The organism is Variovorax sp. FW301-JW7 (genome assembly GCF_058788795.1).
Genome location: NZ_JBYTBC010000004.1, coordinates 616,588 through 712,230 on the forward strand (window position 1 = coordinate 616,588; position 95,643 = coordinate 712,230).

86 protein-coding genes, 1 tRNA gene and 5 pseudogenes (1 of these 92 only partly in view) are annotated in these 95,643 nt (G+C 66.0%); 58 read left to right on the forward strand and 34 right to left on the reverse strand.

The window, feature by feature from the left end:
- The 3 genes from AC3WQM_RS14685 to AC3WQM_RS14695 form a co-directional block, all read right to left on the reverse strand.
- On the reverse strand, positions 1-516 hold the 5' end (the start) of the coding sequence (locus tag AC3WQM_RS14685) for a YjbH domain-containing protein (RefSeq protein WP_492679808.1). 2,538 nt of this gene lie to the left of the window's left edge; 516 of the gene's 3,054 nt are visible here — the first part of the coding sequence; its start codon is at positions 514-516; its stop codon lies beyond the left edge, outside the window.
- Positions 513-1,130, reverse strand: coding sequence for a YjbF family lipoprotein (locus AC3WQM_RS14690; RefSeq protein WP_492679641.1), 618 nt, complete (start codon positions 1,128-1,130; stop codon positions 513-515). Before AC3WQM_RS14690 ends, AC3WQM_RS14685 begins: the two co-directional genes overlap by 4 nt.
- A 134-nt stretch (positions 1,131-1,264) precedes the next feature.
- Entirely contained in the window at positions 1,265-1,570 is a 306-nt protein-coding gene (locus AC3WQM_RS14695) for a hypothetical protein (RefSeq protein WP_492679643.1), read from the reverse strand.
- A 483-nt stretch (positions 1,571-2,053) separates the two neighbouring features.
- On the opposite strand from AC3WQM_RS14695, the gene AC3WQM_RS14700 reads away from it, so the two are divergent.
- From AC3WQM_RS14700 to AC3WQM_RS14730, 7 genes are all read left to right on the forward strand, one after another.
- Positions 2,054-2,812 (forward strand): LuxR C-terminal-related transcriptional regulator, encoded by a 759-nt coding sequence (locus tag AC3WQM_RS14700; RefSeq protein ID WP_492679645.1) that lies wholly within the window; start codon positions 2,054-2,056, stop codon positions 2,810-2,812.
- A gap of 160 nt (positions 2,813-2,972) precedes the next feature.
- A complete protein-coding gene (petA, locus tag AC3WQM_RS14705) occupies positions 2,973-3,590 on the forward strand; it encodes a ubiquinol-cytochrome c reductase iron-sulfur subunit (RefSeq protein ID WP_489058900.1) in 618 nt (205 codons plus the stop codon).
- Between the two features lie 14 nt (positions 3,591-3,604).
- Positions 3,605-5,041: a cytochrome b gene (locus AC3WQM_RS14710; protein ID WP_492679647.1), complete on the forward strand. Its 1,437-nt coding sequence runs from the start codon at positions 3,605-3,607 to the stop codon at positions 5,039-5,041.
- Between the two features lie 36 nt (positions 5,042-5,077).
- Complete coding sequence (locus AC3WQM_RS14715; protein ID WP_099795340.1) at positions 5,078-5,854, forward strand: cytochrome c1; 777 nt, start codon at positions 5,078-5,080, stop codon at positions 5,852-5,854.
- Between the two features lie 97 nt (positions 5,855-5,951).
- Positions 5,952-6,563 carry a glutathione S-transferase N-terminal domain-containing protein gene (locus AC3WQM_RS14720; protein ID WP_062473683.1) on the forward strand — a complete coding sequence of 204 codons (612 nt, stop codon included), beginning with the start codon at positions 5,952-5,954 and terminating at the stop codon, positions 6,561-6,563.
- 41 nt (positions 6,564-6,604) lie between these two features.
- Entirely contained in the window at positions 6,605-7,183 is a 579-nt protein-coding gene (locus tag AC3WQM_RS14725) for a ClpXP protease specificity-enhancing factor (RefSeq protein ID WP_492679649.1), read from the forward strand.
- A 61-nt stretch (positions 7,184-7,244) separates the two neighbouring features.
- Positions 7,245-7,320: transfer RNA gene (locus tag AC3WQM_RS14730), tRNA-Thr, on the forward strand.
- A 105-nt stretch (positions 7,321-7,425) separates the two neighbouring features.
- Here AC3WQM_RS14730 and AC3WQM_RS14735 read toward each other — a convergent pair.
- Positions 7,426-8,241 (reverse strand): class I SAM-dependent methyltransferase, encoded by an 816-nt coding sequence (locus tag AC3WQM_RS14735; protein WP_492679651.1) that lies wholly within the window; start codon positions 8,239-8,241, stop codon positions 7,426-7,428.
- A complete protein-coding gene (locus AC3WQM_RS14740; protein ID WP_095949916.1) occupies positions 8,238-8,627 on the reverse strand; it encodes a cupin domain-containing protein in 390 nt (129 codons plus the stop codon). The genes AC3WQM_RS14735 and AC3WQM_RS14740 overlap by 4 nt, the downstream gene beginning before the upstream one ends.
- Before the next feature lie 142 nt (positions 8,628-8,769).
- Here AC3WQM_RS14740 and AC3WQM_RS14745 point away from each other — a divergent pair, with 142 nt between their 5' ends.
- The 10 genes from AC3WQM_RS14745 to AC3WQM_RS14790 all read left to right on the forward strand — a co-directional run bounded on the left by AC3WQM_RS14745 (position 8,770) and on the right by AC3WQM_RS14790 (position 17,228).
- Positions 8,770-11,919, forward strand: a complete 3,150-nt coding sequence (locus tag AC3WQM_RS14745; protein ID WP_492679653.1) for an ATP-binding protein — start codon at positions 8,770-8,772, stop codon at positions 11,917-11,919.
- A gap of 435 nt (positions 11,920-12,354) precedes the next feature.
- The gene (locus AC3WQM_RS14750) at positions 12,355-12,807 is read left to right on the forward strand and encodes a hypothetical protein (protein WP_492679655.1); all 453 of its coding nucleotides are present in this window, start codon (positions 12,355-12,357) and stop codon (positions 12,805-12,807) included.
- A gap of 148 nt (positions 12,808-12,955) precedes the next feature.
- On the forward strand, positions 12,956-13,945 hold the full coding sequence (locus AC3WQM_RS14755) for a DUF932 domain-containing protein (protein WP_492679657.1): 990 nt from the start codon (positions 12,956-12,958) through the stop codon (positions 13,943-13,945).
- Between the two features lie 123 nt (positions 13,946-14,068).
- Complete coding sequence (locus AC3WQM_RS14760) at positions 14,069-14,776, forward strand: YqaJ viral recombinase family nuclease (RefSeq protein ID WP_492679659.1); 708 nt, start codon at positions 14,069-14,071, stop codon at positions 14,774-14,776.
- A 1-nt stretch (position 14,777) separates the two neighbouring features.
- A complete protein-coding gene (locus AC3WQM_RS14765) occupies positions 14,778-15,317 on the forward strand; it encodes a hypothetical protein (protein WP_492679661.1) in 540 nt (179 codons plus the stop codon).
- Positions 15,314-15,625 carry a hypothetical protein gene (locus AC3WQM_RS14770; protein WP_492679663.1) on the forward strand — a complete coding sequence of 104 codons (312 nt, stop codon included), beginning with the start codon at positions 15,314-15,316 and terminating at the stop codon, positions 15,623-15,625. The genes AC3WQM_RS14765 and AC3WQM_RS14770 overlap by 4 nt, the downstream gene beginning before the upstream one ends.
- The gene (locus AC3WQM_RS14775) at positions 15,622-15,918 is read left to right on the forward strand and encodes a hypothetical protein (protein WP_492679665.1); all 297 of its coding nucleotides are present in this window, start codon (positions 15,622-15,624) and stop codon (positions 15,916-15,918) included. The genes AC3WQM_RS14770 and AC3WQM_RS14775 overlap by 4 nt, the downstream gene beginning before the upstream one ends.
- The gene (locus AC3WQM_RS14780; RefSeq protein WP_492679667.1) at positions 15,899-16,117 is read left to right on the forward strand and encodes a hypothetical protein; all 219 of its coding nucleotides are present in this window, start codon (positions 15,899-15,901) and stop codon (positions 16,115-16,117) included. Before AC3WQM_RS14775 ends, AC3WQM_RS14780 begins: the two co-directional genes overlap by 20 nt.
- A 143-nt stretch (positions 16,118-16,260) precedes the next feature.
- Positions 16,261-17,007 (forward strand): DUF7227 family protein, encoded by a 747-nt coding sequence (locus tag AC3WQM_RS14785; RefSeq protein WP_492679669.1) that lies wholly within the window; start codon positions 16,261-16,263, stop codon positions 17,005-17,007.
- Positions 17,004-17,228, forward strand: a complete 225-nt coding sequence (locus AC3WQM_RS14790; protein ID WP_492679671.1) for a hypothetical protein — start codon at positions 17,004-17,006, stop codon at positions 17,226-17,228. The genes AC3WQM_RS14785 and AC3WQM_RS14790 overlap by 4 nt, the downstream gene beginning before the upstream one ends.
- 42 nt (positions 17,229-17,270) lie before the next feature.
- On the opposite strand, the gene AC3WQM_RS14795 is transcribed toward AC3WQM_RS14790, so the two are convergent.
- The gene (locus tag AC3WQM_RS14795; protein WP_492679673.1) at positions 17,271-17,546 is read right to left on the reverse strand and encodes a helix-turn-helix domain-containing protein; all 276 of its coding nucleotides are present in this window, start codon (positions 17,544-17,546) and stop codon (positions 17,271-17,273) included.
- Between the two features lie 258 nt (positions 17,547-17,804).
- On the opposite strand from AC3WQM_RS14795, the gene AC3WQM_RS14800 reads away from it, so the two are divergent.
- From AC3WQM_RS14800 to AC3WQM_RS14815, 4 genes are all read left to right on the forward strand, one after another.
- Positions 17,805-18,278 (forward strand): YfjT/YkfB family phage-associated protein, encoded by a 474-nt coding sequence (locus AC3WQM_RS14800; protein WP_492679675.1) that lies wholly within the window; start codon positions 17,805-17,807, stop codon positions 18,276-18,278.
- A gap of 103 nt (positions 18,279-18,381) precedes the next feature.
- Complete coding sequence (locus AC3WQM_RS14805; protein ID WP_492679677.1) at positions 18,382-18,594, forward strand: hypothetical protein; 213 nt, start codon at positions 18,382-18,384, stop codon at positions 18,592-18,594.
- On the forward strand, positions 18,591-18,836 hold the full coding sequence (locus AC3WQM_RS14810; protein ID WP_492679679.1) for a hypothetical protein: 246 nt from the start codon (positions 18,591-18,593) through the stop codon (positions 18,834-18,836). The genes AC3WQM_RS14805 and AC3WQM_RS14810 overlap by 4 nt, the downstream gene beginning before the upstream one ends.
- A gap of 11 nt (positions 18,837-18,847) precedes the next feature.
- Entirely contained in the window at positions 18,848-19,972 is a 1,125-nt protein-coding gene (locus tag AC3WQM_RS14815) for a J domain-containing protein (protein ID WP_492679681.1), read from the forward strand.
- Here the strand turns inward: AC3WQM_RS14815 and AC3WQM_RS14820 are convergent.
- Positions 19,962-20,132 (reverse strand): hypothetical protein, encoded by a 171-nt coding sequence (locus tag AC3WQM_RS14820; protein ID WP_492679683.1) that lies wholly within the window; start codon positions 20,130-20,132, stop codon positions 19,962-19,964. The genes AC3WQM_RS14815 and AC3WQM_RS14820 overlap by 11 nt on opposite strands.
- A gap of 699 nt (positions 20,133-20,831) precedes the next feature.
- Positions 20,832-21,353 (reverse strand): annotated as a pseudogene (locus AC3WQM_RS14825) (IS5 family transposase); the annotation flags it as partial.
- Between AC3WQM_RS14825 and AC3WQM_RS14830 the strand changes: the two are divergent.
- The 8 genes and pseudogenes from AC3WQM_RS14830 to AC3WQM_RS14865 form a co-directional block, all read left to right on the forward strand.
- Positions 21,342-21,485 (forward strand): annotated as a pseudogene (locus tag AC3WQM_RS14830) (aldehyde dehydrogenase family protein); the annotation flags it as partial. The pseudogenes AC3WQM_RS14825 and AC3WQM_RS14830 overlap by 12 nt on opposite strands.
- Before the next feature lie 340 nt (positions 21,486-21,825).
- Complete coding sequence (locus AC3WQM_RS14835; RefSeq protein WP_492679685.1) at positions 21,826-23,037, forward strand: aminotransferase-like domain-containing protein; 1,212 nt, start codon at positions 21,826-21,828, stop codon at positions 23,035-23,037.
- Positions 23,034-24,005, forward strand: a complete 972-nt coding sequence (locus AC3WQM_RS14840) for a Bug family tripartite tricarboxylate transporter substrate binding protein (protein ID WP_492679687.1) — start codon at positions 23,034-23,036, stop codon at positions 24,003-24,005. The genes AC3WQM_RS14835 and AC3WQM_RS14840 overlap by 4 nt, the downstream gene beginning before the upstream one ends.
- A 19-nt stretch (positions 24,006-24,024) precedes the next feature.
- On the forward strand, positions 24,025-24,936 hold the full coding sequence (locus AC3WQM_RS14845; protein WP_492679689.1) for an amidohydrolase family protein: 912 nt from the start codon (positions 24,025-24,027) through the stop codon (positions 24,934-24,936).
- Between the two features lie 21 nt (positions 24,937-24,957).
- On the forward strand, positions 24,958-25,398 hold the full coding sequence (locus tag AC3WQM_RS14850; protein ID WP_492679691.1) for a nuclear transport factor 2 family protein: 441 nt from the start codon (positions 24,958-24,960) through the stop codon (positions 25,396-25,398).
- A gap of 27 nt (positions 25,399-25,425) precedes the next feature.
- Positions 25,426-26,055, forward strand: a complete 630-nt coding sequence (locus AC3WQM_RS14855; protein WP_492679693.1) for a flavin reductase family protein — start codon at positions 25,426-25,428, stop codon at positions 26,053-26,055.
- A gap of 37 nt (positions 26,056-26,092) precedes the next feature.
- Positions 26,093-26,920 carry a hypothetical protein gene (locus AC3WQM_RS14860; RefSeq protein ID WP_492679695.1) on the forward strand — a complete coding sequence of 276 codons (828 nt, stop codon included), beginning with the start codon at positions 26,093-26,095 and terminating at the stop codon, positions 26,918-26,920.
- A gap of 37 nt (positions 26,921-26,957) precedes the next feature.
- Positions 26,958-27,725 (forward strand): DNA-binding transcriptional regulator, encoded by a 768-nt coding sequence (locus tag AC3WQM_RS14865; protein WP_492679698.1) that lies wholly within the window; start codon positions 26,958-26,960, stop codon positions 27,723-27,725.
- Here the strand turns inward: AC3WQM_RS14865 and AC3WQM_RS14870 are convergent.
- From AC3WQM_RS14870 to AC3WQM_RS14885, 4 genes are read right to left on the reverse strand one after another with little or no spacing between them, the layout of a single operon-like run.
- Entirely contained in the window at positions 27,712-28,458 is a 747-nt protein-coding gene (locus tag AC3WQM_RS14870) for an HpcH/HpaI aldolase family protein (RefSeq protein ID WP_492679700.1), read from the reverse strand. The genes AC3WQM_RS14865 and AC3WQM_RS14870 overlap by 14 nt on opposite strands.
- Positions 28,459-28,478: 20 nt before the next feature.
- Positions 28,479-29,468, reverse strand: coding sequence for a Bug family tripartite tricarboxylate transporter substrate binding protein (locus AC3WQM_RS14875; RefSeq protein WP_492679702.1), 990 nt, complete (start codon positions 29,466-29,468; stop codon positions 28,479-28,481).
- A 22-nt stretch (positions 29,469-29,490) separates the two neighbouring features.
- On the reverse strand, positions 29,491-30,108 hold the full coding sequence (locus tag AC3WQM_RS14880) for a fumarate hydratase C-terminal domain-containing protein (RefSeq protein WP_492679704.1): 618 nt from the start codon (positions 30,106-30,108) through the stop codon (positions 29,491-29,493).
- A gap of 6 nt (positions 30,109-30,114) precedes the next feature.
- A complete protein-coding gene (locus AC3WQM_RS14885; RefSeq protein ID WP_492679706.1) occupies positions 30,115-30,957 on the reverse strand; it encodes a fumarate hydratase in 843 nt (280 codons plus the stop codon).
- 201 nt (positions 30,958-31,158) lie between these two features.
- Between AC3WQM_RS14885 and AC3WQM_RS14890 the strand changes: the two genes are divergently transcribed.
- The 4 genes and pseudogenes from AC3WQM_RS14890 to AC3WQM_RS14905 all read left to right on the forward strand — a co-directional run.
- Complete coding sequence (locus tag AC3WQM_RS14890) at positions 31,159-32,385, forward strand: porin (RefSeq protein ID WP_492679708.1); 1,227 nt, start codon at positions 31,159-31,161, stop codon at positions 32,383-32,385.
- Complete coding sequence (locus tag AC3WQM_RS14895) at positions 32,375-33,415, forward strand: ketopantoate reductase family protein (protein ID WP_492679710.1); 1,041 nt, start codon at positions 32,375-32,377, stop codon at positions 33,413-33,415. The genes AC3WQM_RS14890 and AC3WQM_RS14895 overlap by 11 nt, the downstream gene beginning before the upstream one ends.
- A gap of 114 nt (positions 33,416-33,529) precedes the next feature.
- Positions 33,530-34,873, forward strand: a complete 1,344-nt coding sequence (locus AC3WQM_RS14900; protein ID WP_492679712.1) for a M20 metallopeptidase family protein — start codon at positions 33,530-33,532, stop codon at positions 34,871-34,873.
- A 42-nt stretch (positions 34,874-34,915) separates the two neighbouring features.
- Positions 34,916-35,178: pseudogene (locus AC3WQM_RS14905) on the forward strand (IS91 family transposase); the annotation flags it as partial.
- Here AC3WQM_RS14905 and AC3WQM_RS14910 read toward each other — a convergent pair.
- From AC3WQM_RS14910 to AC3WQM_RS14950, 9 genes and pseudogenes are all read right to left on the reverse strand, one after another.
- Positions 35,125-35,685 (reverse strand): annotated as a pseudogene (locus AC3WQM_RS14910) (tyrosine-type recombinase/integrase); the annotation flags it as partial. The pseudogenes AC3WQM_RS14905 and AC3WQM_RS14910 overlap by 54 nt on opposite strands.
- Before the next feature lie 148 nt (positions 35,686-35,833).
- On the reverse strand, positions 35,834-36,730 hold the full coding sequence (locus AC3WQM_RS14915) for a helix-turn-helix domain-containing protein (RefSeq protein ID WP_492679714.1): 897 nt from the start codon (positions 36,728-36,730) through the stop codon (positions 35,834-35,836).
- A 169-nt stretch (positions 36,731-36,899) separates the two neighbouring features.
- The gene (locus AC3WQM_RS14920) at positions 36,900-37,901 is read right to left on the reverse strand and encodes a formylglycine-generating enzyme family protein (protein ID WP_492679716.1); all 1,002 of its coding nucleotides are present in this window, start codon (positions 37,899-37,901) and stop codon (positions 36,900-36,902) included.
- 207 nt (positions 37,902-38,108) lie between these two features.
- Entirely contained in the window at positions 38,109-39,506 is a 1,398-nt protein-coding gene (locus tag AC3WQM_RS14925; protein WP_492679718.1) for a cytidine/deoxycytidylate deaminase family protein, read from the reverse strand.
- 43 nt (positions 39,507-39,549) lie between these two features.
- Positions 39,550-40,689 carry a porin gene (locus AC3WQM_RS14930; protein ID WP_492679720.1) on the reverse strand — a complete coding sequence of 380 codons (1,140 nt, stop codon included), beginning with the start codon at positions 40,687-40,689 and terminating at the stop codon, positions 39,550-39,552.
- A gap of 72 nt (positions 40,690-40,761) precedes the next feature.
- Positions 40,762-41,826 (reverse strand): nucleoside hydrolase, encoded by a 1,065-nt coding sequence (locus AC3WQM_RS14935; RefSeq protein WP_492679722.1) that lies wholly within the window; start codon positions 41,824-41,826, stop codon positions 40,762-40,764.
- Positions 41,827-41,834: 8 nt separating this feature from the next.
- Positions 41,835-44,075, reverse strand: a complete 2,241-nt coding sequence (locus tag AC3WQM_RS14940) for a sulfatase-like hydrolase/transferase (protein ID WP_492679724.1) — start codon at positions 44,073-44,075, stop codon at positions 41,835-41,837.
- Between the two features lie 57 nt (positions 44,076-44,132).
- Entirely contained in the window at positions 44,133-45,131 is a 999-nt protein-coding gene (locus AC3WQM_RS14945) for a Bug family tripartite tricarboxylate transporter substrate binding protein (protein WP_492679726.1), read from the reverse strand.
- An 81-nt stretch (positions 45,132-45,212) separates the two neighbouring features.
- Positions 45,213-46,094 (reverse strand): ribokinase, encoded by an 882-nt coding sequence (locus tag AC3WQM_RS14950; protein ID WP_492679728.1) that lies wholly within the window; start codon positions 46,092-46,094, stop codon positions 45,213-45,215.
- Between the two features lie 254 nt (positions 46,095-46,348).
- On the opposite strand from AC3WQM_RS14950, the gene AC3WQM_RS14955 reads away from it, so the two are divergent.
- From AC3WQM_RS14955 to AC3WQM_RS14970, 4 genes are all read left to right on the forward strand, one after another.
- Positions 46,349-47,830 carry a sulfatase family protein gene (locus AC3WQM_RS14955; RefSeq protein ID WP_492679730.1) on the forward strand — a complete coding sequence of 494 codons (1,482 nt, stop codon included), beginning with the start codon at positions 46,349-46,351 and terminating at the stop codon, positions 47,828-47,830.
- 130 nt (positions 47,831-47,960) lie between these two features.
- A complete protein-coding gene (locus AC3WQM_RS14960; protein WP_492679732.1) occupies positions 47,961-48,704 on the forward strand; it encodes a GntR family transcriptional regulator in 744 nt (247 codons plus the stop codon).
- 982 nt (positions 48,705-49,686) lie between these two features.
- Positions 49,687-51,192: a YfjI family protein gene (locus AC3WQM_RS14965; RefSeq protein WP_492679734.1), complete on the forward strand. Its 1,506-nt coding sequence runs from the start codon at positions 49,687-49,689 to the stop codon at positions 51,190-51,192.
- Between the two features lie 254 nt (positions 51,193-51,446).
- Positions 51,447-51,656: a hypothetical protein gene (locus AC3WQM_RS14970; protein ID WP_492679736.1), complete on the forward strand. Its 210-nt coding sequence runs from the start codon at positions 51,447-51,449 to the stop codon at positions 51,654-51,656.
- Positions 51,657-52,779: 1,123 nt separating this feature from the next.
- On the opposite strand, the pseudogene AC3WQM_RS14975 reads toward AC3WQM_RS14970, so the two are convergent.
- The 5 genes and pseudogenes from AC3WQM_RS14975 to AC3WQM_RS14995 all read right to left on the reverse strand — a co-directional run.
- Positions 52,780-52,998, reverse strand: a pseudogene (locus AC3WQM_RS14975) (SDR family NAD(P)-dependent oxidoreductase); the annotation flags it as partial.
- Positions 52,999-53,123: 125 nt separating this feature from the next.
- Positions 53,124-53,471, reverse strand: coding sequence for a zinc ribbon domain-containing protein YjdM (locus AC3WQM_RS14980; protein ID WP_492679738.1), 348 nt, complete (start codon positions 53,469-53,471; stop codon positions 53,124-53,126).
- A gap of 147 nt (positions 53,472-53,618) precedes the next feature.
- The gene (locus AC3WQM_RS14985) at positions 53,619-54,212 is read right to left on the reverse strand and encodes a hypothetical protein (protein WP_492679740.1); all 594 of its coding nucleotides are present in this window, start codon (positions 54,210-54,212) and stop codon (positions 53,619-53,621) included.
- Between the two features lie 49 nt (positions 54,213-54,261).
- A complete protein-coding gene (gene recJ, locus AC3WQM_RS14990) occupies positions 54,262-55,983 on the reverse strand; it encodes a single-stranded-DNA-specific exonuclease RecJ (RefSeq protein WP_062473697.1) in 1,722 nt (573 codons plus the stop codon).
- Positions 55,980-56,957: a hypothetical protein gene (locus tag AC3WQM_RS14995; protein WP_492679742.1), complete on the reverse strand. Its 978-nt coding sequence runs from the start codon at positions 56,955-56,957 to the stop codon at positions 55,980-55,982. The genes recJ and AC3WQM_RS14995 overlap by 4 nt, the downstream gene beginning before the upstream one ends.
- A gap of 123 nt (positions 56,958-57,080) precedes the next feature.
- Here AC3WQM_RS14995 and AC3WQM_RS15000 point away from each other — a divergent pair, with 123 nt between their 5' ends.
- The 8 genes from AC3WQM_RS15000 (at position 57,081) to AC3WQM_RS15035 (ending at position 74,551) form a co-directional block, all read left to right on the forward strand.
- The gene (locus AC3WQM_RS15000; RefSeq protein ID WP_062473701.1) at positions 57,081-58,337 is read left to right on the forward strand and encodes a lipoprotein-releasing ABC transporter permease subunit; all 1,257 of its coding nucleotides are present in this window, start codon (positions 57,081-57,083) and stop codon (positions 58,335-58,337) included.
- Entirely contained in the window at positions 58,330-59,007 is a 678-nt protein-coding gene (gene lolD / locus AC3WQM_RS15005; protein WP_390346302.1) for a lipoprotein-releasing ABC transporter ATP-binding protein LolD, read from the forward strand. The genes AC3WQM_RS15000 and lolD overlap by 8 nt, the downstream gene beginning before the upstream one ends.
- A 235-nt stretch (positions 59,008-59,242) precedes the next feature.
- Positions 59,243-60,001 (forward strand): hypothetical protein, encoded by a 759-nt coding sequence (locus AC3WQM_RS15010; protein WP_492679744.1) that lies wholly within the window; start codon positions 59,243-59,245, stop codon positions 59,999-60,001.
- Positions 60,002-60,008: 7 nt separating this feature from the next.
- Positions 60,009-60,527 (forward strand): RNA polymerase sigma factor, encoded by a 519-nt coding sequence (locus tag AC3WQM_RS15015; RefSeq protein WP_390346298.1) that lies wholly within the window; start codon positions 60,009-60,011, stop codon positions 60,525-60,527.
- Between the two features lie 99 nt (positions 60,528-60,626).
- Complete coding sequence (locus AC3WQM_RS15020; protein ID WP_492679746.1) at positions 60,627-61,646, forward strand: FecR family protein; 1,020 nt, start codon at positions 60,627-60,629, stop codon at positions 61,644-61,646.
- Positions 61,647-61,746: 100 nt separating this feature from the next.
- The gene (locus AC3WQM_RS15025) at positions 61,747-73,170 is read left to right on the forward strand and encodes a filamentous hemagglutinin family protein (RefSeq protein ID WP_492679748.1); all 11,424 of its coding nucleotides are present in this window, start codon (positions 61,747-61,749) and stop codon (positions 73,168-73,170) included.
- A gap of 20 nt (positions 73,171-73,190) precedes the next feature.
- Positions 73,191-73,823 carry a sigma-70 family RNA polymerase sigma factor gene (locus AC3WQM_RS15030; protein ID WP_492679750.1) on the forward strand — a complete coding sequence of 211 codons (633 nt, stop codon included), beginning with the start codon at positions 73,191-73,193 and terminating at the stop codon, positions 73,821-73,823.
- A gap of 107 nt (positions 73,824-73,930) precedes the next feature.
- Positions 73,931-74,551: an ATP-dependent Clp protease proteolytic subunit gene (locus tag AC3WQM_RS15035; RefSeq protein WP_369644561.1), complete on the forward strand. Its 621-nt coding sequence runs from the start codon at positions 73,931-73,933 to the stop codon at positions 74,549-74,551.
- Here the strand turns inward: AC3WQM_RS15035 and AC3WQM_RS15040 are convergent, their stop codons facing one another.
- The gene (locus tag AC3WQM_RS15040) at positions 74,552-74,941 is read right to left on the reverse strand and encodes a RidA family protein (RefSeq protein WP_062473709.1); all 390 of its coding nucleotides are present in this window, start codon (positions 74,939-74,941) and stop codon (positions 74,552-74,554) included.
- A 192-nt stretch (positions 74,942-75,133) separates the two neighbouring features.
- Here AC3WQM_RS15040 and AC3WQM_RS15045 point away from each other — a divergent pair, with 192 nt between their 5' ends.
- From AC3WQM_RS15045 to AC3WQM_RS15085, 9 genes are read left to right on the forward strand one after another with little or no spacing between them, the layout of a single operon-like run.
- Positions 75,134-76,708: an ABC transporter substrate-binding protein gene (locus AC3WQM_RS15045; RefSeq protein WP_492679752.1), complete on the forward strand. Its 1,575-nt coding sequence runs from the start codon at positions 75,134-75,136 to the stop codon at positions 76,706-76,708.
- A gap of 19 nt (positions 76,709-76,727) precedes the next feature.
- A complete protein-coding gene (locus AC3WQM_RS15050) occupies positions 76,728-77,990 on the forward strand; it encodes a lactonase family protein (protein ID WP_492679754.1) in 1,263 nt (420 codons plus the stop codon).
- Positions 77,987-78,943, forward strand: coding sequence for an ABC transporter permease (locus tag AC3WQM_RS15055; RefSeq protein WP_095743846.1), 957 nt, complete (start codon positions 77,987-77,989; stop codon positions 78,941-78,943). The genes AC3WQM_RS15050 and AC3WQM_RS15055 overlap by 4 nt, the downstream gene beginning before the upstream one ends.
- A gap of 3 nt (positions 78,944-78,946) precedes the next feature.
- The gene (locus tag AC3WQM_RS15060; protein WP_095746729.1) at positions 78,947-79,786 is read left to right on the forward strand and encodes an ABC transporter permease; all 840 of its coding nucleotides are present in this window, start codon (positions 78,947-78,949) and stop codon (positions 79,784-79,786) included.
- A complete protein-coding gene (locus AC3WQM_RS15065; protein ID WP_095743848.1) occupies positions 79,786-80,823 on the forward strand; it encodes an ABC transporter ATP-binding protein in 1,038 nt (345 codons plus the stop codon). The genes AC3WQM_RS15060 and AC3WQM_RS15065 overlap by 1 nt, the downstream gene beginning before the upstream one ends.
- Positions 80,823-81,821: an ABC transporter ATP-binding protein gene (locus AC3WQM_RS15070; protein WP_492679756.1), complete on the forward strand. Its 999-nt coding sequence runs from the start codon at positions 80,823-80,825 to the stop codon at positions 81,819-81,821. Before AC3WQM_RS15065 ends, AC3WQM_RS15070 begins: the two co-directional genes overlap by 1 nt.
- Positions 81,818-83,125, forward strand: a complete 1,308-nt coding sequence (locus tag AC3WQM_RS15075; RefSeq protein WP_492679758.1) for an amino acid deaminase — start codon at positions 81,818-81,820, stop codon at positions 83,123-83,125. The genes AC3WQM_RS15070 and AC3WQM_RS15075 overlap by 4 nt, the downstream gene beginning before the upstream one ends.
- Before the next feature lie 10 nt (positions 83,126-83,135).
- Complete coding sequence (locus AC3WQM_RS15080; protein WP_070064119.1) at positions 83,136-84,053, forward strand: MurR/RpiR family transcriptional regulator; 918 nt, start codon at positions 83,136-83,138, stop codon at positions 84,051-84,053.
- Positions 84,050-85,519 carry an N-acyl-D-amino-acid deacylase family protein gene (locus AC3WQM_RS15085; RefSeq protein WP_492679760.1) on the forward strand — a complete coding sequence of 490 codons (1,470 nt, stop codon included), beginning with the start codon at positions 84,050-84,052 and terminating at the stop codon, positions 85,517-85,519. The genes AC3WQM_RS15080 and AC3WQM_RS15085 overlap by 4 nt, the downstream gene beginning before the upstream one ends.
- A gap of 3 nt (positions 85,520-85,522) precedes the next feature.
- Here the strand turns inward: AC3WQM_RS15085 and AC3WQM_RS15090 are convergent, their stop codons facing one another.
- The 3 genes from AC3WQM_RS15090 to AC3WQM_RS15100 all read right to left on the reverse strand — a co-directional run bounded on the left by AC3WQM_RS15090 (position 85,523) and on the right by AC3WQM_RS15100 (position 89,541).
- Positions 85,523-86,779, reverse strand: a complete 1,257-nt coding sequence (locus tag AC3WQM_RS15090) for a lactonase family protein (RefSeq protein WP_492679762.1) — start codon at positions 86,777-86,779, stop codon at positions 85,523-85,525.
- A 25-nt stretch (positions 86,780-86,804) separates the two neighbouring features.
- On the reverse strand, positions 86,805-88,337 hold the full coding sequence (locus AC3WQM_RS15095; RefSeq protein ID WP_492679764.1) for an FAD-binding oxidoreductase: 1,533 nt from the start codon (positions 88,335-88,337) through the stop codon (positions 86,805-86,807).
- Between the two features lie 274 nt (positions 88,338-88,611).
- A complete protein-coding gene (locus tag AC3WQM_RS15100; protein WP_492679766.1) occupies positions 88,612-89,541 on the reverse strand; it encodes a LysR family transcriptional regulator in 930 nt (309 codons plus the stop codon).
- A gap of 133 nt (positions 89,542-89,674) precedes the next feature.
- Between AC3WQM_RS15100 and AC3WQM_RS15105 the strand changes: the two genes are divergently transcribed.
- Positions 89,675-90,568: a transporter substrate-binding domain-containing protein gene (locus tag AC3WQM_RS15105; RefSeq protein ID WP_492679768.1), complete on the forward strand. Its 894-nt coding sequence runs from the start codon at positions 89,675-89,677 to the stop codon at positions 90,566-90,568.
- A gap of 4 nt (positions 90,569-90,572) precedes the next feature.
- A complete protein-coding gene (locus AC3WQM_RS15110) occupies positions 90,573-91,886 on the forward strand; it encodes an aminotransferase class V-fold PLP-dependent enzyme (RefSeq protein ID WP_492679770.1) in 1,314 nt (437 codons plus the stop codon).
- On the opposite strand, the gene AC3WQM_RS15115 is transcribed toward AC3WQM_RS15110, so the two are convergent.
- From AC3WQM_RS15115 to AC3WQM_RS15130, 4 genes are read right to left on the reverse strand one after another with little or no spacing between them, the layout of a single operon-like run.
- Positions 91,873-92,280 carry a c-type cytochrome gene (locus tag AC3WQM_RS15115; RefSeq protein WP_492679772.1) on the reverse strand — a complete coding sequence of 136 codons (408 nt, stop codon included), beginning with the start codon at positions 92,278-92,280 and terminating at the stop codon, positions 91,873-91,875. The genes AC3WQM_RS15110 and AC3WQM_RS15115 overlap by 14 nt on opposite strands.
- Complete coding sequence (locus AC3WQM_RS15120; protein WP_492679774.1) at positions 92,277-92,846, reverse strand: ferritin-like domain-containing protein; 570 nt, start codon at positions 92,844-92,846, stop codon at positions 92,277-92,279. Before AC3WQM_RS15120 ends, AC3WQM_RS15115 begins: the two co-directional genes overlap by 4 nt.
- 37 nt (positions 92,847-92,883) lie before the next feature.
- Complete coding sequence (locus AC3WQM_RS15125; protein WP_492679776.1) at positions 92,884-93,579, reverse strand: RNA polymerase sigma factor; 696 nt, start codon at positions 93,577-93,579, stop codon at positions 92,884-92,886.
- A gap of 57 nt (positions 93,580-93,636) precedes the next feature.
- On the reverse strand, positions 93,637-94,269 hold the full coding sequence (locus AC3WQM_RS15130; RefSeq protein WP_492679778.1) for a DUF6306 domain-containing protein: 633 nt from the start codon (positions 94,267-94,269) through the stop codon (positions 93,637-93,639).
- A 73-nt stretch (positions 94,270-94,342) separates the two neighbouring features.
- Between AC3WQM_RS15130 and AC3WQM_RS15135 the strand changes: the two genes are divergently transcribed.
- Both AC3WQM_RS15135 and AC3WQM_RS15140 read left to right on the forward strand, forming a co-directional pair.
- The gene (locus tag AC3WQM_RS15135) at positions 94,343-95,221 is read left to right on the forward strand and encodes a LysR family transcriptional regulator (RefSeq protein WP_492679780.1); all 879 of its coding nucleotides are present in this window, start codon (positions 94,343-94,345) and stop codon (positions 95,219-95,221) included.
- A 123-nt stretch (positions 95,222-95,344) separates the two neighbouring features.
- The coding region (locus tag AC3WQM_RS15140) for a hypothetical protein (RefSeq protein WP_492679782.1) at positions 95,345-95,643 on the forward strand (299 nt) is incomplete at its 3' end.

Genomic DNA, 95,643 nt, shown 5'->3' on the forward strand with positions numbered 1-95,643 from the left:
CACGTGGCACAGCTCGCCATTGGGGCGAACAACTGCGATGGTTTTCAATTGCGGCGAGGGCGCAACGAGCTGCTGGCCGGCCGACAGTATCGGGTCTTGATCCGGGTGTGCCTGCAGCCAGCGGGGGTCCACGATGCCCAGCGCCACGCGGCCGGTGACCGGCAGGTTCTGCAGCCACGTGATGAGCTTCAGCCGATCGAGTTGCTCGGAGCGCGGTGCGCGCCTGCTGGCCGCCTCGAGGCGCACGAGCAGGGTATTCTTCAGGAACTGCTGGGCGAGCCGTTCCTGCGGCACGCGCCATGCCAGCCCGGGCGCTGCAGTGCCTTCTGGCTGACGCAGCAACCAAGTGCTCAATCGTTCGCCGGGTCGCACCTCGGCATCGCTTGCAGGTTCAACGGTCGCTGCATTCTGCGATGGCTCCGCCACGGCGCCAAGACTCACCATCAACGCGCAGGCAAGGGCCGTTCGACGGGGCCAATGCGGGGGGCTGATGGCTTGCAGGAAGGGGGGGCTCATGTACCAGCGCGCGCCGCGGCGCCGGCTGCTGGTGCGGGGGGTGTCCACTGTTCGAAGCTCATGCAGAGGTCGCGGGAAATACATTGCTCCGAATACACGACCTGAGGGGCGCCAGAAGCAAATGAAACGCCGAAGCGCGCGGGTGGAACGGAGGCTGCCGCAGGGCGGGACACGCTGCGTTCTTCATACCAGCGCAAGGAGCTTGCGGGCACGCCGGCGAGAGTGCTGTCGGTGGGCGGCGCGATCGACGCGCGCGCGATATCGTCGCGAATGCCGAAGCGATAGCCGGGCATCAGGTCGCGTTCGCGCGCGTAGGTCTGCGTGGTGTTGGCAGTGTGAGCTTCCCAGGCGGGTGGGTTGGCAAGTCGAACGTCGCGCCAGTCGGTGGACAGCCCGGTCGTGCCGACCAGTTGACCATTCAGAAGTCGAACGACCTCGCCCGTACCGCTGTACCAAACCTCGACGGGCCCTTCGGCGCGCTGATCGATATAGCCGAGCACCATGTACAGGACGCGCCCATCGACAGTGGTCCGCAGGTACCGATAGCTGGGATTGAAATTGGGCTGGGTTGCTGCAGACTCGCCGCGATACAGCAGGCGAGCTGAATCCAGCATGGCTGAAGTTCCGGAGGAGCAACCGCCAACGCCCAAGAAAAACGTTGCCAAAAGGCAACGTTTTAAGAGTCGCGTGGCGGAAGCAACGCGCGGACTTTTCAGCGAATGCCCTCCTTTCAGGAGGGCAACCAGCATTAACGCGTGCCGGTGGTGCCCGTGCCGCTGGTGCCCGTGCCGGGGACGAAGAAGCCGCCGCCGCCGTTACCGTTGTTGCTGCTGCCGAGGGTCAGCATCAGTGCGCCGGTGCCTGCAACAGCGCCCCATTGAACGGGGGTCAGGCCGCCAAGGCCAGCAGCGGTTGCACTCGGAGCGCCAGCGGGGCCCGGTACAAATGCGCGATTGTTGCTTGCGGGCGCAGGGGTAACCTGCGTTTGGGCAAAAGCCGACGAGATTGCCAGGGTGGCAAGGGCGACGGTAGCAACCAGTTTGTTCGTCTTCACAGTGATCCTCTCAAAGGGTTTTTATGCTCTTGACTTGAGGTTAGCAGCATCAGAAGTGTGCCGCAACTAATTCAGCCTGGGGGATGGGGCGTTTGCCACGGCCTCCTTGTAACTGCATATTGCCTCGATTTTTGCGGGTGACTGTGACGGGCGCATGTGTATCTCAATGCTACGTAACGTTCTGCCTAGGACGACCGTAACGACGGCGACTGGCGCGTGCCTCGATCGGAAGAACTCCGATCCTCGCCGCCGCATTTCTTCAATGAAATCAACGCACTGACCGAACTGTCGTTCCGATGGGCCGCATGGCCGCCTCCCAGGCATCGTTCCTGCAGTACCCCGAAACGAAAGTTGACATACAAGGTATGCCGCGGGGCACAACAAGGGGATATGCGTGATTCGATTGTCTGAGGGTGGGGCGATGGAGAGTGTGCGGGTGTGCGTAGGCGCGGCAGATGGCGTGATCGGAGGCGTCAGCTCATGATGAATCACCAGTCCGTCAGCAGCGCGCATTCGGCGCCGGCGCTCGCGGGGCGGTACGCCGCCTTGGGCTGTGCATTCTTTGGCGCGTTGATCGTCGAGGGCGACCTGGCCCTGGCTGAGCGCATGCGGCGCCTCCTGTGCGACCTGGCCCCGGGTCGTCGCGTCGTGATTGCCTCAACGCACGCGGAAGCAACCCATCTTCTGGCAGCGCTGCCCTACGACCTGGTGCTGGTCGACATGCACCTATCTGATGACGGCGGCGTCACACTCCTGTCGCACCTGCGGAGGGCCTACCCGCAGATCGACGCCATCGCCATGTCGAAGGACGACGACCGCCTGCTGGTCGAAGCCGCGATCTCGTCAGGAGCCTCCGGCTATTTGCTGACGAGCACCGACGATGCCGAGCTCTCTTTCTTGCTGCGCTCCATCGAGCGCGGTGGTTCGCCGATCGATGCACGCGTCGCGCGTCGCGTCCTCGGCCTGATTGCGGCGTCCGCGAAACCGGAGGGTGTCGAGTCCGCGCTGCGCGACGGCGACACGGTCTCGCCCCCGATGCCTGCTCCCGGGCTGCTGTCACCTCGGGAGCTCAATGTGCTGCGCCTGATCGCGCAAGGCTGGAGCAATCGGCAGATTGCCGAAGCGATCTGCCTCTCGATCAACACGGTCGAGTTCCACGCCAAGCGGATCTACCGCAAGCTGGCCGTCAAGTCGCGAACCCAGGCTGTCCGACAGGCGACCCAGTACGGGCTGCTGAGCTGAGCGCCAAGGGCCGTCGCGTGCTGTCGCGCACGTGCTGCGGCGCCGTGCGCACGCGCGGCAATCATTGAAAAACCCTTTTGCGCCCCGCTACAATCTCGGGTTGACCTTGCTGTGGCAAAGGTCAGCCCCTGCTCCAGCGAAGAAGACTTAGAGGATCCCCATGAGTGACATGACCTCCGGCTCGCCCCGGATCGACACAAGCAAGCGGACGTGGTTGATCGCATCCAGCTGTGCCGGCGTAGCGGGCGGCGTGGCCACCGCAATCCCTTTTGTGAGCACATTCCAGCCGTCCGAAAAGGCAAAAGCCGCGGGCGCCGCGGTCGAAGTGGACATCTCGGCCCTGAAGGTCGGCGAAAAAATCACCGTCGAATGGCGCGGCAAGCCCGTCTGGATTCTCAAGCGCACCCCGGAGCAGATCGCTGAGCTCGCCAAGCTCGATGGCCAGCTCGCCGACCCGCTCTCCAAGCGTCACCCCGACGAATTCACGCCCAAGTACGCGCAGAACGGCCACCGTTCGATCAAGCCCGATGTGCTGGTCGTGGTCGGCATCTGCACCCACCTCGGCTGCTCGCCGGTCGACCGCCTGCAGGCCGGCCCGCAGCCCTCGCTGCCGAACGACTGGGAAGGCGGTTTCCTCTGCCCTTGCCACGGTTCCACGTTCGACCTCGCCGGTCGCGTCTTCAAGAACAAGCCCGCTCCTGACAACCTTCCTGTGCCTCCGCACATGTACCTGTCCGACACGCGCCTGCTCATCGGCGACGACAGCAAGAAGGCCTGAGGGAGACCACGAACATGGCTGAATTTCACGAAGTTTCCCCCAACGCCCCCGCAGGCGAGAAGCTGCTCAACTGGGTCGACAACCGCTTCCCGCTGACCAAGCTCTGGAACGACCAGTGGGGCAAGTACTACGCACCGAAGAACTTCAACTTCTGGTACATCTTCGGCTCGCTCGCGATGCTGGTCCTCGTGATCCAGATCGTGACCGGCATCTTCCTCGTCATGCACTACAAGCCCGACGCGAACCAGGCGTTCGCATCGGTCGAGTACATCATGCGCGACGTGCCCTGGGGCTGGCTGATCCGCTACATCCACTCGACGGGCGCCTCGGCGTTCTTCATCGTGGTGTACCTGCACATGTTCCGCGGCCTCATGTACGGCAGCTACCGCAAGCCGCGCGAGCTGATCTGGGTGTTCGGCTGCGCGATCTTCCTGTGCCTGATGGCCGAAGCCTTCATGGGCTATCTGCTGCCCTGGGGCCAGATGTCCTACTGGGGCGCCCAGGTGATCGTGAACCTGTTCGCTGCCATCCCGTTCATCGGTCCTGACCTGGCCCTGCTGATCCGCGGCGACTACGTCGTGAGCGACGCCACGCTGAACCGCTTCTTCAGCTTCCACGTCATCGCCGTGCCGCTGGTGCTGCTTGGCCTCGTGGTGGCCCACCTGATCGCGCTGCACGAAGTGGGTTCGAACAACCCCGACGGCATCGAGATCAAGGCCAAGCGCGGTCCCGACGGCCATCCGCTCGACGGCATCCCGTCGCACCCGTACTACACGGTGCACGACATCTTCGGCGTGGTGGTGTTCCTCACGATCTTCTCGGCCGTGATCTTCTTCGCGCCTGAAGCCGGTGGGTACTTCTTGGAGTACAACAACTTCATCCCGGCCGACTCGCTGAAGACACCGAACCACATCGCTCCGGTCTGGTACTTCACGCCGTTCTATTCGATGCTGCGCGCCACCACCGACGACATGGTCAATGTGTTCGCGCTGATCATCGCTGCGGCCGCCGTCTGGAACTTCGTCAAGGGCAAGTCGGGCATGGGCCTGAAGGTTGCCGCCGTGGTCGTGGCCGCCGTCGCGATCTTCCTGCTCAAGACCTTCGACGCCAAGTTCTGGGGCGTGGTCATCATGGGCGGCTCGGTCATCATCCTGTTCTTCCTGCCGTGGCTCGACCACAGCGAAGTCAAGTCGATCCGCTACCGTCCGAGCTGGCACAAGTATGTCTACGGCGTGTTCGTGTTCCTGTTCCTGATCCTGGGCTACCTGGGCATCCAGGCGCCTGGCGTCTGGGGCAACCTGGTCATCGGCTCGTTCGCCCTGGACATCGCCCAGACCATCTCGCAGATCGGCACGCTCTTCTACTTCGGCTTCTTCCTGCTGATGCCGTGGTGGAGCAGCAAGGGTGAATTCAAGACCGTGCCCGAGCGCGTGGTCTTCGCGGCCCATTGATGCGCGAGAAGTGCAAGAGAGCTTGAGAGAAACACGATGAAGAAAAGAATTTCCGGCTGGCTCGCTGTCATGGGTCTGGCACTGGGCCTGACCTTCTCCGCGGCCGCATCCGCCGAATCCGGCGGTCTGGCGTGGGACAAGTCGCCCAACAAGACCACCGACGTGGCGGCACTGCAGAACGGCGCCAAGCTGTTCGTCAACTACTGCCTCAACTGCCACTCGGCCGCCTTCATGCGCTACAACCGTCTGCAGGACATCGGCATCAGCGAGCAGCAGATCAAGGACAACCTTCTGTTCACGACCGACAAGGTCGGCGAGACCATGAAGGCCAACATCGACGCGCGCCAGGCCAAGGAATGGTTCGGCACCACGCCGCCCGACCTGACGCTGGTCGCACGTTCGCGCGCCGGCCACGGCGGCACGGGCCCCGACTACCTGTACACCTTCCTGCGCAGCTTCTACCGCGACGACACCAAGGCCACCGGCTGGAACAACCTGCTGTTCCCGAGCGTTGCCATGCCGAACCCGCTGTGGGAACTGCAGGGCGAGCGCCTGCCGATCTACACCAAGGTCGAACAGCACGGCCATGCCACCGATGTGTTCTCGGGCAAGTGGGAACAAGTGACCCCCGGTACCCTGAACCCGGTGCAATTCGACAGCGCGGTCGGCGATCTCGTCGGTTACCTGCAGTGGATGGCCGAGCCGGCACAGAACACCCGCGTGCGCATCGGCGTCTGGGTGCTGCTGTTCCTGGCCATGTCGGTGGTTTTCGTATGGCGACTGAACGCCTCGTACTGGAAAGACGTCAAGTAATTCCGCTTTCACGCCGACCGGGCGCCTCGTGCGTCCGGTCCCACAGAGTGGGTTGCCCAGGCGACCCACTCTTTTTGATTTTTAGGAGTCTCTCGCCATGATGGTCTTGTATTCAGGAACGACCTGCCCCTTCTCCCACCGTTGCCGCTTCGTGTTGTTCGAAAAGGGCATGGATTTCGAGATCCGCGACGTCGATCTCTACAACAAGCCCGAAGACATCAGCGTGATGAATCCGTACGGCCAGGTGCCGATCCTGGTCGAGCGCGACCTGATCCTGTACGAGTCGAACATCATCAACGAGTACATCGACGAGCGCTTCCCGCATCCGCAACTGATGCCCGGCGACCCGGTCGACCGCGCCCGCGTGCGCCTGTTCCTGCTCAACTTCGAGAAGGAACTGTTCGTGCACGTCGCCACGCTCGAGAACCGCACCGCCAAGGGCAACGAGAAGGCGCTCGAAAAGGCCCGCTCGCACATCCGCGACCGCCTCACGCAGCTCGCGCCCGTGTTCCTCAAGAACAAGTACATGCTGGGCGACAACTTCTCGATGCTCGACGTGGCCATCGCACCGCTGCTGTGGCGCCTCGACTACTACGGCATCGACCTCAGCAAGAACGCGGCACCGCTGCTGAAGTACGCCGAGCGCATCTTCTCGCGCCCGGCCTACATCGAAGCGCTGACCCCGTCTGAAAAGGTCATGCGCAAGTAAGTAAGCTGCGTGCCTGCTTCCCTCGTTTTTCGCCGCTTTTCATGATCAACGCGCTCGAGTCCTCTTCCACCCGCCCGTACCTCATCCGGGCGCTGTACGAGTGGTGTACCGACAACGGGTTCACGCCCTATGTCGCGGTGCTGGTCGACGACACCGTCCAGGTGCCGCGCGAGTACGTGAAGAACGGCGAGATCGTGCTGAACATCAGCTTCGACGCGACCAGCTCGCTGAAGCTGGGCAACGACTTCATCGAGTTCAAGGCCCGCTTCGCCGGCACGGCGCGCGAGATCAGCGTGCCGGTTGGGCGCGTGATCGCGATCTACGCACGTGAGAACGGACAGGGCATGGCGTTCCCGGCACCCGTGCCGACCGCCACCACGTCCGACGATGGCGATGACGCCGCCTCGGCCGCGGTTTCGCCGAACAGCGCGCCGCGCATGCCGCTGCGCGATGCCTCGCGTGGCACCGAAGGCGACGCCAGCAAGGTGTTCCACCTAGTGACGGGCGAAGAGGGCGACGAGACGGTCGATGCCGCCTCGGAGCCTTCCGATCCGACCGACGAGCCGCCGCGCCCGCCGGCCGGTGGTGGCACCCGGCCGTCGCTCAAGCGCGTCAAGTGACGACGCGGTCGGCCCCAAAAGCCGGCCGCTTAGAATCTTCGCCAGCACTGTTTTTCTTTCAGCCGCTTTAGCTCAATTGGTAGAGCACCCGCCTTGTAAGCGGAAGGTCGTCAGTTCGATTCCGACAAGCGGCACCAAACAAAAAAGCCCGACAACGTCCTGCGTTGCCGGGCTTTTTCTTTGTCTCCCTCGACCTGTCCGGCGGTCCGGACCGGCCGCAGAAGCCGACGAAACGCCGCGGATCACCCCACGTCCACCGTCACCCGCAGGAACGTCGCGGCGATCAGGCAGGTGTTGGGGTACTGGCTCTGGTTCTGGCTCTGGAACAGCGTCACCAGTTCCGTGCGCAGTTCGTCGGTGCGCCCCGCCTGGGCTGCCGTGTCGAATGCGTTCATGGTCGGGCCGTAGAACTGCCGGAAGGTGTCGACAAATTCCGCCGCCGAGCCTTTGAAGTCGAAGATGTAGCTGTCGCGCTCCCAGCTGATGGCCTCCGAGGCAATGCCCACCGCGCCAAAGCGCTCGAGGATGTTCGGGGTCGAGCCCCAGCCCATCGGGCTCACGAAGCCTTCGGGCGGTGGGGGCGCATAGGACGAGCTGATCTTCAGGATCTGCGCCACCAGCGTGGGGTCGTTCGGGATCCAGTTGCCCATGAGGATGCGCCCGCCCGGGCGCGTGACACGCACCATTTCCCGTGCCACGTCGAAGGGCCTGGGCGCGAACATGGCGCCGAACATGCTGATGACGAGGTCGAAGGACTTGTTCTCGAGCCGCAGCTCGCAGGCATCCCCTTCCTCGAACCGGCAGCTGGCCGACAACCCGGCCTGAGCCGCCCGCCGGTTGCCTGCGGCAACCAGGTTGGCGGCGATGTCCACGCCCAGCACCTGCGCGCCGAGCTTGGCGGCCGGGATGGCGGTGTTGCCGTCGCCGCAGCCGAGGTCCAGCACCTTCATGCCGGGCGTGATGCGGGCGTGCCGCACGACGTCTTCACCGCTCTCGCGCATGCTCTCGGCGATGCGGGTGAAGTCGCCTTTTTCCCAGAGGGCCTTGTTCGGGTTCATGACTTCACCTTCTCGATCATGTGGTCGATCACGTGCGTGTGCTCGTGTTGCGGACTGAACATCACGATCTCCGCGTCGGCGTCGACCTTGACGTTATGGCCGGGCGGCCAATAGAACAGGTCGTTGGCCTGGACGGTCTCCTGCTCCCCGGCGTCGTCGGTGGTGGTGATCTGGCCCTTGAGCACGAACCCCCAGTGCGGGCACTGGCACGAGTTGTGGTTGTTCAGGCCCTGGAACAGCGGCGTCGTGTCGACGCCCGCCGACAGCGTGAAGTACTCGCCGCTGATCTTGCTGTAGCCGGTCGCGTCGCCGAAATTCAAACGCTGCCGGATCAGGGCACCGGGAATTTCCATCTTCACGTCGACTTCGTCTTTTGCGATATGCATGAGGTGCTCCTTGAGAGGTCTGCGGGCGCGAGGGTGGTGCGTCTATTCGTTGCACCCGCCAGATTCGATAGACGGCATACTGATGCTCCACGCTTGGCGTTCCTGAAACGTTCCCGGCCCGTGCCGGGGGAAAGGAATCGCGATGTCGCCCCCACCGACTCCGCCGTCCGAAGCCGTGTCCATCCGGCTGCTGGGCCCGTTCCGCCTGAGCGTGGCCGGCGACGACCCGCAGACTCCATCAGTGCCGCTGACCCGGCGCGCCGCCGAGCTGCTGCAGCTGCTGGCATTGCAGCCCGGACGCAGCCTGGCGAACGAGCAGGTGGTGGAAGCCCTGTGGCCGCATCTGGACCCCGACGCGGGCAGCGCCAATCTGCGCAAGGCCGCGCACCACGCGCGCCAGTTCATCGGCCAGCCCGACGCCCTGGTGCTGCGAGGCGGCCGCGTTTTCCTGCTGCCCGACCAGGCGGTGGCGTGCGACGCCGAGCAGTTCGAGCGCGCAGCGGACGAGGCGCTGCACAGCGGCGATCCGCAGGCCTGCAAGGCGGCGGCGCAACTCTATGGTGGCGAGCTCCTGCCGGACGCCCGCTACGAAGCCTGGACCGAAGCGCCGCGCCAGCGGTTGCGCGACAAGTTCCTGCGGCTGCTGCGCCAGACCGGCGACCTGGAACGGCTGGTGCGCGAAGACCCCACCGACGAGGCGGCCCATGTGCAACTGATGCGCGAGGAACTGGCGGCCGGACGACGCTCTTCGGCGCTGCGCTGGTACGGCCACCTGCGCGACCATCTGCAGCAGACCCTGGACCTGCGCCCCGGCCCGCCGGCCGAGGCGCTGTACCGCGAATGCGTGGCGGGCCTGGAAGGCGCCGCGCCGCGTTTCGTCGGCCGTGCCATGGAGCTGGTGCGTGTCCTGGGGTGGCTGCGCGCCAGCCTGGCGGGCCGTCCTGGGGGCGCGGTGGTGCGCGCACCGGCAGGAATGGGCAAGACCGCGTTCTGCCGCCGCATCGCCGAGGAAGCGCGGGGCCTGGGCTGGCAGGTGCGCTCGTTGCAGGCCGGCGACTGGACGCGGCCCTACGGCATCGCGGCCGACCTGGTGGAGCCCTTGCTCGGCGAACTGCCCGACGCGGCGCAGGCCATCGGTGCGCACGCCCAGGCCGTGCTGGCGCAGATGACCGCCTCGGGCGACGTGAAACCGCTGGCCATGCCGCTCGGGCGCCACCAGATGGTGGGCGCTGTGCGCAGGCTGCTGCTGGCTACCGCCGCGCAAAAGCCGGTGCTGCTCATCGTCGACGATGCGCACGCGGCGGACGACGCGAGCGCCCAGACGCTGACGCAACTGGCTGCGAGCGGCCCCCCGGTGTTCGTGCTGCTCGCGTGCCGGCACGCACTGCCGCCCCTGCTGGATCGGAACACCTCGCGCCTGCAGCGCGCCGGCCAGCTGGAGGCCCTTGAGCTGGGGCCGCTGTCCGAGGAAGACGCGGCGCTGCTCGCGGCCCGCTCGGCTGACGCACCGATGGCGGGCGAGGCCGCCACCGCCATCGCGCGCCGTGCCGAAGGCCTGCCGTTTGCCGTGATCGAACTCGCGCGTGGTGCCGCCACGCCAGACGCCGCCACGGGGGCGATGCCCCGCAGCGTGTCGTCGGCCCTGGCCGAACGCCTGTGCGACCTGGACCCCGGCGCGACGGAGGCCTTGCGCCGGTTGGCGCTGTCGGCCGAAGATTTCGACGTAGCCACGGCCGTGGCGCTGGCTGCCGATGAGGGCCATGACGCGTTGGCGCGGCTCGACCAGGCGCTGGCCGCGGGCGTGCTGGTGGTGGCCGAGGGCCGCTATCGCTTCCGCCACGCACTCGTGCGAGAAGCCCTGGCCGAAAGCATCCCGCCGCACCGGCGTGTGCTGTTGCATCGCGACGTGGCGGCGCGGCTCGAGCAGGGCGGTGCGGCACCGGGCCTGGTGGGCCATCACTGGCTCGCTGCGGGCGATGCCGAGCGGGCGATGCCGTGTTCGTTGGCGGCTGCGCGCCAGGCCTTTCGCCTCGGCGCCTACGAGGACGTGTTGCGCCACGTCGAGCCGCTGCTCGCGCACCGGGCTGCGCAGCCGGAAGCATTGGCGCTGCGTGCCGAATCCCTCGACGCGCTGGGCCGGCCAGGCACCTTGGCCGCCTACGACGCGGCCGCCGCCGTTGCGCCCGAAGCGCTGTCCCACGAATTGCGCGCCAAGCGAGCCTTGGCGCAAGTGAAGATGAGCGACCCTCCCGGCGCCCTGCGGTATCTGAAGGATGTGCATCCCACCACGGTGGCGGGGCGCCTCGCTGAAGCGCTAGCCTACAGCGGCGCGGCGGCCCTGGGCTTCGGGGACCCCGCCGAAGGCACGCGCCGGTCGGCCGAAGTGCGTCGGATCGCCTTGGAAACCGGTGACGAAGGCACGCTCGTGATCGCCTCCTGGTCGCAAGCCGCAGCGGCACACGCGCGCGGTGACCTGCACGGCAGCGTGTGGGCCGACCTCAAGGAGACGAGCCATCTGCCGCAGCTTGCGGTGCGCGTGTTCGACGGCCACCTGTGCATCACGCAGCGCTTCCTGTATGGCTCGCGGCCGTATGCCGATGTCATCGCATTCGCCAATGCGCTGGCCACGGAAGCGCAGCGGCTGGGCGCGGCGCGCGGGCATGCGTTCGCGGTCACGCTGCGCGGCGAGGCTTGGCTGCTGAGCGGCCAGCTCGACGCCGCCGAGCAAGACCTCGTGGCGGGCGGGCGCATGCACCGCGCGATCGGCGGCGCGACGGGCGAAGCGCTGTCGCTGCAGCGCCGCTCCGAACTGGCGATCTACCGCGGGCAGATGGACCGGGCGCGCGGCTTGCTCGACGAAGCGCTCGACGTCGCGCGCCAGTCCGACGTCGGCTTTCATCTGCTGGACCGCATCTACGGCACCCGTATCGCGATGGCCACGCAGCCCGACGCAGCGCTGGGCGTGTTGGAGGAAGCCGAGGCCAACGTGCGCGGCCCGCTGGAAAGCTGCCCCGGCTGCCGAATCACCTTCGCCATCCCGGCCACCATCGCGGCCGCGAGAGCGCACGCGCTGGACCTGGCGGCCAGCCACCAGCAGCAATCCGAATACCTGGCCAACGTGGTGATGAAGCTGCCGGCCTGGTACGCGTCGCTGCATGAGGCGCAGGCCCACATCGAACGGGCCGCGGGCCGTGTCGCGGCCGCACGCGAAGGCTTCGCCGCAGCGGCGCAGGAGTTCCGCGCCTGCGGCCATACGCTGGACGCCGCACGCTGCCGGGAATTGGCCGGCTAGGAAGTCCGCGCGGCTGCAGCGTGATGAACGGAAGATGGCTTGCTGGATCGCAGTCCCATGCTAAGCGGGTCTGCTCACGACAAAGGGCGGTTAGCCGTGCTAGCAAGGTGTGTTGTGGGGAAATTTCAGGCTTTGGCTCTGGGTAGCGGTGCTCAGTTTCCGATTTCGAGCGAACGAATCTGAATCCAGAATTTTTCAGACCCATATGACTTAGGTGAGCACTGACAAGAAGTGACCATCTGGCCTGTCTAGTCGGCCGAGTACGTGCGATGGCGCTGATTCCTCCATCAATCCTCGGCCAAAGTCTTACTTTCTTCGAATCTAACCAGACCAAACCAGCAAAAAAGCCCGGTACGACCTCGCGGTCCGCCGGGCTTTTTGCCGTCTGGGTGCTCCTTCTCTTCTATTCACCCGCCTGCAAAGGAGCTTTTCCCCTTGTCCTACTTTCAATGTCCCAACTGCGGCTCCAACCGCATCGAAACCCGTGACGTCGCTCAGCGTACTGGTGGCACGCTCGGCGGTCTGGCCGGTGCAGCCGGTGGCATCGCTGGTGCGCTGCGCGGTGCACGCACTGGCTTCACCATCGGCATGGCTGCTGGGCCGGTCGGAGGCAGCCTCGGCACCGCCATTGGCGTTGTCCTCGGCGCCTTGGGCGGTGGCGCTCTTGGAACCGAGGTCGGCGCCATCTTCGGCCGTGTCGTCGATGACCGGGTTCTGAACAACTGCCGATGTACCGCGTGCGGTCACACCTTCAGTGGGCAGCGTGGAACCAGTGAATCACCGTGGTCCTCGGCTGAACCAGCGACATCGTCCTCCTTTCGACCAGTGAACCCAGGCTCGGAGACGAGCCCGCACGAAATCGATCCTGAGGACCCAGACCTCGCCTGATACGCAGTCGTCCGCTCCCGCGCTTTGCGCCCTTGAGCCGCTCGGCTCGTCGTTTCCCCACCCTCTTTTGCACAAGTCGTCATGGCCAGGGCTCTCACAGCTTCTCGGCCAAGGCGCGCCTGTGCGCGCAATTCAAGAAAGACCTTCCATGGCACACCAAATCGAACAGATGGCTTACGTCGGGGACACCCCCTGGCATCGCCTGGGCCACCGCCTCCAACCCAAGCAACCCCTTGAGGTCTGGGCTGAACAGGCCGGCATGAACTGGAACATCCAGGAAACCCCGGTGCGTTTCATGACCCAACCTGCAGGCGATCCCCTTCAGGCTCTGGAATCCTTCGCCGAACAGAAGGTGCTCTATCGCAGCGACACCCATGCGCCGCTGTCGGTCGTCAGCAGTCGCTATCAGGTCGTGCAGCCCCGCGAAGTCCTGGAGTTCTACCGCGACCTCACCGACATCGGCGGCTACGAGATGGAAACGGCAGGGGTCCTCAAGGGCGGGCGCAAGGTCTGGGCGCTTGCGCGCACCGGCAAGCAAGCCGTGCTCAAGGGTAGCGACATCGTCAACGGCTATCTGTTGTTCGCAACCTCCTGCGACGGCTCGCTGGCCACCACGGTCACGCCGACGACCGTGCGGGTCGTGTGCAACAACACCCTGGCCATTGCACTGGACAACACCAGCAACGTCATTCGCGTGCCCCACAACACCAGCTTCGATGCCGATGCCGTCAAACGACAACTCGGCATTGCCATCGGGCAATGGGCCGACTTCATGTACCGCATGAAGGTCCTGTCCGAACGCAAGGTCAAGAGCAAGGAGGTCGAGGCCTATATCCAGGATGTGCTCTACGGGCCGATGGAATCGAATGGACTCGCCACTCCTCAGGTCGGCACCCAGTCCATGTCGCGAGCGTGGGCGGCACGGAAGGTCCTCGAGTTGTACGAAGGCAAGGGCCGCGGCGCCGAGCTCGCTGCTGCGCGGGGCACGACCTGGGGCCTGCTCAGCGCAATGACCGAATTCGTTGACCACGAACGCCGAGCACGCAACCGCGAGTACCGCCTGGACAGTGCCTGGTTCGGCCAGGGCGCTGCCCTCAAGCAACGAGCGTTGGCGCATGCGCTGGAGCTCGCCGCTTGACGCGACGGGATCTTAGACCTCCCGTACTTCCACCCTCAGCTCCTCCACCCAAGCCCCGCCTCTCCATCGAGAGGGCGGGGCTTTTTGCTGGATGGGGCGGTTTGAACCTTCAGAAAGAAATCAATGACCTCAATTCCTCGGAACATACAGCGTTCCCCGAACGCTCGTGCGCGGTCGCGCGCCCCTGCATTGCGTCTGGTGCCGCCCACCTGTTCGACGGATGCGACCGCCGGGCGCTGGCCGAGCGCGGTCGAAGCCGGCCTCGGCTGTCTCGACGCCGCTGCCGCCGTAGGCCGCGATCCCTTCAAGTCTGCCGTGCGGCTGTGGATGGAGAAGACCGAGCGCCACGACCTGCTGCAGCCTGTCGATCCTTCCCTCGTTCAGTCAGCAGAGACTGCTGCCTATTGGGATCGCCTGCTCGAGCCCATCGTGGCGGCGCACTACGCGCTGCGCGCGGGGCGCCAGGTGCTGCGCACTCGCGCCTTGCTGCGGCACCCGCAGCACCCCTGGATGCTGGCCCACCCTGGCCGCGAAGTCGTCGGCGCTTCTGATGTCCAGTTGCTGGAATGCCGATGCGTCGGCATGGATGCGGCTGAGCTTTGGAGCGAGGGCCTTCCCGCCTACGTGCGGATCCAGATGCTGCATCGGCTGGCCGTGACCGGCGCCCAGGCCATCGATGTCGCCGCCCTGATCTGCGGCCAGGACCTGCGGATCCACCGGGTCGAGCGCGACGAGGTCGAGATCTCCCGGCTCATCGATGCCGAGCGCGAGTTCTGGCACTGCGTGGCAACCGACTGCGCGCCGCCGGCAGGCGATCGGGCGGAGGTCTGAGATGGGCAGCATCGTCTACCGGGCCACCAAGGACCAAGCCGTCCATGACGAACTGCACAGCGTCGCAGCCTTTGCTGCAGTGCTGGCACATCGCGCGATCGGCAACCGCCTGTGGTTCCTGGCGCAGAACCGCTCGGGCGAACACGCCGGACGCATCTGGATCGGCCTGACCCTCATCGATTGCAGGAACGGCCAGGCAGCCGTCAAGAGCATGGACGAGAGCTGCGGGCCGTACTACTTCGACTGTCCGCTGGTCTTCCTGGATCGGGCCAGTCCTCCGACTGGGCCCTACGCAGGCCCATGGCGCGAGAAGGTGCGTGAGTTCCATGCAAACCGGGCCGCCAAACGAGCAGCCATCCGCCCGGGCCTGCGCATCTCCTACGGCGAATCGACCTACGTGCTGCGCCGAAGTCTGGGCCGTCGTGGCTGGGACGTCGCGCGAGAGAGCGACGGCCTGATCTGCCGCCTGAAATCCCGACAACTCGGCAAGGCGACGGTGTTGCCGTCCCAAGAAAAACATCCCCAAGAGAAACATTCATGAAAACCAGATTCCGGCGGCACGCCAAAGTGCCGCCCCAGACCCGCGACCCCTTCGCCCAAGACGTATTCAAGTGGTCTGCTGACTTCGAGGTTCCCGCGATCGGCGAAGACGTGATCATCCGCATCAACGGCATCGGCCGCGCCAAGGTGGTGGGCTACGCCTCGCAAGGCGGCTACCTGGGGGTGATGACCGTGCCGTACAGCCCGCCCGATTGGTGGATTCGCCAGAACGGACCGCCCAGCCCCGACAACGCGGCGCTGGCGTTCGGTGCGGAGATCGCGCCCATCGACACCGGGGAGGGTGCATGAGCGGCACTGCGTTCACCCCGGCCATGCCCCGCACGGTGGTGGTCTTCAGCATCGAGTTGGCCGTCTTCGACGAGGAGGCGCTCGCTGGTGCTGCCAGGGTGCGTGCACGCGAGGATGGCCTGGACGATGAAGCGTGGGCGTCGATGCGCTCGGGCATCTCGGATGACCTGGTCATGCTGCTGGATCCGGGCCTCATAGCCGATGCTGGCTTCGAGATCCTTCAGTCGACATGTGAGGTGTGCGAAGTGAGTGAGGTGAACGAGGGGAGCCAGCATGCCGTCGACCAACGTTGAATTCGTCACCGAGCTGATGGAGTTCAGCGCTCACGGTGCGCTCATCCAGGCGTTCGTGATGCAAGCGCTGGAGCAGTACGCCAGGCGCGTCGCTGAAACGAATCCTGAGGCGCTGGATACGCCCATGGTCAGAGGCCGTGCCTGGCACGGCTGCGCCCTCGAGGTGCTGCAAAAGCTCGAGCAGCGCTTCGAGACCTAAGCCCCAGAGGGCTACCCCCACGGGCTCTCGAAGCCCATTCATTCCCACGCCTTCGTCTCCTTCGCCTCCATGGCCATGGGGGCAGGGGAGCGCTGCGCGCCTCGTGCTTGCGATTGCAGCACGCATCCCTGAAGGAAAACATCTTGCTCACTACGATCCCGCGCGGTGGACCGGCGCTGCGCGCCGCATCAACTGCTCGCGCCGAACCATTCACTTATCACTTCACCCGCATCAGCCGCAACGTCAAGACCGGGCCCATGGCAGTCACGACGACGAGCGCAAATTCCTGCCCGCCTAACTGTGGGTTCAAGCGCAACGGCTGCTATGCCGAGAGCGGTCCCCTGGCTTTGCATTGGCGAGCCGTCTCGGCGGGTGCACGAGGCAATACCTTCGACGAACTGCTGCTGGAGATCCGCACGCTGCGTCGCCATGCGCTGTGGCGGCACAACCAGGCTGGAGACCTGACGCCGTCCTCACCGGGCGTGATCGACGCTGGGTTGCTCACCAGGCTCGCGATGGCGAACAGGGGACGGCGCGGGTTCACCTACACCCACTATCCCCCGACACCCAAAAACCAGGCGGTGATCTTCAATGCGAACCGGCTGGGCTTCACGGTCAACCTCAGTGCCGAAACGTTGGGCCAGGCCGACACGCATGCGGACCTCGGCATCGCGCCCGTGGTGGTCGTCCTGCCCCAGGGCGCCACCAAGCCATTGCGTACGCCCGCAGGTCGGCAGGTCGTCGTCTGTCCTGCCAGCCTGGGCAACTCCGATTGCCTGAACTGCGGCATCTGTCAGCAGCGTGATCGCGCCACCATCGTGGGCTTCTCGGCCCACGGCGCGGGTGCGAAGCGGGTGCAGGCAATCTTCTTCAAGGGAAGGCTCTCATGAGAAACACACCTGCCGCGATCCCCCCACCGGGCGTGGCCAGTCAGAAGGAGGTGTTCCCGCTCGACGAGGAGTTTTTTCAGCGGGTGGATCGCGTGATGCTGCAGCGTAAGCAAACCGATCCGTTCCAGCAGGAAGCGGCTTGGCGCGCCATCGAAGAGGAGGCGCGGTTGCGACAACTTCAGTTGCCGGATGAGGCACCTGTCCGTACCACTCCCCGCTGAGTGTGGCGTTCTACTGGGATTGGAGCGTCGCCGATCTCTCTGTCATTGGTGCCGTGCCCCGAAGCCCTGCATGTGCGAAACACTGCCTAGCAACTCGGCGGGTGCAACGCCGAGCGCGTGGGCGAGGCGATGAATGTTGAACAGCGAGACGTTCTTCAGTCCACGTTCAATCTGGCTGATGTACGTCACGTGCATATCGCTGAACTCTGCGAGTTGCTCCTGGGTCAGCTTGCGCGCATCCCGAAATGCACGAACAGCAACCCCAAATCGCAACTGAACATCCTCCTTGCTGGCTAGTTTGGAGGTCGACTTCGGCATTGCTCCGAGTCTGAAAAAACTAGATCTAGAAATCCATAGACGATGAATCTATATCTGGCAAACTACGCAAGGAGTAGATTTAAAAATCTATAAGAACTTCACCCAAAAAAAGCTTCGGATGGTGATTCCAGAAGTCTTCAAACAGGGCATGACTTGCTTGGGCTTTTTGAGGGGCGGTGTCTGCTTCGTGTAGCGGTGCGGATCGCTCGAGAGCAAGTCTGCGTAGACGTCTCCATCAACACTAACCAGAGGAAAACAATGATCGACACACACATTCGAAAAAACCGCCTCGCGCTGAGCGCGCTGCTGGCGACGCTGGTTCTGGCCGCACCGGCCGCACCGGCCGCACAAGCTGCGCAGGGGCAATGGGCTCAAGGCTATGGCCAGGGCAACCTCGAGTACTTCATCGACGCCCAGGGCATGCGGCTGCTCATCGGCTGTCCAACGCAGGAGGGCAGCGCCGACGCCGCCTCCAGCGTCACCCTGATGACGGTGGCTTCGTCCCAAGAGGTAAAGAAGTTCACCGTCAAAGTCGGCGGGCATACCTTCGAAGGCCCCTTCGAGGCCGATAGCCGCGTGGGCGAGAACAACTTCGTCACCTTGCTGAACGACCTTCGCAAGGGCGATGCCTTGGTCAGCTACGGCGGCAAGACGATCACCTTCGCCAAGAGCAATGCCGCTCAGGTCCTGCCGGCCTACGGCAAGAAGGGCTTCCAGTGCAACCTGGGATGAGGGGCCTCGGCTCTTCTCACTCCCCATCTCCATCAATCTAGACACTGCCCTGGCCGGGCCGCCTCAAGCGGTCTGGACCAGGGCGACCCATACATCGAATCACATGTCCAAGAAAGCCAAGATCATCAGCATTTACGTTGCCATCGGGGTGTTGTTCGCCCTTTACGGATGGCTGTTCGGAGACAACTCGTACAAGAGCTTTGCCTACAACCTGGGCACCGGAATCGTTTGGCCCATCATGCTGTTCCCAGGGCTGGGCAAGATCCTCGGCGCGGGCATCCTGGCGCTGTTCGTTGGCCTGGTGCTGATGTCATGAACATCAAGCTCCTGCGTCGACTTGTCGCCATCGGCCTGCTGATTGCGTTGGCAGGCTGTGGCCGCGACGAAGTGAAGGTCGACTTCATGGAGGGATGCGTCCAGGGCGGCATCTCGAAGTCGATCTGCAAATGCATCTTCGGCAAGATCGAGCCGGATCTGCGGCAGATGCATGCTGGCGAGAAGGTGGAGGGGCTGGGTCAGCGCATGACCCAAGCCACGGCGATTTGCCTGCGTGATTGACGTGATGAACCATGAAAGACTACTACGAGGTCCTCGGAGTTCGCCGCAGCGCCCGTGAAGCTGAGATCGCGCTGGCCTACAAGGGGCGGCGGACGCAGTACCACCCTGACAAGTATCAAGGCAGCGATGCGCAAACGCTGCACTGGGCAACGGCCAGGATGCAAGAGGTCAATGAGGCCTACACGGTGCTCTCGGATGCGCAGCGGCGGGCGCAGTTCGATGTGCTCTGCGCCGACAGTATCGACAACGTCGCTGCCGACGAACCAGCGGCGAATCGGGGAGATGCGCCAGCGCCAGCGTCGCTGCAGAACTTCTTGCATCAACGCTTCGCATCGCACGGCCGCTTCTCGCGCACCTACTTCGTACCCGAAATTCCGCTGAAGAAACTCAGCAATGCCCTGCAAAGCTATGGCCGCGGCATCCAGGTCGAGGAGGTAGTGGCGCTCATGGACACCACCGTATTCGGCGGCGCGAAGGACGGGGTCATGCTCACTGAAAAGCAGGTCCGCCTGAAGGATCTCGGCTCAGGCCTGGCGATCTGGCGGTGGCCTGACATTCGGTCTATCGATGTGGAAAAGACCGGGATCTACGTCAACGGCCACAAGCTCATCGACTGCCTGGGCGTCAACGAAGGCGAGGTGGCGCACCTGGTCAGCGGATTGCAGGCGTTCCTGCAATTGCGCAGCAAGGAGCGGCAAGAGCCTCAGTCAGGACAGCATCGCGGCACGCCACAGGACGGCGCCGATCCTTTGCCGCAGAAGTACCGCAGCACGTACGACATGGCCAAGCGCGAGTTCATGGACCTGTGCGAGAAGATCCAGAAGTTCGAGTTTCAGCTGGGGGAGAGCTTCATCGACCGTGAGAACGCAGCGGCGTACTTCGGTTATCTGGCGCAGTGCCTTCAAGAAGCCGCAAGAGCTGAGCGGGCCTGGTCGATCCTGGGCGAGATCGCGATCCTGAGCAGGGCGACCATCGACTTCAGCGATACGGGCAAGGCGGTCCCACCTGCCATTGCGCGGCAGCGCGGCGACGATTCGCAGCTGGTGATGGAATTGCGCGCGTTGCTGCACTTCTTGCAAGAGGCTGTTCAGGAGGCAGGGCGGCAGGTCAATGCGCACCAGTTCTTCAGGCGCTGAGGGCGGACATCCAAGAGGTGGCGCAGACCATGCGGGCGATCGAAAGATCGCTCTCAGGTCTGCGCTTCTCTTTTTTTGTCTGGCGTCTCTTGGCAACTTGAGCGGAAAGGAACATCACTGCCAAGTTGGACACAACAGGAACCGAGGAATCGACGTACATGCGGTGAACCTGCGTCAAAGGCACTTCAGTTCAACCACCCATGCGCCACTTCGCATTCCTCACACGCAATCACAACGACCGTTTCCTCTAACGTGTCGAGAAATTTCCCATCGAATTGATTGACGGCAATCAAGTATGTGGGATGCCACTCGTACATGTTCACATGAGAGTACCCGCAACTCGTGCAGACGCGGACGTTCTCGTAGTCCTGCACATTCTGAAGGAAGAAGCCTGCCTCTTGTAGATCATCGCAGGCTGCCTTTACACCGCACGTCATGCAGTACGACTTCAGCACTCGGGCATTTGCAACTTCCAAGTGCTTTCCGGTGGTGTATGGCCTCGCGAGGCATTCGGCGTTGCGATGCAGGTTCGCGTGAATAGGGCCGATGGGGGCGCTGCAGCTTGAGCAGTGAGAGGCAGGGAATTTTTTCATATGGATGACCATTTCATTAAGCTGAAATTTGGGTCTATTGGAGTCCTCGATGCCTGGCTGTGACGCATTCGGAGGTGTGCAGTGGATCGAAGGTGAGGACAACGCAGTTCGCTGTCATGTCATTGCCCGCCGCGATAGAAATCGCCCGATCCTGTGAGGGGAGAAGCCGCAAAGCGGTTTGACAACTGGGTGATGCCTCGAGCCTCAGATCAGGCGCTGTTGCATAACCCGCGCTCAGGGCGAGCCTCCCCTTACCCCAGACGCAGCTATGCCACGCGCACAGTCTCAGGCGTTCCCAGACGGGTGAACCTGTTGAGGATCGATGCCCGTACCTGTAGCTCGGTCACCTGCCTCTGGAAGTCCCGTGCCATCACGCGCTCGCCCAGTCTCTTGAAGCATCCCATCTTGGTCTCCACCAGGCTGCGGCGGTGATAACCGCTCCACTTCTTCCAGATTGAACGGCCCAGCTTGCGCGTCGCCCTCAAGATTTCGTTCCTTGCCTGCGCCCCAGCTTTGCCATCCGCCCAAGGCTTGGCGTTCTTGCGTGTGGGGATGATCGCCGCGGCCTGCCGACTGGCGATAGCCTCGTGGCACGCTTTGGTGTCATAGGCACCGTCGGCGCTCACCGAATGCAGTTGTTCGTCCGCAGGAATCTGCGCCAGCAACTCCGGCAGCATCGGCGCATCGCCAACGGCGTTGTCCGTGATCTCGATGGCGCGGATCTCCAGCGTCTGTGCATCGATGCCCAGGTGCACCTTGCGCTACTGCCGGCAGTAGTCGGCACCGTGCTAGTGAACCGCATCGCGCCCGAGCTGCTTGCGCCCTTCGGCGGTGTGAAGCAATCGGGCGTCGGCAGGGAGTTCGGCCTGTTCGGCATGGAGGCGTTCATGGAGCCGAAGACGATCGTCGAGGCGCACTGAGGTTTGGAACTGCCGGCGAACTTGGAGGCGATTCATTTTCGATTCCCGTTGCGGATCGCAGTCCATGAACACCGTGGCGGGGCAGGGGCCTCTGCGTTCTGCAGTTTCCAGGCAGTCGAAAGAGCATCCAGGAAGGTGGCCCCGAACTCGGTTGCAGCATTTGGCGAGCGCCTTTCGGAGAAACACCTGCAACTTTTCTACTGGTGAAAACTTCGAAATTTCCGATTGCAGCGGCCGGGGGCCAATGAAAAGATGACTGCTCTTGTGGAAGTTGTCTCGGGCCCCGTGTCATGCGAAGGATCGAACGCTTCTTCTCTTCGCGTACCTGATCTGACACCGCATGAGTTCTTCATTCCCGTTCCAACTGGCCCGACGCGCGCAGCGCATCCAGCCTTCGATCATTCGCGAGATCCTCAATCTCGCGGCCCGGCCCGGGGTGATCTCGCTGGCGGGCGGCCTGCCATCGCCCGATGCGTTTCCGTTGTCCACGGTGCGCGAGGCGACGCAGCATGTGCTGCAGCAATCGCCACGCGAAGCGCTGCAGTACGCCTCGACGGAAGGCTTCGCGCCCTTGCGCGAATGGGTGGCGCAAGACCTGGCGTCGCAAGGCCTGCGCGTGAGTGCGCAGGATGTGCTGATCACCAACGGCTCGCAGCAGGGCCTGGACCTGGTCGGCAAGGTGCTGCTCGACCCCGACAGCGTGGTGGCCGTCGAGTCGCCGACCTATGTCGGCGCGCTCCAGGCCTTCAACCCCTACGAGGCCCGCTACCTCGGCATTGCGAACGACGACGAAGGCCCGCTGCCCGAGGCGCTGGCCGAGGCCGATGGCGCGCGCTTCCTGTACGTCGTGCCGAATTTCCAGAACCCGACAGGGCGGTCCATCAGCGCGCCGCGGCGCGCCCAACTGGCCGCACAGGCACGGCGCATGGGCCTGCCGCTGGTCGAAGACAACCCCTACGGCGACCTGTGGTTCGACGCGCCCGCGCCGGCATCGCTGGCTTCGCACTGGCCCGAAGGCAGCGTGTACCTGGGCTCCTTTTCGAAGGTGCTGGCGCCAGGCCTTCGCCTGGGCTATGTGGTGGCACCGCCCTCGCTGATGCCCAAGCTGGTCCAGGCCAAGCAGGCGGCCGACCTGCACACGCCGATCTTCAACCAGCAGGTGGTCTACCAGATCGTGCGCGATGGCTTCCTGGCCGAGCACGTTCCGCTGGTCCGCGCGCGCTACCGCGAGCACTGCGATGCGATGCAGGCCGCGTTGCTGCGCCACCTGCCGCAGGGCTGCCGCTGGACTGTGCCGGTCGGCGGCATGTTTTTCTGGGTCGAGCTGCCCGAAGGCATCGATGCCATGGCCCTGCTGTCGCGTGCGGTCGAGCTGGGCGTGGCGTACGTGCCCGGCTTCGCGTTCTTCGCGGACCACTCGCGCCACAACCTGCTGCGCCTGTCCTTCGTGACCGCGCCGCCCGCCCAGATCGACCGGGGCGTCGCGCTGCTGGCGCAGGCGCTGAACGCGGCACCGAGCCAGCCGACCCCCAAACAAGGAGTTCTCCAATGATGAAACGTCGCCACTTCTCGATGTCGCTCGCACTCGCAGCGGCCGCCGCGCCCATGCCCTCTGTGTGGGCGCAGGACACCGCACCGCTGCGCATCCTGGTGGGCTTTCCGCCCGGGGGCGCGGTGGATGCGGTCGCGCGTCTGCTCGCCGACAAGCTGCGGGTGTCGCTGAACACCAACGTGCTGGTGGAGAACCGGCCCGGTGCGGCCGGACGCATCGCGCTGAGCGAGTTGCGGCGCTCGCGGCCCGACGGACGCACGCTGGCGATCGCGCCGGGCGGGGCACTGACCATCCTGCCCTGGCTCTATCCGACCAACCTGGGCTACGACCCGGTCAAGGACTTCACGCCGGTATCGCGCCTGACCACGCTCGACCTGGCCGTGTCCGTCGGGCCGGCCGTGCCGCCGAGCGATGTGAAGGCCATGTTCGCGTGGATGAAGGCCCACCCCGCGCAAGCCACGTATGCGACGTCCGGCGCGGGTTCGGTGCCGCATTTCGCGGGCGTGGTGATTGCGCAGGCAACCGGCGTGCCGCTGGTCCATGTGCCTTACCGCGGCGGTGCGCCCGCCATCCAGGACCTGATCGGCGGCCAGGTGCCGTTAATGATCGACAGCCCGGCCGAAGTGGTGGAGATGCACCGCAACGGCAAGCTGCGCGTGCTGGCCGTGACCGGTGCGCAGCGCACGCCCGCGTTGCCCGAGGTGCCGACGCTGCGCGAGGCGGGCATCGACGTGGTGATCGACAACTTCTTCGGTCTCTACGGGCCGGCCCAGATGCCGGCCGCCGTCACGGACCGCATCGACAAGGCCGTGGCGCAGGCACTCGCGTCGAAGGACGTGCGCGACAAGATCTTCAACCTCGCAATGGTGGCCGAGCACGGCAGCGCGCAAGTCCTCGCGAGCACGCAGGCCACCCAGTACAAGCGTTGGGAAGAGCCCATCAAGCGTTCCGGCTTCAAGGCCGAGTGAACCCACAACGCACAACGCCATGACAGACCCCACCCCCGGCACGCCCGTCCCCCTCAAAACCAACCCGCCGCCGCACCCGAACCCCAGCCGGCCCACCTACCGGCTGCCGCCCGGCGCCTGCGATGCGCACTGCCACGTGTTCGGGCCGGGCGCGCGCTTTCCGTACTCGCCCAAGCGCACCTACGAACCGACGGACGCACCGGCAGCACAGCTGCGCGCGCTGCATGCGCTGCTCGGCATCGAGCGCGTGGTGCTGGTGCAGGCCAGCATCCACGGCCACGACAACAGCGCGATGCTCGATGCCATCGCGCAGTCGCCCGACACCTACCGCGGCGTCGCGATGGTTCCCGCGTCGATCGACGACGCGGGGCTGCGGGCCCTGCACGAAGGCGGCGTGCGCTCGCTGCGCTTCAACTTCGTCCGGCGCCTGGGCGGCGCGCCCGACCTCGACGCCATCCGCAGCCTGGCATATCGCGTGAAGGCGCTGGGCTGGCACCTGGTGCTGCACTTCGATCCGCAGGACCTGCCGGTGTACCGCCGGTTTCTCGACGAGCTGCCGCTGCCCTACGTGATCGACCACATGGGCCGCGTGCTCGCCGAAAGCGGCCCGCAACAGGAGCCCTTCGACGCGTTGCTCGACCTCATGAAGGACGAGCGCTGCTGGGTCAAGGTGAGCGGCGCGGAGCGCACCTCGCACCTGCTGTCCTCCGGACCCGGACTGCCTTTCGAGGATGCCGTGCCCTTTGCGCGCCGGCTGGTCGAGGCCGCGCCCGACCGCGTGCTGTGGGGCACCGACTGGCCCCACCCCAGCGTGCGCGAAATGCCCGACGACGGCAAGCTGGTCGACCTGCTGCCGCTTTTTTCCGACGACCCCGCCGTGCTGCACAAGCTGCTGGTGGACAACCCCACGCGCCTCTACTGGCAGGACTGAACCGGCACCGGAGCCACTCGCATGAACCACATCGAAAAACTCGCGCTTCGCCAGGCGCTCGAGGCGCTGGCCGTCGACTACTGGTACGAGGTCGACTTCAACTGGGGGCAGGACGCCCACGCCTACTACACCGAGGACGCGGTGTTCACCACCAGCCAGAAGTCGCGCACCGGTCGTGCTGCCATTGCCGACTTCTACAACGCGCGGCAGGCGCGGGGCGCGCGCACCTCGCTGCACGTGATGCAGAACTTTCGCGCAGTGCCGGTGTCGCCCGAGCGCGCGGACTGCAACTACGTGATGAGCCTCTACGCCGCCGACGGCGAAGGCGTGCTGCCGTCCCGGCCCGCAATCATGATCGCCGACGTGCGCGAGACGCTCGTGCGTCAGCCCGATGGCGGCTGGCTCTGCGCGCTGCGCACGCTGCGCCCGCTGTTCCGGGACGACACGCCCACCACGGGCTGAAGCGCTCGAACGAAAGAAGAAGCCCCCATGCTGTTCATCGACCCCGAAAACACACCCGATTTCAAGCGCACGCTTTTCAATGCCATCGTGGCGCCACGGCCCATCGGATGGATCAGCACGATGAGCCCCGAAGGCCGGGTCAACCTTGCGCCTTTCTCGCACTTCAACCTGGTTTCTACCGCACCGCCGGTGGTGATCTTCTCCTGCAACGCCCCGGCCGACCGGCACGAGAAGGACACCATTACCAACGTGCGCGCGACCGGCGAGTTCGTCACCAACCTCGTGACCTGGGACCTGCGCGATTCCATGAACATCAGCTCGCTCGACGCGCCCTACGGCACCGACGAATTCGAGCTTGCCGGACTGGAGAAGGCGCCGAGCCAGAAAGTGCGGCCGCCGCGCGTGGCGCGTTCGCCGGCGAGCATGGAATGCAAGCTGCTGCGCATCGTCGAGATCGAGCCGCAGGGGCCGGGCGACACGGTCAGCAACGTGGTGTTCGGCCGCGTGGTCGGCATTCACCTCGACCCGGAATTCGTCGAGCCGAACGGCCGCTTCGACGTGGCGCGCACGCTGCCGCTCACACGGCTGGGCGGCAACCAGTACGCATCGGTAGGCCCTCTGGTGGAGCTCTCGCGGCCAAGCCCGCGGCGCGACTGACGACAAGCACGCTGAACAGGACAACGAAAGGAACACGATGACGAACACCACATCCGCAACCGAGGTGCGTCGCGCCTCGGTCCACGAACTTCCACCGGGTTCGGTGGCGCGTGGACAGAACTTCTGGGTCCAATGGATCGAGGGCGCGGCCCCGGTCGAAGCCACCAGCCCGCACGAGATGCTGCTGCTGTTGCTCGACGGCGGCGCCACCGTGCACGCCGGCGCCGAGGTGCGCGAGGTGCCGGGCCGCAGCGTCTGCGTGCTGCCGGCCGGCAATATCGTGGTGCGCCTTGCAGGCGAGGGCCGTGCCGCATTGGTCGCATCTTTCCGCCCCGACCTCGCGCCCGGCGTGGCGCGCAACGAAGCCGACTACACCGTGCCCGACGCGCGCGTGCGCCCGGTGGGCAACGACTACCAACGCCGCACCGCGTCGGCGCCGGCCGCCATCAAGGTCATGGAGGTCGACGCGATCCAGCCTCCGACCGACAAGCCACGCCTCAAGATGTTCCAGACCGACACACTGAGCATCAACTGGGTCGAGTACCAGGGCCCGCGCGACCGCACGCAGTTGAGCCCGCACAACCACACCGACTTCGAGCAGGGCTCGCTGGCCATGGCGGGCGACTTCGTGCACCACCTGCGCGTGAACTGGGGCGGCAACGCCGACCAGTGGCGCGACGATGAGCACCTGCACGCGCCATCACCTTCGATGATCACGGTGCCGGTGCTGCTGGTGCACACCACCGAAGGCGTCGGCCCGGGCCGCCATCTGCTGATCGACGTGTTCTCGCCGCCGCGTCACGACTTTATCGAAAAGGGCTGGGTCGCCAACGCCGGCGACTACGAACGCCGCAAGGCCGGCTGAGGGGCAGACGACAGGCGCGGCCTACACTGCGCCCTCCATGGCATCCTTCACTCCCATCCGCGCCGTCGAGCGCGCCATCGACGTACTGGCCGCGCTCAACCGTTCTCCCATCTGCACGCTCGACACGCTGCACCGCCAGACGGGCATTCCCAAGCCCACGCTGATTCGCCTGCTCGAAACGCTGGAGGGCAAGGGGCTGGTGACGCGCGCGCCGCAGTACGGCGCCTACAGCCTGACCTCGGGCGTGCGGCAACTGTCGTCGGGCTACCACGGCGAGCCGCGCCTGGTCGAGGCCTCGATGCGGCCGATGGACGAGCTGACGCGCAAGCTCAAGTGGCCGATCGCGCTGGCGGTGCCCGACTACGATGCGGTCGTGATCCGCTACAGCACGATTCCCAGTTCGCCGCTGTCGCTGCTGCACTCCAGCATCAACATGCGTCTGAGCCTCATGACGCGCGCACTCGGGCGTGTCTACCTCGCGGCCTGCACGGCGCAGGAGTGCCGCGCGCTGCTCGACATCCTCAAGGTCTCCGGCGATCCGGAAGATGCGATGGCGGGGCATCCGCGCACCGTGCAGGCGATGCTGCGGCAGATCCGCCAGCAGGGCTATGCCTTGCGCGTGCCCGGCGTCAAGCCGGTCTCGAACACGTTGGCCGTGCCCATCTTGGAAGGGCGCAGGGTGGTGGCGAGCGCCGGGCTCACGTGGATTGCCTCCGCCATCAGCGACGAGCAGGCGGTGAAGAAATTCCTGCCGCCGATGCAAGAGATGGCCCAGCACATCAGGGAGCGGCTCAGCGCGCTTTAGGCGCCCCGGCAAAGGCTTGCACGGCCTGCCGCAGCAGGGTCTGGTCGGACGACACCACGAACCAGTTGGCGCCCTCGGCCGCGAACTGCTCGCGCTCGGGCGTGCCGCCCACGTGCATGCCCGCAAGCTTGCCGGCCCGCGTGGCCGCCTGCAGTGCCACGCGCGTGGCCTGCAACACCTCGGGTGCGCGCGGATCGTCCAGCCCCATCGATAGCGTCAGGTCGGCGCGGCCCACGAACAGACCGGCCACGCCTGGCACGTCGGCAATCGCCTGCGCCTCCTCGACGGCCTGTGCGCTCTCGATTTGACAAACGATCTGCGCCTGGTCACCGAGGCGCAGCGCCTCGGCCATGCCCAGGCTCGCGTAGCCCGCGAAGCGCGGCCCGCCAGAGTAGCCGCGCCGCCCGCCTCGGTAGCGCGCCATAGCCACCACCTCGCGCGCCTGCTCTGCGGTGTCGACGTGCGGCACCAGCAGGCCCGCGGCGCCGATGTCGAGGCAGGAAAGGATCACCGCCGTATTGATCTCGGGGATGCGGATGAACACCGGAATCCGCGCGGCACGCCCGCCCATCACCATCAGGTCGAGCAGGGCGCGGTCGAAGGGCGCGTGCTCGGCGTCGACCACCACGAAGTCGAGCCCGGTCGTGCCGAGCACCTCCACCGTCTGCGGTGAGCTGGTCTTCACGAAGGTGCCGAGCTGCGCGGCGGTTGTGTTGCTGTTGTCGTTGCTCATGGGCGTGCGCCTGCCTTTCTTCAGTCGAGCTTGATCTGCGCGGTCTTGATCACGCGCTGCCACTTCTGGCCGTCGGCCTCGATGCGCTTGCGCAGCAGCTCGGGCGCGCCGCTCGCGACCACGCCGCCGTACTGCTGCAGCTTGCTTTTTCCCTGCGGCGAGTCGAGCAGCCGGTTGATCTCGGCGTTGAGCCGCTGCACCATGGGCGCCGGCATGCCGGCCGGCCCGACCACCGCGAACCACACGGTGGCCGTCTGGTCGATGCCCTGTTCCTTGGCGGTCGGCACGTCGGGCAGACCCGGGAAGCGCGCGCTCGAGGTCACGGCCAGCCCGCGCAGCTTGCCCGCCTGGATGTTGGGAATGAAGGTGGACACCGGCGCGGAGATTGCCTGCACCACGCCACCCAGCAGGTCCGTGAGCGCGGGCGTGTCGCCACGGTACGGCACGTCCTGCAGGCGCACGCCGGACGTCTGCGACAGGTCGGCCAGGGTCAGGTGGCCGATGGTGCCGTTGCCGGGCGTGGCGACCGCGAACGCGGAGGGCTTGGCCCGCGCCGCCTCGATGAACTCTTTGAGGTTGCGCACCTTCAAGTGCTCGGGGTTGCTGACGAAGACCATCGGGATCTCGCAGACCAGCGCGATCGGTGTCAGGTCCTTGTCGCCGTCGAAGGGCATCGACTTGTAGAGGAACTTGTTGTTCACCAGCGGGCCCGAGGTGACGAGGCCGATGGTGTAGCCGTCGGGCGCGGCCTTGGCCACGGCGTCGGTGCCGATGTTGCCGGCCGCGCCGGCGCGGTTGTCGACGATGACGGGTGCGCCCAGGCGTTCGCCGAGGCCCTGCGCCAGATAGCGCGCCACCATGTCGGTGCTGCCGCCCGCCGGGAAGGGCACGACCATGCGGATGGGGCGGTTGGGCCATGCGCCGTTTGCGGCCCATGCAGCCACCGGCGCCAGGCTCGCGGCCACGCCGGCGGCGCATAGGCTCGCGCGGAGCCAATGTCTCCTGTTCATTCTTGAAGTCTCCTGAGGTTTTTTAAAGGGATGCCTTGCGCGCGGTTTCCAGGCGCTGCAGCAACCGCGGCATGCGCGCTTGCGCCTGGTCGCGCAGCTGGTCGTAGAGGCTGTTGCCGTGCGCATCGATCGCCACCGTGGCGGGCCCGAGCGAGGCCACGTTCAAGGTCAGCAACCGGAATTGGGAGATGTATTCGTTCCAGTGGGACGACACCACGTGACGCAGTCCGCGCGAGAGCAGGGGCGCGCCGCCGCCGAGGAAGGACAGGTAGACGCAGCCGGTGTCGCGCATCGCCTGCACGCAGGCGGCGTCGAGCCCGCCCTTGCCGCCTGTCAGCCGCAGGTCGAGCCCGCGCACCAGCGACGGCATCCAGGTGTTGTAGCGCGTGCTCGTGCTCGGGTTCATGTAGAGCGGCACCGGCCCGTCGGCGGTCTCGCGCACGCAGGTGCTCAGGTGGAAGAACGCGCCGCCGTGCAGGTCGACCGGCAGCGCCTGGCCATCGGCCAAAGCCTGCACCATGCGCTGGTGTGTCGGCAGGCCGATGCTGACGGTGATGTCGCCGTTCAGCGTCACCATGTCGCCGACCGCGAGTTCGCGCACCTTCTCGCGCGAGAGGGGGAGTTCGAGCGTGTGGAACATCGCGGCCTACCAGTTCAGGTCCTCGACGCGGCCGTCGTTGTAGATGCGTGCGGCGGTGCGGCGGTTGATCCAGCAGTTGAAGCACACGGCGACCGGCACGAAGCCATGGCTCGCGGCGTAGTCGATGTGCACGGCCATGGCGCTGGCATCGCCGCCGGTGCCCATGGGGCCGAAGCCCATGGCGTTGATGGCGTCCAGCAGGCGCTGCTCCATGGCCGCAAGAATGGGCTCGGGGTTGGTGCGGCCGAAGGGGCGCAGCACCGACTCCTTGGCCAGCCGCGCCGCGTAGTCGAAGGTGCCACCGATGCCCACGCCGACCACGATGGGCAGGCAGGGTTGCGAGCCCGCGCGCAGCACGGTGTCGAGCACGAACTTCTCGATCTGCTCCAGCGTCGGGTACACGAAGGCGTCGATGGCTTCCCAGCGGCCGGTTCCCATGGCCTTGGGGGCGCAGACGATCTCCACGTAGTCCGCGTCGTCGATCACATCGAAGCTCAGCAGCGGCATGTCCTTGCCCGCGTAGCTGCGCGCATGGGTCAACGGATTCGTCACCATCTTGAGGATCGGCGGATCGATGTGCTGCACCAGGTCCGCGAAGCCGCGCGTGATGGCTTCGCGCACCGGGCCGTCGAACTGCACTCGCGTGCCGATCTTGATGCTGTAGGTGGGAATGCCGACGTCGGTGCATACAAGCTCGTTGCCCTGCTGTGCGGCGTCGGCGCTCTGCAGCATGATCTTCAGCGTGTGCTTGCCGGTGATGCCGGTCTCGGTGGTTTCCGCGCGTTGCAGCGTGGCACGCGTGTCGTCGGGAATTTTCTTCAGGGAGCGCTCGTAGAGCTGCGCTGTCACACGTTGAATCGTTGCACCGTCGATGGTCATGTGGGGGTCGCTTCGCTTGTCTCGATGGCCCGTACGATGCGCTGTCGCAGGCAAGTGTTCAAGCGCATTCTTCGAAGTTTTCACCAGTAGAAAAGTCTGAACGTTTCGTTTGCGGTGATGCCATCACTCCTCCAACAATGCGCTCCCCAACTTTCATGGAGGAGACAAGTGATGAGGATTTTTGCGATAGGTCTTGCAGCCACCGGTCTTGCCGGTGCGGCGTGCGCCCAGTCGTCGATCACGCTGTTCGGCGTGGTCGATGCCGGCATCAGCGGTTATTCGAACAAGTCGACAGACACCCGGTCGGCCACGCTGGCCAATCCGTTCTACCTGAACCAGGGCAGCCGCACCGTCAGCCAGCGCGTGCTGTCGAACTCGGGCCTCGCGTCCAGCCGCGTGGGCTTTCGCGGGACCGAGGACCTGGGCGGCGGATTGGCCGCCAGCTTCTGGCTCGAGTCATCGATCACGAACGACTCGGGGCAGGAAGGCATCCAGAGTTTCGCGCGCCGCTCGACGGTCAGCCTTTCCGGCAGCTTCGGCGAGATCCGGCTGGGCCGGGACGTCAACGCGACCTTCACGAACGACTTCGTGTTCGACCCGATTGGCGTCAATGGCGTGGGCCTGAGCCTGATCTACCGCGCCGGCACGGCCATGAGCAAGATGGGCGTGCCGCAACCGTCACAAGTGCCGCCCGTGTCTCCCATATTGACCAATGCCTATGCGCGCAGCGGCAACATGGTGTCCTACTTTCTGCCCCCAGACCTGGGCGGCTTTTACGGACAGGTGCAGTACGCCTTCAATGAAAAGAACCAGACCTCGCCCGGCGCCCTGACGCCCGCCGCGACCGACACGCGCGCGGGCCACTTCATCGGCGGTCGCTTCGGCTACGGCCAGGGGCCGCTGAACGTGGCGCTGGCCGCCAGCCGCAACACGCTGCTGAGCGACTACCTCGCGGGCACCACGCTGCGCCAGGACACGGTCAACCTCGGCGCTTCGTACGATCTGGGCGCAGCGAAGCTCTTCGGCGAGGTGTCGCGCATCAAGAACCGGGCGATCGTCAGCGGCCTGGCTGCCAGCACGTCGTCCGACGTCGACCTCACGGGCGTGCTGTTCGGCGTCAACGTGCCGGTGGGGCCGGGCCTGATCCGGGCGTCGTATTCCAAGGTGAAGTACGACTTCAACCGTCCGTTCAGCACCACGCCGGACCCGAAGGCGAGCCAGGTGGCGTTGAGCTACGTGCACAACCTGTCGAAGCGCACCGCGCTGTATGCGAGCGTGGCGCGCATCGACAACAAGAACGGCGCCGCGCTGTCCGTGGGCGGCCCGAGCTTTGTGACGGGCGCTTTCTCGCCCAAGCGCTCGACCGGCTATGACCTGGGACTGCGTCATGCCTTCTGAGTCGACGCGTTCCCCCTCCAGCGCGCAATCCCGGCGTATCGCGGTCATCGGTGCGGGGGCCATCGGCGGCCACTTCGCGGCGCGGCTCGCACAGGCCGGGCACTCGGTCACCGTGCTCGACCGCGGTGCCACGCTGGACGCGATTCAAGAACACGGCCTGCGTTACACGAGTGGCCAGGAGCCGCAGCGACGCATTGCCGTTCGCGCTGTCGGTTCGCCGCTCGAGATGGAGCCGCCTGAACTCGTGGTGCTGGCACTCAAGTCGCAGGTGCTGCCGGCCGTGGTGCCCACGCTGTCGTCCCTTTTCGAAGGAGGCGCCGCGGTGCTTCCCATCGGCAATGGCCTGCCGTGGTGGTACTTCCTGGTGCCCGGCCAACCGCTGTCCGGGCTGCGGTTGCGCAGCGTCGATCCCGAAGGCGCCATCGAAAAAATCATCGACGTGCAGCAGGTGCTCGGTGGCAGCGTGATGGCCTCTTGCCATTGCCTGGAGCCGGGCTCGGTGGTGCACAGCGCCGGCGGGCGCGTGGTCGTCGGGGAGCCGTTCGGAGGGCCCAGCGCACGCGCACAGCACTGGGCCGGCGTGCTGGCCGACGCCGGACTGGGTGCGGTCGCGAGTGACGACATCCGCAGCGAACTCTGGCTGAAACTGCTGGGCAACGCTTGCGCCAACCCGCTGAGCCTGTTGACCGGCGTGACCACCGACCGGATGCTGGACGACGGTCCCATGTGTCAGCTGTTCGAACGCACGATGGGCGAGTGCATCGCGCTCGGGCGGGGCCTGGGCCTGACGATCCAGACCGATACGGCGCAGCGCATGGCACAGACGCGCAAGCTCGGCGCGATCAAGACCTCGATGCTGCAGGATATGGAGGCCGGGCGCAGTGTGGAGCTCGACGCGATCGTCGGTGCCGCGCTCGAATGCGCGCGGGCCTTGCAGCTGCCCGTGCCGCAGCTGGAGAGTGTCTTTGCCCTGGCTGCCATGCGAGCGCAGCAGGCCGGCCTGTACGTCTCGCGAAACAAGGCGGCCTGATCGGGCGATCCCTTGCCTGAGCGACGACTTCATCCCTCTGCTTCGATCTCGGTCCGTGCTGCACCGCCGCCGAGATCCGAAGCGGTCCTCTCACTTTTCTTACATCGGTCCGCCATGAACCACCGCTTCCGTTTCGTCCTGTTGATGCTGTTCGGCAGCTTCATGAGCATCACGGCCTTCGCCCAGGCGGCGCGGAGCGGTGACGCGCTCGACGCGCGCGCGCTTGCCCTGGCCGACGCCTCCGAGGCGCAGGTGATCGAATGGCGCCGCCACATCCATCAGCACCCCGAGCTCTCCTACCAGGAAGTGCAGACCGCCGCCTACATCGTGGCGACGCTCGCGAAGATGCCTGGCATCGAGGTGCAGTCGGGCATTGCACAGACCGGCATCAAGGCCGTGCTGCGCGGTGGCAAGCCGGGGCCGGTGGTGGCCCTGCGCGCCGACATGGACGCGCTGCCCGTGCTGGAGCGCAACGAGCTGCCCTTCAGGTCGGTTGCCCGGGCGCCCTGGTTGAACGCAGAGGTGCCCGTGTCGCACGTCTGCGGCCACGATACGCACGTTGCGATGCTGCTGGGCGCGGCACAGGTCTTCTCGGCAATGCGCGCGGAACTGCCCGGTACGGTCGTCTTCCTGTTCCAGCCCGCCGAAGAGCAGGGCGCGGGCCCTATGCTCAGCGGCGCGCCTGCCATGGTCAACGCCGGCGTGCTCGACAACCCGAAGGTCGATGTCGTGATGGGGCAGCACATCATGGCGACCGGGCCATCGGGCACCATCGGCTACCGCCCGGGCGCGCTTTTCGCCAGCGGCGACGCCTTCAAGATCACGCTCAAGGGAGAGGGCGGGCACGGCTCTTCACCTTGGACGGCCCATGAGCCCATCACCGCGGCCGCGGAGAGCGTGCTGGCGCTGCAGAACATCGTGAGCCACCGGGTCGATCCGCTCGACGGTCCCACCGTGGTGACCGTGGGCATGCTGCGCAGCGGCGTGCGTCGCAACATCTTGCCCGACACGGCGGAAATCGCAGGGACCGTGCGCTCCCTGTCGAAGAAGAACAGGCAGGTCGCACACGACAGCATCCGCCTGAGGGCGCAGAAGATCGCCGAGAGCCACGGCCTGACTGCGGAGGTAAGCGTTGAAACAGGCTACGAAGTGCTGGTAAGTGACCCCGTCGCGACGCGGACGGTGGCTCAGGCACTGGAGGCCGCGGCGGGGCCCGGCAAGGCGCGGGAGTCGCGCCCTTTCATGGCCTCTGAAGACTTCGGCGATTTTGGCAAGAACATCCCGGTGGTGTACTGGCTGCTCAATGCCTCGCCATTCGGCGACAAGAACGGCGCGCCCAACCATTCGCCGGATTTCGTGATCGACGAGTCCGCGCTGCGTGTGGGTGTGCGTGCGCTGGTGGGTAGCACACTCGCCTACATGGCTCGGCCTGCTGCCAGCACCAATAGGAGCAACTGAGTTGCTCCGGATGCAAATTGTTAGCGCCGAACCCGAGCTTGGGCTGGCTTCCACCGCATCCGACACACGGGCTTCTGGCCAACGGCAATCGCACGGCCAACCTGGCGCGCATCCGCGAACTACTGGGGCAAGAGGCTGACGCGGTCGCGCAGATCGCCAGCCTGGATGCCGAGCCTTGCCATCCTCAACCGACCTTCGTCTGCATGCACTGCGGCGCTGCGATGATCGTCTTGCTGACGTTGGCTCGCGGGCAGCGTCGCCTTCGTCCGTCGAATCGAGTGCGTTCCGTAGTCGGCAGGATCTAATCCAAGCTCTCTGACCTAGCCGCCGAGAATCCGGGCGTACTGCCGGGTGCCGAGGTGCGGCGAGTCGTGCATTCGGCTCGGGAACAGGAAGTCGTCCGATCGCAGTCCGGCGCGCTGGATCCACACCTGCACAGCCTCGCGGGTTCCGGGCGTGAGCTCGAACTGCACCGGACGCTGCGTCTTGTGCTGCATCACTGTTGCCCGTGGGGCAACTTGCTCTCCGTGGCAGACGTCCCTGACCTTCAGGCCAACAAGATCGCCGCCTCGCAGCTTGCTGTCCAGGCCCAAGTTGAAGAGAGCGAGTTCGCGCACTCGGCCCTCCAGTTGCAGCCGCACCCGCAGCGCCCAAATGTCTTTGAGCTTGAACGGTGCCTTCTGGCCGACGATCTTGCCCTTGTTCCAGGGCACTCGGTAGATTGCCACTGTGGATTGATCTACGCGACCTGTTCTACTACGACGCAGCCGATCTGAATCTGAACTAGATCGAGGAACAGCGTGCGCTGACATGCATCAATGATGTGATTGCCGATCTCGGGATGACGATTGAAGCGTCTAGTCAGGCGCGGGTTCACCTCTGGTACGAGTTCTACTTTGGTCAACCTTACGAGATCTTGCGAAGTGCGCGCGAAGGAGTTGATCGATTCCTCATGCCAATCTACAAAGCAGGCGCTCCGTCGAAAGCAGTAGACATGGCAAGCGTTCTGTACTTGCTTGGAGTTAGGCCCTTGCGTTTGAGGAAGTGCCGATTGAAGTTCGAGACATTGTTGAACCCGACTTCGTAGCAGACGCTGGAAATCGGGCGTTCCGTATGAAGCAGGAGCTGACAGGCCTTGGCAATCCGAAGTTCCGTCACAAAGTCGGTGAAGGTGCTGCCGGTGACCTTGCGAAACTGTCTGGAGAGTGCGGTTTCATGCATGCCGACCATGGCGCTGATTTCAGGAAGGCTGAATTCCTGCATGTAGTTGATCCTGAGGTAGTCCAGGACCGTGCAGATCCGTCCAGATGGCGCACCGTTGGTTGTCCTGGGTCCCTTGAACCTTTCGGCTGTGAGTACGCGAAAGTCCTGCCAGTGTGCAAGCTCGCACAGAAGCGCTGCGAAGGCCGAAAAGCGTTCGAGTCCCCGGCTGTCCTTGATCTGGTCCAGCCGCTCCACGGCACGATCTCGGAAGCCCACAAACTCAATGCCCTGTCGGGCGCGATTGAGCAGAGGTTCTGCTTCTCGCAAGTCCGGCAGCAGATCCATGCTTCGCCGGAATGGAGCATCGGAAAATCGAAGTACCGAGCCGGGCGTTGCCCTGCGCTCCCCCCGTGCACCGGAGAACTCGAAGTTGTGAGGCAGAAACGGTCCGATGAGGACTACATTTCCGGGTACGAGCCGGTGCACCTCGTCGCCTATGAATGCACGTCGAAACGGCGAAACGACCGTATGCAATTCATAGTCTTGGTGATAGCGCCAACGACCGGGTTGCCAGTGCACGCCGACATCCGAAAAAGACGCGCAGGAAGTTACGTCGAGCAATGCCTGGTGCTCTGGCGAGCGAAAGTTCGACAAGCCCTCGCACTCTGGAAGTTGCAACAACGGGGCGCTATCGACCCATCTGACGGGTGGTTCCGATGGCTGGGTTCTCATCTGCTGGGTCCATGAACGAGCGCTGTAGAACGAATTGTTTGACGCCTTCTCTCGGCGGTCATGTCTGGAAATTCAACGGAAAAAAAAGCGCTCAGGGGACACGCTTCACGCAGCGAAAGCCGACGTGGGACGTCGAGGTGTCGACCGCCTGGGGGTAGCGCGCTGCAGGCCGATAGCGCTGGCAGTAGCTCGGAGCGCACAGGTGCGATCCGCCCTTGAGCACGCGCCGGCCAAGCCGTGTCGACGCATCGCGCAGATCGCGGCTTTCTTCCTGTTGGGCACCACGCGGGTTGCTCGGCGTGCAGCCACAGCCGGGGACTTTGGTCGCCAGATGTGCGGCGGGTGCGTACCAATCTTCGGTCCACTCCCAGACGTTGCCGATCATGTCAAAAAGGCCGAAGCCATTCGGCGGGTATGAACGAACGGGAGAAGTTCGTAGAAAGCCGTCATCCAATGTGTTGCGCCAGGGGAAATCACCCTGCCAATAGTTGGCCAACATCCGACCACCCGGCGCAAGCTCATCGCCCCACGCGTATTCGGCGTTGTCCAGGCCACCGCGAGCAGCGCACTCCCATTCCGCCTCACTGGGCAACGACTTGCCCGCCCAGGCGGCATAGGCAGCGGCATCCTGGTACGTCACATGAACAACGGGATGACTGTCCAGGCCCTGGAGCGAACTGTCCGGGCCGTAAGGCTGATGCCACTGCGCGCCGATGCACCATTTCCACCATCGCCTGGCGTCGTCTAACCGCACGGGGTGCGTGGGTGGGAAAAAAACGAGGGACCCAGCATGCAGCAGCTCTGGAAGAGTGTTCGGATAGTCATTCGGATCGGGGGCCTGTTCTGCAGATGTGCGGTAGCCCGTGGATAGAACAAACTCCGCGAACATCGCGTTCGTGACAGGGACCTCATCGATCCAGAATCCGTCCACTCGGACTTGCCGAGCAGGGGCCTCTTCGGGGTAGAACCGATCCGAACCCATTCGAAAGACGCCGCCAGGGATCCATCGCATGCCTTGCTGTGCTTGCGCGGATTCCCCGGCTCCCGAAGGGGCGGAAGTCGGGTTCGTCGAAATCGAGTTGAGCGTGCTCATGGCGGCAGTGAGTTCGGATATCGAAATTTGAGGAGAGGCGGGTGTTCTGCAATCACACGGCCCGATCACCGGGGAACAAGTTTCTCGAGCCGTCCAGAAAGTACTGCCAACGCAGGCTGGCTGCAACGGTTTCAAACAGCGCTCCTGCAGGCAAGATGGACTTCCTTGCGAGAAAAAGCGCGCGTTGACGCGCGACGACTGCTGGAGTCAAACCGGTGGTGAAATCGGAGCCGCGAACGCAGCCAGCACGCGGCTGTCGACGACCTGCTCCGGGAAGTACTTCGCAAAGGAACCTTTGTACAGAGGTGGCATGCTTTCGAAGTATCGAAGCAGCGCGGTGTCATCGAGCGTCGAACGCTGGATGTATCGCAGCCGGTGTTGCGTGCCCGCGGTCACACCACCGTATGCGCCCAGGCTGAGCAGGTCCTCCGAGCTGTCGTTGGGGCAGCGCAGAAAGACAAACGTGGCATGTTTGGGATGGCACAGCAGTAGATCGGCGTCCTTGATTCCTGCTTTGAATGCCTTCCAGCGGACGGCCATGTATCCCCGAAGCGTTTCCAGCAAGGTCGTTCTGATGGGCGATGCGGCAAGGTGCCCTGGCAAGGACATGAGCACATTGCCAAACGCGTCCAGCATCAGCACGGCATCTCCGCGGCCGCCATTTTTCTTGTCTTGCAACGAGGTCGCCTGAAGCAGATCAATGAGCTCGGCTCCCGGCGAGGCGGGGTTCGTCCGTACGGAGAGTGCGGGTGCGTAAGCTGCTTGCAGCATTTTTGCCAGGGGATGCTCAGGCGCCAGCTTCGATGGGTCCTTCAGCATTTGAGGATCGGCAGCGTCTCGAATGCTTGCCTGAACCTGATTTTGATTGCCGCGAAAGAGGTTGGCATTCAACGCGTGAGCCCGCTCGCTGATCTTCTGCGCGGAAAAGATCTTCGGAAGCGCAGCCCCGCTGGGCGCGCGCGCATAGCTCGTTGCCCCTGCGCATTCGACATAGCTGAACTGGCGGCGAAGCTTTTCGCCGGTTCCTCGAAGGCCAGCAAAGGCGGCCGTCCGGTCATAGTTCACGCCGGCGAAATCGTCGTATGCAATCACGACGACTTGGAAGCCTGCGACGAGCAAAGAGCCCGTGCACATGAGGCAAGGGTCCAGCGAAGTGATGCAGATCACTTCGTGTGGAGGCGGCAACTTCTCGCCACGGCTGCGCATGTGGAAATACCAGTCCACCAGTTGGCGTTCTCCATGCGCCGTCGTGTCAAAGGCGAGTCCTTCGCGAACGACGGCATTCCTCATCGATTGGAGGATGCGGCCTTTGGAATCCAACAGCAATCCGCCGACACCGAACGTGCCGGCGCTTTGTGCCGCAATGGCCTGGTCCGCAGCCAGCAAGGCCGCTTCCTCGACCTTGTCGACCAGAACTGCCTCCTGTCCTTTGCCAAGGCCTTGCCCTTCAAACAATCCGGCGGGATCGGTCTCGCGTGCATGCGCTTTCGCTGGCAGAAGCCAATGCGCAACCAAGGCGGCAGAGCTTGCCGTGGCGCCGCGCAGGACGGAGCGTCGGCGGGAGCTGAAAGCGGGAAGGGTGTGGTCGAGAATCTTGTAGGTCATGTTGTCGCCTCAAAGTGGTGGAAATCAATCGCTCGGCGCTGCTTCAGAAGAAGTGGCGAATGCCGAAGTCATATCCAGTCGACGAACCTCCGCGAGCTGATCCCGTGTTTGCAGAGGGGCTCAAACGGAAGTTGGCAACGCCTTCGTTTGAGATCCGGGCCCATGTCGCAAAGAGTGCCGTTCTTGCAGACAGGTTGTAGACGTAGCTGAGACCGTAGCTTTTGGAGTCGGTGCCGACCACCGCATTTCCGTTCCCGGTGGTCGCGGCATAGCTGATTCGCAGGACATGCTGCTGCACCGGAATCACCGCACCCAGGACAACCTCCCGCTGGTTCAACGCCCCGTAGCCGAGCTTGGCGACATAGCCGCTGAGCCTGACGTACCCCAGGTCATAGGAAGCACCCATGTTGCGAACCGTGTAGTCAGGTTGGCCGGGAGTTGTCTTCCCTCGTCCTGCTGCGATTCCGAGGTCCAGAGGGCCTGAAACGTAGCCAAAGCGCGCGCCCTTGTAGCCCTTGTTTTTCTCACCTTCGCCGGCCGTGACTTGCACGTGGCCGGTGAATCCGCCGAGGTTCCTCGGCAAGAAGTAGCTGACGGCATTGTCATTGCGGTACAGGTAATCGGTGTCCGTACCCAGTGTGCTGAGCACTTTCATGGCCTGGAGATAACCGTTGTTGACCACGGGATCGTAGATCGCCATGTTGGTGAAAGTCGGCGCGACGAGTCTTCCCAGGCCGATTTCGCCCCAAGGTCCCCCTACATAGACGGCCGATGTCCGACTCCAGTATTTCCCCTGGGCACCAACGGCGCCTGTGTCGGGCTGCATGGTGCTTTCCAGCCAGAAGCCGGAGTACAAGCCGCCTCCAAGGTCCTCGCGCCCGCGAAACCGAAACAGGCTTCCCGTGATGCCATTCGCATGCAGTTCCGACGTGGTGCTCGAGATGCCTGCGGCGTTCTTGTTCTTGACCCGTCCGACGGCGAGATCGACGGCCCCGCTGAAAGAGACCACACTTCCGCTCAGACCGCTCAGACCGCTCTGATCCAGAGACTGCGCACAAAGCGTGAGCGGCCCTCCCAGCAGGGTCAGGCCTAGGAACAGGCGTTCATGAACGCGGATCGGACTTTTCTTTCGGCACACGGCGTGCTGTTTGTCCCTGGTCTCAGTGAAGCATCCGGTAGGCATGTCTATGTCTCCTTTTTTATGTCGGACGTCCAACATCTGTTGGCAGGCCGATGGTTGTTGAACTGCTGCTTCTCACTCTCGCGTTGCGGCTTCTCGATCACGGGCCTCGATGCATGCCTTCGTGAGCAAGGCAACGGCGAAATCCTCGGTTCTTGCGTCGTCGATGGCTCGGACCACTCGGATGGGGCGCTCACCCAGGCCGGGGCCTTTGCCGGGCTCCCAACTCAGTGTGTTTCCGTAGCCGGCGTTGAACGACGTATCCACGTCGACGAGAAGCGTCTCTTCTTCTCGCGCAAGGGAGGGCTCAAGCCATAGAGCGGCGGCAACTTCGTCCCACATGGGCAGTTGCTTTCCGTAGGTGCCGAAGTACGCCGCAAGGCCTCCCCCAATCTGGCTCAGCGTCTGCTGGTGTTTTGCCGACCAGAATGTCTGCGTGGTCGCATCCACCGGAATCTGGGTGATCTGTGCCCAAGCCTCCTTGAGAACCAGAGATGCAGCCTCGGGGTCCCAGCGTATGTTGAATTCCAACCGGGGCGCGTGCTTGTATTCCAGCGAAAAGTGGCTCGGTCCCGCTTTGGGGGCATAGCTGCCGCCCATGTAGAACAACTCCTTGGCGAGCGAGGCGAAGTTCGGGTCGAGACGGCAAGCCAGCGCAAGATTGGTCATTGGCCCCCCGGCCCAGATGCTCACCTCGCCCGGGAATTGCCGCACCGTCCGGCATAGGAATTCGGCGGCAGTGCCCTCGGCCGCCGTCAGACTGGGGTTGCCTTCCTTCAATGCCGGAACGGTGAAGGGCTCGGTATGGTGTTCGCCCTCTCGGTAGCGGCCATCATGGAAGTATTCGGTCCAGGCGCCTTTCCAGAAAAGCTTGCCATACAGTGCCTCCCATTGACGGGTGCGAGACATCGAGTTCAACAGAGGCAGCGCGGCACCTCGATAGACCGGAATGTCGGGTCGCCCGATCAACTCGAGAAAGCGCAACGTATGCGCCACGTTCTCGTCGCACCAGCCGTCGCCGCTGACCACGCAGATGCCCAGCACGTCCACTTCGGGCGCTGCGATGAGCATGGCGATGGATTGCAGGTTCGTGGATGCCGGCCCGTGAGCATCCTGATCAACAATGATTTTGCGTCGCATGTCGTGACCTATTCGCTCTTTGAAATCACGGCTGCTGTCGTGACCGCCGACGCGGCATCCAGGAACTCGATTCGAATCTTGTCCACGCCCGTCTGTGGGTAGTCGAAGGTGCCTTCGTATGCGGTGCCGACCTGCGATGTCGCGTCGCGACACACGGACAGACCGAAGAATGAAAGATGGCTCGAGGTGTATGGAATGGTCACGCTCCCCACGACTTCGCCGTCCTGCCAAAGCTCGGCAGAGCCTTCGTGGCCGTCCTGAGCGCGCCGCAGCCGCAAGCCGACGGCACTCGCCCCGAGTGGCGCCGCGCGTTCGCTGATGCAGCGCACCCGCTGGCCGAGGCAGACATGTTCAAAACACAAGCGGTTGTCGCGGATGTAGAGCACGTATCCGCCACCGATGCTGCCGCTGGCGACCAGAACGCCTTCATCGAGGTCCGCTCGGTTGCACAGGTCCACATGAATGACGAAAGAGCGATCGGTGCCGGTGAGTCGCGTCGAAAAGGGCACGATGCTTTGGTCAGGCCGAAGAACAATCGCCTGGCGGTTGTGCGAACTGAGCGGCGTGCGCAGACGGATGAGTTCCACCAGCGAACGATCGTCGATGGGCAGGACCTCGTTGGCCCGTGCCTGTTCCCACCACAGGCTGGCAAGACGCTTCACGATTTCCGGATGCGATTCACTGAGGTCTTGCGCTTCCGAGAAGTCGACCCGCGTGTCGTACAGCCGCCATTTGTCTTCTTCCAGCGACTGCCCCATCACGTGTTCGGTGACGGCCTTCCAACCTTCGTGCCAGATTGCGCGGTGACCCATCATTTCCCAGTACTGAACACCTCGTGGTGATGCAGCCTGAGGTTGGGCGAACGTATGGGAGAAGTCTCGACCATCGAGATCGGGCTCCATGGGCTGACCCACCAGCGACAACACGGTCGGCGCAATGTCGATCGCATGGACGAATTGGTTGCGAACCTCGCCGGGTGTGGAAATGCCACGCGGCCAGCTGACGACCAGCGGCGAACGTACGCCGCCCAGATCGACAAGTTGCTTGTATCGCCGGAAGGGCGTATTTCCAACCATGGCCCATCCCTCGGGATAGTGAGCGGGGCCCAGAGGACCGCCGATCTCATCGAGGCGCTTGAGCTGCTCTTCCACTGTTTCCCGGCGCCCGCTGTAAGGGCCATTCACATCCACGGCACCGTCCTTGCCGCCCTCCCGGCTGGCGCCGTTGTCCGACATCACGATGACAACCGTGTCATCGGAAATTCCCATGCGTTCAAGCGCAGACAGCAGCCTGCCCAGTTGTTGATCCGCGTGGGTCAGAAAGCCGGCGTAGGCCGCTTGCAGGTGGGTATAGAGCAGACGCTCCTGCGCTGTGAGCGAACTCCAGGCCGGCACGCCTGTATTCCGCTCGGTCAACATCGTGTCGCTGGGCAGCAGCCCCAGGCTTTTTTGTCGTTCCAGCCGATCGATTCGGGTTTGATCCCAGCCCTTCTCAAAGATCGAGATGTAGGGGGCAATGGTCTCGCGAGGCGCTTGAAACGGCGCGTGCGTCGCACCAAACGCGAGCTGAAGAAAGAAGGGCCTGCCACCACCGAAACTCTGCTGGTCGGCGATGAAGCGGATCGCGCGGTCAGCGAGGTCCGCACTGAGGTGATAGCCCTCCTCGGGTGCCAGCTCGATGGGTTGATTGTCTTGAACCAGCTCGGGGGCGTACTGATCGGTGGCCCCGTCGAGAAAGCCGTAGAACTTTTCGAAGCCCTTGCCGAGAGGCCAGTTGTGGAACGGCCCCGCCGGGGTCATTTCGTGCCGGGGCGCAAGGTGCCACTTGCCCACCATGAACGTTCCGAATCCCTCCGGCTGCAGCCGCTGGGGCAGCGTTCTCACGTCGTTGCGAATGAAGCCGCGCGAGTTCGGAAAGCCCGTGTCGACGTCGGAAAGAAAGCGCATCCCGATGGCGTGATGGTTGCGACCGGTCAACAGACACGCCCGCGTGGGCGAGCACAGCGGCGTGACGTGGAAGTTGGAATAGCGCAAACCGCGCTGCGCCAGCGCATCAATGTGCGGCGTTGCAATTTCGGAGCCAAAGCAGCCGAAGTCCGACCACCCGGTGTCGTCAAACACGACCAGCAAGATGTTGGGTTGGCTGCCGCGATTCACCTCTTCGGCGGGGTTCGGCCAGTGCGGCGCGCTGTCGGCAACCGTTTCTCCAATGCGGCCACTGAATGGTCGCTGATGCTTGTCGTTTGACACCTGTTTTCCTATCTAGAGGGTGTTCGGATTCGTGCGTGCTGACAACGCGACCATGCCCTAGCGCAGGGATGGCTTGAGCGCTTCGATGACGGGTTGGAGGCGTCGTGCCTCGCTGGCGACCAGCGCACCCAACTCGGTAGGGGAGAGCACCAGCGGCTCCTGTGCCTGCGCGAGCATTGCCGCGCGGACATCGGGCTGCTGCAGCACCGCGTTGATCTTTTCATTGAGAGCACTGACCACCTCGGCGGGCGTGCCCTTGAGCACGAAGTAGCCTGTATAGCCACTCAGAACAAAGTCCTTCAGCCCCAGCTCCACGAAGGTGGGCACATCAGGAAGCAGGGGAGAGCGCTTCGCGGCCGCGATGCCGATCAGCTTGATCTTTGCCGACTTCAGCTGATTGATCACTGCGGGCAGACTCACCCATCCCAGTTCGAGCTGGTCTCCCTGAAGATCCTGGACAACAGGAATTTCCCCCTTGTAGGGAACGGGAGTGAGGCTGACTCCAAGTTCCCGAGACATCCATTCGCCAGCCAGATGGGGAATGCTGCCTGGTCCCCAGGTACCGTAGCTGATAGCGCCGGGCCGGGCCTTGGCAAGCGCCACCAGTTCCTTCAGGTTCTTTGCGGGAAAGTCGGCACGTGCGACCAACACGGGAGGCGACGTGCTCAGGCCAGCAACGGGAACAAAGTCGGCGTCCGAGTAGCGCGCTGCGGCATTGAGATTCGGCGTCAACGTAAGGAGTGCAATGCCGGCGTGAAGCAGCGTGTATCCGTCCGGCGGCAAGGCCTTCACGAAGTTCGCCGCCAAAACGCCGCTGGCGCCGGGACGGTTTTCAATGATCACCGGCTGTCCGAGAGACTGTTGAAGCTTGTTGGCCACCAGGCGCGCCATGCCATCCGCGCCACCGCCGGGCGGGAACATGAGAACGGTCTTCAATGGCTTGTTGGGGAAGCCTGGGGCCGCCATCAAGTGCGGGCTCATGACGATGGCGGACAGAGCGCCCAATACGCTGCGGCGGTTAATTGGCGCGCTGCCGGTGCGAACAAGCTGGTTCATGGTTTTCATTCCTGTAATGCCCACTTTTCGGTTGAGCCCGAACGTCCGGGCCAAAACAAGGTGCGCGAAGACTTCCCGACGTCAAACCGGAGGCCGGGCGCCTCGATAGGTGACCGCCTCGGCGCCTGCATCACTTGCAAGAACGCAAGCCTCCCGCAAGGAGAGACCCCGACTCAGTGCACCGGCCAATGAGCCGATATAGGCGTCGCCGGCCCCAGTGGTGTCCACCGTCGAAACTTCCCTGGCCGGGATGAACGCCGTTCCTTGCGCGTCATGCAGGCAGGAGCCTCGTCTTCCGAGGGTCAGCACGACCGACTTCGCACCTGAAAGCTGGTGCAGCTTGAGTGCAAGCTCCTTCGGCTCGGTGCAGCTCGTGGAATCGGCCATCTGAGAGGCTTCGGTCTCGTTCACCACCAACGGGTCTGCGAACGACAGAGTCTGTTCGCTCAACTTGATGCATGGACCGTTGTTCACGACCACTCGAGCCTTGAACTCGTGCGCGACGCGCGCCGCCTGCTCGATGACTTCGACAGCCAGCTCTGTTTGCAGGATCACCACCGATTCCGACGTACATAGCTGCGAGAGCGCGCGCACCACAGTCGAAGCGTCGACTCTGGCATTCGCACCAGGAACGACGACGATGGAGTTTTGACCGTCAGACGTCACGGAAATAAAGGCCTGCCCGGTGGTCGTGTCGCTCACCGTGGCGACGTGCGCCACATCAACCCCGCCCGATACAAGCGACGCGAGTTGCGCTGCGCCAGCCGCATCGTCACCCACTGCTCCCACCAGCGCCACCTTCGCGCCGCCCCGACTGGCGGCCGCGGCTTGGTTGGCACCCTTTCCCCCAGCGTATAGACACAGAGATTGGGCGAGGATGGTCTCGCCACCCTCGGGAAAGCGCTCTACTTGGACGACGGAATCCTGATTGATGGCTCCGACGACGATCACATCACTTGTCATTGCAATACTCTTGTCATGTTGGACGTCCAACAACGATACGGCAACATTCACCGGAACGCAAGCTTTCGTCTGCGCGAACCCGCCCCCGTGAAAACCCGAAGACTGAAGGGCAACCTCAGTACTAACATTGGACGTCCAACGTCAAAGCTCTCTGACGCTTAAATCCTTCGTCGACGACTGGGCCGGATTCGGATCGGTCCTCTCCCGAGGTTCTGACGCCAGTTCGCCACCTCCAAACTTCACTGGAAGTTCTCATGCCAACGCGACGCAATATCCTTCTCTACACCGCTGCCATGGTTGGGGCGAAATCTGCACTGCCTGCATTTGCGCAGCGCAGCGTCGTTTCAAAGCGGCCGAATATCCTGCTGCTCATTGCCGATGATTGGGGAAGGTTTGGAGCGCAAGCGCTCGACGAGCTCGGTGCGCATATGCCGACAATGAAGCGGTTGCGTGAAGGGGGCGTCTCGTTCAGCAACGCCTTTGTGACGGCGCCATCTTGTACCCCGTCGCGCGCCTCGATCCTCACTGGCAAGCTGCCTTGGCAATTGGAAGAGGGGGTGAATCTGCAAGGCACGCTTCCCAGCAAGTTCGCGACCTACACCGAATTGCTCGAGCAAGGCGGCTATCACGTCGGATTCATGGAAAAGGGTTGGGGGCCCGGCAAGCTTGAGCCGGGAGGTCGAACCCGCAATCCGGCAGGCAACAAGTTTTCGTCACTCGACGCCTTTCTCTCTGCGCGTCCCGAGCACGCGCCCTTTTGCTTTTGGTATGGCGCATTCAAGCCGCACCGTCCCTTTGAGGCTGGGATTGGGGCGAAGCACGGCATCGATCCGGCAAGCATCACGGTCCCTGCATTTCTGCCGGATACGCCCACGGTCCGCAGCGACCTCGCAGACTTTCGCTACTACCTGGAACAGTTTGATCGGGAGGCGGGCCTGCTGCTTGACGAGTTGGAGCGAAGAGGCGAGTTGGAAAATACATTCGTGGTCCTGACGGGTGACAACGGTCCGCCATTTCCCCGTGCAAAAGCCAATCTCTACGACGCGGGCTGCCATGTGCCTCTCGTCGTGATGTTTCAACGCCACGTGCCTTCCGGTGTGAAAAGCGACGCGATGATCTCGTTGGTGGACTTGGCTGCGACGTTCTTGGAACTCGCCCGTTTGCCCCAGCCGCCGGACCTTGAATCGAGATCACTCATGCCTTTGCTGAAAGGCGGAAGTGCCGATCGGACATTCGTGCTGGCGGGCCGCGAGCGACATCTGGACGGGCGAGAAGTTGCTGGGCAAGGTTATCCGTCACGAAGCCTGCGCACCTCCAGATACCTTCTGATCCGCAACTTCCGACCAGACAGGTGGCCAGCGGGCGCACCATCCAGGCGAGCGGTGGATCGCCGAGTGCTCGACAGTGATGTGTACTCGGCCTTTGCAGATATCGACAAGGGCGCGACAAAGACGGAACTCGTGCTGCGTGGCGACGAACCTGGTTTCAGACGAGCATTCGCGCTTGCAACTGCAAAGCGCCCGGCGCTTGAACTCTACGATGTCAAGGCCGATCCGTACCAGCTTGTCAATCTAGCGGCCAAACCACGGTTCGGGCCACTTTTGAAGCGTTTGGATCGATTGCTCAGCGAAGAACTCAAGCGCACGAACGACCCGCTCATCCTGGGCAATGCGGACATCTTCGATTCCTACCCTTCCTACGCAGATCCGGGATTCGGCCGACCTGCAAATTTCTAGGTCACGCGAAGGCTGCTCAACAGGGGTGCGAAGACACGGTAGCATGCTGTTCATTTGCGGAGCAAATCGCGGAAATGAGCATGCGTGAAAATAAGCCCGCTTCCCCTTTTTGTGATTTAGCCAAGCCCATATGAACTCCATTCGCGGTACAAAAACAACTGGATCACTTGTCGATCAGATAGCTGAGCAGTTCAGGCGGAATATTTCATCTGGCGAATGGAAGGTCGGTGCGACCATTCCCTCGGAAACAGCATTGGCCCAATTGCTGGAGGTTTCCCGAAACACGGTAAGAGAGGCTGTCGCGCGACTCTTGGTTGAGGAGCGGTTGCGGATTCGGCGTGGAATAGGAACGATTGTTCTCGAGCCACCATCCCCTCCGGTCCCTATTGCCGTTGGCCTTTATCAATCGCTTACAAACGCAATCACAAGTTCAGGCCATTTGCCCTCTTTCAAGTTGCATAAAATAAAAATAGCCGAAGCAAAAGTTGAGGAGGCAAAAGAGCTCGGGTTGAGTGAGGGCGAACCGATTATTTACGTGGAGCGGGAAATTCGCAGCGATGATCAGTTGCTGAGCTTCAGCTACGAATACTATCCTTGTCGATTCTTTGGCGAAGACACGTCTCTTGCGATCTTTGAAAATTCATTTTTTGAAATATTCAAGCATTTCAATATTGAAGTGGACTCCGTCCAGGTGAAGTTCCGAGCGATTCACTCGAAGAAGATAGGCTGGGAAAAAAATGCATCTCCCGATGATCTTTTTCTTTTGCTCGATCGAACTCATCTGAAAGCAGGGGGCGCCGTATTTCACGCGAAGACCTACTGCATTGAAGGTCGACACAATGTATTCACGACTGCGTCTCGGATCTCGTCATAGTTGAAATTTTCGGATTCCAGTTGCACGGACGATGTCCCCATCATCCGAATGTCATTGATCCGTGAATGCGAACCGACTCTCTGCCGATCGTGTCGCAGTATCCCGATTGAAGGGGTGAGTCCATTCCATTAGCACCCTCAGATCACGATCGGCCTTCGAGATGTGGTGCTGGCACGCAGCAAGATCAGGCGGTAGCGCGAACTCACTGGTCGAGCCCGCTAGCCTACGAGCCGCCTTCTGGGTCCACACTCCCGGAGACCGGGCAGTCCGTTGTCCGAGTGGGTAAACACAGCTGGTTGAAGCAACTGGAAGAAGGACATATGTCCCGGCATCCAGCAGATCGGTGGCCCTGCTCAACTCTGTCCCCAGGGATTGCGCGCTCGCTGGAGGTTTTACTTCTAACGAATTTTCTCTCATTCGAGTCTGTTCAGACTTTCAGAGAGAGGTACTTTGTACCTCTCTTATAAATAAGAGAATAAACCCAGGGCAAGGCCCCCGCACTGTTTGCGCGTGGATGCCTGGCTACCTCCCGGCGCCTGACAAATCATGGGCGGGGCAAGTAGATTTTTACTTAAGTGCAAATCAATCATTAGTATTTCTGCGGTAAGGCGATATTACTCTTTGGCCTAATTCATCCGGAGACGGTTAATGGCCGGCTTCCTTGCGCGCCCGAACCCGTCTCGCCACACTTTTCCGGAAGTCCAAGGAAGTGTGACGGAAATTTACCTCATCATCTATCCTATGTAGACGTCGATGAAAAATTAGGATTAAGCCTTTCCAATTTAATCGATGCCCGCGCGAATATGACCAGTGCTGCACGACTCAAGAAAAAGAGCGTGCAGTAACCGGGCTATATGACGGAAGTCGATGAGATTTGATATTTTTCGATGGAGGGCGGGTTGATTCAAACCAATGATCGGAGTGCGTGGAGCTTTGTTGGTTTGCATTACAATTAATTTGTTGTAAAAATATATTTGAAGTAATGCCATCTCCAGGATTCATACCTAAGAAAAGTGTACGAGTTGATTTCCCCTGGTACCGTTTGCCGCCCTTATTGCAGAAAGTGTTGCTGGAGGTCGGCTACGTTGTTCAGCCTCCGGTGGAGTTGGCATTCGCTTCCGCGTTGGGTGTGCTGTCGATCGCTTGTCAGGGTTCTCGTCGTGTCAAGGTTCCCATTGGCTATACGTGCAACATCGGGGTCTACCTACTGACCATTGCCGGCTCCGGCGTGCGCAAGTCATCGACGGACAGGCCTTTCATGGCGCCTGTGCGCGCGTTCCAGGCAGAGTGCGACGGTGAACACGCAAAGAGAATCAGGCACTTTGAGCGGGACCGGCGGATCTGGGAGAGCGAACGTAAAGGGCTGGAGCGGGCGATCAGCAAGGCGCGAGCCACTGACAAACCGATCGAGGACATCGAAAAAAAGATGGCCGAACTCTATGAACGAGAGCCTCAAAAGCCCAAGGGCTACAAGCTGATCGTTGAAGATGCCACCCCAGCGGCGTTTGCTCGCATCTTGGCTGACAGTCACCCCACGACGGGCATCTTTTCCGACGAAGGCGGTACGGTCCTGAACGCACCCGTGCTGCGCAGCCTGGAGATATTGAACAAGGCATGGAGTGGAGACGCGATCAACATTGATCGCGTGACCACCGGCAGCTCACTTTCGGAGCGCACGAATCTGACGCTCTCGCTCATGGCTCAGCCCCGTGTGGTGGACAACTTCCTTGGGAAGGCCAATAACCACGCACGCGAGAGCGGATTCGTATCAAGGTGCCTCGTGGCTCGGCCCCACTTTGAGCCGGGCTATCGAGATCTTCGGCCAGGCGTTCAGTATTCAGAGGGAATGGAGGAGTGGACTCGAAGGATCACGCAGCTGCTTCGAAAAAACCACCCCCTTGAATCACCTCCAGCGGCGCCCGAGACGTTGCAATTTTCACCAATCGCTGCAGAAGAGTGGGCGGCATTTGCCCGGCGGACGGAGACTTTTCAGCAAAAGGGAGAGATGTTCTTTGATATCCCTGACGCGGCTTCGAAGATGGCAGAAAACGCTGCACGCATCAGTGCGTTATTTCATTGTCTGGATTCGGACAGCCTGGAGATAGGGCACGACACGGTAGTCGCTGCGATTCAGGTGTGCGAGTTCTATCTGCGTGAATTTCATGCCATCTTCAAGGAGAGGGAAAATGATGACGATGAACTGCACGCAAAAAATATTACAGAGTGGCTTCATGCCAGGTGCGAGATCGATGGCCGAAAGCCATATATATCGGTGAGAAAAATACTTCAGCTGGGTCCGTCACCGCGAAATGTCAATGCCCGTGATCGTGCACTGGACCTCATGGCGCAAAAGGGCATGGTTCGTATCGTCAGAAAGCAAAGTCAAATTAATCTTTGGCTAAATCCGAGTAAGTTCAAGGTCGACCTTGTGGAAGGGGCTCCGAACAATGGCTTCCCCAAGGATGTCGATAATTTCCCATGGTTCTAGATAGGTCGTGATTTACACGCATCGAAACACTGCTACAGCTGCTACATGTAGCAGCTGTAGCAGTGTTTCGAACGCCTCATGCGTTAAATTATCAAAAATATGGACTTTGACATCGTCCGATCGCCTAATCAGGATGAGGGCAGAAGGACGAGGGGTGCGTGGAGCGAGGTTGTCGAGGATCAACGGTCGCCGCAGTCACTCACCTTCTGTCGTTCGAATGCCAAGGTGTCTCGAGGAATAGGAGTTTGTTATGAATGCAATCCCTCGAAAATTGTCAATTGGAATTATTGTCGATCAATTTTTTGATCGACGGTTTTTCTAAATGGATTTTCCACCCCAATATCGCGGATATGAGTTCTGCGACGAAGGGGGGGAGTGTTTCAGCCCAAAGAGAGCCAGCATTTGCTGATCATGTCGAGATCTTTTCTCTAAAAATCGATTCAGTTGCTCATTATTTTCAATAGCGGAAAACTCTCCGGATTCTATGATTTTGAGCAAGAGGGATAGGCAATTTTTTAGTTGGCTTGCATTGACTCGTAGCGTGGGATTCCCTTCTAAAATCCATCGAGTGCTATTGGGGTCCTCAAATTGGTTGTTTGGAAAATCTGGCGATTTGGTGTCGGTGACGGCCATTGGATTTAATTTCTTTTTGAATTTTGCGGTGCAGAGTGTTTTGGGATTGAAGTTATTTTTTCGTTAATGAAGCCCGGAGATTGATTTGTGATTTTAGTGACTGCCTCGTCGCGTTTACGTAGATCATTAGTCCAACTTCCCCTCGAGCGATTTTGGGAATGCTTACTGTTTTTGGGAGCTGCGGCGTTGCACGCTGGAGACGGGTCAATCGCGTCTTGAGCGACATTGCAGAATCTTCGCGCTATCGTTTGCACCATCGAACTAAAGATTCTGGCGGATTCGTACGATCCACACCGCTGCAGGCCACGGTGGACTACCTGGTGGCAGATCTGCTTCACTGTCCTGTCTCAGCCGAAGTGCTATCGGGGGCACGGGTGCAAAGCCGATCCCAGGCGCAAAGCACTCGGGCGTACAGTTGTGGTTTGCAGTGCGCGCGGAAAACACATGGACCGACATCGGGTTGCCACGGGTGGCCGAGGCGGTCCAATGGGCTGCGTCCTGAAGATCTATACGCCGGACGAGTTCGCCGGCGCCGGTCAGGCTGAACTGCGCGGAGGCGCAGGCGCTGCGGGTGCTCCAAGATCGATCCAGACTGTCTTAACCCGTGGCGGGCAAGGAGGTGGCGGCGGTGGCGGGGGCGTTCCTGGAGAGGACGGTGCCCGGCTCCTCGTGGCGAATTCGATCTCATCGACCCCTGCTGCCGACGTGAAGGGCGGACCTGGCGGCATGGGCGGTACGACTCAAGGTGGGTCATATGGGGTCGGGAGGACCGGCGACCAAGGTGCCCCGGGGATGGTGACGTTCTCGTCGTTGACCAGTGGCCAGCGGCTTTCTCGGCTGTCTCAAGAAGCAAGCGCGGACGCGTGAGCCCCGACGCTGTCCTCTCGACCTTCGGTAAATTCGCATTTAGTGGCACTAGATCCAGATCGATTCGCATTTATCGACGTTGCTTTCGCGGTCCGCCGGATTCAGCGGCGTCCTCACCGAGCCCGGCGTCACGGCGTTCACGCGGATGCCGCGTTCGAGCAGTTTGTTGGCAAGCGATTTGGTGAACGCGTGGATGGCGCCCTTGGTGGCCGAGTAGTCCAGCAACTGCGCGCTGCCCTCAAGGCCTGTCACCGACTCGGTGTTGATGATCGAGCTGTCGCGTCCCAGGTGCGGAACGGGCGCGCGCCATGGGGACGCGACGCGGGCAAGAAACACCGACAGACCCGCGCCCGCAAGGACGCGGTGATCACGCAGAGCCCACACACCACGCTGCGCTGGCGCGGGTTTCGTCCGCATGAGTCATGCCGGTCTCACGCCTTGCGCACGAACTCCGACTTCAGCTTCATCGCGCCAATGCCATCGATCTTGCAATCGATGTCGTGATCGCCATCGATCAGGCGGATGTTCTTCGCCTTGGTGCCGACCTTCACGACCAGCGACGAGCCCTTGACCTTCAGGTCCTTGATGACGGTGACGGTGTCGCCGTCGTTCAGCACGTTGCCCACTGAATCCTTGATGACCCGGCCCTCATCGGCCGCGCTTTCGGCGGCCGCGCCCGAGGCGGACCATTCGTGAGCGCATTCGGGGCAGACAAGGTTGAGGCCGTCTTCGTAGGTGAATTCCGAATGGCATTGGGGGCAAGGGGGCTGGGTACTCACGGCAGTAGGGGCGGTCCGTATCGGTTGAAGGGCGTGGATATTAGCCTGCCCTCATTGACGCAGGTCCTGTGGATCCGGCCGCAGCGAGCTTGAAGTTTCGGAAGGCGCCATCGTGTTCGCGCCCGTGGAATCCGTGGCCGAGGCCGTTCAGTCCAGCGTGTCGAAGAGCCGGAAGATCCACGACAGCTGGTACGCCAGCGTGCCCGCGACGAAGGCCGTGTGAAAGCGCGGGTTGGCCGACCGGGCCGCCGCGATGCACAGGCCCACGAGGATGGGCGTGCGGATGAGGTACTCCATCGCAAAGCGGGCGAAGTGCGCCTCGCCCTTGATCAGCGTGTCGACCACGTCAAGCAGGTAGGTGGCGGCCAGCAAGCCGAAGAACCACGCGCGGCGGGCGTAGAAGTAGTCGCGGTAGCTCGCGTAGTCCTGCATGCTGTCGGGAAAGAGCAGCGCGCACAGCAAGAAGAGCAGGATCGCGTAGCTGACGATGAAGGCGTAGGTGCCGAAGGTCCAGTTGTCGATCTGGTACAGGCCGAACTCCCACCACCAGAAATGCACGAGCGCCAGCAGCACCGAGGCGACCCAGGCCAGGTGCACGGCATAGAGCCGGTACTGCGTCGGATGCTGCACGATGCGTGCGACGCCCGACAGCAGCCGGGTCACGCCCAGGCCGATGACCATGCCCATCACGACGCGGATGTGCGGAAAGATGTCGTGGGCCGAGATGGCTTCTTGCTGCATGCGAGAGTGCCCGGTCGAATGGATGGGCCTCCAGTCTAGGCCGCCCGCGTCACACCTCCGCGCCCTCGACCAGAAAGCGCAACCGGCGCACCCCCTGCCACTCGTCCGCATCGAGCCGGAACGCCAGCTTCACGCGCGGTGGCAGCGGCTCGGTGTGGCTGAACCAGATCGCGTCGATGGGCTGGCCCTGGTGCTTGAGCTTGAGCGCCAGGTGCTTCTCGCCCACCAGCCGCTGCGACACCACCTCGACCTCTTCGCTGAAGGTGGGTGGCGCGAAGCCCTGGCCCCAGACCTCGCGGTGCAGCGTGTCGACGAGGTCGATGCGCATGTACTCGCGCGCGATCGGCCCGTCGGTCTCGATCTGGCGCGTGAGCGCGGCCTCGGCCAGCCATTCGCCGGCCACCTGCGCCAGCGCGCGCTCGAAGACGGGAAAGTGCTCGCGCGCCACGGTGCAGCCCGCGGCCATCGCGTGGCCGCCGAAGCGCAGCAGCACGCCGGGGTGGCGCTTGGCCACGAGGTCGAGCGCATCGCGCAGGTGAAAGCCCGGGATCGAGCGGCCCGAGCCCTTCAGTTCCTGCTCCTTGCCCGGCGCCGCGCTGGCCGCGAACACGAAGGTCGGGCGATGGAAGCGGTCCTTGATGCGCGAGGCCACGATGCCCACCACGCCTTCGTGGAAGTCCGCGCCGAACACGCTGATGGCCGGCGGCGGCGCTTCCACGCCTTCGCCGTCGGCGGCGAACAGCGATTCGGCCAGCAGCAGCGCCTGGTCGCGCATGCCACCTTCTATGTCGCGCCGTTCGCGGTTGATGCCGTCGAGCATGCGCGCGAGTTCGTCGGCGCGGCCGGCGTCGTCGGTCAGCAGGCATTCGATGCCCAGCGTCATGTCGGCCAGCCGGCCGGCCGCGTTGATGCGCGGGCCGAGTGCAAAGCCGAAATCGAAGGTGGTCGCGGCCGAGGCGGTGCGCCCCGCGGCCTTGAACAGCGCCGCCACGCCGGCCGGCATCGCGCCCGCACGGATGCGGCGCAGGCCCTGGGCGACGAGGCGGCGGTTGTTGGCGTCGAGCTTCACCACGTCGGCCACGGTGCCGAGGGCGACGAGAGGCAACAGCGCATCGAGCTTGGGCTGCGTGGCGGTGTCGAACACGCCGCGCGTGCGCAGCTCGGAGCGCAGCGCGAGCAGCACGTAGAACATCACGCCGACGCCGGCGATGCTCTTGCTTTCGAACTCGCAGCCGGGCTGGTTCGGGTTGACCATCACGTCGGCCAGGGGCAGCTCGGGGCCGGGCAGGTGGTGGTCGGTCACCAGCACCTGCAGGCCGCGCGCCTTGGCGGCGGCCACGCCTTCGACGCTGGCGATGCCGTTGTCGACGGTGATCAGCATGTCGGCGCCGGCAGCGGCCACGCGCTCGGCGATCGGCGGCGTCAGGCCGTAGCCGTCCACCACGCGGTCGGGCACGAGGTAGCTCACGTGCTTGCCGCCCAGCAGGCGCAGGCCGCGCACGCCGACGGCACAGGCGGTGGCGCCGTCGCAGTCGTAGTCGGCCACGATGCACAGGCGTTTGTCCTGTGCGATGGCGTCGGCCAGCAGCACGGCGGCTTCGCGCGTGCCGCGCAGCGTGTCGGGCGGCAGCAGGCGCGCGAGGCCGTCGTCGAGCTCGTCCTTGCCGCGCACGCCGCGCGCGGCAAATAGGCGCGCCAGCAGCGGGTGCACGCCGGCCTGTTCCAGCGCCCAGACGGTGCGCGGCGGGATGTCCCGGGCAATGATCTTCATAGGGACTCCAGCACCTGGGTGGCGCGGTTGCGGTCGAACAGGCCCATGGCCCAACGGGCGAGGCCGCGCGGCTGCACGGTGAAAAGCTGCGCGCCGCGGTCGCCGCACAGCGAGAGCGCCACGTCGGCGCCGCGCGTCAGGTCGGCGAGCAGGCCGGCGACGGCGCCGGCGTCCAGCGCCTGCCAGGCGGCGGCCCAGGCCAGGCCGTCGTCGCGCAGCGCGGCGTCGCGCAGCGCGAGGTCGACGACCGGCGTGCGCGAAAGGGGCGGCGAGGGCAGGTCGCCGTCCTTCAGGACACCGGTGCCGCTGAGCCAGAACGAGTTGATCGGCGGCACGCCGCGCGCGGTGCGCTCGTCGTTCACGCGCTGCGTGTACAGCAGCATCTGCATCTCGTTCTGCAGCCGGCGCAGCGGCCGCGAGGCATCGCCCAGCGGCGACCACTGCGAAATGGGGTACCCCACCGCGCGGTCGATGGAGGCCGTGGCCAGCCCGTCGAAGATGGGCGCGCGGGCGAGCCAGCGGCCCGGTGTGTCGGAGGGGTACAGCGCGATGCCGTCTTCCTCGAAGAACGGGTCAGCAACGGTCAGCAGGGCCATCGACTCGGCGGCGTCGATCTCGATGGCGCTCGGGTCGCCCAGCGCCACGTCGTCGATGCCGACCTGCCAGTTGCACAGCGTCACCTGGCCCCAGGCCTCGTGGTCGCCGGGCGCGGCCAGGCCGGTCTTGCGGGCTTCGAGCGCGGCCCAGGGAATGCAGCCGTCGTCGGCGGGGGGCAGGCCGAGCGCGCGGGCCAGCGCGCGTTCGTGCGGCGGGGAGCGGGTGCTGTCGTCCTGCGTGTCGGTGTCGGCGAGCGTCAGGCGCAGCAGCAGGGTTTCGAGGTTCGGCAGCCGCAGGGTCGCAAGCGCCGCGCGGCAAGCCGGGGAACCGCGGCCGGCAAAGGGAATCAACAGATGACGTGGGAGAGGTTCGGCCATTTCCCTATTGTCCGGGATGCCACAATTCCACCGTATGACCTACCCCCTCGCTCCTCACCCCGAGTATTTGCCGCCCCCCGCGGGTGCGCCCATGCCCCTTGAGGCCACGGGGCGAGGCCGCTGATGCGATTCCCCTACGAACTGCAGCTCGGCTGGCGCTACACGCGCGCAGGCCGTGCCACGCGACGCAACGGCTTCATCTCCTTCATCTCCGGCGTGTCGATGCTCGGCATCGCGCTGGGCGTGGCGGCGCTGATCATCGTGCTCAGCGTGATGAACGGCTTCCAGAAGGAAGTGCGCGACCGCATGCTCAGCGTGGTCTCGCACATCGAGATCTTCTCGCGCGACGGCCAGGCCCTGCAGGACATCGACGCCATCATGGCCGACGCCCGCAAGAACCCCGAGGTGATCGGCGCGGCGCCGTTCATCAACACGCAGGCGCTGATCGCGCGCGGCGAAGACATGAAGGGCGCCATCGTGCGCGGCATCGACCCCGCGCTCGAGCCCGAGGTCACCGACACCGGCGGCATCGCCAAGGGCGGCACCTTCGACAAGCTGGTGCCGGGCGAGTTCGGCATCGTGCTGGGCATCGAGCTGGCACGCTCCATGTTCGTGCAGCCCGGCGACCAGGTCACGCTGGTGGCGCCGGGCGGACAGGTCACGCCAGCCGGCGTGGTGCCGCGCCTGAAGCAGTTCACCGTGGTCGGCGTGTTCGACTCGGGCCACTACGAGTACGACTCGGCGCTGGCGATGGTGCACGAGAAAGACGCCGCCAAGGTGTTCCGCCTCGAAGGCCCGACCGGCATCCGCCTCAAGCTGAAAGACCTGCACGAGGCGCGCGAGGTGGCCGACCAGCTCGCCGTCACGCTGCCGGGCCAGTTCCTCATCCGCGACTGGACGCGCCAGAACAAGACATGGTTCGCGGCCGTGCAGGTCGAGAAACGCATGATGTTCATCATCCTCACGCTGATCGTCGCGGTGGCGGCCTTCAACCTCGTCTCGACGCTGGTGATGACCGTGACCGACAAGCGCGCCGACATCGCCATCCTGCGCACGCTGGGCAGCTCGCCGCGCAGCATCATGGCCATCTTCGTGGTGCAGGGCGCCATGGTGGGCGTGATCGGCACCGTGGGCGGCCTGCTGCTGGGCCTGGGCATCGCCTACAACATCGACGTGATCGTGCCCTTCCTGGAGCAGCTCTTCCACGCCAGCTTCCTGCCCAAGGACATCTACCTGATCAGCAAGATGCCGAGCGACCCGCAGCAAAGCGACATCATGCCGATCGCGATCATTTCCCTCATCCTGGCCTTCCTGGCCACGCTGTATCCGAGCTGGCGCGCCAGCCGTGTGAACCCCGCCGAGGCCCTGCGCTATGAGTGATGTTGTTCTCAAGGCCCGCGGCCTCACCAAGCGCTTCCACGAAGGCCGCATCGATCTCACCGTGCTGCACGGTGTCGACCTCGACGTGCATGCTGGCGAAACGCTGGCCATCGTCGGCGCGTCCGGCTCCGGCAAGAGCACGCTGCTGCACCTGATGGGCGGGCTCGACGCACCCACCGCGGGCAAGGTCGAACTGCTCGGCAAGGACATCGCGCATGCTGACCCCGCCGAGCAGGGCCGGCTGCGCAACCATCACCTGGGCTTCGTCTACCAGTTCCATCACCTGCTGCCCGAGTTCAGCGCGCTCGACAACGTCGCGATGCCGCTGAAGATCCGCCGCGTCGAGGCCGGCGAAGCGTCGCAGGCCGCGGCCAAGATCCTCGCCAGCGTGGGCCTGGGCGAACGCCTGCACCACCGGCCGGCCGAGCTGTCGGGCGGCGAACGCCAGCGCGTGGCCATTGCGCGCGCGCTGGTCACGAAGCCCGCCTGCGTGCTGGCCGACGAGCCCACCGGCAACCTCGACCGCAGCACGGCCGACGCCGTGTTCGCGCTGATGCTCGACCTCGCGCACCGGCACGGCACGGCTTTCGTGATGGTCACGCACGACCAGGACCTGGCCAAGCGCTGCGACCGCGTGCTGCAGCTGGTGGCGGGGCGGCTGGCGGGCTGAGCGTCGGTCAGCCGCTCGAGGGGCGTCCTCGGGTTTCCTGCGGCACACGGGATGCGCGCCACGCGTCGGGGCGCAGGAACGTCTGACGTTGCAACGAGACCGTCACACGCCGGTGACAGCATGCAAGTTTCCCGACTGGCGTGCGCTCCTTGCCGATTCGACTTTTCTCCCTGCCATGGCTTTCGCATCCTCACGGCGGGCGTGACGATGCGCGCGGCATCGTTGTGCCGCGAGGGTGAGCGAGGTGCACCCTGGGTTCGCGGGCGCTACAGGCCGCAGCGTCGCACTCTGCGCGCTCGCGCTGTCGTGGCTGGCCGGCACGGCCTGGGCGAGCGACGGGCCTGCATCACCGCTGCGTGAGGGCGAGGCCCCGGTCGACGCGGTTCCAGGCGCGGGTGACGCCGCACTGGCGTTCGACATTCCCTCGCTTCCCTTGGCCGATGCGCTCAAGCGCTATGCCGCCGTCACGCGGCAGCCTGCACTCTTTCGCAGCGAAATCCTGGCCGGGCTGACGTCCTCCGCGGTGCGCGGGCTTTACGCCCCCGACACCGCGCTTGAACTGTTGCTGGAGGGCACGGGCCTCGTGGCCGAAAAGGTCCGCACGGGTTCGGCCGTCACGCTCGCGCTGAGGCCGGCGCAGGCCCGGGCGGAGGCCCCGCGCGCGGCCAGCCTTGGAAGCCTGGCGGGCTACCCCAGCCTGGTGCAGGCGCGGGTCTGGGAAGCGTTGTGCGGCAATGTGCGCACGCGGCCAGGAACGTACCGGTCCTTGCTGCGCTTCGAGGTGGACGAGGGGGGCCAGCTTCGCCGGCCGCGCCTGCTCGGCCTGACTGGCGACGCGGCCCGCGACGCCGAGATGCTGGAGGTTCTGCGGGGCGTGCGCCTCGCGCATGCGCCGCCGCCGGACCTGCCGCAGCCTTTGACGCTGCTCATCCTGCCTACCGATGCGCGCGGCGGAACGCGCTGCCGCGAGGCGGCCGGCCGCTCGCGGTCCTGACCTGTCCATGGCCGAAGACGTCCGCCCCGTGCTCATGGACTACCTGTCCAGGCACTACGACGCCCTCAAGCGCCAGCTGGGCCGCGCGTTGCGCAATGCCGACCTGGCCGAGGACGCGCTGCACGACACCTGGCTGCGCGTGAACGACCAGGGCGGAAGTGAGGCAGGGCCGATCCAGCGGCCGGGCGGCTATCTCGTGCGCATGGCGTTCAACATTGCGCTGGACATCCAGCGTCGCCAGAGCCGCAACCTGCCTTTCGAAGAAATCGATGCGCTGATGGAACTGGCCGACACGGCGCCGGGACCCGCGCGGATCGCCGAGGCGCGTTCGCAGCTGGACGCCGTGATCAAGTTGCTGGACCGCATGCCGGCGCGGCGGCGCGAGGTCGTCGTGCTCGTGCACATGGAGGGACTGACGCAGCCTGAAGTGGCCCGGCGCCTGGGCATTTCCCTGCGCACCGTCGAATACGAACTCAAGCATGCGCACGACTACCTGAGTGCCCGGATGGCCCATGACAAAAAATAGTTGCGGGATCGGTGCGGCCCGTTCGTCGTACGGAGTGAAGAATCGAATCACCCTGGCGCTCGCAGCGGGCCGAGGCCCAGAAGAAGGGCCGCGGCCGTGATGCACGACCCCCTGACGGCACCGGTCGACGATCCCGTCCTCGCGGCCGACACGACGCGGCACGAGGCCTGGGAGTGGCTGCGGCTGCTTCATTCGGGGGCCGTCAAGCCGCAGGACGCCCAGCGCTTCAAGCACTGGCTGGCGCGCAGCCCGGCGCACGCGGCGGTCTTCAAGGAGGCCAGGGCGCAATGGGCCGTGCTCGGTCAGGCCTCTGCCGGCGTGCTTCGCACCAATGCCGATGCGGCGGCGTTTCATGCGCGCCACCAGCCCCGGCCGGTGCTCGCGCGCCGCGCCTTCCTCGGTGCGGCAGCGGGCGCGGCGGCCATGGCCGGTGTCGCGGGCGTGGCGGTGTTCCATCCGTCCGCGGGCTTGTGGCCCGCGCCGGCGGGATCGGGTGCCGACTACCGCACCGCCACCGGCGAGCAGCTGGAGGTGGGCCTCACCGAGCGGGTGCAGGTCACCCTGAACACCCAGACCCGCATCCGGCGCCGCACGGTGGACGGCCGGACGACCGGCGTCGACCTGCTCGAGGGCGAGGCCGCGTTCGATCTGTCGTCGGCCAGCGGCGCGCGGCCCTTCGGCGTCGTGGCCGGGGCCGGCCGCAGCCTGGCCGAGTCGGGGCGTTTCGAGGTCCGCTACCTGGACGCCAAGGTGTGCGTGACCTGCATCGAAGGCGCGGTGCGCGTGGAGCATCCCGCGGGTGCGCGTGAGCTGCGCGCACGCCAGCAGACGGTGTACGACGGCACGTCGGTGAGCAGCGTGGCGCTGGTCGGCGCCGCCAACCTGTCGGCCTGGCGCAAGGGCGAGCTGGTGTTCACGCAGGCCCGGTTGTCCGACGTGCTCGACGAGATTAACCGCTACCGGCGCGGCCGCGTGGTGCTGATGAACACGGCTGCGCGCAGCCGCCTGGTCACCGGGAGCTTCTACATCGCATCGCTCGACCTGGCGCTGGTGCAGCTGCAGCATGCCTTCGATCTCGACGCCCGTTCGTTGCCGGGCGGGTTGACAGTTCTCAGCTGAATCGGACGGCCGTGGTGCGCGGCCTGAAAAATAAGTTGCGGGGTCGTGGGGCGCCCGTTCGTCGTAGTGCATCGACTCAACTTTCCGGCGGAAACGACTCATGAGCACACGCGGGCCCCTCACACCGATCCACGCAACGAAGGCGCGCAACCGGCGGCAGGCGCGGCGCTTTCGCATGGCGCCGATCGCGCGCGCCATTGCCATGACGCTGGCGGCCAACGGCGCCCTGGTGCTCGATGCCCAGGCCCAGCAGGCCTTCAGCGGCGCCTGGTTCGCCAACAAGAGCGCGGTGCAGAACACCGCCTCGGCGACGGGCCGCCTGCCCAACGGCATGCCGGCATCGATGCTGACCAACCCGCTGGAGCAGCGCAAGGCCGGCGAACAGTTGCAGCGCTCCATGGGCAACCTGAACATGGCGGCGCGCTCCATTGCCGCGCAACAGGCGGCGCAGGCGGCCGCACGTGAGGCCGCATCGAACGGGGGCTCGGACATCCCCGACGGCCTGGCCGACGGCGGGCTCAAGGTCGATACGAACAGCCTCACCGCAGGCTGGCTCAATGCCAGGGCGCCGGTGCAGACCGCGGCGGGCGGCCGCACCGTGGTCGGCATCGAGCAGACCGACGACAAGGCGATCCTGAACTGGGAGAGCTTCAACGTCGGGAAGCACACCACGGTGCAGTTCGACCAGAAGGGCGGCGCCAAGCCCGACGGCACCAACGCATGGATCGCGCTGAACCGCATCAACGATCCGAGCGGCCGCCCCAGCCGGATTGCCGGGCAGATCAAGGCCGACGGCTCGGTGTACCTGGTCAACCGCAACGGCATCGTCTTCACCGGCTCCAGCCAGGTGGACACGCGCTCGCTGGTCGCGTCCAGCCTTGCGCTGTCGGACAAGCAGTTCAAGCTGGGCATCAACAACCCGCAGGTGCTCACCAACCAGGGCAACGATTTCCCGATTCCCCAGTTCGGTGAGTTCACCTCCGAGCGGCCCCTGATCTACGGCGACGCGGGTTTCAAGCCCGGCGTCGGCGGCGCGCCCGACAAGATGGGCGACGTGGACCGCTTCGTTCCCGGTGCGGCGCCCGGCGAAGTGCGTGTCGACGCAGGTGCGCAGTTGGCGGCGAACAGCGGCGGCAAGGTCATGCTGTTCGCGCCCAAGGTGCGCAACGCGGGCCGCATCTCGGCGCCCGACGGCCAGGTCATCCTCGCGGCCGGCGAAAACATCTACCTGAAGACGCCATCGACGCAGGACCCGAACGCGCCCCGCGGCCTCGACGTGGCCGCTTCGGCAGTGCCCGGTTGGGCTTTCACTGGCGGGCAGGTGTGGGGCGCGCTCAAGCTCTCGCCGGTCTATGCCGACGCCAACTTCGTCGCCGGCCTGCGCGATGTCGTCATGCCCGAGATGGCGGCGCGCGCCAAGGCGGTCGGCTACGAGGTGGTCAACACCGGCACCGTGCAGGCCGACCGCGGCAACATCACCCTGCAGGCGCAGGACGTGCGGCAGTCGGGCGTGCTCAGTGCAACCACGGCGCTGAACAACCGCAACGGCTCGATCCTGCTGCGCGCCTGGGGCCTGGGCTCGCACATGTACGCCGATGGCGTGAACGACCTGATCAACTGGTCGGCCGGCACGCTCACACTGGGCGAGGGCAGCATTTCGCAGGTATTGCCCGACACCTCGGACACGAGCGAGATCGAGGCATCGGCGCTTGCCACGCGCTACCAGCCGGGCCGCGTGAGCCTGTACGGGCAACTGATCGACATCCGCTCGAAGGCCGGCGTGCTGGTGCCGGCGGGAACCATCAAGCTCGAGTCGGCGGTCAATCCGATGTTCACGCTGTTCCCGTATTTCAAGCCCGGCAGCCTGCGCGACGCGAGCCGCATCTACGTGGACAACGATGCCTTCCTCAGCGTGGCCGGCCTGCAGGGCATGCAGGTGGCCATGTCGCGTAACTTCATCGAGGCCGAACTGCGCATCAACGAACTGCGCGACTCACCCATGCAGCTCGACGCGTGGGTGCGTGGCAAGAAGGTGATCGTCGACCGGCGCGTGAGCGGCGTGTTCAAGGACGGCCCGATGGCGGGCGTGCAATGGGTGCTGGGCCCTGACGGCGCCACCTACATTCCCGGTGCCTGGGTGGGCACGCCGCTGGGCGACGTGAGCGGCTGGGTGGGCGTGGGCAAGACCGACCTGGGCGAGCTTTCGGCCAACGCGGGCAGCATCGAGATGCGCTCGGGCGGCTCGGTGATCACGCGCACGGGATCGATGCTCGACGTGTCCGGCGGCTCGGTGCGCTACACCGACGGCATGAACACCGCGACCAAGCTCATGGGCGCGGGCGGCCGCGTGCACACCATGGACCGGGCCATGTCCGACACCGACTACACCGGCATCGCGGGCGAGTTCACCAACCAGCATGCGCGCTGGGGCGTGAAGACCACCTGGCGCACACCGCTGATCGGCGCCGACTACAAGGAAGCCGGCTACACCGAAGGGCGCAAGGCCGGCGCCGTGCAGATCTACGCGGGCGACACCATGGTGCTCGAGGGCGACATGCTGGGCGGCGTGGTGGTGGGCGAGCGCCAGTCGAAGAACCCGGGCGGCAACAAGGGCGGCCGGCTGCAGCTGGGCGAGAACTCGCCGGACGGGCGGCCCTGGTCGCCGGGCACCATCATCGTCAGCCACGACCCGAAGCGGCTCGCGCAGGACTTCGATGCGAACACGAAGCTCGGCGACGACTTCTATGTGCAGCTGAAGCCGGGCGAGCAGAAGTCGCGCAAGCTCACCTTCCTGTCGGACGACATGCTGAGCAATTCGGGCATGGGCAGCATCGTGCTGAACCACATCAACGGCGACTTCGAGCTTGCGAGCGGCGCCGCGTTGAACCTCTCGCCGGGCGCGTCGCTCTCGGTGGCCGGCACCGAAGGCTCGACCAACGACATCCGCATCAACGGACTGATCCGCGTGCCGGGCGGGCAGATCGGGCTTTCGTCGGCCTACGGAAAAGTGGAGATCGGCGAGCAGGGCCGGCTGGACGCCAGCGGCCAGTGGATCAACACCTGGCGCGACGGCGCGCTGCGCGGCGCCTGGGCGCTGGACGGCGGCGGGATCACGGTGATTGCCGGAAAGATCGTGGTCCACAAGGATGCCGTGCTCGACGTGTCCGGCGGTGGCCGCGTGGACCCCGGCAAGCAGGGCCTGCCGACGCTGCGCGTGGGCAATGCGGGGTCCATCTTGCTGTCCGGCGTGACGCCCGACCTGGACCTGGACGCACTGAACATGCGCGCCCATGCGGCGGGCTCGGCGGGCAGCCTGTCGATCCAGACCGCCTCGGCGGTGCAGATCGGTGGTGTGCCGCCCGTTTCGCCGCCGGACGAAGCCGGCGCGCCCTCGGCCTCTTCGGTGGTGATGCTGCCGCCCACGCTCTTCGGCGAACGCGGGTTCGGCAACGTCACGGTCTCGGTGCGCGGCGAAGGCAAGGGCATCGTGGTGCCCGAAGGCGTGTCGGTGTCGCAGCAGGCCACCAGCATCGACCTGAACAACTTCGCCTGGCGCGACCTGCCCAGCGGCCGCAACCTGGCCGAGGCAGCGCCCCTTGGCATCTTGCGGCCCGACGAGCGCGCGGCGCGAAGCCCCGCGGCGCTGTCGCTCGGCACCGAGAACGGCCCGGTCCGCATCGCGCGGGGCGCCAGCGTGCGCACCGACACCGGCGGCAGCCTGTCGCTGAACGCCGGTGGCGAACAGGGCGTGCTGACGGTCGGCGGGCGCCTTGACGCACCGGCGGGCCGCATCGGGCTGAGCGGCGGCACGGTCGTCCTCGAAACCGGCGCCGAGCTGCTGGCGCGCGGCGTGCCGTTGATCCGCATCGACAGCAGCAGCGGCCGCCGCGTGGGCGAGGTGCGCGACGGCGGCACGGTGAGCATCCTGGCGGGCGACATGCGGCTGGAGAAAGATGCGCTCATCGACGTGTCGGGCGCCACCGGCACGATCGACGGCGTGCCCGATGCCGGCCCCTCGGGCACGCGCGTGCCCCGGCCCGCACCGGAGATCCGGCTGGACAGCAACGGCGGCCTGATCGAAATCACGGGCAAGGGCCTGATCGAAAGCACGATGGTGGGCAAGGCGGGCGGACCCAACGGCATCGGCGGGCGCATCCGCCTGAACATGACCGCGACATCGGGCCCGACCGGCTCGCCGCTGGAGCAACTGCAACGCGTGCTGCAGGACCCGGACTGCGTGGGCCTGGCGGTGGACGGCGTGTGCAGCGACTGGCGGCAGGGCGTGGACTACGACTGGGCGCCCGGCCTGCGCAGCTACGGCTACGAGATCGACGGGCCGATGATCCTGTCGTCGGCCCTGCTCGCGAAGCTGGCGGACGTGAAGGAGTTGGTGGTGTCCGACCGGCTGGGCCTGCCCGGCGCAAACGGTGCGCTCGATGCGGCGCAGTTCGGCCTGACGCCGCAGGCGCTGGACCTGTTCCGCGACGCGCTCTTTTCGAGCGACCTGCTGCGCGACCTGCTGAACAAGCCCGGCCAGGTGTCCACGCTGACGGTGCGTCCGCAGGCCTTCAAGGACGGCGGCTTTGCCGACCTCTCGCTGGTGAATGCGACACAGGGCGCGATTCGCCTGGACAACGCGAACCTCGCGCTGGGCCGCTCGATCTGGCTGCAGGGGCCGATCGTCGGGCACGCGGGCACGTCGTCGTCGCTGCGCGCGCCACGCATCGTGCTGTCGGCCGTGCCTGCCGCCTCACCTGAAGCGCCGGTATCGTTGGCAGGGGCGGGGCAGCTCACCGTGGCCGGCTCGCTGATCGACATCTCGGCATCGGAAGACCCGACCCAGTTCCAGGCCGGCGCCGTGCGCATCGGCGGCTTCGGCCGCACGGTGCTCGAAGCCGGAGAGATCCGCATGGGCGGCGCGCTGCCTTCGCCGATCAATGAAGAAACCCGGCTGCAGGTCAACCTCGACGTGGACGGGCAGCTGGTGCTGAACGCCGGCCAGGTGTACCCGACCACCGCGATGACCGGCGTGATCCGCGCCGGCGATTCCATCACCGTCGAGCGCCTGGGCGATGCCGGCAGCGCACCGCTGTCGGCCGGCGGCAGCCTGCGCCTGGAAGCACCGGTGATCGCGCAGAACGGCGTGCTGCGCGCGCCCTTCGGCCAGATCGAGCTGAACGCCGGCGAGCGCCTGTCGCTGGGCGCAGGCAGCCTCACTTCGGTGTTGGGCGCCGGGATGACCGTGCCCTTCGGCACGCTGTCCAACAACGAGCACTGGCACGACCCGTCGAAGGCGGTCGATCCCACCAATCCGTCGACTGGATCGCTGGTTGCGCCGCCTGAAAAACGCATCACCATGAAGTCGCCCGACGTGGCGCTGGCGCGTGGCGCGGTGGTGGACATCGCGGGCGGCGGCGACCTGCATGCCTCCGAATTCGTGCCGGGCCCGGGCGGCTCGCACGACATGCTGAACATGCCGGGCATGTACGCGATCCTGCCGGGGCAGGGCGGTGCGGCGCCCGCTGGCGGTGCCGCGGCGGGCCAGCGCGTCTGGCTCGCCGGCGGCCCCGGTCTGGCGGCCGGCTGGTACACGCTGCTGCCCGCGCGCTATGCGCTGCTGCCCGGCGCCTTCGCGGTGCAGGCAACGGGCAAGGCCTGGGGCGGCGCACTCGCACCCGCCACCCGCGCACCGGACGGCAGCCTGGTCATGCAGGGCAAGGCCGGCAACGCCTACGGCGGCAACCAGGACGTGCAGGCGTCGGCCTGGCGCGTGATGTCCGGCGCCGTGCTGCGGCGCTACTCCGAATACAACGAGGCCACGGCCAACGACTTCTTCTCGTCCGAGGCCTTCAAGCTCACGCAGTACCGCCTGACCGGGCAGAACGTGGTCACGCCGCGCCTGCCGCGCGACGGCGGTGCGGTGGTGTTCGACGCCGGCCGCCGGCTGGTGCTGGACGGCACGCTGCGCTCGGCACCCGACGAGGGCGGGCGCGGCGGGCTGGTGGACATTGCCGGCAAGAAGATCGCCATCGTCGGCAGCGGGCAGGACAGCGCCAGCCTGCAGGCCGACGGCTACCTTGTCATCGATGCGGCGAGCCTGTCGAACTTCGGCGCGGGCAGCCTGCTGGTGGGCGGCAAGCGCAAGGGCAACGCGCTCGGCCTGGAACTGGACGTGACCGCGACCGACATCGTGGTGCGCAACAACGAGGGCTCCGAGCTGTTCGGCCCCGAGATCATCCTGGCGGCCAGCGACAAGGTGGCCATCGAAGGCGGAAGCCGCGTCAGCGCGAAGGGCGCGGGCGGGCGCGGCGCGGGCAACCTGGTCATGAAGCCGCGGGTGGCGGCGGTCTACGCCGACCCGGACGGGCAACTGGACGACAACTTCGACGGCGTGATCGACGCCAAGGACGCGGTGGACGACGTGCTCGTCTCGGCGGCCAGGGACTGGGGCGCGCTGGTGCGCGTGGCCACCGGCGATGCGGTCAAGGTCATCCGCCAGGGCGTGGACACCTCGCGCGGCGGGCTGGTTTCCATCGGTGCGGGTGCCATCGTCAACGGCGATGCGGCCTTGCTGATCGACGCCACGCGCACGACGGAACTGGCGGCCTCGGCGCAGATCGCGGGCACCGACCTGTCGGTGGCGGCCGGCCGCATCGGCTTCGGCGGCGGCACCGAAGGCATGGTGCTGGACAGCGGTGCGCTCGCGCAGCTGGGCCGTTCGACGCGCCTGACGCTGCGCAGCTACACCGACTTCGACTTCTACAGCTCGCTCGATCTGGGCGCTGCCGGCCTGAAATCGCTGACCTTCGACGGCGGCGCATTCGTGGGCCGCGGCGCGGGCGACGTGACGATCAAGGGCGACAGCATCGCGCTCGTCAACAGCGGCGGTGGCGGCACCGGCGTGCCCGCCGCCGGCGGTGCGGGCGGCTTCACGCTGGACGCGGCCACGCTGGTGCTGGGCGCGGGCCAGAAGACGTTCTCGGGCTTCGGCGCGGTGACGCTGGCGGGCCGCAACGTGATCGTCGGCGAGGGGGCGGGCGGCATCGACACGGGCGCATCGCCGCTCACGCTGAACACGCCGCTGCTGACCGGCCGCGGCGGTGCGGCGCAGTCGATTGCCACGGGCGGCGCCTTGCAGGTGGTTGCTTCGGCGCAAGGCGAGCCCTCGTCGTTCGACCCTCAGGAAAGCCTGGGCCTGCGCCTGAACCTCAGCGGGCGCAGCATTGCCTTCGACGGCAGGGCGGTGGCGCGTGGCGGCAGCATCGACATGACGGCGACCGGCGGCAGCCTTGTCGTGGCGCGCGGCGCCACCATCGACGTGAGCGGCTCCGCCAAGCAGTTCTTCGACGTGGCCGAATACGCGGACGCGGGCCGCATCGGCCTGTCGGCGGTGGGCGGCGACGTGCGGCTGGAGGCCGGCAGCCGGCTCGACCTGGCCGCGCACCCGAGAGGCGGCGACGCCGGCACGCTGAGCCTGGCGGCATCGCAGGGCGGCACGGTGGTGCTCGACGGCCTGATCGCGGCGCAGGCGGGAAGCAATGGCGGCAAGGCCGGCAGCTTCGCGCTCGACATCGAGGCGCTGCCCGATTTCGCCGGCGTGAGCCAGCGGCTGAACGACGCCGGCTTCAACCGCTCGCGCCAGTTCCGCATCCGCCAGGGCAACGTGGCACTGGGCGGCTTCACGCAGGTGGAAGACTTCGGCCTCACGGCGGACCGGGGCAGCATCGACATCTCGGGCACGGTGGATGCGCGCTCGGCCTACGGCGGTGCCATTCGCATCACCGCCGGCAACGGCGTGACAATGCAGGCCGGCGCGCAGTTGCTCGCCGGTGCCACCGGCAGCCTAGGCAACGGCCGCGTCACGCTCGAAGCGGCGGGCGGGCAACTCAACCTGCAAGGCGGCCTGATCGACGTGGCCGGCAACGAAGGCGGCAAGGTGCGCCTGCGCGCGCAGCAGAACGCCGCGCACGACGACGTCGCGGTCGGCGCGCTGAACGTTGCGGTGAACGGTGCGCGCTCGGCGGTGCTCGAAGGCGTGAGCGTCTACGACGTGAAGGACTACGACGGCGCCACGGTCGATTCGGTCAAGCCCGACGCCATTGCCGATGCCGCGCGTTTCAGGGCCGCATCGGGCGGGGTGGCGGCACGGCTGGGCACCGGGCTGGCCGTGATGCCCGGCATCGAGGTCCGCAGCGCGGGCGACCTCGCGTTGAACAGCGACTGGAATCTTTTCAGCGATTTCTCCGGCGCGCGCGAAGGCACGCTGACCTTGCGCGCGGGCGGCAACCTCGCCATCAACGGCCACCTGAGCGATGGCTTCGACGCGGCCGACCGCAGCGGCCGGCTGCAGGCGGGCCCGTCGTGGAACCTGCGGCTGGTGGCCGGCGGCGAGCTGGCCTCGGCCGATGCGATGGCGCTCAAGCCGCTCGCGGCACAGGCCGCGGGCAAGGGGTCGATCACCGTGGGCACGGCCAACACCGCCGTACCCACCGACAGCGACCCGAAGCCGGACAACGGCGCGGGCAAGCTCGTGCGCACCGGCACCGGCGACCTCGAGGTGCGCGCGGGCCGCGACCTCACGCTGGCGCACAAGGAATCGGTGATCTACACCGCCGGGCGCAAGGACACGACGGTGTGGAGCGACTTCTCCACCGCCAACCCGAACGCGAGCTACGGCGTGGAAGGCGGCAACCTCGCCATCGGCGCGCAGGGCAGCATCGAGGCCGCGCCGTCGGGCCAGCACTTCAGCGAATGGCTCAACCGGCAGGGCACGCTCAATGAAAAGCGCTTCTTCGGCGAATACACCAACGGCGAAAACGGCTGGAACCCCGACGGCGTCTACGGCCCCGTCATTCACGCACCCGAGCAGTCGAGCTGGTGGATCGACTACGGGCGCTTCCAGCAGGGCGTTGGCGCGCTGGGCGGCGGCAACGTCAGCGTGGACGCCGGCGGCGACCTGCGCAACCTGCTGGTCGCCTTGCCGACCCACATGCGCATGCGCGGCGGCCGTTCCGTCAGCGAAGCCATGGCCATGGAAATGCGCAACGGCGGCGCCATGACGGTGCAGGCCGGCGGCGCGATCCGCGGCGGGCAGTACTACGTGGCGCGCGGCGCGGGCGACATCCGCGCCGGCGAAACGGCGGTCGGCCACACGGTGACGATAACCCGCGACGACAGCGGCGGCGGACTCACGAAGTCCAGCTACACCGTGGCGCCGATCCTCGCGCTGGGCGACGCCACGCTGAGCCTTCGCACGGCTGGCGACCTTCGCCTGCAGACCGTGGTCGATCCGCTGCTGGTGACCTACGGCGAGGGCCTTCGAGGCGACGGCCAGGTGCTGAACTACGGCGCCTACATGAGCGGCTACACCGACCGCAGCGCGCTGCGGCTGGTGTCGACCGGCGGCAACATCACCTTCGTGAACCGGACCGAGTTCATCTTCCGCGACCTGCTGCTGCGCTGGGTCGAGAAGGACACGCTGGTGGGCTTCGGCGGCAACCGGTATCCGGCGCGCTTCTCGGCGGCCGCCCTGAATGGCGGCATTGCCATCGACGGGCCGCTGTACGTGCTGCCGGGCACCACCAACGACGTGCGGGTGGTCGCGAAGAACGACATCCGCTTCGACGCGCCGCTCGTCATGGCCTACGCCACGCCCGCGATGATGCCCACGGGCTACATGCCGGGCGGCGCGGGCTCGCCGTTCAGCCAGATGAACATGGAGGACATGCTCGACAACCTGATCGAGCGGGCACTGGCCTCGCCGGTCAACAACTCGTACCTGCGCAGCGTGAACAACCCCGAGGTGCTGCCGCTGGCCAACGACTTCGAGCCCAGCCGCATCTATGCATCGCAGGGCTCCATCGTGGGGCTCGACGTGAAGGCCAACGAGCAGACCTGGGTGCGCGCGGGCACCGACATCCGCGGCCTGCGGCTGGCGGGGCGCAACCTGCGTGGTTCCGACGTCACGCTGCTGGAGGCGGGCAACGACATCCTGGCGATGCAGAGCACGGCGCGCCTGGACCCGAACAACGACCTCTCGGTGGGCCTGACCGGCAACATCGAGATTCAGGGCCCCGGCACACTGGTGCTGGCCGCCGGCCGCGACCTGTACGCCGACAACCTGCAGGTGCAGACGCTGGGCAACCAGCGCTACGACCGGAACAACCGCGCGCTGCCCGAGACGCAGGTCAAGGGCCTCCCGGAACACGGCGCCGCCATCACCGCCATGGCTGGGTTGAACCATGCGGTGGGCTACGACGCGTTCACGGCCGCCTACCTCGATCCGTCGAAGGTCGCGTCCATGCCCGATTACCTGAAGACCCGGGGCGCGGTCGGCAGCGTGCTGCCCATCTACCTGGTGGACCAGGTCGAAACGCGCGCGGGCGGGCAGGAAAAAACCGTGCGCCGCGGCCTCGTGTCGTTCATGTCGGACATGACCGGCGAAAAGCTGGAGCCGCTCGAAGCCTGGGCGCGCTTCCAGAAATTGCCCCAGCTCGCGCAGCAGCAGTTCCTGCGGCAGGTCTACCTGCTCGAACTGCGCGAAGCCGGGCGCGACCAGAACGAGCCGGGCACCGGCGGCCTGCCGCGCAACGGCGGCTACAACCGCGGCTACACGGCCATCGAGACGCTGTTCCCGGGCGACACATGGAAGGGCGACGTGGCGGCCAACAAGCTGATGCTGCGCACCATGGCCGGCGGCGACATCGACGTGCTCACGCCCGGCGGCGGCCTGCAGGTGGCGGCGCTGGGCGCCGCGGTGCCGGCCGGCTACGGTCTGGTGACGCTGGCGTCGGGGCACATCGGCATTGCGGCCAGGAACGACGTCACCGTGAACCAGTCGCGCATCCTGTCGTTCGTGCCCGAGGTCACGAAGCAGGGCAGCGACCAGATCATCTGGTCCACCGTCGGCGACATCGACGCCGGGCGCGGCGCCAAGACCTTGCGCGTGCCATCGGCGCCCGAGGTGTCCACCGACCTGGACGGCGTGACGGTGATCCGCGAGAAGTCGGACATGAGCGGCAGCGGCATCGGCACCGTGGGCGACGGCGACGTCGACCTGGTCGCGCCGCGCGGCACCGTGAACGCCGGCGATGCGGGCTTGCGCGTGGCGGGCAACCTGAACATTGCGGCGCTGCAGGTGCTCAACGCGGACAACATCCAGGTCAAGGGCGAGACCAAGGGCCTGCCGGTGATCGCGTCGGTGAACATCGGCGCGCTCACCAACGCGAGCGCTGCCGCTGCGCAGGCGACGGCCGCGGCGCAGGACGCGGTGCAGCGCGAGCGCGCGGCCGCGCGGCAGGCGCTGGCGTCGGTCTTCACGGTGCGCGTGCTCGGCTTCGGCAACGAGCCCGCACAAGAGGGGCGCGACGCGCCGGCGCCGCGGTCGGGACTGCAATCCGGGGCGCAGGTCGACTACGACCCGCAGAACCCCGTGCAGGTGGTGGGCATGGGCCGCAAGATCGACCCCAGGCACTGGGCCGCCCTGAGCAGCGACGAGCGTCGTCGCCTGCAGCAGGACCGCTAGGCGGGCAGGAGCGGCATGTCATGGCACCCAGTGTCCTTTGCGAACAGGAAGCACCGGCGCGCGACGAGGCGGCCGATGCGCTGCGGGACGAAGCGCAGCGTCGCCTGGCGCTGCAGGTTTTTCTCTGCGCCAACTACGAAGGGTTGCGGCGCAAGCTGACCCGCCATCTCGGGTGCGCCGAGATGGCCAGCGAATGCCTGCACGACGCCTGGCTGCGGCTGGGTCACCTGCGGGTGGGCGCACCCGTGGAGAACCCCAGCGCCTACGTCTATCGCGTGGCCTGCAACCTGGCCATGGACCGGTTGCGCAGCGAGGGGGCATGGCGCTATGTGGACGACCCGCACACCGCCGTCGAGTCGGCCATCGACCACGCGCCCGGGCCCGAGGACATGGCCGAGGTGCGCGCCGAAGTCGGTTCGGTCGACCGCGCGATGCAGGGCCTGCCGCGGCGTCACCGGGCGGTGCTCGAGGCCTTGCGCATCGAGGAGAAGACGCGCCAGGAGGTGGCCTCCCACTACGGGCTGTCGCTGCGCAACGTGGATACCGTCCTGCGCCAGGCGCTGGACCATTGCGGCGCGATGACGGGCCGGCCGGTGCTGGCCGGCGTCGGTACACCCCGAAGGGCCGTGGTGTCGCCCCGGATGGCCGCCTGAGTGGCAAGTGACACCGCGGCACCACGGTGCTGCTTGCCACAGCAGGCGCAATGTCACGAAACTGTGGGCTTGTTCGTCAAGACAGTTCAACCACAGGAGCTTTCTTCATGCAGCCCATGTTTTCAACACTGGAAACCGACGACGACACTCCGCCCGCGGCCACGGCCGAGCCGCGCAATTCCTACCTCGAGGAAAAGGCGTTCAAGTCGCGCACGCTGCTGATCTTCGGCAGCATCACCGACAGCGTGGCGGCCGACGTCACGCGCCGGCTCATCGCACTCGATGCCGACAGCGGCGACAAACCCATCGACATCCTCGTGAGCTCGCCCGGCGGGCACCTGGAGTCGGGCGACGCGATCCACGACGTGGTGCGCTTCATCAGCGCGCCGGTGCACATGATCGGCACCGGCTGGGTCGGCAGTGCCGCCACGCACCTGTTTTTGGCGGCGCCGCGCGAGCGCCGCGTGTGCCTGCCCAACACGCGCTTTTTGATCCACCAGCCCAGCGGCGGCGCGGGCGGCCAGGCGACCGACATCGCGATCCAGGCGCAGGAAATCATCAAGGCCCGCCAGCGCATCGCGCACGAGATCGCGCGCGAAACCGGCAAGCCCATCGACGTGGTGCTGGCCGACATCGAGCGCGACCGCTGGCTGTCGGCCACGGAGGCCGTGGAGTACGGGCTGGTCTCACGCATCATTCAGCGCAAGACCGAACTGCGACCGGCCTGATCAGGCCTTCGGCTTGTAGGCGACGACGTCGATCTCGACCTTCGCGTCGACCATGAGGCGCGCCTCGGTGGTCGAGCGCGCCGGCTTGTTTTCACCGAAGTAGCTCATGTAGACGCGGTTGAAGGCACCAAAGTCGCGCGCGTCGTGCAGCCAGACGGTGCTCTTGCACACGTCGTCGAGCGTGGCGCCGGCCAGCGCGAGCACGGTCTTCAGGTTCTCCATCACCTGGCGCGTCTGCACCTCGATGCCGCCGGCCACGATCTCGCCCTGCGCGTTGGCGGGCACCTGGCCCGACACGTAGACGAAATCGCCCGCGCGCACGGCGGGGGAGAAAGGGCGGGCCTGGCGGTCGGAGGCGATGGGCGGGGCGCCGAGGTATTCGAGGGGCATGGGAACTCCTGGGAGTGAGAGGGTTGAGTGGGGCGGGTGAGGGCCGCAGTATCCATCCGATTTGAAAGACTTTTTCAGAATAACCACTCAACAAGGGTTAACACGGATGATTTGGCACGAAGTCTGCTTCAAAGTCTGGGCCAGAAAGAAAATTTCTTTCATAAATCAGTCCGCCCCATGAAGGAGTTCTCCATGTCTCACGCCGGTCTTGTCCAGCGCCTGCCCCGCCTGTCGAAGCGCAGCCTGCTGGGAGCTTCCCTGCTCGCGATGCTGTGTGCCGCACTGCCTCACCCCAGCGCCCACGCGCAGGGCCCGCGCAACTTCGCCACGCTGGCGATGGTGGCCGAGCCGCAGACGCTCGACCCGATGGCCTCCACGGCCGACCTGGTCGGAACCATCATGCAGCACGTGTACGAGACGCTCTACACCTTCGACGCCAAGTGGAACGTGGTGCCGATGCTGGCCGAGGGCATGCCGAAAATTTCGGCCGACGGCAAGACCTACGCCATCGCGCTGCGCAAGGGCGTGGCGCTGCACAACGGGCGCGAGCTCACGGCCGACGACGTGGTCGCCAGCCTGCAGCGCTGGATGGACCAGTCGCCGCGCGGCAAGGCCGTGGGCAAGGAGATCGAGAGCCTCAAGGCCAAGGGCCCGCTGGGCGTGGAGATCGTGCTGAAGGCGCCGTACGCGCCGCTGCTGTCGCAGCTCGCGCTGCCCAGCGGCATGGCGGCCATCATGGCCAAGGATTCCATCGCCTCGCCGCTGAAAGACTTCGTCGGCACCGGCCCCTACAAGTTCAAGGAGCGCCGCCCCGACCAGTTCGTGCTGCTCACGCGCTTCGACAAGTACGCCGCGCGCAAGGAGCCCGCGAGCGGCTATGGCGGCAAGCGTGAAGCCGCCATTGAAGAGTTGCGTTTCGTGCCCGTGCCCAACGCCAGCACGCGCGTCGAGGGCGCGCTGGCCGGCCAGTACGACTTCGCCGACCTGCTGCCGGTGGAAGCGCTGCCGCGCCTGGAGAAGGCCGGCGGCAAGACGCTGCCGATCATGACGCCGTCGTTCGGCTTCCCCTACCTCGTGCTCAACACCAAGGAAGGCGTGGCCGCCAACCAGGCGGTGCGCCAGGCCGTGCAGACCGCGCTGGGCCAGGGCGAGATGCTCGCGGCCGGCTTCGGCGACACGCGCTTCTTCGTGGCCGAGGCCAACCACTTCCCCAAGGGCTCGCCGTTCTACTCGGCGGCCGGCGCCGACCAGTACAACCAGCGCAACGCCACCAAGGCCAAGGACGCCGCCGCCAAGGCCGGCTATAAGGGCGAACCGATCCGCGTGCTCACCAGCCGCCAGTACGACTTCCACTACAACATGTCGCTGCTGATGGCCGAGCAGCTCAAGCGCGCCGGCTTCAAGGTCGACCTCAACGTGGTCGACTGGGCCACGCTCGTGCAACGCCGCAACGACCCGAAGCTGTGGGACATCTATGTGACCCACTCGGGCCAGTTCCCCGAGCCCATGCTCTCGCCGCCGCAACTGGGCGACGGCGCGCCCGGCTGGTGGGATTCGCCCGCCAAGAAGGCTGCGCTCAGCGCCTTCAACACCGAGAGCGACCCGGCCAAGCGCGGCGCGCTGTGGGGCAAGGTGCAGCAGGTGGTGTACGACGAGGTGCCCTACATCAACGTCGGCAAGTTCAACGGCCTCTCGGCCAAGAGCCCGGCGCTGGACAACTACCAGCCCGCGACCTGGCCGTTCTTCTGGAACGCGAAGATCAAGTAAGGCCCGGAGCAGCACCGCCATGCCATCGCGTCGCCAACTTTTGCAAGCCAGCGCACTGGCCTCCGGCCTCGGAGCCTTAGGCCTCACAGCCTCCACCGTCCAGGCCGCCACTTCCGGCCCGGTCTACGCCTACGTCGGCACCTACAGCGACGGCGGCAAGCCGTGGCGCGGCGGGCGCGGCCTGGGCGTGCACCAGTTCGTGGTGGACGGCGCGACCGGCGCGCTCAAGCCTATTCCCGGCGCACCGCCGGCCGTGGCCAGCGCGGGCAGCGATGCCAAGCTGCGCAACCCCGCCTCGCTGGCACGCCACCCGACGCTGCCGATGCTCTACGCCGCCAACGAGTTCGAGGCCGGTTCCGTCTCGGCCTTTCGCATCGGCGCCAACGGCGCGCTGTCGTTCGTGGCCGAGATGCCCTGCGGCGGCAAGGACCCGGCGCACCTGAGCGTGCACCCCGACGGCCGCTTCGTGTTCACCGCCAACTACGCCAGCGGCGACGTCAGCGTGATCGCGCTGCGCACCGACGGAAGCTTCGACACCGACCGCGCCGCCGTCGTCTACAAGGACGTCGCGGCCTGCGGCGCCGCCACGCCCTGCAAGCCCGGCGCCGACGTGGTGCCGCTGGCCGCGCGTTCGCACGAGGGCTTTGCCACCAGCGACCACGACGGCCCGCACGCCCACATGGTGCAGGCCGACCCGGCCGGCAACTTCGTGCTCGTGGCCGACCTGGGGCTCGACCGCGTCATCTCGTACCGCTTCGACCGCGCCACCGGCGTGCTGAGCCAGCCGAGCACGGTGGCCGTGTCCGAGAGCTCGGGCGCGCGCCACTTCGCCTTCCACCCGAACAGCAAGTGGGTCTACCTCGTCAACGAAGAGGCCTCGACCATCGCCTTCCTGCGCTACGACGGCGCCACCGGCGTGCTCACGCTGGTGAGCGAGACCTCGGCGCTGCCCGCCGGCTTCAAGGGCACCAGCTACGCCTCGGGCATCCGCATGCTGCCGGGCGGCACGCACTTCGTGTCGCTCAACCGGCTGCACGATTCGATCTCGATCTTCAAGGTCGATGCGCGCACCGGCGCACCCACCCTCGTGCGCGAGGAGTGGACGCGCGGCAACTACCCGCGCAGCTGCACGCTCGAGCCGAGCGGGCGCTTTCTCTACGTGTGCCACAACAAGCAGGGCGACAACGTGACCATCTTCCGCGTGAAGAAGAACGGCGACGTGCAGTTCACCGGCCAGTACGTGGCCGTCGGCAGCGCCGCCGCCATCGAGTTCTCGTCATGATCAAGAGCGCATCGCTTCGCTACATCGCCTCGCGCGCGGGCGGCATGCTCATCGTGCTGGCCCTGGTGGCCGTGCTGGTCTTCGTGCTCACACGCGCGGCTTCGGGCGACCCGATCTCCGTGCTGCTGGGCGACCAGGCCACCGCCGCCGACATCGCCCGCGTGCAGAAGGACTACGGCCTGGACAAACCCCTGCCCGTGCAGTTCGGCTACTGGCTGCGTGAAGTGCTGCAGGGCAACCTGGGCACCTCGATCTTTTTGCAGCGCCCTGTGACGCAGGCACTGTGGGAGCGCGCCGAGCCCACCACCTTGCTGGCCCTGCTGGCCGTGGCCATCGCCGCGCTCATTGGCGTGCCTTGCGGCATCGTCTCTGCGGTGTTCCGCGGCCGCGTGGTCGACCAGTTCTTCACCGGCATCGCGATGCTGGGTGCGAGCATTCCCAGCTTCTGGCTGGGCATCGTGCTGATCCAGATCTTCGCGGTGTCCTTCGGGTGGTTCCCGGTGTCGGGCTACGGCGCGCCCGATGCGCCGTTTGCCGAGAGATTGCACGCGCTGGTGCTGCCGGCCACCGTGCTGGGCCTCTTGAACTCCGCGCTCATCATCCGCTTCACGCGCGCCTCGATGCTCGACGTGCTCGGTGAAGACTACGTGCGCACCGCGCGCTCCAAGGGCCTGAGCGAGAAGGTCGTCGTGCTCAAGCACGCGCTGCGCAACGCGCTGGTGCCCATCGTCACGGTGATCGGCCTCACGGTCGCGCTCATGATTGGCGGCGCCGTCATCACCGAGACCGTGTTCGGCCTGCCCGGCGTGGGCAACCTCGTGGTCAACGCCGTGCTGCGGCGCGACTACCCCGTGATTCAAGGCGCGCTGCTCGTGATTGCCGCGATCTATGTGCTCATCAATTTCTCGATCGACCTGCTGTATGCCGTCGTCGATCCGCGCGTGAAGGTCTGAACGATGCGCATGCCTCGAATGCTCCGCCAGCTGATGCACCGCCGCATCGTGATGGTCTCTGCCCTGGTGCTGCTGGTGATCGCCATCATGGCCATCGGCGCGCCACTGGTCGCCTCGGCCGACCCCAACGACACCGCGGTGCTCCAGCGCCTGAAGGCGCCCAGCGCCGAACACCTGCTGGGCACCGATGAACTGGGCCGCGACATGTACTCGCGCATCGTGCACGGCGCGCGCTACTCGCTGGCCATCGCGGCGCTCACGGCGCTGGGCGCGGTCATCGCCGGCACGGTGCTGGGGTTGATGGCCGGGTTCTTCCGCCGCCTCGATGCGCCGCTGATGCGCGTGGTCGACGCCATGATGTCCTTCCCCGACATCCTGCTGGCCATCGCGCTGGTGGCCATCCTCGGGCCGTCGCTGATGAACACCGTGCTCGCGCTGGTGCTGGTCTACACGCCGCGCGTGGCGCGGGTGGTTCGGGCTTCGACCTTGGTGGTGCGCGAACTTCTCTTCGTGGAGGCCGTGCGCGCCTTGGGCGTGCGCACCTCGCGCATCCTGTGGCGCCACATCCTGCCGAACCTGATGTCGCCGATCCTCGTGCAGGTGTCGTTCATCTTCGCCTACGCGATCCTGGCCGAAGCGGGTTTGTCGTTCCTCGGCGTCGGCGTGCCGCCCGAGATCCCCACCTGGGGCACCATGGTCGCGGGCAGCCAGCAGTATGCGCACCAGGCCTTCTGGGTGGTGCTGTTCCCGGGCCTGGCGATCATCTTCACGGCGCTGTCGCTGCAGCTGCTGGGCGATGGTGTGCGCGACCTGCTCGATCCGAAACTCAAGAAGACCTCGTGATGAACACCGCGAACACCACCCCACGCCTCACGGTCACCAACCTGAGCACCAGCTTCCCCACCGAAGACGGCCTGATCCGTTCGGTGGCCGACGTGAGTTTCTCGATCCAGCCCGGCAAGACCACCGCGCTGGTGGGCGAGTCGGGCTCGGGCAAGTCGGTCACCAGCCTCACGCTGATGCGCCTGCTGCCCAAGACCGCCAACGCGCAGGTCAGCGGATCGGCCTCTTTCGTCACCCGCGAAGGCAAGACGCTCGACCTGCTGCAGATCGGCGAGCGCGAGATGCGCTCGCTGCGCGGCAACCAGCTGTCGATGATCTTCCAGGAGCCCATGACGAGCCTGAACCCGGTCTTCACCATCGGCGAGCAGATTGCCGAGAGCGTGCGCTTGCACAAGGGGCTGGACCGCAAGGCGGCCTTGGCCCATGCGCTGCGCATGCTGGAGCTGGTGGAGATTCCGGCTGCGGCCCAACGCATCCACGAGTACCCGCACCAGCTGTCGGGTGGCATGCGCCAGCGCGTGATGATCGCGCTCGCGATGGCCTGCGACCCGACGCTGCTGATCGCCGACGAGCCCACCACCGCGCTCGACGTGACCATCCAGGCGCAGATCCTCGAACTCATGCGCCGGCTGCAGGCCGAGACGGGCATGAGCATCCTGTTCATCACGCACAACCTGGGCGTGGTGGCGCACCATGCCGACGACGTGGTGGTCATGTACTCGGGCCGCGTGGTCGAGCGTGCGCCGGTGCGGCCGTTGTTCGCGCAGCCCGAGCATCCGTACACGCAGGGCCTGCTGGCCTGCCTGCCGGGCAAGGCGCGGGTTCCTGGGCAACCGAAGCCCAAGCGCTTGTTCGCGATTCGCGGCCAGGTGTCGAGTCCGCTTGCGCCGCCACCGGGCTGCGCCTTCGAGCCGCGCTGCGACCAGGCGCTGGCGAGCTGCAAGGACGCGATGCCGCCGCTCATCGACATCCGGCAAGACCGCCAGGCGCGCTGCGTGCGCGTGCAGCCCGACCAACCGCTCGCGAGGGCTGCATGATGACCACCGCTGTTTCTTCTTCCTCTCCCCTCATCGAAGTCCGCGGCCTCAAGAAATACTTCGGCAGCAGCGAGCGTCCCGTGCGCGCAGTCGACGACGTGTCCTTCGCGATCCACCCCGGCGAGACACTGGGCTTGGTCGGCGAATCGGGCTCGGGCAAGAGCACCATCGGGCGCACCGTGCTGCGCCTGGTCGAGCGCACCGAGGGCCAGGTGCTGTACCGCGGCGACGACATCGGCGGCCTCTCCGGCGAGCGCATGCGCAAGCTGCGCAGCAAGCTGCAGATCATCTTCCAGGACCCGTACGCCAGCCTGAACCCGAAGATGCGCATCAGCGCCATCTTGGGCGAGGCGCTGTCCACGCACGGGCTGCACAAGGGCGCGGCGGCACGCGACAAGCGCATCGCCGAGCTGCTGGAGACCGTGGGCCTGCGCCCCGAGCATGCGAGCCGCTTTCCGCACGAGTTCTCGGGCGGCCAGCGCCAGCGCATCGGCGTGGCCCGCGCGCTGGCCGTGGAGCCCGAGTTCATCGTGGCCGACGAGCCGCTGTCGGCGCTCGACGTGTCGATTCAATCGCAGGTCATCAACCTGCTGGCGGATCTGCGCGAGCGCCTGGGCCTGACCATGCTCTTCATCTCGCACGACCTCGATGTGGTCGAGTACCTGTGCGACCGCGTGGTGGTGCTGTACCTGGGCAAGGTGATGGAAGTGGCCACCACCGAGGAGCTGTTCGCGAACCCTTCGCACCCCTACACCCAGGCGCTGCTGGCCGCGAGCCCGAAGCCCGACCCCGAGCTGGCCACCGAGCGCATTGCCCTGAAGGGCGACATCCCCAGCCCGATCTCGCCGCCCTCGGGCTGCGTGTTCCGCACGCGCTGCCCGCATGCCATCGAGGCCTGTGCGCAGACGGTGCCCAGCCTGGATGAGATTTCCCCCGCACACTACAGCGCCTGCATCCGCAAAGAACTGCTCTCCAACATCGCCGTTGCACGACCATGACCGACACCGTTTCTGCTACCCAAGACTTCATCGACCCGCTGCTCAGCGACCGTTTCAAGGGCTACCCGCGCACCCAGCCGCCGCGCCTGCGCAGCGAAGTCGGCGCCGCCGGCTGGAACGTGCTGGCCGGCGACTTGCCGCTGCCGCTGGCCGTGCTCAAGCGCGAGGCGCTCGAACACAACCTCCAATGGATGCAATCGCGCGTGCGCGAATGGGGCATCGACCTGGCGCCGCACGGCAAGACCACCATGTCGCCGCAGCTGTTCCAGCGCCAGCTCGACGCCGGCGCCTGGGGCTTGACCTTTGCCACCGTCACGCAACTGGCCGTGGGCGTGGCCGCCGGCGCGCGCCGCACGCTGATCGCCAACCAGGTCGTGAGCGACGAAGACCTGGCCGGCATCCAGCTGCTGCTGGCCGACCATGCGGACCTGCGCGTCGTGTTCCTGGTCGATTCGGTCGCGCAGCTGGCGCTGATCGAAGACTGGTCGAAACGCCATCCCGCCAGCGTGCCTTTCGAGGTCATGCTCGAGATCGGCGTGCAGGGTGCACGCACCGGCTGCCGCACGCACGACGAAGCCATTGCGCTCGCCACGCGGGTGCGCGCCAGCGACGCGGCCAAGCTGGTGGGCATCGAGACCTATGAAGGGCAGGGCGCCACCGGCGAAAGCGGACCCGACACGGCCTACGCCACCACGCTGATGGACCGCGTCGAAGCCGTGGCGCGTCACTGCGACACGCACCAGCTCTTCGAGACCGACGAGGTGCTGGTCTCTGCCGGTGGCTCGGCCATCTTCGACCTCGTGGCCGGGCGCCTCAAGCCTGCGCTGGGCTCGCCGGTGCGCGGCCTGCTGCGTTCGGGCTGCTACGTGACGCACGACCACGGCTTCTACAAGCGCATGGTGAGCGTGGTCGACGAACGCCTGGGCTGCGACTGCGGCGAAGGCCTGACGCCGGCGATGGAAGTCTGGGCCAATGTGCAGTCGCGGCCCGAGCCGGGGCTGGCGATCCTGTCGGTCGGCAAGCGCGACATCTCCTTCGACCTGTCGATGCCCGTGCCGATCGCGCGCGCGGCGCGCGGCGCGTTGCAACCCCAGGGCGTGCCCGCCGGCTGGAAGATCACCGCGCTGAACGACCAGCATGCCTACCTGCGCTGGGACGAGAGCGAAGAGGCCGATGCACCGAAGGTCGGTGACCGCGTGGGCCTGGGCATCTCGCACCCCTGCACCACCTTCGACAAGTGGCACTGGATGCCCGTGGTCGAGAACGACTACCGCGTGAGCGACGCCGTCGCCATGCACTTCTGAAAACGTACCGATGACGCCCTCCTTGCTCCAGAGAATCGCCGAGGCGCGTGGCGATGCGCCGGCCACGCGGCGCGCGATCCTCGACCTGATCCTCGAAGACCCCGACCGCGCGCTCGAAGAGAGCTTCGAGCAGCTGGCCGAGCGCTCGCGCAGCTCGGTGCCCACCATCATGCGCACCTGCCGCGACCTCGGCTTTGCCGGGCTGCGCGAGTTCAAGCTCGCGCTCGCGCAGGAGCTGGCGCTCGGCGGTTCGCCGCTGCACCGCCGCGTCAACATCGAAGACGCCGCCGACGAAGTGGTCAGCAAGATCGCGCGCAGCGCCGCGGCTTCGGTCTCGGGCGTGCGCGGCCAGCTCGACATGCAGGTGCTCGACGGCGCCGTGCGCGCCATCGCGGCGGCGCCGCACGTCGACCTGTACGGCGCGGGCGCCACCTCGTGGTTCATGGCGAACGACCTGCAGGCGCGGCTGTTCCGCCTCGGCCTCTCGGCCAACGCCTGGGCCGACTACCACCTGCAGCAGGTGGCCGGCGCGGCGCAGCGTCCGGGCGGCGTGGTCATCGCCATCTCGCACGTGGGCGGCATGCCCTCGCTGCTCGACGCGGTCGACATCGCGCGCGGGCAGGGCGCGAAGGTGGTTGCGCTCACGCGGCCGGGCACGGCGCTCGCGGCCAAGGCCGATTTCCTCATCGGCCTGTCGGTGCCCGACGATGCCGTGATGCACGTGGGCATCGACGCCTACCTCACGCACCTCACCGTCATCGAGATCCTCACCGTGCTGGTGGCGCAGCACCGCGGCGAGCCCGCCGTGCAGCGCCTGCAGCGCGCACGCGAGGCTTTCCAGCGCCACGGCATCGACGCCACCACGCACCCGCTGCAGAGCTGGGACGGCGGCGGCATCAACGCAAAAAAGGGAGACGGCGAATCATGAGCACCGCACCCGCTGTGCTGCTCGAAGCCGGCCTCGTGGTCGACGGCTCGGGCGGCCCTTCGTGGCCCGGCGACGTGCTGTTGCAGGGCGACCGCATCCTGGCGCTGGGCGACGGCTTGCGCACGCGCCTGCCTGTAGGGTTGAGCATCGCCGACATCGACGTGGTCGACTGCCGCGGCAAGGTGATCGCGCCCGGCTTCATCGACGCCCACACGCACGACGACGCCATCGTGCTGCGCGACCCGCTGTGCCTGCCCAAGGTGTCGCAGGGCATCACGACCGTGGTCACGGGCAACTGCGGCATCTCGCTGGCGCCGTACCGCACGCCGCAGTCGAAGCCGCCGCTCACGCTGCTGGGCGCCGACTCCTTCAAGCACGCGACCATGGCCGAGTACCGCGCCGCGGTCGATGCGGTGCAACCTGCGCTCAATGTCGCGGCACTGATCGGCCACACCACGCTGCGCTTCGCAGCGATGCAGGCGCTCGACCGGCCCGCCGATGGCGACGAACTGGCGCGCATGGAGGCGCTGCTCGACGACTGCATGGCTTCGGGCGCGCACGGCATGTCGTCGGGCCTGTTCTACGAAGAAGCCTTTGCTGCGCCGGCCGAGGAAGTCACCGCGCTCGCGCGTGTCGTGGCGCGCCATGGCGGCGTGTACGCCACGCACCTGCGCAGCGAGATGCAGCAGATCATCGAGGCGCTGCACGAGGCCGGCGACTCGGCCTTCAACGCCGGCGTGCCGCTGGTCATCTCGCACCACAAGTGCGCCGGTCCCGCGAACTGGGGCCGCACGAAGGAGACCCTGCCGCTGATCGAGGCGCTGTCGCTGCGCCAGGAGATCGCGATGGATGTCTACCCCTACGTGGCCGGCTCCACCGTGCTGCGCGAAGACCTGGTGGACGGCGTGATCGACGTGCTGCTGACCTGGTCCGACCCGCACCCCGAGATGACCGGGCGCCTCCTCTCCGACATCGCGCGCGAGTGGGGCACCACCGAGCAGGAGGCCTGCTTGCGGCTGAAGCCCGGCGGCGCCTGCTATTTCCAGATGCAGGAAGAAGACGTGGAGCGCGTCATCGCGCACCCGCTCACCATGATCGGCAGCGACGGCCTGCCGCACGACCGCCATCCGCACCCGCGGTTGTGGGGCGCGTTCCCGCGCGTGTTCGCGCGCTACTGGCGCCAGCGCAAGCTCTTCACGCTGGAGCAGGCGGTGCACAAGATGACCGGCATGACGGCGCGGAACCTGCGCATCGCCGATCGCGGCCTGCTGCGCGTCGGCACGATGGCCGACGTGGTGGTGTTCGACCCCGAGACGATCACCGACACCGCCACCTACGACAAGCCGCATGGCGTGAGCCTCGGCGTCGAGCGCGTGTTCGTGAATGGCGTGCTGGCCTATCGCGGTGGCGAGGGCGAAGCGAAGGTGCTGGCGCGCGCGGGGCGGATGCTCACGCGCGGACGCTAGGCATCAGGCAAACACCAGGCAGACGGGCGCGGGCACCTGCGCCACCTGCACCGGCTGGTCCAGCCTGCCGCTGGCCGGATCGATGCGCAGGCGCAAGACGGTGTCGCCCTTCTGGCTGAGCGCATACAGGTGACCGCCGCCCGGCGCCATCGCCAGCGCACGCGGAAAGCGCAGGCCTTCGCCCCAATGCTGCAGCGGTGTCAGCGCGCCGTTGCTCGCATCGATGCGGAACGCGGCGATGCTGTCGGCCATCGGGTGGTCCGACTTCAGGCGGCGGTTGCTCGCGTAGAGAAATTGCCCCGAAGGATGCATCACCAGCGCCGCCGCATTCTTCTGGCCGGCGTAGCCCTCGGGCACGGTCGAGATGCGCAGGCGCTGTTCCCCGACCTTGCCGCTCGCCGCGTCGTAGCCGAAGCCGGCGACCGTGGCGTCGAGTTCGTTCACCACGTACAGGAAGCGCTGCGACGGATGCAGCGCCAGGTGGCGCGGGCCGCTGCCGGGCGCGACGGCCGTGCGGCCGAGCAGGGACAGCTGGCCGTCGGCGAGCGTGAACGCGTTGATGCGGTCGGTGCCCAGGTCGGTGGCGAGCAGGCGCTGGCCCGTGCCGTCGAACAGCACCATGTGGGGATGCGGCGATTCCTGCCGCTGCGCGTCGGGGCCGGTGCCGGTTTCCTTCTCGATGCCCGAGACCTTGCCGAGCCTGCCGTCCGCCTCGATGGGCAGCACGTTGTAGGCGCCGCCGCCGTACAGCGCCACGGCCAGCGCACGGCCATCGGGCGACACGGCCAGGTGCGCGGGGACCACGCCCGAGAGCGAGAGCGGCTGGCGGTTGAGCAGCGTTAGGCGCCCGTCGTTCGCATCGATCGCATAGGCCTCGGCCGTGCCGGTGGGCAGGCCCTGGTAGGTGTCGATCTCGTTGATCGCATAGAGGAAGCGACGGCTGGGGTGCACCGCGAGGAACGAGGGGTTCGCGCTGGCGACGGTCTGCACCGGCGTCCAGCTGCCGTCGCGGATCGCGAGCACGTAGATGCCCTTCGATGCCGGGCCGCCGGCGGTGCCGCCCGGTGCGTCGCTGGTGTAGGTGCCGACGTAGGCGAAACGGGGTGCGGGCAGGGTGCTGGCGACTGCGCTGCTTGCAGTCTCGGGCGTCTGCGCACTGGCGGGGGCCAGTGGTGTCAATGCGCCGAGCGCGGAGGCACCACCGATCCACTGCATGACGGCGCGGCGGTTCCGACCGGGTTGGCTGGGGCTGTGTGTCATGGGTTCTTTCCTCTCGTGCAGGGGTTCAGGGCCGCACCGACATGGCGTGGTGAAAGATGTTGTTCGGGTCGTAGCGCCGTTTCACTTTCCGAAGGAAGGCGTAGAGCCCCTGGTCCCCGTAGTAGAGCTGCGGCCAGAACGGGTGCGCCAGCATGTCGTTGTCCGGGTAGTTGATGTAGCAGCCCTCGTAGCGCTCGCCGGGGTAGGGCGTGCCGGCAAAGCGCTCGGGCACGTCGGGCGTGCCGTACACGTCGCGGTAGAAGTCGCCGATCCAGCGCAGGTGGCCGGCATCGTCCGCCGCGCTGCGCCAGTAGGTCTGGTACTGCAGCTTCATGATCGACGCGCGTTGCGGCACGGCGGTGTCGTCGATGCGCTCGGGCTTGTTGATCGCGCCGCCATAGGAGTCGACCTGCACCAGCGACTGGCTCAGGTCGATGCCGGGCATCGTGCGCGTGAGGTGCGTGTAGATGCGCTGCGCCTCGCGCGCGGTGAAGCTGCGCTTCATGTAGGCCGACTTGTACTTGCCGCGCTGGTTCTCGCCCGAGCCGTTGAGGTACTGCGTGGCCGTGAGCCAGTCGTAGCGCGTCACGGTGTGCGGCTTGGAGCACAGCAGCTGGCCCGTGTCCCGCTGCGGCGCCGGGCCTACGCCGGGCGCGCGGCCCTTCAGCGGCACGGGCGTGCAGGCGCGAAAGCGCTCGAGAAAATCGTGGAGCACCGTGAGGTCGTTGCAGGTGCCGTCGGGGTTGCAGAACTGCGTGAGCATCACGATCTGGCCCGACGAGCGGTGCGTGAGCTTGAGCAGCGAGAACATGCCCCAGGTGTCGGGCGAGGTGCCGCGCGTGGCCCAGTAGTCGCCGTAGATGGCGAGCAGCTGGGCGAAGCGTGCGGGCGTCATGCTGGCCCAGTCGAACGCGACCACCGCGAGCGCCACCTCGCGCGGCGCGGTCGGCAGGGTGTCGAACACATAGCTGGTGATCGCGCCGAAGTTGCCGCCGCCCGCGCCGCGGCAGGCACGGAACAGCTCCGGGTCGCGCGTCGCGTCCACGGTGCGCGGCACCACCTTGCCGCGCGCATCGACCGTGAGGATGTCCACCGCCGAAAGCCAGTCGACCGTGAGGCCCTGCAGGCGCGAGAGCAGGCCGTAGCCGCCGCCGCAGATGTGCCCGCCCGCGCCCACCGAATAGCAGGAGCCGCCGGGCAGCGTGACGTTGTGCTGCTTGTACAGCTCGAGGTAGCCGTTCCAGTTCTGCGTGCCGGGCGCGACGCGATAGCGGCCGTCGCCCTTGCGCTCGGCACTGGCCTGCGTGAGCAGGCTCAGGTCGAGGATCGCGCCGCCGGGGTTGTTGGAGACGAAGTCTTCATAGCAGTGCCCGCCGCTTCGCACCGTGGGCCGCCGGCCCGCATCGACGATGCGCTGCAGCGCGGCGGCGGCATCGTCCGCGTTCTCCACCAGCTCGATGCGCGACGCCGCATCCGAATCAACGGAAGGCCATCGCAGGTTGAAGCCTTTCTTCAGGGTGTTGTAGCGCGGATCCTGGCGTGTCACGGTGATGGTCATGGGCACTTTCTGAAGGACGCCGTGCGACGGCGGTAAGACGAAAGAAGGACGCGAAAGCTGGGACGTGTCTTACGCGCGGGTATTCATTTGCAAGGCCGGCCGGAAATGGAAGCGTTATGTCTTATCTCCAGCGGGTCGTTCTGAATGCTGCGCGATGGCGCTCATCTTGCCGTCAATTTCGAGCGCGTCGCACCCCCTCGAAAGCATGTGGGTTTCGCGTCACGGACACCGCATCCGGCGCGCAAGAAAGGGCGCGCAGAAGGTGCCCGCGATCTCAGCGTGCGCCTGCCGCGGCTTCGTCTTCCGGCTGTGCCTGGAACATCCGCGTGAAGTCGCAGCACGCCTGCGCCAGCATCACGATCGACGAGGTGAGCGCGCTGCGGTGCTCGCCCTTGTGCATGGCCACGTAGCGCACCACGGGCAGCGCGGGCGTCACGTCGAGCACCTCGAGCATGCCGGCGTCGACCAGCGGCGCGAGGCATTCGCGCGGCAGGTAGCTCACGCCCAGGCCCGACACGGTGAGGCCCGTGAGCGCGACGAGGTTGCTCACCACGATCGCGTTGGCGGGCTGCACGCCCTGGTCCTTCATCCAGGCGTCGTAGGCGCGGCCGGTGCCCGAGTTGTTGCCCTGCACCAGCATGCGATGGCGCGCCAGGTCGTGCAGGCGCACGGTGCCGCCGCCCTGCACCACGCCGGGCTTGCACATCCACGCGCTCTTCACGCGGCCGATGACCTTGCTCTGCATGCGCGAGTCGGCGAAGGTGTGGGGCACGATGACCACGTCGAGCTCGTCGGCCAGGAGCTTGTCGCGCAGCTGCAGGCTGTCGTCCACGTCGGGCTCGAGGATCACCTTGGGGTAGTGCTGCTGGATCAGGCCGACCAGGCGCGGCAGCCACGTCATGGCGGTGAGCTCGGTCACGCCCAGGCGGATGCGCCGCTCCACCACGCCGGGCTTGCCGAACTGCTCGACGGCGGCGTCGCGCTGGTCGAGCAGCTTCCTGGCGAGCACGAACATCTCCTCGCCCTTGTCGGTGAGGCGCGCCGTGCGCTGGCTGCGGTCGAACAGCTCGGTGTCGAACAGCTGCTCCAGCTCGTGCACGCGCTTGGAGATGGCCGACTGCGAGGTGTGCAGCTGGTTGGCCGCCTGCGCGAAGCCGCCCAGCCGGGCGATCCAGTACAGGGCTTCGAGTTGCTTGAAGGTCATCACGGCGGGCGGCTCCTGAAAGAAAGAACGCTTTTTTTCATGTGATTCGATCACAAAAAATCGCTTTTAGAAATTCATCGGGACGCAGAAGATGCGCGCCAGGCCACCGTCATTGCAACCCAAGGAACACACCATGGACTTCAAACTGCCTCTCGCGTCCGCACTCGCCCTCGTCTTCGCCTGCGGCGCCGCCAGCGCACAGGACGCCGGCACGCTGCGCAAGATCAAGGACAGCGGCACGATCCAGATCGGCGCGCGCGACAGCCAGATCCCGTTCTCGTACAAGCTCAGCGCCGACAGCGCGCCCATCGGCTTCACCAACGACATCTGCCTGAAGATCGTCGACGCCGTGAAGGCCAAGCTGGGCCTGCCGAAGCTCGAGGTGCGCTACACCATGCTCAACTCGACCAACCGCATCCCGCTGCTGCAGAACGGCACCGTGGACCTCGACTGCGCGACCACCACCAACACCACGCAGCGCCAGGCGCAGGTCGACTTCGCGCCGAGCCACTTCGTCACCAACATCACGGCCGCCGTGAAGAAGAACTCGGGCATCAACGCGCTGCCCGACCTCAACGGCAAGAACGTGGCCACCGTCTCGGGCAGCACCTCGATCCAGCTGCTGCGCGGCGCGCGCAAGAGCGGCACCATCGAGGTGAACGAGATCGCGGGCAAGGACACCTCCGACGGCTTCCTGCTGCTGTCCACGGGCCGCGCCGATGCCTACGTGCTCGACGACGTGCAGCTGGCCGGCATGATCGCCAGTTCCACCAACCCGGGCGACTACAAGATCCTCAAGGAGTCGCTGCGCCAGGAGCCCTACGGCATCATGCTGCGCAAGGACGACCCCGAGTTCAAGGCGCTGGTCGACGAGACCGTCAACGGTCTCATGAAGTCGGGCGCCATCGAGCAGCTGTACACCAAGTGGTTCCTCTCGCCGATCCCGCCGCGCAACGCGAACCTGAACTTCCCGATGACGGATGCGGTGCGCGAGATCTACAAGAACCCCAACAACAAGGGCGTCTGACACCATGGCAGCCACACGTGCGGACCTGCCCCAAGGCGAGCTCCTTTCCGATGCGCTGATGCGCCAGGTGCGCGAGCGCTTCCTGGGCATCGAACGCGACCACCACGGCCGCGAGCGCCTGTACTTCGACAACGCCGGCGGTTCGTTCCGGCTGAAGGCCGCGGTCGAGCGCTTCGCGCAGGTCGACGCCATTCCCGACAACGCCGAGCGCATCCACGCCACCGCCGTCGAACTGCAGGCCATGCAGGCGCGCGGCGCCGACGACCTGCGCACCATCCTCAATGCCACCGGCGGCAGCGTGTACCCCTCGCTCACCGCCTCGGGCGCGATGTTCGACATGGTGCGCGCGGTGGCCGAGAACGTGCCGGGCACGAACATGGTCACGACCGCGCTCGAGCACCCCTCGGCCTTCGATGCCATGCGCCTGTATGCGGAGCGCCTCGGGCGCGAGCTGCGCGTGGCGAAGAGCAACCCCGTCACCGGCGGCGTCGACGTGGACGCCATCGTGGGGCTGGTCGACGAGAACACCTGTGTGCTCAATGTGATCCACGCGTCGAACATCTCGGGCGCCAAGCTCGACATGGCGGCCATCGTGCGGCGCGCGCGCGAGATCAAGCCCGACCTGTACATCCTCGTCGATGCCGTGCAGCACGCGCCGCACGGCGTCATCGACCTGCAGCAGACGCCGGTGGACGGCATCAACCTCGCGCCCTACAAGTTCTTCGGCTGCCGCGGCTCGGGCTTCTCGTGGATGTCGGAGCGCGCGGCTGCGTTGCCGCACCACAAGCTGGCCGGCAAGAAGCCCGGCCATTGGGAGCTGGGCAGCTCGGCGCCGTGGCAGTTCGCGGTGCTCACCGAAATCGTCGACTACGTGGGCTGGCTCGGCGGCCACTTCACCGAGGCGACCGACCGACGCGCCCGCTTCGTGGCGGGCATCGAGCGCATCGAGCTGCACGAGCGCGCGCTGCTGGCGACGCTGCTCGACGGCACCGCGCAGACGCCGGGCCTGCGCGCGCTCGACGGCGTGCAAGTCTTTCTCGACCACGAAGACTTGACGCAGCGCGACCTGATCCTGGGCATCGGCTTCGACGGGCTCGACTGCACGCAGGCCGTGGTGGAGTACGGCCAGCGCGGCGTCACGGTGTACGAGCGCGTGGCCAGCAGCATCTACTCGAAGCGGATGCTCGAATCCTTCGGGCTCGAAGGCACCGTGCGCGTGTCGCCGCTGCACTGCCACACGGTGGGCGAGATGGAAGCCTTCCTGCGCGTGACGCGTGAGATCGCAGGCGCTTTCACACCCGCGGTCAGCGCGGCGTAGGCCGCGCCAGCGCCGCGCAGGCCGGCGTGTCGTTCGCCTGCCGCAGGTAGGCGAGCAGGTCGGCGCGCTCCCGCGGATCGGGCACGCCGTCGTAGGTCATGCTGCTGCCCGGCACCATCGCGAGCGGGGCGCTGAGGAAGCGGTCGAGCGTCTTGTCGTTCCACACGATGCGCGACTTCTTCATTGCCTCCGAGTACGTGAAGCTCGGCACGCTGCCGGCGAGCCGGCCGAACAAGCCGCAGTGGCGCGGCCCGACCCGGTCGGCGGCCAGCGCGTGGCAGGCCTGGCAGCGCGCGTAGACCTGCTCGCCGCGCACCGCATCGGGCGTTGCGGCAGCCGCACAGGCCCACGCGGCCAGCAGGCTCGCAGCGAGCCCGCGCGCCGCACGGCTCACGACACGAACGCCGAAGGCACCGGCGCCTCGCCGAGCGCCTGGCGCAGCACGGCCCAGTGCATCGCCTCGTCGCCGAGGATGCTGGCCGCGGCCTTCGACAGCTCGCGGTGGCCGAACAGTGGCACCGCGCCCAGGTAGGCGCTCACGGCGCCTTGTTCGAGCTTCGCGGCGAAGCGCAACACATCGGCTTGCGACTTGAGCTGTTCCACCGGGAAGTCGTAGCGCGCCTTGGCCGCGACGGCCTTGCCGCCGAGCTTGGCGATGGTCTTGGCCAGCACGTCCGCATGTTCCTTGTGGTGGCCCTGGAAGGTCACGGCGAGGTCGAGCACGGGCCTCTCGAGCAGCTTGCTTTCCGCCCCGAGCTGGTAGGCCGCGATCGCCTCGAGCTCGGCGCCGAGCGCGGTGTTGAGGATCTGCACGTCGTTGCCGGTGGCACTGCCGCTCTTCGCGGCCAGCGCGTCGCGCCCTGCCAGCAGCGCCACGGCGGCGCCCGACAGCATCAGGCCGGAGTGGCCGAGAAAGGCGCGCCGCGCGGCGATCGGGGTGGGCATCAGGAAAAAGGACATGGTGGGGTCTCCTCGGGGTGGTGGTTGTGGGAAGCCATCAGGGCAGCGTCGCCAGCACGCGCGCCACGATGCGGTCGCAGCGCGCGCCGTCGAACGCGAAGGCGTCGCCCGTCGCCAGGTCGATGTCGCGCGACAGGCTCTCGCGCAACAGGCTGCGGGCGCGGAAGAAGCGCAGCCGCACCGTGGCCTCGGGCAGCTGCAGCGCCTCGGCGGTTTCGCCGACGCTGAGTTCCTGCACCGCGCGCAGCACGAACACGGTGCGATAGGCCTCGGGTAGCCGGTCGATGCGGCGCTCCATGAGTCGGCGAAGGTCTTCCCGCATGGCAAGGCGCTCCGGTTGGCGGTCGGGGTCGTCGGCGAGCTGGGTGTCGGGGGCGTCGTCGTCATCCTCCGAAGCCACGCCGCCGTCGAGCGGAATCACCTGCGCGCCGCGGCGGCGCAGGCGGCCCAGCGCCTCGTTGATGACGATGCGCACCAGCCAGGTCGAAAGCTTCGCCTCGTCACGGAAGCCGCCGATGGCGCGCCAGGCGCGCAGGTAGGCGTCCTGCAGCGCGTCTTCGGTGTCGGCGTCGCTGTGCAGGATGCTGCGCGCGGTGCGAAACAGCAGCTGGTTGTGGCGCCGCATGATGCGCGCGAAGGCCTGCGTGTCGCCCTGCGCGGCGCGTGCGGCCAGTTCGGCGGCGGACGCGTTCGCGTCGGCATCGGCAGTCAGGGGCAGGGCGGTGGGCGGCATGCGGTGAGTTCCTTCTGCCCATTGGATGGCGCATCCCCGCGCCGTGTTGCAACTTTCTCAGGCGCCTTCCTGCGGCCCCTGCGGGGCCTGTTGCGCGCTCACGCGCGCGATGTTCTGCTGGTGCGACACCAGCATGGCCGTCAGCTCGCCGTGGATGTGCGCGTCGCCGATGCGCGGCAGCAGCGCCTGCAGCTTGCGCACCACCCAGCCCTGGCCGCGGTTGAGCAGCGCCAGGCGCGCGTCCAGCGCCGGCACCGCCATCGCGCGCTCGTAGAAGGCGCCGGTGCGCGTGCTGGGCGTGGCGGCCAGCGACTGGATCGCGTCGATCAGCACACCGCACCAGCGCACCTCGTCGCGGTGGATGTCGGTCACCAGGCGCCGCAGCGCGGGGTCGTCGGTCTCGGCGGCGCTGCGCAGCGTGATGCGCGCGCCGGCGCGCTCGGCTTCGAGCAACTCGTTCAGCGCGGCCAGCAGGTCGTCGCGGTCGCCGGCCTCGCGGTAGGCCGCGTCCAGCTCGTCGGCGTAGCAGACCGGCGAGGACACCTCCACCCGCTCGGGAAAACGCAGCCCCTGCGCGCGCAGCGCGGCGGGCGTGTCGGCGAAGGACGGGGCGGCATCGTCGGGCGGGGCGGCGTGGGGCATGGGCGGCAAGGGACGCATGGGGCAGGGCTCCTGAAGTCGTGCGCTCATGGTGAACCGATGCTTCTCCCCAAGCCAATGAATGTTCATTGCAAATGAGTGCAAAAAAACTAATATGAATCCGATGGACATCGGCCTCGCCCGCACCTTTCTCGAAGTCGCGGCCACCGGCAGCTTCGTGGCCGCGGCCGAGCGGCTGCACCTGACGCAGACCGCCGTCAGCGCGCGCATCCGCCTGCTCGAAGACCAGCTCGGGCGGCGCCTGTTCGTGCGCAACAAGGCCGGCGCGCGGCTCACCGCGTCGGGCGAGCGCTTCGTGGCCCACGCGACCACGCTGGTGCAGGTGTGGGAGCGCGCGCGCCAGCATGTCGCGCTGCCGCCGGGGATCGAGGAGGGCGTGAGCGTGGGCAGCGAGCCCAGCCTGTGGCATCCGCTGCTGGCCGACTGGCTGATCTGGATGCACCGCGTCTGCCCCGAGATCGCGCTGCGCGCCGAGGTCGACAGCGCGCAGCGCCTGCTCGACGCCGTGCAGGGCGGCGCGCTCGACCTGGCCGTGCTCTACAACCCGCCGCAGCGCCCCGGCCTCGTGGCCGAGCTGCTGGCCGAGGAGCGGCTGGTGATGGTCACCACCGACCCCGAAGGCCGGCTCGACCGTGCGTGCTACGTGTCGGTCGATTGGGGGCCCGCCTTCGCGGCCAACCACGAGGCCGCGTTTCCAGAGCTGGCCCATGCGCCGGTGTCGATCTCCCTCGGGCCGCTGGCGCTCACCTACCTGCTCGCCGTGGGCGGCGCGGGCTACTTCCGCATCGGCGTCGCGCGGCCCTTCCTGGCCGACGGCCGGCTGCGGATGGTGGAGGGCGCGCCCGAGTTCTCGCATTCGGCCCACGCGGTGTATGCGCCGCAGCGTGAGAACGAGACGCTGGCGCGCGTGCGCGCCGGGCTGCGGCTGGTGGCGGCAGAGGAAGAAGGGCGCCAGGGCAGCGGCGTGCATTCGCCGGACTGAGGCGCCGTCCTGCATCGCCGGGTGCTACTTTCAGGTACTTACGCTCGGGCCACCGGGACTCCGACAATCGGACGCATGCCACCCCGCGCAACGCGGGGAAGAAAAATAAGTTCGGGGAGTTTCATGTCCAACCACGGCAGCGTGCCCTTGCGCATGCGTTCGTCGTCACCATCCGCTGACCGCAGTGCCCTGTGGGCCGAGTTGAGCCAGACGGCGCGGCTGTATCGCCTCGAAGCGCCGAGTGCTGCTTCATCGTCTTCGTCTGCCGCGCGCGAGAGCATCGATGCCTTGCGCGTGGAGGGCTGGGTGCAGCGCGAGGCGGTGTCGCAGCTGTTCGAGCTGCGTATCGTGTGCCTGAGCTTGCGTGCGGACCTGGCGCTGTCTTCGCTGATCGACCAGCCGCTGACGCTGGTTACGGTGCT

What these genes read in the sequence shown, in the direction of transcription:
- AC3WQM_RS14690 (WP_492679641.1), bottom strand. Translation starts at nt 1,130, where the DNA reads ATGCTGGATTCAGCTCGCCTGCTGTATCGCGGCGAGTCTGCAGCAACC.
- AC3WQM_RS14700 (WP_492679645.1), top strand. Translation starts at nt 2,054, where the DNA reads ATGAATCACCAGTCCGTCAGCAGCGCGCATTCGGCGCCGGCGCTCGCG.
- petA (WP_489058900.1), top strand. Translation starts at nt 2,973, where the DNA reads ATGAGTGACATGACCTCCGGCTCGCCCCGGATCGACACAAGCAAGCGG.
- AC3WQM_RS14710 (WP_492679647.1), top strand. Translation starts at nt 3,605, where the DNA reads ATGGCTGAATTTCACGAAGTTTCCCCCAACGCCCCCGCAGGCGAGAAG.
- AC3WQM_RS14715 (WP_099795340.1), top strand. Translation starts at nt 5,078, where the DNA reads ATGAAGAAAAGAATTTCCGGCTGGCTCGCTGTCATGGGTCTGGCACTG.
- AC3WQM_RS14720 (WP_062473683.1), top strand. Translation starts at nt 5,952, where the DNA reads ATGATGGTCTTGTATTCAGGAACGACCTGCCCCTTCTCCCACCGTTGC.
- AC3WQM_RS14725 (WP_492679649.1), top strand. Translation starts at nt 6,605, where the DNA reads ATGATCAACGCGCTCGAGTCCTCTTCCACCCGCCCGTACCTCATCCGG.
- AC3WQM_RS14735 (WP_492679651.1), bottom strand. Translation starts at nt 8,241, where the DNA reads ATGAACCCGAACAAGGCCCTCTGGGAAAAAGGCGACTTCACCCGCATC.
- AC3WQM_RS14740 (WP_095949916.1), bottom strand. Translation starts at nt 8,627, where the DNA reads ATGCATATCGCAAAAGACGAAGTCGACGTGAAGATGGAAATTCCCGGT.
- AC3WQM_RS14745 (WP_492679653.1), top strand. Translation starts at nt 8,770, where the DNA reads ATGTCGCCCCCACCGACTCCGCCGTCCGAAGCCGTGTCCATCCGGCTG.
- AC3WQM_RS14755 (WP_492679657.1), top strand. Translation starts at nt 12,956, where the DNA reads ATGGCACACCAAATCGAACAGATGGCTTACGTCGGGGACACCCCCTGG.
- AC3WQM_RS14760 (WP_492679659.1), top strand. Translation starts at nt 14,069, where the DNA reads ATGACCTCAATTCCTCGGAACATACAGCGTTCCCCGAACGCTCGTGCG.
- AC3WQM_RS14765 (WP_492679661.1), top strand. Translation starts at nt 14,778, where the DNA reads ATGGGCAGCATCGTCTACCGGGCCACCAAGGACCAAGCCGTCCATGAC.
- AC3WQM_RS14770 (WP_492679663.1), top strand. Translation starts at nt 15,314, where the DNA reads ATGAAAACCAGATTCCGGCGGCACGCCAAAGTGCCGCCCCAGACCCGC.
- AC3WQM_RS14775 (WP_492679665.1), top strand. Translation starts at nt 15,622, where the DNA reads ATGAGCGGCACTGCGTTCACCCCGGCCATGCCCCGCACGGTGGTGGTC.
- AC3WQM_RS14780 (WP_492679667.1), top strand. Translation starts at nt 15,899, where the DNA reads ATGCCGTCGACCAACGTTGAATTCGTCACCGAGCTGATGGAGTTCAGC.
- AC3WQM_RS14790 (WP_492679671.1), top strand. Translation starts at nt 17,004, where the DNA reads ATGAGAAACACACCTGCCGCGATCCCCCCACCGGGCGTGGCCAGTCAG.
- AC3WQM_RS14795 (WP_492679673.1), bottom strand. Translation starts at nt 17,546, where the DNA reads ATGCCGAAGTCGACCTCCAAACTAGCCAGCAAGGAGGATGTTCAGTTG.
- AC3WQM_RS14800 (WP_492679675.1), top strand. Translation starts at nt 17,805, where the DNA reads ATGATCGACACACACATTCGAAAAAACCGCCTCGCGCTGAGCGCGCTG.
- AC3WQM_RS14805 (WP_492679677.1), top strand. Translation starts at nt 18,382, where the DNA reads ATGTCCAAGAAAGCCAAGATCATCAGCATTTACGTTGCCATCGGGGTG.
- AC3WQM_RS14810 (WP_492679679.1), top strand. Translation starts at nt 18,591, where the DNA reads ATGAACATCAAGCTCCTGCGTCGACTTGTCGCCATCGGCCTGCTGATT.
- AC3WQM_RS14815 (WP_492679681.1), top strand. Translation starts at nt 18,848, where the DNA reads ATGAAAGACTACTACGAGGTCCTCGGAGTTCGCCGCAGCGCCCGTGAA.
- AC3WQM_RS14820 (WP_492679683.1), bottom strand. Translation starts at nt 20,132, where the DNA reads ATGTACGTCGATTCCTCGGTTCCTGTTGTGTCCAACTTGGCAGTGATG.
- AC3WQM_RS14835 (WP_492679685.1), top strand. Translation starts at nt 21,826, where the DNA reads ATGAGTTCTTCATTCCCGTTCCAACTGGCCCGACGCGCGCAGCGCATC.
- AC3WQM_RS14840 (WP_492679687.1), top strand. Translation starts at nt 23,034, where the DNA reads ATGATGAAACGTCGCCACTTCTCGATGTCGCTCGCACTCGCAGCGGCC.
- AC3WQM_RS14845 (WP_492679689.1), top strand. Translation starts at nt 24,025, where the DNA reads ATGACAGACCCCACCCCCGGCACGCCCGTCCCCCTCAAAACCAACCCG.
- AC3WQM_RS14850 (WP_492679691.1), top strand. Translation starts at nt 24,958, where the DNA reads ATGAACCACATCGAAAAACTCGCGCTTCGCCAGGCGCTCGAGGCGCTG.
- AC3WQM_RS14855 (WP_492679693.1), top strand. Translation starts at nt 25,426, where the DNA reads ATGCTGTTCATCGACCCCGAAAACACACCCGATTTCAAGCGCACGCTT.
- AC3WQM_RS14860 (WP_492679695.1), top strand. Translation starts at nt 26,093, where the DNA reads ATGACGAACACCACATCCGCAACCGAGGTGCGTCGCGCCTCGGTCCAC.
- AC3WQM_RS14865 (WP_492679698.1), top strand. Translation starts at nt 26,958, where the DNA reads ATGGCATCCTTCACTCCCATCCGCGCCGTCGAGCGCGCCATCGACGTA.
- AC3WQM_RS14870 (WP_492679700.1), bottom strand. Translation starts at nt 28,458, where the DNA reads ATGAGCAACGACAACAGCAACACAACCGCCGCGCAGCTCGGCACCTTC.
- AC3WQM_RS14875 (WP_492679702.1), bottom strand. Translation starts at nt 29,468, where the DNA reads ATGAACAGGAGACATTGGCTCCGCGCGAGCCTATGCGCCGCCGGCGTG.
- AC3WQM_RS14880 (WP_492679704.1), bottom strand. Translation starts at nt 30,108, where the DNA reads ATGTTCCACACGCTCGAACTCCCCCTCTCGCGCGAGAAGGTGCGCGAA.
- AC3WQM_RS14890 (WP_492679708.1), top strand. Translation starts at nt 31,159, where the DNA reads ATGAGGATTTTTGCGATAGGTCTTGCAGCCACCGGTCTTGCCGGTGCG.
- AC3WQM_RS14895 (WP_492679710.1), top strand. Translation starts at nt 32,375, where the DNA reads ATGCCTTCTGAGTCGACGCGTTCCCCCTCCAGCGCGCAATCCCGGCGT.
- AC3WQM_RS14900 (WP_492679712.1), top strand. Translation starts at nt 33,530, where the DNA reads ATGAACCACCGCTTCCGTTTCGTCCTGTTGATGCTGTTCGGCAGCTTC.
- AC3WQM_RS14920 (WP_492679716.1), bottom strand. Translation starts at nt 37,901, where the DNA reads ATGAGCACGCTCAACTCGATTTCGACGAACCCGACTTCCGCCCCTTCG.
- AC3WQM_RS14925 (WP_492679718.1), bottom strand. Translation starts at nt 39,506, where the DNA reads ATGACCTACAAGATTCTCGACCACACCCTTCCCGCTTTCAGCTCCCGC.
- AC3WQM_RS14930 (WP_492679720.1), bottom strand. Translation starts at nt 40,689, where the DNA reads ATGCCTACCGGATGCTTCACTGAGACCAGGGACAAACAGCACGCCGTG.
- AC3WQM_RS14935 (WP_492679722.1), bottom strand. Translation starts at nt 41,826, where the DNA reads ATGCGACGCAAAATCATTGTTGATCAGGATGCTCACGGGCCGGCATCC.
- AC3WQM_RS14945 (WP_492679726.1), bottom strand. Translation starts at nt 45,131, where the DNA reads ATGAACCAGCTTGTTCGCACCGGCAGCGCGCCAATTAACCGCCGCAGC.
- AC3WQM_RS14950 (WP_492679728.1), bottom strand. Translation starts at nt 46,094, where the DNA reads ATGACAAGTGATGTGATCGTCGTCGGAGCCATCAATCAGGATTCCGTC.
- AC3WQM_RS14955 (WP_492679730.1), top strand. Translation starts at nt 46,349, where the DNA reads ATGCCAACGCGACGCAATATCCTTCTCTACACCGCTGCCATGGTTGGG.
- AC3WQM_RS14960 (WP_492679732.1), top strand. Translation starts at nt 47,961, where the DNA reads ATGAACTCCATTCGCGGTACAAAAACAACTGGATCACTTGTCGATCAG.
- AC3WQM_RS14965 (WP_492679734.1), top strand. Translation starts at nt 49,687, where the DNA reads ATGCCATCTCCAGGATTCATACCTAAGAAAAGTGTACGAGTTGATTTC.
- AC3WQM_RS14970 (WP_492679736.1), top strand. Translation starts at nt 51,447, where the DNA reads ATGCAATCCCTCGAAAATTGTCAATTGGAATTATTGTCGATCAATTTT.
- AC3WQM_RS14985 (WP_492679740.1), bottom strand. Translation starts at nt 54,212, where the DNA reads ATGCAGCAAGAAGCCATCTCGGCCCACGACATCTTTCCGCACATCCGC.
- recJ (WP_062473697.1), bottom strand. Translation starts at nt 55,983, where the DNA reads ATGAAGATCATTGCCCGGGACATCCCGCCGCGCACCGTCTGGGCGCTG.
- AC3WQM_RS14995 (WP_492679742.1), bottom strand. Translation starts at nt 56,957, where the DNA reads ATGGCCGAACCTCTCCCACGTCATCTGTTGATTCCCTTTGCCGGCCGC.
- AC3WQM_RS15000 (WP_062473701.1), top strand. Translation starts at nt 57,081, where the DNA reads ATGCGATTCCCCTACGAACTGCAGCTCGGCTGGCGCTACACGCGCGCA.
- lolD (WP_390346302.1), top strand. Translation starts at nt 58,330, where the DNA reads ATGAGTGATGTTGTTCTCAAGGCCCGCGGCCTCACCAAGCGCTTCCAC.
- AC3WQM_RS15015 (WP_390346298.1), top strand. Translation starts at nt 60,009, where the DNA reads ATGGCCGAAGACGTCCGCCCCGTGCTCATGGACTACCTGTCCAGGCAC.
- AC3WQM_RS15020 (WP_492679746.1), top strand. Translation starts at nt 60,627, where the DNA reads ATGCACGACCCCCTGACGGCACCGGTCGACGATCCCGTCCTCGCGGCC.
- AC3WQM_RS15025 (WP_492679748.1), top strand. Translation starts at nt 61,747, where the DNA reads ATGAGCACACGCGGGCCCCTCACACCGATCCACGCAACGAAGGCGCGC.
- AC3WQM_RS15030 (WP_492679750.1), top strand. Translation starts at nt 73,191, where the DNA reads ATGGCACCCAGTGTCCTTTGCGAACAGGAAGCACCGGCGCGCGACGAG.
- AC3WQM_RS15035 (WP_369644561.1), top strand. Translation starts at nt 73,931, where the DNA reads ATGCAGCCCATGTTTTCAACACTGGAAACCGACGACGACACTCCGCCC.
- AC3WQM_RS15040 (WP_062473709.1), bottom strand. Translation starts at nt 74,941, where the DNA reads ATGCCCCTCGAATACCTCGGCGCCCCGCCCATCGCCTCCGACCGCCAG.
- AC3WQM_RS15045 (WP_492679752.1), top strand. Translation starts at nt 75,134, where the DNA reads ATGTCTCACGCCGGTCTTGTCCAGCGCCTGCCCCGCCTGTCGAAGCGC.
- AC3WQM_RS15050 (WP_492679754.1), top strand. Translation starts at nt 76,728, where the DNA reads ATGCCATCGCGTCGCCAACTTTTGCAAGCCAGCGCACTGGCCTCCGGC.
- AC3WQM_RS15055 (WP_095743846.1), top strand. Translation starts at nt 77,987, where the DNA reads ATGATCAAGAGCGCATCGCTTCGCTACATCGCCTCGCGCGCGGGCGGC.
- AC3WQM_RS15060 (WP_095746729.1), top strand. Translation starts at nt 78,947, where the DNA reads ATGCGCATGCCTCGAATGCTCCGCCAGCTGATGCACCGCCGCATCGTG.
- AC3WQM_RS15065 (WP_095743848.1), top strand. Translation starts at nt 79,786, where the DNA reads ATGAACACCGCGAACACCACCCCACGCCTCACGGTCACCAACCTGAGC.
- AC3WQM_RS15070 (WP_492679756.1), top strand. Translation starts at nt 80,823, where the DNA reads ATGACCACCGCTGTTTCTTCTTCCTCTCCCCTCATCGAAGTCCGCGGC.
- AC3WQM_RS15075 (WP_492679758.1), top strand. Translation starts at nt 81,818, where the DNA reads ATGACCGACACCGTTTCTGCTACCCAAGACTTCATCGACCCGCTGCTC.
- AC3WQM_RS15080 (WP_070064119.1), top strand. Translation starts at nt 83,136, where the DNA reads ATGACGCCCTCCTTGCTCCAGAGAATCGCCGAGGCGCGTGGCGATGCG.
- AC3WQM_RS15085 (WP_492679760.1), top strand. Translation starts at nt 84,050, where the DNA reads ATGAGCACCGCACCCGCTGTGCTGCTCGAAGCCGGCCTCGTGGTCGAC.
- AC3WQM_RS15090 (WP_492679762.1), bottom strand. Translation starts at nt 86,779, where the DNA reads ATGACACACAGCCCCAGCCAACCCGGTCGGAACCGCCGCGCCGTCATG.
- AC3WQM_RS15095 (WP_492679764.1), bottom strand. Translation starts at nt 88,337, where the DNA reads ATGACCATCACCGTGACACGCCAGGATCCGCGCTACAACACCCTGAAG.
- AC3WQM_RS15100 (WP_492679766.1), bottom strand. Translation starts at nt 89,541, where the DNA reads ATGACCTTCAAGCAACTCGAAGCCCTGTACTGGATCGCCCGGCTGGGC.
- AC3WQM_RS15105 (WP_492679768.1), top strand. Translation starts at nt 89,675, where the DNA reads ATGGACTTCAAACTGCCTCTCGCGTCCGCACTCGCCCTCGTCTTCGCC.
- AC3WQM_RS15110 (WP_492679770.1), top strand. Translation starts at nt 90,573, where the DNA reads ATGGCAGCCACACGTGCGGACCTGCCCCAAGGCGAGCTCCTTTCCGAT.
- AC3WQM_RS15120 (WP_492679774.1), bottom strand. Translation starts at nt 92,846, where the DNA reads ATGTCCTTTTTCCTGATGCCCACCCCGATCGCCGCGCGGCGCGCCTTT.
- AC3WQM_RS15125 (WP_492679776.1), bottom strand. Translation starts at nt 93,579, where the DNA reads ATGCCGCCCACCGCCCTGCCCCTGACTGCCGATGCCGACGCGAACGCG.
- AC3WQM_RS15130 (WP_492679778.1), bottom strand. Translation starts at nt 94,269, where the DNA reads ATGAGCGCACGACTTCAGGAGCCCTGCCCCATGCGTCCCTTGCCGCCC.
- AC3WQM_RS15135 (WP_492679780.1), top strand. Translation starts at nt 94,343, where the DNA reads ATGGACATCGGCCTCGCCCGCACCTTTCTCGAAGTCGCGGCCACCGGC.